The organism is Flavobacterium sp. NRK F10 (genome assembly GCF_024054235.1).
Lineage (GTDB): Bacteria > Bacteroidota > Bacteroidia > Flavobacteriales > Flavobacteriaceae > Flavobacterium > Flavobacterium sediminis.
The window spans coordinates 2,256,437-2,358,513 of the sequence record NZ_JAMXLC010000001.1 but is presented as its reverse complement, the minus strand read 5'-3'; the positions used below and the strand labels follow the sequence as shown (position 1 = coordinate 2,358,513).

At 34.8% G+C, this 102,077-nt stretch carries 80 protein-coding genes and 2 tRNA genes; 48 read left to right on the top strand and 34 right to left on the bottom strand.

From position 1 onward, the window contains the following. Nucleotides 1-508, top strand: a 508-nt coding sequence (locus NHF50_RS10590; RefSeq protein WP_252776357.1) for a ribonuclease HII, incomplete at its 5' end; no start/stop codon positions are given. 38 nt (nucleotides 509-546) lie between these two features. Here the strand turns inward: NHF50_RS10590 and lipB are convergent. Further along, nucleotides 547-1,254, bottom strand: a complete 708-nt coding sequence (lipB, locus tag NHF50_RS10585; RefSeq protein WP_109569638.1) for a lipoyl(octanoyl) transferase LipB — start codon at nucleotides 1,252-1,254, stop codon at nucleotides 547-549. A 169-nt stretch (nucleotides 1,255-1,423) separates the two neighbouring features. Here lipB and lysS point away from each other — a divergent pair, with 169 nt between their 5' ends. The 12 genes from lysS (at nucleotide 1,424) to NHF50_RS10525 (ending at nucleotide 11,988) form a co-directional block, all read left to right on the top strand. Further along, a complete protein-coding gene (gene lysS, locus NHF50_RS10580) occupies nucleotides 1,424-3,151 on the top strand; it encodes a lysine--tRNA ligase (protein WP_252776355.1) in 1,728 nt (575 codons plus the stop codon). Between the two features lie 148 nt (nucleotides 3,152-3,299). Then, nucleotides 3,300-4,370 (top strand): tyrosine-type recombinase/integrase, encoded by a 1,071-nt coding sequence (locus tag NHF50_RS10575; protein ID WP_252776353.1) that lies wholly within the window; start codon nucleotides 3,300-3,302, stop codon nucleotides 4,368-4,370. A 2-nt stretch (nucleotides 4,371-4,372) separates the two neighbouring features. Further along, on the top strand, nucleotides 4,373-5,080 hold the full coding sequence (locus NHF50_RS10570; RefSeq protein WP_252776351.1) for a hypothetical protein: 708 nt from the start codon (nucleotides 4,373-4,375) through the stop codon (nucleotides 5,078-5,080). An 85-nt stretch (nucleotides 5,081-5,165) separates the two neighbouring features. Next, nucleotides 5,166-5,483, top strand: a complete 318-nt coding sequence (locus NHF50_RS10565) for an excisionase family DNA-binding protein (protein ID WP_252776349.1) — start codon at nucleotides 5,166-5,168, stop codon at nucleotides 5,481-5,483. Between the two features lie 48 nt (nucleotides 5,484-5,531). Next, complete coding sequence (locus NHF50_RS10560) at nucleotides 5,532-6,527, top strand: phage/plasmid replication protein (RefSeq protein ID WP_252776348.1); 996 nt, start codon at nucleotides 5,532-5,534, stop codon at nucleotides 6,525-6,527. 128 nt (nucleotides 6,528-6,655) lie between these two features. Next, nucleotides 6,656-7,741 carry a hypothetical protein gene (locus tag NHF50_RS10555; RefSeq protein ID WP_252776346.1) on the top strand — a complete coding sequence of 362 codons (1,086 nt, stop codon included), beginning with the start codon at nucleotides 6,656-6,658 and terminating at the stop codon, nucleotides 7,739-7,741. A gap of 2 nt (nucleotides 7,742-7,743) precedes the next feature. Continuing rightward, complete coding sequence (locus NHF50_RS10550; RefSeq protein ID WP_252776344.1) at nucleotides 7,744-8,418, top strand: NADAR family protein; 675 nt, start codon at nucleotides 7,744-7,746, stop codon at nucleotides 8,416-8,418. A gap of 30 nt (nucleotides 8,419-8,448) precedes the next feature. Next, the gene (locus NHF50_RS10545; RefSeq protein ID WP_252776342.1) at nucleotides 8,449-9,357 is read left to right on the top strand and encodes an HNH endonuclease; all 909 of its coding nucleotides are present in this window, start codon (nucleotides 8,449-8,451) and stop codon (nucleotides 9,355-9,357) included. A 232-nt stretch (nucleotides 9,358-9,589) separates the two neighbouring features. Continuing rightward, nucleotides 9,590-10,288: a hypothetical protein gene (locus NHF50_RS10540; protein ID WP_252776339.1), complete on the top strand. Its 699-nt coding sequence runs from the start codon at nucleotides 9,590-9,592 to the stop codon at nucleotides 10,286-10,288. Nucleotides 10,289-10,383: 95 nt separating this feature from the next. Further along, nucleotides 10,384-11,223, top strand: a complete 840-nt coding sequence (locus NHF50_RS10535; protein ID WP_252776338.1) for a hypothetical protein — start codon at nucleotides 10,384-10,386, stop codon at nucleotides 11,221-11,223. Nucleotides 11,224-11,288: 65 nt separating this feature from the next. Continuing rightward, nucleotides 11,289-11,642 carry a hypothetical protein gene (locus tag NHF50_RS10530; RefSeq protein WP_252776336.1) on the top strand — a complete coding sequence of 118 codons (354 nt, stop codon included), beginning with the start codon at nucleotides 11,289-11,291 and terminating at the stop codon, nucleotides 11,640-11,642. Nucleotides 11,643-11,775: 133 nt separating this feature from the next. After that, nucleotides 11,776-11,988, top strand: a complete 213-nt coding sequence (locus NHF50_RS10525; protein ID WP_252776334.1) for a hypothetical protein — start codon at nucleotides 11,776-11,778, stop codon at nucleotides 11,986-11,988. A 48-nt stretch (nucleotides 11,989-12,036) separates the two neighbouring features. Here NHF50_RS10525 and NHF50_RS10520 read toward each other — a convergent pair whose 3' ends face one another. From NHF50_RS10520 to NHF50_RS10505, 4 genes are all read right to left on the bottom strand, one after another. Next, complete coding sequence (locus NHF50_RS10520) at nucleotides 12,037-12,996, bottom strand: transporter (protein ID WP_252776332.1); 960 nt, start codon at nucleotides 12,994-12,996, stop codon at nucleotides 12,037-12,039. A 6-nt stretch (nucleotides 12,997-13,002) separates the two neighbouring features. Next, a complete protein-coding gene (locus NHF50_RS10515; RefSeq protein ID WP_252776331.1) occupies nucleotides 13,003-14,040 on the bottom strand; it encodes a cytochrome-c peroxidase in 1,038 nt (345 codons plus the stop codon). Nucleotides 14,041-14,164: 124 nt separating this feature from the next. Further along, nucleotides 14,165-14,956: an MbnP family protein gene (locus NHF50_RS10510; protein WP_252776329.1), complete on the bottom strand. Its 792-nt coding sequence runs from the start codon at nucleotides 14,954-14,956 to the stop codon at nucleotides 14,165-14,167. 188 nt (nucleotides 14,957-15,144) lie between these two features. Next, nucleotides 15,145-15,519, bottom strand: a complete 375-nt coding sequence (locus NHF50_RS10505; protein ID WP_252776327.1) for a hypothetical protein — start codon at nucleotides 15,517-15,519, stop codon at nucleotides 15,145-15,147. A gap of 99 nt (nucleotides 15,520-15,618) precedes the next feature. Between NHF50_RS10505 and NHF50_RS10500 the strand changes: the two genes are divergently transcribed. Together NHF50_RS10500 and NHF50_RS10495 are read left to right on the top strand one after the other, a co-directional pair. Further along, entirely contained in the window at nucleotides 15,619-16,062 is a 444-nt protein-coding gene (locus tag NHF50_RS10500; RefSeq protein ID WP_146193450.1) for a Spy/CpxP family protein refolding chaperone, read from the top strand. A gap of 79 nt (nucleotides 16,063-16,141) precedes the next feature. Further along, a complete protein-coding gene (locus NHF50_RS10495) occupies nucleotides 16,142-16,483 on the top strand; it encodes a hypothetical protein (protein ID WP_109569631.1) in 342 nt (113 codons plus the stop codon). Nucleotides 16,484-16,533: 50 nt separating this feature from the next. On the opposite strand, the gene NHF50_RS10490 is transcribed toward NHF50_RS10495, so the two are convergent. After that, a complete protein-coding gene (locus tag NHF50_RS10490; RefSeq protein ID WP_252776326.1) occupies nucleotides 16,534-17,130 on the bottom strand; it encodes a phospholipid scramblase family protein in 597 nt (198 codons plus the stop codon). A 71-nt stretch (nucleotides 17,131-17,201) separates the two neighbouring features. Between NHF50_RS10490 and NHF50_RS10485 the strand changes: the two genes are divergently transcribed. From NHF50_RS10485 to NHF50_RS10475, 3 genes are all read left to right on the top strand, one after another. Then, on the top strand, nucleotides 17,202-18,083 hold the full coding sequence (locus NHF50_RS10485; protein WP_252776323.1) for a PPK2 family polyphosphate kinase: 882 nt from the start codon (nucleotides 17,202-17,204) through the stop codon (nucleotides 18,081-18,083). An 87-nt stretch (nucleotides 18,084-18,170) separates the two neighbouring features. Further along, entirely contained in the window at nucleotides 18,171-19,556 is a 1,386-nt protein-coding gene (locus NHF50_RS10480; protein WP_252776321.1) for an MATE family efflux transporter, read from the top strand. 31 nt (nucleotides 19,557-19,587) lie between these two features. After that, nucleotides 19,588-19,815, top strand: a complete 228-nt coding sequence (locus tag NHF50_RS10475) for a hypothetical protein (RefSeq protein WP_109569628.1) — start codon at nucleotides 19,588-19,590, stop codon at nucleotides 19,813-19,815. Between the two features lie 30 nt (nucleotides 19,816-19,845). On the opposite strand, the gene hemL is transcribed toward NHF50_RS10475, so the two are convergent. The 4 genes from hemL to NHF50_RS10455 all read right to left on the bottom strand — a co-directional run bounded on the left by hemL (nucleotide 19,846) and on the right by NHF50_RS10455 (nucleotide 24,926). Beyond that, a complete protein-coding gene (hemL, locus tag NHF50_RS10470; RefSeq protein WP_109569627.1) occupies nucleotides 19,846-21,123 on the bottom strand; it encodes a glutamate-1-semialdehyde 2,1-aminomutase in 1,278 nt (425 codons plus the stop codon). Nucleotides 21,124-21,127: 4 nt separating this feature from the next. Then, nucleotides 21,128-22,132 (bottom strand): glucosaminidase domain-containing protein, encoded by a 1,005-nt coding sequence (locus NHF50_RS10465; protein WP_109569626.1) that lies wholly within the window; start codon nucleotides 22,130-22,132, stop codon nucleotides 21,128-21,130. Further along, nucleotides 22,122-23,018 (bottom strand): 1-aminocyclopropane-1-carboxylate deaminase/D-cysteine desulfhydrase, encoded by an 897-nt coding sequence (locus NHF50_RS10460; RefSeq protein ID WP_109569625.1) that lies wholly within the window; start codon nucleotides 23,016-23,018, stop codon nucleotides 22,122-22,124. The genes NHF50_RS10465 and NHF50_RS10460 overlap by 11 nt, the downstream gene beginning before the upstream one ends. Before the next feature lie 69 nt (nucleotides 23,019-23,087). Next, entirely contained in the window at nucleotides 23,088-24,926 is a 1,839-nt protein-coding gene (locus NHF50_RS10455) for a T9SS type A sorting domain-containing protein (RefSeq protein ID WP_252776320.1), read from the bottom strand. Nucleotides 24,927-25,251: 325 nt separating this feature from the next. Between NHF50_RS10455 and NHF50_RS10450 the strand changes: the two genes are divergently transcribed. From NHF50_RS10450 to NHF50_RS10440, 3 genes are all read left to right on the top strand, one after another. Then, entirely contained in the window at nucleotides 25,252-29,424 is a 4,173-nt protein-coding gene (locus NHF50_RS10450; protein ID WP_252776318.1) for a GEVED domain-containing protein, read from the top strand. Nucleotides 29,425-29,557: 133 nt separating this feature from the next. After that, on the top strand, nucleotides 29,558-34,417 hold the full coding sequence (locus NHF50_RS10445; protein ID WP_252776316.1) for a GEVED domain-containing protein: 4,860 nt from the start codon (nucleotides 29,558-29,560) through the stop codon (nucleotides 34,415-34,417). A gap of 196 nt (nucleotides 34,418-34,613) precedes the next feature. Next, nucleotides 34,614-38,456, top strand: a complete 3,843-nt coding sequence (locus tag NHF50_RS10440) for a GEVED domain-containing protein (RefSeq protein ID WP_252776315.1) — start codon at nucleotides 34,614-34,616, stop codon at nucleotides 38,454-38,456. A 358-nt stretch (nucleotides 38,457-38,814) separates the two neighbouring features. On the opposite strand, the gene NHF50_RS10435 is transcribed toward NHF50_RS10440, so the two are convergent. After that, nucleotides 38,815-40,647, bottom strand: a complete 1,833-nt coding sequence (locus NHF50_RS10435; RefSeq protein ID WP_252776313.1) for a T9SS type A sorting domain-containing protein — start codon at nucleotides 40,645-40,647, stop codon at nucleotides 38,815-38,817. A 295-nt stretch (nucleotides 40,648-40,942) separates the two neighbouring features. Between NHF50_RS10435 and NHF50_RS10430 the strand changes: the two genes are divergently transcribed. Continuing rightward, nucleotides 40,943-46,336: a GEVED domain-containing protein gene (locus tag NHF50_RS10430; RefSeq protein WP_252776311.1), complete on the top strand. Its 5,394-nt coding sequence runs from the start codon at nucleotides 40,943-40,945 to the stop codon at nucleotides 46,334-46,336. A 10-nt stretch (nucleotides 46,337-46,346) separates the two neighbouring features. On the opposite strand, the gene NHF50_RS10425 is transcribed toward NHF50_RS10430, so the two are convergent. Beyond that, nucleotides 46,347-46,673 (bottom strand): hypothetical protein, encoded by a 327-nt coding sequence (locus NHF50_RS10425; RefSeq protein WP_252776309.1) that lies wholly within the window; start codon nucleotides 46,671-46,673, stop codon nucleotides 46,347-46,349. 27 nt (nucleotides 46,674-46,700) lie between these two features. On the opposite strand from NHF50_RS10425, the gene NHF50_RS10420 reads away from it, so the two are divergent. From NHF50_RS10420 to NHF50_RS10360, 13 genes are all read left to right on the top strand, one after another. Beyond that, nucleotides 46,701-46,880: a DUF5522 domain-containing protein gene (locus tag NHF50_RS10420; RefSeq protein ID WP_109569614.1), complete on the top strand. Its 180-nt coding sequence runs from the start codon at nucleotides 46,701-46,703 to the stop codon at nucleotides 46,878-46,880. 218 nt (nucleotides 46,881-47,098) lie between these two features. After that, nucleotides 47,099-49,084: a urocanate hydratase gene (locus tag NHF50_RS10415; protein WP_252776307.1), complete on the top strand. Its 1,986-nt coding sequence runs from the start codon at nucleotides 47,099-47,101 to the stop codon at nucleotides 49,082-49,084. A gap of 73 nt (nucleotides 49,085-49,157) precedes the next feature. After that, nucleotides 49,158-49,676, top strand: a complete 519-nt coding sequence (locus NHF50_RS10410) for a DUF4136 domain-containing protein (protein ID WP_252776305.1) — start codon at nucleotides 49,158-49,160, stop codon at nucleotides 49,674-49,676. A gap of 297 nt (nucleotides 49,677-49,973) precedes the next feature. Next, nucleotides 49,974-50,861: a branched-chain amino acid transaminase gene (locus tag NHF50_RS10405; RefSeq protein ID WP_252776303.1), complete on the top strand. Its 888-nt coding sequence runs from the start codon at nucleotides 49,974-49,976 to the stop codon at nucleotides 50,859-50,861. Continuing rightward, a complete protein-coding gene (gene ilvD, locus NHF50_RS10400) occupies nucleotides 50,861-52,537 on the top strand; it encodes a dihydroxy-acid dehydratase (protein ID WP_252776301.1) in 1,677 nt (558 codons plus the stop codon). Before NHF50_RS10405 ends, ilvD begins: the two co-directional genes overlap by 1 nt. 12 nt (nucleotides 52,538-52,549) lie before the next feature. Further along, nucleotides 52,550-54,298, top strand: a complete 1,749-nt coding sequence (ilvB, locus tag NHF50_RS10395) for a biosynthetic-type acetolactate synthase large subunit (RefSeq protein WP_252776299.1) — start codon at nucleotides 52,550-52,552, stop codon at nucleotides 54,296-54,298. A 6-nt stretch (nucleotides 54,299-54,304) separates the two neighbouring features. After that, nucleotides 54,305-54,892, top strand: a complete 588-nt coding sequence (gene ilvN / locus NHF50_RS10390; protein ID WP_109569610.1) for an acetolactate synthase small subunit — start codon at nucleotides 54,305-54,307, stop codon at nucleotides 54,890-54,892. A 29-nt stretch (nucleotides 54,893-54,921) separates the two neighbouring features. Beyond that, the gene (gene ilvC / locus NHF50_RS10385) at nucleotides 54,922-55,965 is read left to right on the top strand and encodes a ketol-acid reductoisomerase (protein WP_252776296.1); all 1,044 of its coding nucleotides are present in this window, start codon (nucleotides 54,922-54,924) and stop codon (nucleotides 55,963-55,965) included. A gap of 4 nt (nucleotides 55,966-55,969) precedes the next feature. After that, entirely contained in the window at nucleotides 55,970-57,214 is a 1,245-nt protein-coding gene (gene ilvA / locus NHF50_RS10380; RefSeq protein ID WP_252776294.1) for a threonine ammonia-lyase IlvA, read from the top strand. Between the two features lie 121 nt (nucleotides 57,215-57,335). Further along, nucleotides 57,336-60,329 (top strand): AsmA-like C-terminal region-containing protein, encoded by a 2,994-nt coding sequence (locus NHF50_RS10375; RefSeq protein ID WP_252776293.1) that lies wholly within the window; start codon nucleotides 57,336-57,338, stop codon nucleotides 60,327-60,329. A gap of 103 nt (nucleotides 60,330-60,432) precedes the next feature. Beyond that, the gene (locus NHF50_RS10370) at nucleotides 60,433-61,473 is read left to right on the top strand and encodes a DUF6340 family protein (protein WP_252776291.1); all 1,041 of its coding nucleotides are present in this window, start codon (nucleotides 60,433-60,435) and stop codon (nucleotides 61,471-61,473) included. Between the two features lie 172 nt (nucleotides 61,474-61,645). Further along, nucleotides 61,646-63,409, top strand: a complete 1,764-nt coding sequence (locus tag NHF50_RS10365; RefSeq protein ID WP_252776289.1) for an aromatic amino acid hydroxylase — start codon at nucleotides 61,646-61,648, stop codon at nucleotides 63,407-63,409. A 56-nt stretch (nucleotides 63,410-63,465) separates the two neighbouring features. Beyond that, nucleotides 63,466-63,774, top strand: a complete 309-nt coding sequence (locus NHF50_RS10360) for a rhodanese-like domain-containing protein (RefSeq protein ID WP_109569604.1) — start codon at nucleotides 63,466-63,468, stop codon at nucleotides 63,772-63,774. Nucleotides 63,775-63,817: 43 nt separating this feature from the next. Here the strand turns inward: NHF50_RS10360 and NHF50_RS10355 are convergent, their stop codons facing one another. The 15 genes from NHF50_RS10355 to alaS all read right to left on the bottom strand — a co-directional run bounded on the left by NHF50_RS10355 (nucleotide 63,818) and on the right by alaS (nucleotide 82,519). After that, the gene (locus tag NHF50_RS10355) at nucleotides 63,818-64,501 is read right to left on the bottom strand and encodes a DUF4230 domain-containing protein (RefSeq protein WP_252776287.1); all 684 of its coding nucleotides are present in this window, start codon (nucleotides 64,499-64,501) and stop codon (nucleotides 63,818-63,820) included. 28 nt (nucleotides 64,502-64,529) lie between these two features. After that, on the bottom strand, nucleotides 64,530-65,186 hold the full coding sequence (locus NHF50_RS10350; protein WP_252776285.1) for a response regulator transcription factor: 657 nt from the start codon (nucleotides 65,184-65,186) through the stop codon (nucleotides 64,530-64,532). Nucleotides 65,187-65,191: 5 nt separating this feature from the next. Then, nucleotides 65,192-65,917: a DUF6498-containing protein gene (locus NHF50_RS10345; RefSeq protein WP_252776284.1), complete on the bottom strand. Its 726-nt coding sequence runs from the start codon at nucleotides 65,915-65,917 to the stop codon at nucleotides 65,192-65,194. Nucleotides 65,918-65,922: 5 nt separating this feature from the next. Further along, nucleotides 65,923-68,007 (bottom strand): OmpA family protein, encoded by a 2,085-nt coding sequence (locus NHF50_RS10340; RefSeq protein ID WP_252776282.1) that lies wholly within the window; start codon nucleotides 68,005-68,007, stop codon nucleotides 65,923-65,925. A 72-nt stretch (nucleotides 68,008-68,079) separates the two neighbouring features. Next, nucleotides 68,080-70,029 (bottom strand): sensor histidine kinase, encoded by a 1,950-nt coding sequence (locus tag NHF50_RS10335; protein ID WP_252776280.1) that lies wholly within the window; start codon nucleotides 70,027-70,029, stop codon nucleotides 68,080-68,082. Nucleotides 70,030-70,108: 79 nt separating this feature from the next. After that, nucleotides 70,109-71,872 (bottom strand): tetratricopeptide repeat protein, encoded by a 1,764-nt coding sequence (locus tag NHF50_RS10330; RefSeq protein WP_252776277.1) that lies wholly within the window; start codon nucleotides 71,870-71,872, stop codon nucleotides 70,109-70,111. Nucleotides 71,873-71,963: 91 nt separating this feature from the next. Next, the gene (locus tag NHF50_RS10325; RefSeq protein ID WP_252776275.1) at nucleotides 71,964-72,974 is read right to left on the bottom strand and encodes a hypothetical protein; all 1,011 of its coding nucleotides are present in this window, start codon (nucleotides 72,972-72,974) and stop codon (nucleotides 71,964-71,966) included. Next, a complete protein-coding gene (locus tag NHF50_RS10320) occupies nucleotides 72,967-73,929 on the bottom strand; it encodes a hypothetical protein (protein ID WP_252776273.1) in 963 nt (320 codons plus the stop codon). Before NHF50_RS10320 ends, NHF50_RS10325 begins: the two co-directional genes overlap by 8 nt. A gap of 62 nt (nucleotides 73,930-73,991) precedes the next feature. After that, nucleotides 73,992-75,044: a hypothetical protein gene (locus NHF50_RS10315; RefSeq protein WP_252776271.1), complete on the bottom strand. Its 1,053-nt coding sequence runs from the start codon at nucleotides 75,042-75,044 to the stop codon at nucleotides 73,992-73,994. 108 nt (nucleotides 75,045-75,152) lie between these two features. Continuing rightward, a complete protein-coding gene (locus NHF50_RS10310; protein ID WP_146193446.1) occupies nucleotides 75,153-75,635 on the bottom strand; it encodes a hypothetical protein in 483 nt (160 codons plus the stop codon). Nucleotides 75,636-75,713: 78 nt separating this feature from the next. After that, on the bottom strand, nucleotides 75,714-76,727 hold the full coding sequence (locus NHF50_RS10305) for a GSCFA domain-containing protein (RefSeq protein WP_109569593.1): 1,014 nt from the start codon (nucleotides 76,725-76,727) through the stop codon (nucleotides 75,714-75,716). A gap of 100 nt (nucleotides 76,728-76,827) precedes the next feature. After that, nucleotides 76,828-77,874, bottom strand: a complete 1,047-nt coding sequence (locus NHF50_RS10300; protein WP_109569592.1) for a hypothetical protein — start codon at nucleotides 77,872-77,874, stop codon at nucleotides 76,828-76,830. 266 nt (nucleotides 77,875-78,140) lie between these two features. Then, on the bottom strand, nucleotides 78,141-78,848 hold the full coding sequence (locus NHF50_RS10295) for a hypothetical protein (RefSeq protein WP_218925768.1): 708 nt from the start codon (nucleotides 78,846-78,848) through the stop codon (nucleotides 78,141-78,143). Between the two features lie 133 nt (nucleotides 78,849-78,981). Beyond that, on the bottom strand, nucleotides 78,982-79,758 hold the full coding sequence (locus tag NHF50_RS10290; RefSeq protein ID WP_252776269.1) for a hypothetical protein: 777 nt from the start codon (nucleotides 79,756-79,758) through the stop codon (nucleotides 78,982-78,984). Nucleotides 79,759-79,882: 124 nt separating this feature from the next. After that, complete coding sequence (alaS, locus tag NHF50_RS10285; protein ID WP_252776265.1) at nucleotides 79,883-82,519, bottom strand: alanine--tRNA ligase; 2,637 nt, start codon at nucleotides 82,517-82,519, stop codon at nucleotides 79,883-79,885. Nucleotides 82,520-82,743: 224 nt separating this feature from the next. On the opposite strand from alaS, the gene NHF50_RS10280 reads away from it, so the two are divergent. From NHF50_RS10280 to NHF50_RS10260, 5 genes are read left to right on the top strand one after another with little or no spacing between them, the layout of a single operon-like run. Further along, the gene (locus NHF50_RS10280; RefSeq protein WP_109569587.1) at nucleotides 82,744-83,721 is read left to right on the top strand and encodes a M23 family metallopeptidase; all 978 of its coding nucleotides are present in this window, start codon (nucleotides 82,744-82,746) and stop codon (nucleotides 83,719-83,721) included. Continuing rightward, the gene (locus NHF50_RS10275) at nucleotides 83,721-84,050 is read left to right on the top strand and encodes a MerR family transcriptional regulator (RefSeq protein ID WP_109569586.1); all 330 of its coding nucleotides are present in this window, start codon (nucleotides 83,721-83,723) and stop codon (nucleotides 84,048-84,050) included. Before NHF50_RS10280 ends, NHF50_RS10275 begins: the two co-directional genes overlap by 1 nt. A 14-nt stretch (nucleotides 84,051-84,064) precedes the next feature. Then, complete coding sequence (locus NHF50_RS10270; protein ID WP_109569585.1) at nucleotides 84,065-84,676, top strand: LemA family protein; 612 nt, start codon at nucleotides 84,065-84,067, stop codon at nucleotides 84,674-84,676. Continuing rightward, the gene (locus NHF50_RS10265) at nucleotides 84,676-85,113 is read left to right on the top strand and encodes a TPM domain-containing protein (protein ID WP_109569584.1); all 438 of its coding nucleotides are present in this window, start codon (nucleotides 84,676-84,678) and stop codon (nucleotides 85,111-85,113) included. Before NHF50_RS10270 ends, NHF50_RS10265 begins: the two co-directional genes overlap by 1 nt. Further along, the gene (locus tag NHF50_RS10260) at nucleotides 85,113-85,907 is read left to right on the top strand and encodes a YgcG family protein (RefSeq protein WP_252776263.1); all 795 of its coding nucleotides are present in this window, start codon (nucleotides 85,113-85,115) and stop codon (nucleotides 85,905-85,907) included. Before NHF50_RS10265 ends, NHF50_RS10260 begins: the two co-directional genes overlap by 1 nt. An 87-nt stretch (nucleotides 85,908-85,994) precedes the next feature. Here NHF50_RS10260 and NHF50_RS10255 read toward each other — a convergent pair whose 3' ends face one another. The 5 genes from NHF50_RS10255 to NHF50_RS10235 form a co-directional block, all read right to left on the bottom strand. After that, a complete protein-coding gene (locus NHF50_RS10255; protein ID WP_252776261.1) occupies nucleotides 85,995-88,775 on the bottom strand; it encodes an outer membrane beta-barrel protein in 2,781 nt (926 codons plus the stop codon). 202 nt (nucleotides 88,776-88,977) lie between these two features. After that, nucleotides 88,978-90,099 carry a 3-isopropylmalate dehydrogenase gene (gene leuB / locus NHF50_RS10250; protein WP_252776259.1) on the bottom strand — a complete coding sequence of 374 codons (1,122 nt, stop codon included), beginning with the start codon at nucleotides 90,097-90,099 and terminating at the stop codon, nucleotides 88,978-88,980. Next, the gene (gene leuD / locus NHF50_RS10245; RefSeq protein WP_252776257.1) at nucleotides 90,089-90,685 is read right to left on the bottom strand and encodes a 3-isopropylmalate dehydratase small subunit; all 597 of its coding nucleotides are present in this window, start codon (nucleotides 90,683-90,685) and stop codon (nucleotides 90,089-90,091) included. The genes leuB and leuD overlap by 11 nt, the downstream gene beginning before the upstream one ends. Next, complete coding sequence (leuC, locus tag NHF50_RS10240; protein ID WP_252776255.1) at nucleotides 90,686-92,074, bottom strand: 3-isopropylmalate dehydratase large subunit; 1,389 nt, start codon at nucleotides 92,072-92,074, stop codon at nucleotides 90,686-90,688. It lies immediately after the preceding gene. A gap of 3 nt (nucleotides 92,075-92,077) precedes the next feature. Continuing rightward, nucleotides 92,078-93,244 (bottom strand): 2-isopropylmalate synthase, encoded by a 1,167-nt coding sequence (locus NHF50_RS10235; protein WP_252776253.1) that lies wholly within the window; start codon nucleotides 93,242-93,244, stop codon nucleotides 92,078-92,080. A 144-nt stretch (nucleotides 93,245-93,388) separates the two neighbouring features. On the opposite strand from NHF50_RS10235, the gene NHF50_RS10230 reads away from it, so the two are divergent. From NHF50_RS10230 to NHF50_RS10215, 5 genes are all read left to right on the top strand, one after another. After that, nucleotides 93,389-94,933: a hypothetical protein gene (locus tag NHF50_RS10230; RefSeq protein ID WP_252776250.1), complete on the top strand. Its 1,545-nt coding sequence runs from the start codon at nucleotides 93,389-93,391 to the stop codon at nucleotides 94,931-94,933. 474 nt (nucleotides 94,934-95,407) lie between these two features. Next, complete coding sequence (locus NHF50_RS10225; protein ID WP_252776249.1) at nucleotides 95,408-97,048, top strand: hypothetical protein; 1,641 nt, start codon at nucleotides 95,408-95,410, stop codon at nucleotides 97,046-97,048. Between the two features lie 13 nt (nucleotides 97,049-97,061). Beyond that, entirely contained in the window at nucleotides 97,062-97,667 is a 606-nt protein-coding gene (locus NHF50_RS10220) for a DUF6705 family protein (protein ID WP_252776247.1), read from the top strand. 307 nt (nucleotides 97,668-97,974) lie between these two features. Then, entirely contained in the window at nucleotides 97,975-98,133 is a 159-nt protein-coding gene (locus NHF50_RS15845) for a DUF6705 family protein (protein WP_374672842.1), read from the top strand. A 17-nt stretch (nucleotides 98,134-98,150) separates the two neighbouring features. Then, the gene (locus tag NHF50_RS10215) at nucleotides 98,151-98,462 is read left to right on the top strand and encodes a hypothetical protein (protein ID WP_252776245.1); all 312 of its coding nucleotides are present in this window, start codon (nucleotides 98,151-98,153) and stop codon (nucleotides 98,460-98,462) included. Between the two features lie 142 nt (nucleotides 98,463-98,604). Here the strand turns inward: NHF50_RS10215 and der are convergent, their stop codons facing one another. Next, on the bottom strand, nucleotides 98,605-99,915 hold the full coding sequence (der, locus tag NHF50_RS10210) for a ribosome biogenesis GTPase Der (protein ID WP_252776243.1): 1,311 nt from the start codon (nucleotides 99,913-99,915) through the stop codon (nucleotides 98,605-98,607). Nucleotides 99,916-100,075: 160 nt separating this feature from the next. On the opposite strand from der, the gene NHF50_RS10205 reads away from it, so the two are divergent. After that, nucleotides 100,076-100,570: a hypothetical protein gene (locus NHF50_RS10205; protein WP_252776241.1), complete on the top strand. Its 495-nt coding sequence runs from the start codon at nucleotides 100,076-100,078 to the stop codon at nucleotides 100,568-100,570. Between the two features lie 116 nt (nucleotides 100,571-100,686). On the opposite strand, the gene era is transcribed toward NHF50_RS10205, so the two are convergent. Next, nucleotides 100,687-101,571 carry a GTPase Era gene (gene era / locus NHF50_RS10200; protein WP_109569575.1) on the bottom strand — a complete coding sequence of 295 codons (885 nt, stop codon included), beginning with the start codon at nucleotides 101,569-101,571 and terminating at the stop codon, nucleotides 100,687-100,689. Nucleotides 101,572-101,687: 116 nt separating this feature from the next. Here era and NHF50_RS10195 point away from each other — a divergent pair. Next, nucleotides 101,688-101,760, top strand: a tRNA-Met gene (locus NHF50_RS10195). Nucleotides 101,761-101,842: 82 nt separating this feature from the next. After that, nucleotides 101,843-101,915, top strand: a tRNA-Met gene (locus NHF50_RS10190). Nucleotides 101,916-102,077 lie beyond the last annotated feature (162 nt).

The window sequence follows — 102,077 nt, the reverse complement described above, 5'->3', positions numbered from 1 at the left end:
AAAAAAAAGATTTCAATTAAGACCTGATATAGAAAATCAAGCTCTGACTTTTGCAGTTACTCATATATATAATGAAGAAATTGACGAGATCAATATTCTGAATGCTTCCATGAAAGCAATGCAAGAATGTATTCTAAAACTCTCACAAAAACCGGAACACCTTATTGTAGACGGCAATCGCCCTATTTTCCGAAAACTGGAAATTCAAAACACTTATGGAAAAATCTTTACCCGAGAAGAAATTGAATATCTAAAAGACATTCCTAATCAAAGTATTATAAAAGGAGACGGTAAATACTTAAGTATCGCTGCCGCTTCAGTTCTTGCTAAAACGTACAGAGATGAATTCATGGATAAAATCCATGAAGAATACCCTATGTATAACTGGAAAAAGAACAAAGGCTACCCCACAAAAGAACACCGGGAAGCTATCGCTCAATATGGCCCCAGCCCTTACCACCGAAAAAGCTTTCGCTTATTACCCGAGCAACTGGAACTTCCTTTATAAGGAATTGATAGTAGTCTTTTTTTTAACCTAACAACATGCTACCAAATTAATTTAGCCTCAAAAAGTTCCGCAAAATATTTGACTATTTTTTGACGCACTTCATCTTCATCAACTTCTCTACCCAATTCCACATGAAGCGAGGTAACTCCTTTTCCTCTTATCCCGCAAGGAATGATATTATCAAAATATCCCAGATCTGCATTCACATTAAGAGCAAAACCATGCATGGTTACCCAACGACTGGCACGAACCCCCATAGCACAAATTTTTCGAGCAAATGGCGTTCCTACATCTAACCAAACTCCGGTTTCCCCCTCGCTACGCATCCCTTTCAAACCATAATCTGCCAAAACCATAATCATAGTTTCCTCTAAAAGCCTCAAATATTTATGTATATCAGTAAAGAAGTTCTCTAAATCTAAAATAGGATACCCCACAATTTGTCCCGGTCCATGATATGTAATATCTCCTCCTCTATTGATTTTATAAAAAGTAGCTCCTTTCTCTTCAAGCTGCTTTTCAGAAAGTAACAAGTTAGACACATCTCCGCTTTTACCTAAAGTATAAACATGCGGGTGTTCTACAAAGAAAAAATAATTATCCGTATCCATTTCAGGATTGTCACGTTTTAATTTTTTTTGCGCTACTACTCTCGCAAAGACTTCTTCCTGAAAATCCCAAGTTTCTTTGTAATCTTTCGTACCCAAATCCTGTAAAAGGATCGTTCTGTTTTGTGTTCCGACCATTGTGAATAAAATTACCCTACAAATATACGAATAGTTTCCTGTTTAATCCCTATCGAAAAAAACACGAAAACCAAACTCTTATTCCTGAAAAACCGCTCTAAAATCAAACATTTTGAACTTTGAACTTGAAACAAAATATTTTATCTTTGCACGCTCAAAACAAAAAAGTATGCAACTTTCAGAACAAGAAATCATTAGAAGAGAGAAACTGACCAAGCTAAGAGAGCTCGGCATTAATCCGTATCCTGCCAATTTGTATCCTGTTAATCACACTTCGAAACAGATAAAGGATGATTTCTCTGAAGGTAAGAAGGTTATTATTGCCGGCCGCTTAATGAGTGTTCGCGATCAGGGAAAAGCTTCTTTTGCCGAATTACAAGACAGCGAAGGAAGAATTCAGTTGTATTTTAACCGTGATGTTATCTGTGAAGGCGAAGACAAAACGCTTTACAACACTGTTTTTAAAAAATTGACGGACCTAGGTGATTTTATCGGAATTGAGGGTGAATTATTCACTACCAAAGTGGGAGCCCAAGCCGTACGTGTAACTAATTTCACCTTTTTGAGCAAAACGCTTCGTCCGCTACCATTACCTAAAACAGACGATCAAGGCCATGTTTTTGACGCATTTACAGATGCTGAATTGCGCTACAGAATGCGCTATGTGGATTTAGTGGTCAATCCGCAAGTAAAAGATGTTTTTGTTAAAAGAACCAAATTATTCAACGCCATGCGTACCTTCTTCAATGAAAAAGGATACATGGAAGTTGAAACACCTATATTACAATCAATCCCGGGAGGAGCAGCAGCCCGCCCGTTCGTTACACATCACAATTCACTAAATATTCCGCTATATATGCGTATTGCTAATGAATTGTACTTAAAACGACTGATCGTTGGTGGTTTTGACGGGGTTTATGAGTTTTCTAAAAATTTCCGTAACGAAGGAATGGACAGAACCCATAATCCGGAATTCACAGCTATGGAGATCTATGTTGCTTACAAAGACTACAACTGGATGATGGAATTCACGGAAAACCTGTTAGAGTATTGTGCTTTACAAGTAAACGGGACTACTCAGGCTACTTTCGGAGAGCACACTGTAGATTTTAAAGCTCCATACACCCGTGTTACTATGACCGATGCTATCAAACAATTCACAGGTTTTGATATCACAGGAAAGAGCGAAGATGAAATTCGGGCAGCAGCAAAATCAATGGGAATTGATGTAGATGACACTATGGGGAAAGGAAAATTGATCGATGAGATCTTTGGCGAAAAATGTGAAGGCAACTTCATTCAGCCAACTTTCATTACAGATTACCCGAAAGAAATGTCGCCTCTATGCAAAGAACACAGAGACAACCCGGATTTAACAGAGCGTTTTGAATTAATGGTTTGCGGAAAAGAAATTGCTAATGCTTATTCGGAATTGAACGACCCTATTGATCAAAGAGAGCGTTTTGAGGACCAATTAAAACTTTCTGAAAAAGGGGATGACGAAGCTATGTTCATCGATCAGGATTTCTTAAGAGCTCTAGAATACGGAATGCCTCCTACATCCGGTTTAGGAATCGGTATGGATCGCCTGATCATGTTTTTAACAAACAATCAATCCATTCAGGAAGTCTTATTCTTCCCGCAAATGAAACCAGAGAAAAAACAAGTTGAAATTAGTGAAGAGGCAAAAAGTTTAATGACTTTTATTTCAGGACATGAAACAATTAAATTAATAAGTCTAAAAGAAATGTCAAATCTTTCAGGAAAAAAATGGGATAAAGCTACTAAAGAGTTGACAAAACAAGGATTAATAAAAATCAGTAAAGACGATAATGATGTTTTAATAGTAGAAAACTTAAGTAGTGATTCTAATGATATCAACTATGAAGTATACTAATTAAATACTCACTAAATACTTATAATAGGTTACCATTCGGTAACCTATTTTTGTTTCATATTGTCGCAGATAACACTCAAAATAGTGTCACGAATCTGTCACTTATGTCAAAAATGTCCATTAAATTTAGAAAACAGAAATTAAAATTATGGCTGTCAATTTAAGAAACAAGTATTTAGGAAACTCAAAACTATCTAAAAGGAATAGACCTTTTAAATGTCAACTAGATTATATCTTAAATGGTAAAAGAGTAAGAGAAACTATTAAAGACGTAACCTTTGAACCTACTGACACAAAAGAAGAAAGAAAACAAAAGGAAAGAATCGTAAACCGAATAAAATCACAATTAGAAATTGAATTAGGTAATAGTAAAAATGGTTTAGTTTCTAGACAATTACAAAAAGGTAATTTCATTGAATATTTCAATAATTTAGGTAACAAAAAAAGTGAGAAAACAAAAACAGCTTGGGATAATACATATAAACATTTAGTAGAGTTTCAAGGTAAAAAAATAACTTTTGAAAATATCTCAATTAGTTGGATTGAAAAATTTATTGAATACCTAAAAAAAGAAGGACTATCAAACAACTCTATAGTTACATATTTCAATAAAATCAACGCAAGTTTAAATCAAGCAGTTAAAGAAAAAATCATAACTGAAAACCCTGTAAAATATATAGATAGACCAAAGAAAGAAGAAACAGAAATTGTCTTTTTAACTAAAGAAGAAATCATCAAAATAATTAATACCGATTTCTTCGATAATGAAGTAAAATATGCATTTCTTTTAAGTTGTTATACTGGGTTAAGAATTTCAGATATAAAACAATTAAAATGGAATCAAATCATAAACAACAAAATACAATTAATTCAAAATAAAACTAAAAACGCAGTCTATATCCCTTTAAATTCAAATGCATTAGAAATATTGAATAAACAAAAACATAATTCAACATTTGTTTTTAATTTATCTAAACACGAAAGTTCTGTTAATAGAACATTTAAAAAATTAATTAAATTAACCGACATTAATAAAAAAGTTCACTTTCACTGCGCAAGGCATACATTTGCAACCTTGTTAGTTTCGTCAGGAGTTAATATATTTACTATTTCCAAATTAATGGGACATAAAGATATTAAGAGTACACTTGTATATGCAAAAGTAATTGACGAGGAAAAAGAAAAAGCAGTTAATAGTATGGTTGAATTTACATTTTAATTATGGAATTTAAAGACATCGAAAAAATCGTTAATTATCTAGAAGACAGAATAATTACAAATTTTGAAAAACACTTTAGTTATTTGGTTCTTGACGATTTCTATGGTGGCGGATATAAAGAGAGAATCGAAGACGAATTTTTTTATGATGAATATTTTGAAGAATATGAAGATACAATCATTAATTTACTTTTAGAAATTGAAGATAAAAATGAAAGTGAGTTTATTGAATTTAAACTGCGATTAATTAAACTCAAAAGAATCATTGATAATTATTTGTCAAAAATCCCAAAGGACGTAGAAATTAATTCTTTTAAACATAATAGGAATTCTCAATTTCTAATAAACCAAGAACTAGACGAGTCAAAAATTATAGAAAATTTATACAATCAATTATATATCAACAAATTAATTGATTCAAATTTTGATGACTTCAAATCTCATTTTAATAAAAGTTGGAATACAAAAATTCAGTGGTTTGGAACAGAACTTCAAATTGTAAATTTTGTTAATCTACTAATTGATAAAAACATATTAGATAAAGAAACTCAAAACTTCAAACACAAATTAATTACTTCACATTTCATCAATAAAAAAGGTAATAGCTTCACTAAAAAGCAATTAAGCAGTGTTTATTCTAATAAAAAAGAGATGATACCTAATGACGACATTACACTTTCTATCATCAAATTTATTATCGAAAATAAATAAGTACTTATTTTTATCTCACTTTCTACTTACCTAATAACTAACTCATAATTAGGAGATTTGAATCATAATTTAAAACTAAAATTTTATGATTCTAAAATCTATTTTAAAAGAAATTAGATTAGTCCGAAAAGATATTAGGCTAATCAAAAAAGAAATTATAAGGAGAAATCTTTATCGTAAAAGACATTTAACTATCCAACAAGCTGCAATAGTAGTTGGAGTAAGTAAATCATTCATTCAGAAGTTAGTTTCTTCAAAGGAAATTCCACACACAAAACCAAACGGAAAACTCGTATTTATCAATCGAAAGGACTTAGAAATATTCCTTTCTAGAAATCCTATTTCTACAAATGAAGAAATTGAAAGTATAGTTTCAGACTTTTTGTTAAATAAAAAACTTTAATCGCTTTTAAATAATAAGATAATCTAATTTCCATAAAAGGGTAACAATATGATTGATACAATAAAAGGTTACATAGAAGTAAACCAATACAATAGCCAACACTTTAAAGGGTTGCTTAAAGATTCAACAAGAAAAACAACAAAGAATGGTTATACAAAAACCATTAATCTTTCTAATTTCATAATAACAATTTCTTTTAACAAAAAAAGAAAACCAACTAGATTATCATTTAATGGTTCATTACCTAAATTTTATCAAGGAAACAATATTTTACATCTTGACTGGAAACAGACTAAAGATGCTGTACAAATGTTATCAGATAATTTAGGCGTAGATATTTCTAAAGCTATCCTAACAAGAGTTGACTTTGGTATAAACATTCCATTAACTTATTCAATCCATGAATATACGAGCTGCCTTTTATCATTCCCTCGACTTGGAACAATGAGATTTGGAGACTCTGTAACGTTCTTTACAAGTATTAATAGCCGTAGTATTATCTTTTACGATAAAATTAAAGAGGTAAATAAAACTCGTAGAGGAGTTATTTATGGCTTACCTATAGAAATCTTTAAAAAAAATATTTTACGCTACGAAATACAGCTTAAAAAGAATTTAAAAAACAAATTCAGATTAAAGCAAGTAAAAATTAAAGATTTGTTTCGTTCAAGTGTTCAAAAAAAATTAATTGAGTATTGGTTTAACAGCTATTTAAAAGTTGAAAAAATATCCCTTGGTACAGATCCAAACCATCTGTTATATAATCGAAATGGTTTAAGTAAATACTTATCATATCATGGATTAGAAAGAGTTGGATATGATAGAATCATTAGTAAAATATCAGAACTTAATTTTGAAGTAAAAAACAATAGAACAAAACTTTCAAAAATGAGAAAAGAAGTAAGGAATATTTTAAAGGAAGCCCGAGAAAATAATGAAGAAAAAAATCTATTAAATGAATTAAGCGAAAAAGTTCTTTTTATTAAAGAAACTTTATTTTTAAATAAACCTGTCCCCTATTTTTTAAATGAAAATGTTTTTTAATTTACACACTAGGTGCCTTTCGTAAAATTTGATTTTTTTATACTAATTTATTAAGACATTTGAAGTAATAATTTTAACAATATTAATTAAAGTAATATATTTGAATTACAATCTATTAATAAGGTTTTATGGAACAAAGTATTCAAAATTTATATGAAGTTATTAAAGATTACAGGGAAGAAGATAACTTAATGTCAATAGAAATAATAACAAATTGGGCAAATCAATTTAAACCTGAAGATAGAGAATTTATTGTTCAAGAGACTACTCATATAATGAAACAAAGGTATCTTTCTTTAGAAAATGCCAAAAAACTTCTTAAAAGCAGGATTGAGTTTTTAACACAAGAGTATGAATTTAACTCACCAAAAGATTTTTTAAAAGAGGTTAGAATAATTGACAATCAACCTGAAGGCAAAAGTCAAAAAATTATATTAAATATTTTATATGAAATATGTTACAATGAATTTGATTTCGACTTTAGTTCACATTTCAACTTGAATGCTAAATATTATATTTATCTTGATGATGTTTTATGTACAGGAGACACAACATGTAAAGGCCTGACTAATAACCACGGGGATTCAAAAGGCTTTTTTTTTAAAAAAAATATAGACGGAAAAACTAACCTAGAAGTTTTTTTAGAAAATGATGCGAAACTATTATTAGTTTTTTTCTGTCTTCATAAAAAAAACATTTATAAATTAATAAAACGAATAGGACATGCTTTAGAAAAAGAGATACAAATACACTATTCTTGGAATAAAGGGTTAGAAATTAATAATATCTTAGCTTCTGATAGTAGTTTTAATTTTTTTATTTTAAGTGAGCAAAACAAGTCAGAAAAAGTAGAAGAATGTGAAAAGCAAATAAAAAACAAGCTTTGTACATCTAACTATTACGAAGAACATGATTTTTATTATAGACCAAATGATGTTCCTGATGAAGAGAATTTATATTCTAGCAAAGAAAACAGAGAAAGATATGAAAAAATTATATCAGAAATTTGTATAGATATTTACAACCAATCTCAAAACTTAAAAAACAACATTAGGGCACGTCCATTAGGTTATGGCTTGAGACTTGAAAACAGTCTAGGATTTGGGACTCTTTTTTTTACTTGGAGAAATGCACCATATAATACTCCTCTTATTTATTGGTATGGACACAATGGCTGGAATCCCCTATTCAAAAGAAATTATATTGAATATTAATCATGAATAAAAAAGGTAAATACGATATCCCTGAAGAAAATGTACGAGTTTATAATAAAACCAATTCAATAATTTTCAAAAAGAACAATGAAAGTTATGGGGAATTATCAAACATGTCAATGGACTTTCCGCTAATGATTAATAACATTAAAGTTTTAAACACAGAAGCTTTATATCAGGCGTGCCGTTTTCCTCATTCGATTGAACTTCAAGAAAAAATTATTTTTGAAAAGAGTCCTATGAAAGTGAAAATGATAAGTAATGCCAATAAAAAATACAGCAGAGAAGACTGGGAAGATGTTAAATTAAAAATCATGAAGTGGTGCCTCAATGTCAAACTATCTCAAAATTTTATATCATTTGGAAATATACTAGATAGTACGAAAAACTTAAATATAGTAGAAAATTCTAATAGTGATAATTATTGGGGAGCAATCCCAAATGAAGAATCGTCTGTATTCATTGGACAAAATGCATTAGGCAGATTATTAATGCAGTTGAGGTCTAAATATAGGAGCTCTAATAAATTTTCACTTCTAATTGTAGAGAAACCAAAAATTGAGAATTTCACTTTATTAGGAAAAGAAATTACTCAAATAGATTCAAGAGACAAGTTTTTGGAAGATTTGGAAAACTATTTCAAAAATCAACAACTTGATATTTTTAATAACAGATAAAACTTTATTTCAATTTGTTAAATTAACACCATGAATAAAAATGAGATTGAAATAATATATGAGGCTTTTCCTGAGAAATTTTACGAAGTTTATAAAACAGTAAACTCAATGATTGATTATGTTTCTCCTAAAGAAGAATTTCATATCTGTCGCTATTGTAATTCTCAAAATGCTACTTTTAAATCAAAAGCACATTTACTACCAGAATTTACTGGAAATAAAACGATTTTTACACATAACGAATGCGATGATTGCAATCATAAGTTTGGATTGTATGAAACAAACTTAAGTGCATTTAGTGGTATAAAAAATTCATTCCTACCTATAAAAGGAAAAAAAAAATACCCTAAATTTAAGAGTAATGATAGTAAGTTTTCGATTCAATTTCAAGATAATAATAAGGTTATAGCAAAAATTGAAGAAACGAATGACTCTTTAAAAATTAAAAATGGCTCAATAGAAATAAATACAGAAACCCAAACTTTTATCCCATTGTATGTTTTTAAATCATTAGTGAAATTTGCTATTTCATTCATGCCTAAAGAAGATCTCAAAAAATTTAAAACAACACTTGAATGGTTAAGTAATCCAAATAAAAAAGTCGATACTAACCAATTCCCTTTACTTTTAATTCATAATGAAAGTAGACCCCCAATAACTAAACCAATTGCAATACTTTCAAAAAGAAAAAGTAAAACATACAATTCCCCTGAATTCGTCTTTATTTTCGGTTTTGGGTTTCATAGATTACAAATTTTTTTACCATTTAATACAAGTGATAATGATATAATAAAAAATGGAAAAATTATTTTACCTTTGAATTATCACTTTGTTACTCAAAAAGAAAAAAATAAAAAAGAATGGAGTTTTGGTCATTTTGACATGAATTCACTCAATAAAGTTAGATTAAATGATAATTTTAAACTTAATTTTAAATAATTAAAAAGTAAATATAAAATAACACAAACTTCATAGAGACATTAGCCATCTATAACTTGGACGAAAACTGGTAATTTTCAAAAAATCAAGAAGAAAGATGATGAGCTAATGTCCGTGTACCTTATGGGCACGGGCATAGTTCACTTTTCTTGATTGGTGTACCAGTACCACGTCCGAGAGTGTTTCTATCGTTCCGTGTCTCTTTTTTTGATATATTTAGAAAACAGAAAAAATGGTACAAAAAGAAGTAATAACAAATGTTCCTATTTCAGAGTTAAAACCAATTCTAGAAAAACATATTAAAAACATAAAAGGAAATCTAATTTTCAAAAATAGAAACTCTTTGAAATGGAATCTCATTTATAGGAAAAATGAAATTGAAGTGGTTACTATTCTAAAGAAAATTGATGATGAGGTTTTAATTAAATTAAGTTCTAAAAACATTGACAAAAAAACTTTAGGTGAGGGTGTCGCAATAACAGAATTCTTAAACTCACTATCTCAAGAAATCGAATTAACAGAAGTCAAAGACACTACAAAAAAAACAAAAACTAAAAAACCAAGAGTTAAACCCACCTCAAAAACTCAAACAAACAACGCAAATTTCAAACCCTATTACATAGTATTAGTTGTAGTCTTTCTCATATACTTCTTTAGTAGAAATACTAATGACAATTCAACACTCACGAGAATAACAAACCAAGGATTTAAAGCTTCATATAATAAAGAAAGTTTAGAAAGATTTGTTAGATATTCAGTAGACCAAGATTACGATGCAATGAATCATTTAATCTACAACGGAGAAGTATTTGAACTACCAGCAGGTCAAGAAGTATATATCGTAAAGAGTGAATTCCCTGGAAAAGTGAAAATTAGATTAAAAGGAGATACAAACGAAATTTGGACATTCACAGAAGCAATTAAAGAATAAACAATCAGGGTGTGTAAATCTCTAATATTAAAATCAGAATTGAGTAACAAAGTGAGTTATCAAACCTCATTGTCAAACTATAAAAAACAATCTATATGAAAATATTAAAATTTTTATTCATTTCAACGATTCTAGTTCTACTTTTCTCAAGTTTTAATGGTAATTCACATAAAACAAACAAAAGTGTCTTAAATCAAACAAAAACAGAGAAAGATTTTTTATGGGTATTTAAAAGTGATTCTTTGACTACAACAAAAGTTAATTCAGATGGTACATTAACTTCAAATTCTTCAATCTCTCAAATTAGTTATCACATTATAAACTTTTCGACATCGGAAATAATTACTAACGTTTATAGTTCAAAGAAAAAAGAATGGATTAAACAGACATTCAAATACTACTCAACAAATGAAACACCCGAACTAAAAAAGTTCAATGTAAATAATGGGATTTGCGATATAGTTTATTTAGATGTAAAAAACTTTCAATCAATAGTTTATTCATTTTTAGACAATAATATTTTCGAATTCAGTAATCTAGAAATAATAGACAATAATAAATTAAATGAATTAGGAATTTATTATTGGATTGACTCTTTTGAAGTTGTTGAAACTACTAAAGAAATTATTATAAATGAAACGATTAAAGATTTTGAATATTCTGAATATTGGAGAAAAGAATCATTTAAAAAAACAATTGATTTTATGAATAAAATCATAAGTAAAGACAACCCTAATTGTAAAATTGTAAGTCGAGGATACTACAACCCTAACCTTGTTAAATACATAGGAAATCAAGGTTTTCAAGTTAAATATTATTGTGAATTTGATTGTAAACAAAATCACATCAACCAATCATATTTTTACGTTGACGCATATTATTTAGGATATGGAAAATGGGATTTAGAATTAATAGAACAAAAACTAACTCATTAAAGTTAGTTATAATTTAAAAAGTTTATCCTGTAGAATATTCTTATATTTGTTAAAACATTTAGAATATGACATTAAATAATTTTGCATATAAATATCAAGATATTAGTTTTAACACTACTACCACAGATGAAATTATTGATACATTATTAGATGATGTAAATGAATTATTAGAAAATCTTTCACAAGAAACAAATATTGAAAAATTATATAGTGCTAGAGACATTATTAATCATTTTAATATTGAAATTCAATCAAAAACCACATATAGTGATAAAGCACATGCTAGAGATACTATGGATAGATTTTCAATTAAAATGTTGAGGTTTGCTGGTGACATTTTAGATAAAGAATATGAAATAAATATGGAGGCCGATATGGAATATATCAGAAAAAAACTTGACGAACTTCGTCAACCTTAATTTACAGATTATTTCCGATATTCATTTATTAATCTTCAATATCAGTCACGAAATTGTCACGAAGAAAAAACAAATACTCATAAGTTCTTTATTTTACTACTACTTTCAATCATTAGTTTCATTCTTCCCGCAAATGAAGCCAGAAGCAAAACCTTTGGCTATAAGTGATGAAGCTAAAGTTATTGTTGATCTTTTAAAAGCAGAGAACAATCAGGCTTTAGTACAATTAAAAGAAAAAGCCGGATTGAGTGGTAAAAAATGGGACGCTGCCATGAAAGAATTAGCAAAACAAAACCTGACTAAAGTTGTCGTTGAAGGTGATGCTAAAACAGTGGTCTTAAATTAAGAAAACTAAATAAAAATAAAAAGACAGGCTTACAGCCTGTCTTTTTTGTTATAAACTATAATTCAAATTGACACTCCATCGGTAATTGGCTTCAACCCTGCCCCCAGTCAGATTTTGATTAATCGGCAACATTGCATTCGCTCCGAAAGAAAAACGATCTTTGCCCAATTCAAAACCTAATTTCCCGAACAAAATATCTCCGGCAGTATTCCGCACCCGCTGATTGTGCTGATAATTCGTTTCATACACTTCTCCGGCAAGTCCGGCCTGAGGAACAAATGTTAACTTTTCTGTACTAAACAAATAAAATAAAGTTCCTGCATAATTGAATTGGTTACCGAACTCATATTTTTTCTTGTTTTCCGTTTTGATAGTATAATTCAAAATAACATTTAAACCTAATGCTTTCCGTTTAACAACATATTCTGTTGCCAGTATATAATCCCAACTTCCGGTTCCTAACTGATAACTCGGATTAACACTACCATTGTTTGTTTCATTAAACTTTCCGGTAGGCATTTTTACTCCTCCGCCCAATTGCAAATGATGTTGGTAAACCAATGAATCACTCTTTGTTTGCAACAAAGAATAAAAACCTAATACTGTAACATCACCCATTCCGGAAATGGATTGTTCACCGACGGCTGATTCCTTATTATGAAAATGATAAGGAATTAAAGCTGAAAGCTGAATACTTTTAGTCAACGGAATTCTCGTCCAAATTTGCACCGTATTGAAATTCTCATCATACCAAGGCGAATTACTATATAGTTTATCACTGCTCTGATAGCTTTGGTAAAAATAGCGCACTCCTATAAAATTCGGATTCAACATGGATGAAAACCCCATACTCCCGCCACTCGCAGAACAACCACAAGCATCGCAATCGTCAAAAAAACGTTCAAATTTCTTAAAAGGATTTTCATAACTTAAAGTATCCTTGTCTAAAGCAAATGAAAAATTACCTACAAACAAAAGAAAACTGTATATTAAGATTCTTTTTTTCATTCTTTTTTAAAATTCAGAGAAACGCGAGTCTGTCAAAAACTCATTATCAGTTAATGTCTTTAAAAAAGCAATGATCTTTACTTTTTCATCTTCTGTTAACGGAATACCTAAAGATCCGTTATCGCTCAAAGCGGGATCCAAATTTTCAGTATTCACAATACCATTCTGGTAATGGTTCAGCACCGCTTCTAAAGTATAGAACCGTCCGTCATGCATATAAGGTGCCGTAACTTCTATATTGCGTAAGCTCGGCACTTTGAACTTATATTTATCGACTTCCTGTTCGGTTATATCATAATGTCCTAAATCGTTTATTGCAGGATTTATCGGCAATCCGTTATTGCGAAGCGAGTTATCCGTAAACAGATCCGTTGCATGACAAGAGGCACATTTTTGATTAAACAAATCGTAACCTTCTAATTCATCAACTGTTAAATCCCCTCCGGATTCATTCCTTCTGTATTTATCAAAACGAGAGTTAGAGGATGTCAGCATAGTCATAAACTGCGCCAAAGCTTTCAACATATTCTCGGAGTTAATAGCTCCGTCCTCAAATGCTTGTTTAAATAGTTTCTGATAATCACTGTCATTTTGCATCATCGTAATGATGTCTACAAAATTACCGTTCATTTCAATTTCTGACAAAATGGGTATCATAGGCATCATTTCGATATGTTCCGTTGCTCCGTCCCACATGAAGAGCGTCTGGTACGCCATATTTTGAACTGCCGGAGCATTTCGCCTGCCGATTGCTTCTCCTACACCATGACTGAAATTGTGTCCATGATGCGTAAATCCGTTTTCCTGAATATGACAAAAGCCACAGGAAATAGTTCCGTCAGAAGACAATCTCCCGTCATAAAAAATTTTCTTCCCTAATTCAAAACCTTTTTCCGTTAAAGGATTATTCGTCAGATCATAAGCCATAGGAGGAAAATTTGACGGTGCCTGATAATTGATCGGAATATTTTGATATTCGGCTTCATTATCAGAAGAACAGCTTATCGCAAACAACCCGGCGATTAATGCAAATACTTTTTTCATAATTCTAATGATTAATTCTTGCGCGAAAAAACACAAGGCTCATGTTCTAAAATGCTACTTTGTTAATAGTTCTTCGAACATGAGCACAAAGGTTTACTCTTAATTACAAGAATAGAATTGCTAATTAATCGTTGTGAACATGATCTACATGGAACATTCCGGGAACATTATTCGCCATAATGCTTTGCACTTTAGATCCTCCCATAACAGAAGTTCCTTCATCAAAATTAATGACTGTTGTTCCGTCAATGATTTGTTGCAGATCGGCCATAATATGTACCTGAGGAGTAATATTTGCTCTTACTAAGGCTTGATCCGGCAGATCAACTTCTATCTGAGCATAATTATAAATTTCTCCTGTTTTACCGGTATGTACCATAAAAACCGTATCATCTGTAGCTATTGATGATGTATAAGTTCCTTCCATACGAACAAACTTATAACCTGCTGCCCAAGACCAAGTCATTCCTATAGCCTGAGCGCGCTCTAATAAATCGCCCTGACCTTCTTGTCCCTGTAGAAACTGAGCCTCATCAACACCCACTCCAAAAGAAACTTTCGTATAATTAGCAGCCGGCACATCAGGAATACTAATCGTTACATAACTGCTAATGGCATCTTCCTCATTGATAAAGAAATAGCTATCTTCCTTAGGAACAGTGTAAGTAGTTCCGTCCTCTTTTGTCAAAACAACATTACTGATAATATAAATAGCTTTGTTAATTTTTACTACTTCTCCGTTACTATTTGTATAAGGTGCATTGAAGATCAGATCTGCATCACCATAAGTGTTATCGAATTTCAACTCAAGTGTACCATTTCCTGTTACTTCACCTGAAGAATCATCATTTGAACACGCTGTTAAACCAATGGCAATAGTTAATGCCACTATAATATTTTTTAATTGTAGTTTCATTGTTTAAATTTGAAAAATTATACATACGTTATGAAGCGCTCATAGTTTGTCTTTCCCGAGACTTATGGGCGTTTCTTTTTTTTACAGACTGAATAACAGCCCTTCAAGTATAAAAATATACCTGATTTAAGACAAAACCTATTGTTCAATCAGGATTGGCTGAATCAAACAAGTATTGTATGTAAAATTTAAACAATGGGGGGATGAAAAGCTTTATCAGAAAAAGTGAACTGATAAGTATCTGAATAATAAAAATTATCCTCTTTCAACGAAGTCTTAATAAAAGCCAAAAACTGAAAAGTTCTTAGATTTTGATAAAAAAGAATCTCTGACTCTAAATGGTAATTTTCTTTTTTATCATTGGATTGTGGTTTTCCTTGTTCGGAAGCTTTACCTAATTCTTTTGCCAAGTGACATTTCCCGTTACAATGTAACTGCGGCTTATCTTTATTGACACAGAGCTCATTTTTAATATAATCATAATTCACCACATAATCCAATACAGGAATTACAGGTTTTATAACCATGAATAAAGCAGCTATGACAACTATTACTCTTAACACGTCACAAAAGTATTAATATTTTGACATAACCAACATTTTTTCCACCCGAAATTAAACCTTTTAACAGAAATCATATCTAATCACTATAAAAGAAAAATTATGAAAAAATTATTTTTAATGGCAATTTTAGCAACCGGAATGGTCGCTTTTGCACAAGAACGAGAAGGAAGAAAAGGGCACGACAGAGAACAACTTACTCCTGAACAGAGAACGGAGCTGCGAGTAAAGAAAATGACTTTAGATCTTGATCTTAATGAAAAGCAACAAACAGAGATCAAAAAGTTACTAACAGAACAAGAGGCCAAAAGAAAGGCTAAAATGGATGAAATGAAAAAATTGAAAGAAACAGAAGCAAAACCAACCGCAGATCAAAGATATGAAATGCAAAAGGAACGTTTAGATGCTCAGATCGATTTCAAAAACAAAATGAAAAATATTTTATCCAAAGAACAAATGCAGAAATGGGAAGAAATAAATGCCGAAAGGGAAAAAATGCATAAAGGGGAAAGAAATAAAAAAATGAGAAAGCCTAGCGAGGATTAATAAATTTATTTCAATCTTTTTTGAAAAACTATTTTTTTAATTTAGATTTGTAACCTATATAACCATAAATTTATCAATTATGAAAAGAATAGTAATGCTTGTTGTTCTTGTCTTTGGTTTCTCTCTTTTCTCAACAGCTCAAGAAAGCAAAAAAGATTCATACACAGAAAAAGCAAAAGTTGAATCAATGGAGATCTCTAAATTCTTAAATGTTACAGATCAAAGTATTTCTGACGAAATCACCAATGTTTTAGCTTATAAAAATGAAGAGATGGGAGAAAATTCTCCGTTTGGCGAAGAGCGAAAAATTATTTTCGCAAGACACATTGAGACTAAATTATCTGCTCTTTTAACCAAAGAACAATTAGAGAAATTAAAAGCAAATAAGAAGCTTTACAACAAAGCTGTAGGTTTAGAATAAAAAATCAAAGAGGAGGTTTACTCCTCTTTTTTTATTTATCTATTTCCCCACTATTCTTTTAATACCATATCGATGCACATTACTGTGGCTATAATCAAATAGCGAATCGGGTCATTCTCCGCAACCCTATCCCGAATCTCAATCACATAATTATCAGCGCTTGTAAAAAATTCTTTTCCAATACCTGCCCATTTTTTAGACACATGTGCAATTTCCGCATTATTTTTATCCAGAAAACTAAAATCCCACCCTGTCCACTTTCCTTTTAAAGTACATAAAGGGCGATCATGTTTATCAAAAACTTCAAACTTGCCTCCTACTGAAAAAATTTTTTGTTTAAAGATTCCCAAAAGCTGATTTTTTCCGTCAAAAACTTCAACATCAGATCGGAATAAAGTGATCCCTCGCTTAATTACCATTAAAATATTTTGATGCTCATCTTTAATTTCAATTTCAAACGGCGTCATTCTTTTATAATCCGTAAAACGAAACAATTTCGTAAAAAAACTCAAATTAGGCTCACGACAAGTCATAATCATTTTACCGTTTTCCAAGTCAAAAATATCAAAGTTGTTCGAGGCTTTGAACATGCCGATATGTTCTTTAACAAGAAATAAATTTTTATTCAATACAGCTGCTATTTCCAAAATTTTGTATTTTTAAATTTTACTCAAATTTAGAAATAAACTATCTGTTTTTTTCAAAAAAACACACCGTTATGAAAAACATCTCCATAGAAACTTTAAAAGTCTCAACTCCTGTTCAACTCAATAACATTCCTACTTTTATCGATATTGAAACTTCGGAAAAGAAGAAAGAAAAAGAACTCCAAAAAATACGGGAAAAGCTCAGCAAACTACAAGATAAAATGTATGCTCATAATAAATATGGTGTACTCATTTGCTTGCAAGGAATGGATACTGCCGGAAAAGACAGCTTAATTCGTGAAGTTTTTAAAGAATTTAATGCTCGTGGAGTTGTTGTATACAGCTTTAAAACTCCTAATGGCAACGAATTAGAACATGATTATTTATGGCGTCATTATTTAGCTTTGCCGGAAAAAGGTAAATTCTCTGTTTTTAACCGAACGCATTACGAGAATGTTCTGGTTACCCGAGTACATCCGGAATATATCATGAACGAGCGAATTCCGGGAATTAATTCCGTTGAAGACATTACACCTGAATTCTGGAACGATCGCTTTGAAAGCATCAATCATTTTGAAAAGCATATTTCGTCCAACGGCGTTATTGTACTGAAATTTTATTTACATCTAGGCAAAGAAGAACAGCGTCAACGTTTGCTTCGCCGTCTGGAAAAAGAAGATCACAACTGGAAATTCTCTCCTGCTGATCTAAAAGAAAGGGAGCTTTGGCAAGAGTACCAGACCTACTATGAAGAAGCCATTAATGCAACCTCTAAAAAACATGCGCCGTGGTACATCATTCCGGCCGACAATAAAGAAACTTCCCGCTATTTAGTAGCAAAAACGATCTTGGAAGAGCTTCAAAAATATACTGATATCAAAGAACCGGAACTGGAACAAGAAGTAAAAGACAACATTAAATTTTATCATGATAAATTAGCAACGGAAGAATAAATAAAAGTTAATATTTCCTAAACCTACTACGATTTCAATTTTTGTCGGGCATTAATTCTGTATATTTGCGGACATTTTTCAAAAACTATGACGTTAGCAAACTATACCAAAGAATTCTCGTACAATCTCCGATTGGCATACCCTATCATTCTTGGAATGTTAGGACATACAGTTGTTGGGATTGTAGACAATATCATGGTAGGGAAGCTAGGACCTTCAGAACTGGCTGCTGTTTCGCTGGGAAATAGTTTTATATTTATAGCTATGTCTTTAGGAATAGGTTTCTCAACAGCGATAACTCCTTTAGTTGCTGAAGCTGACGGGAAATCAGACGTAAAAAAGGGAAGAGAAGCTTTTCACCACGGATTGTACCTTTGTACCATTTTAGGTGTTATTTTATTTACAATCATCTATTTTTCAAAACCGTTAATTGTATACATGAAACAACCGGATCATGTTGTTGAATTAGCCAAACCTTATCTGGACATTGTTGCTTTTTCACTTATTCCGTTAATCATGTTTCAGGCCTATAAGCAGTTTGCTGATGGAATGAGTCAAACCAAATATTCTATGTGGGCTACTATTTTAGCCAATATAACTAATATCTCACTCAACTACTTACTGATTTATGGTATTTGGTTTTTTCCTAAATTAGGCATCGTGGGAGCTGCTGTAGGAACAATCGCTTCACGTATTGTAATGTTGGCATTCATGCATTATGCTTTAAAATCAAGGCATAGATTCCAACCTTATTTTGAAGGTTTTTCTATAAAAGAGATCAAAAAAGAGGTCAATCTGAAAATCATCAAATTAGGATCTCCTTCTGCCATGCAGATGTTCTTTGAAGTAGCTTTATTTACAGGAGCCATCTGGCTTTCCGGAAGTCTTGGAACTAATAGTCAGGCCGCAAATCAGATCGCACTTAGCTTAGCTTCATTCACCTTTATGTTTGCTTCAGGACTTAGTGTAGCTGCCATGATCAGAGTTGGTAATCAAAAAGGTTTGGAAGATTATGCAAAATTGCGATTAGTAGCTTTTTCTATATTCTTACTAACTGTTTTTCTGGAAATCATATTTGCATTAACATTCTTATTACTGCACGAACACCTACCTAAATTATTTCTGGATCTGAAGGATGTAGAAAATCTGGAAAAAAATTTAGAAGTTGTCTCTGTGGCCTCTAAACTGCTATTAATTGCTGCTATATTCCAGATATCTGACGGTTTACAAGTTGTAGTTCTTGGTGCTTTACGTGGCTTACAAGATGTAAAAGTCCCCATGTACATTACTTTTATAGCCTATTGGCTCGTCGGTTTTCCTATTTCGATTTATTTAGGATTATTTACTACCTTAGGAGCAACCGGAATCTGGATCGGACTTTCCGCCGGATTAACAGTAGCCGCTGTTATCTTATTTATGAGATTTAACAGCGAAACCAAACACATGGTTTTAAAAAGCCTTGAAAAAGAATAATTTTAACTGAAAAATTAAATATTAAAGACATATGGACTTACCAAAATTTGTACTGGCCGATAATACTGACTTTCCTGATGATATTTTTGTGATTCATTTAGACTATCCGAGATTCGTTATCAATCTAAAAGATGATGAAGTTGAGTTTATTGAAGATATTTCAGAAGAAAACGAAGCAGAACTGGAACAGGAAATGGAAACGTTAATAGAAGAAGCCGGAAAGTTCTACGACCGCGAGATGGAACGTTACGAAGAATAAAAAAGTCCCGCTTAAGCGGGACTTTTTATATTAAAACTCAACTTTAGCTATCGCTTCAATCGTTTTATCTAAATCTTCATACGTCAACGCATCCGTTAAAAACCATGTTTCATAAGACGAAGGCGCAATATAAACTCCATGGTTCAACAAACTATGGAAGAATGTTTTAAAATAAGGGTTATCTGCTGCTTTTGCAGTTTCAAAATCGTAAACCGGATTTTCAGCAAAGAAAACCGAAATCATAGAACCTAATCGGTTTATTGTAAAAGGAACTTTTCCTTTTAAAACTTCTTTAATTCCTTTTTCTAAATAAGCCGTTTTTTCCTCTAAGCGAGTATAAATTTCCAGGTCGTTATTTAAAGCTTTTAACATTTCATAACCGGCAGCCATTGCTAAAGGGTTACCGGATAATGTTCCTGCCTGATATACAGGACCAAGAGGTGCTAAATGTGACATTATTTCTTCCCGTGCAGCAAACGCTCCGACAGGTAGTCCGCCTCCTATTACTTTTCCGAAACAAACAATATCAGCTTTTATTCCGAAAACCTCTTGCGCTCCTCCTTTCGCTAAACGAAATCCTGTCATTACTTCATCAAAAATAAGCAAAGCCTTATTCTCTGTACAAATTTGTCTTAAAGCCTCTAAAAATCCATCTTTAGGCGGAATACATCCCATATTACCGGCAACCGGTTCAATAATAACAGCTGCAATTTCATCTTTATTGGCTTCAAATAAGTCCCGAACATTATCTGCATCGTTATATTGCGCTAACAAAGTATCTTTTGCCGTTCCTTGTGTAACTCCGGGGCTATTAGGTACTCCGAATGTACTTAAGCCACTTCCTGCAGCGATTAAGAACGAATCTGAATGTCCGTGGTAACATCCTGAAAATTTAACAATCTTATCGCGTTTTGTATAACCTCTGGCTAAACGGATAGCACTCATACATGCCTCAGTACCGGAATTCACAAAACGGATCATATCGATATTAGGCACCATACTAACCGCCAACTGCGCTATTTCTGTTTCCAAAGCAGTAGGAGTTCCGAAAGAAGTTCCTTTTTTAGTCTTTTCAATAACTGCATTTACTACCGGTTCATAAGCATGACCTAAAATCATGGGACCCCAGGAATTGATATAGTCTATAAACTGATTGCCGTCTTCATCTGATAAATAAGCCCCTTTTGCTTCTTTTATAAAGATAGGTGTTCCTCCTACTCCTTTAAAAGCTCTTACCGGAGAATTAACTCCGCCCGGAATTACTTTTTGCGCTTCTACAAAAAGTGCGCTACTTCTCTTATATTCCATCTATTTATTTTACTTTTAGAATTTGTCCTATCGCAATACTGTTATCCGATAAGTTATTTTTTTCTTTTAGATCTTCTACTGTAGTATTGAATCGTCTTGAAAGTGAATATAAGGTATCTCCTTTTTGAACAATATATTCTCCTTCCGAAATCTTATCTGCAACCTCTTCAACTTCTGTTTTTGACACTTCAACAGCTGTTTCAACGGTTTCAATCACTTCCGCCACTTCTTGTTGGGCTTGCTCACTGCTAACCGGAATTTCCACTTGTACTGTTGTTGATGTTTCTTCTTTTGTACTTGGTTCCTCATCAACAACAGGTGTTGACGCACTAAAAACTTCTCCTGAAGGAGAAGCTACTTCCTGATCATACAGATACAACTGGTAACGTTCAATTAAACCTATCAATTTTGAAGGATACTTAGGATCGGTCGCATAGCCAGCCGCTTTTAACCCTTTGGCCCAACCTTCATAATCTAATTCATCTAACTTAAACAGGCTTGCATAGCGACTTCTGGATGTTAAGAACAATGAATGATCTTTGTATGACTCTGCCGGATCGTTATATTTCCTGAAACACTCTTGTGCAGCATCGTCATCATGTGTTACGCTTGGTCCTGTCCATCCGGTATGACATTTGATTCCGAAGTGATTGTTAGCCTCTAAACAAAGGCGTCCTTTTCCTGCTCCGGATTCCAAAATACCCTGTGCTAATGTAATACTCGCCGGAATTCCGTATGTTTTCATATTATTTTTGGCTACATCTTTAAACTGTAAGATATAATCGCTCACAGTAGCTGATGTAGTACTCACTTTTGAAGTTGCTTCTAGAGTTTCACTAGCTTTTGTCTCCGTTTTTGTTGATGCATCAGAAGACGATTGGCTTGCTGCCAATTGCTTGTCTTTTTCTTGTTGTTCCGCTTTGGTTGTTGTTACTCTTACTTTGTTTGTACTTCCACATGCAAAAATTAAAAACATTAGTGAAAGTAATCCGATCCTCTTAAAAATCATATACTAGTGTTTGTCTGTTTTTCTTTTGTTGAACTAAATTTATTCCTCTTATTCCTTGTAAGCCCCCTGTGTGGATAGCTAAAATTTTAGCATTTTCCGGAAAATATCCTTTTTCAATTAAATCTATTATTCCGTAAACCATTTTTCCGGTGTATACAGGATCTAATGGAATTGCCGTTTTTTGATACAACTCATTTAAAAAAGAGATCAGTTCCTCATTCACCTTAGCATAACCTCCAAAATTATAATCCTGAATAAGTTCCCAATTGTTCTTTCGTGCAAATTTACGAATATCATCAGACAAAAAATCTCCTTTTAAGGCAGAAAATCCTAATATTTTCTGATTCGAAAAAGAACTATTGATAATCCCGGAAATAGTTCCGCCTGTTCCCACAGCGGTACAAACATAATCGAATTGCGAATCTCCTTCATTCAATATTTCTTCACAACCCTTCACCGCTAATTCATTGGTTCCTCCTTCCGGCACTACATAAAAATCTCCGAATCTGTTTTGTAATTTTTTCAGGAATTCGGCATTTGTCTTTGTCCTGTATTCTTCTCTTGTAACAAAGAGGAATTTCATTCCTAATTTTCGGGCTTGAAAAAGTGTCGGGTTTTGTTCAACAGCACTTTCGAGTTCATTTCCTCTGATCACTCCTATAGTTTTAAAACCATATTCATTACCGGCTGCCGCCAATGCTAAGATATGATTGGAAAACGCACCACCAAAGCTTACTAGCACCTCTTGCCCCTGCTTTTTTGCTTCTTCAATATTATATTTCAATTTCCGAAACTTATTTCCGGATATTAAAGGATGTAACAGATCTTCTCTTTTAATTACAAGTGAAATTCCTTTTGGAAATACTATATCTACAACCTGATTCATAAAACAAAGTAACAAAAAAATCCCGACTCTTATAAAAGAATCGGGATGCTAAAAATCTATAACTAAAAATTATTTTCTACTGACTAAAACTTTTTTATCCAAAGATAAATCTCTTGTTTTTACCCTTACAATATATACACCATCGGTTAAATTTGTTGTTGGGAATTTAATTTCATTTCCTTTTCCGAGATTTTCTTTATTTATAACTACTTTTCCGGTCACATCATACATTTCTACATTCAAAACGTCTTTACCCAAAGTATTTAAAATAGTAAGCACAGCGTTTTGGTTATCCTGATAAACCTCAAAAGCATCTTCTAATAAAGTAGTCTGGTTAAGTAGCTCTTTATCATAATTTCTGAAAGTGATTTCAAAACGGGTTTTATTATCACCTTCCGGCAACGTTATACTAAATGAGTTATTTTTAATATCATAATAAATATTGGTTTGTTTATCATGCAGATAAACTCCTTGATTTTCATCAAATCCGGAATAAACACCTTCTACCTGTACTTTAAAATTTGTCTCTTCATCACATCTAAATCCCACTGGTATTTTAACATCTATATCAAACTTAATTGCTGTAGCAACATATTCGAACGGTGAATCTTCAACTATATAATAAAAACCTTTAGACGCATTCTCTGAAGCAGATTGTCCATCGTAACCATAATCAAAGCCATTAGTTGCATGATCATCAAATGCTATTGTTGAAGGATGTGTTGCCTGATCATTATAGATCGTATTAACCCTAATGTATGGTGATGTTGTTTTCTTAATCTTAGTATAATCTATTCCTGCTATATTAGGAATTCTTTCAAAATACTCACTTTCAACTCCTTCTCTTTGAGAAACAGCACCACCTCTTTGAAATTCAGACAGGTTAACAGCTCCTTCTTTTACATATACTCTGTATCTGTTACGCATAACAACGTTTCCGTTTGCTACACCTTTTACCATAAAACCTTGTCCTATGGGAGAAAATCTTCTTTGATAAACCACCCCTGTTCCTCCTAAATCGGTTTCCTGACTTCCTTCTCCATCATAATTCCAAAAATCAGCCGGTGTATAAATTCCTGTGCCCGGATTATAAATACCATATCCACCATCATATTCAGACACTAAATGCGTAGTTGAACTTTGCTCCCAAAAATACGCTTGTCCGTTAATGTATGCTGCATTCAGCGGATCCATTAAAAAAGAGTTCAAATCTATTGCACTGGAATACGGATTACCTATCAAAGTTAAATTATCTATTGCAACAGCATTTGATATATTTCCGTCATAAGGTTTTCCTCTAAAATCATAACGTTGTGCATTACCCGAATTATTTTCAACACCTTCAGCAGGATCTGCAATCAAGTTATCCGTTCCCGAAACTCCTTTCATCGTAAATCCTAATCCCGGGTTAACAGCATGAGAAGCTCCAACATATACCCATTGTGAATAAGAGTTTGAAGCCGAAAATTTATAGATCCATCTACTTGCTACGGTCAAAGGATCAGCCACACCATCAAACTGATTATAAGGTGCAATGCCTACTTGCATACTGGTTGTTAATCCTGTCGGACGATATAATTGAGTAATACCAAACATATTATTCAAGGTTCCGCCAGGAAAACCTACCGGTGAACACCAATAATTATATTGAAAATTATCTGACGTCCCTTCTTGGAAGACTGACAACAACCCTGTCCCTGTATTCAAACCTATTGAAGTTGTTGCTTGTAAAAGTTGTGATTGATTTCTCAGATACATCCTACTGGTATCATCTAACCTGATATCTGCTTTAACATATAAAAATTGATCATTCACTAAAACTGAAGTACCCGGACTTACATACATTTGAGATTTGACACTTATATTAATCCCAAAAATTAAGCTGATTAAAAGTAGTGATTGTTTCATAAACGGTTAGATTTGTGTTGCTATCAAATTTAAAGAAAGCCAACCTCAAAAACAATATTTTTTTCTTTTTATAACAATTAATATGTTTTTTGTTTTAAAATCTTACTTTTAAATATAAAACAAAATGCAATAACTATCGATACTCTACTTTACAAATTAATCATTTAGCTTAATAAACATACTCAACACCCGATCTTTACATACTTTTAAAAAAAAAGATAAAATAACTTTCCAAAAAAAAATCATTTAAATTTCAAAAAATTTGTTTTTTCCTAACAAAAAAAATATATTTGGTCATATTTATCAACCCCCAAAAAAAAATGATATGGAACAAAAGTACACCTGCTTAAGGAACCTTCTTTATGGTTCAGAAAGCGCTAAGAAGTTTCTTTTTCCTTTCTTATTTTTATTGCTTTCTTTTCAATTTTCACTAGCACAAACAACTGTTTCATTCACCTCTACCGGATCTCAAACTTGGATTGCTCCTTGTGGCGTTACTTCGGTTACTGTTGAAGCGTGGGGTGGCGGTGGAGCCGGAGGAGGAACAGGCGCTAACAATAGAAAAGGTGGTGGTGGTGGTGCCGGAGGAACCTATGCATCATCCACAATTACTGTTACTCCGGGAACAACTTACAATCTTTTTGTAGGTAACGGAGGTAACGGAGCTCAAACAGCCGGAGCAAACGGTCAGGCTTCATGGTTCTTAAACACAAGTACACTCTATGCACAAGGAGGTGCTGGTGGTGCCGCTCCAAATAATACAACGGTACTAGGTGGTACCGGTTCTACTGCAAGTTCAATCGGTACAACATTGATTGCAGGAACTGATGGCGCTAATGGTACTACAACCGTAGGAGGTGCCGGTGGTGATGGTGGAAATGGCGGAGGTGCCGGTGGAAACCAAAGAACAAATGAAGGTAACGGTAATAATGGTAACGCACCCGGTGGCGGTGGCGGTGGAGCATTTGTTCCTGATAACACAAATCACTCAGGTGGTGATGGTGCCAGAGGAGAAATACGTATCACATATACATATCCTTTCCAAACTTACTGTACACCAAGTTACTCATCGAGTATCTCTATGGTTAATGTTACTTATGCAGGTATTGATAACACTACAGGAAATACTGCCGTAGGAGGAGAAGCTACATACTACTCCTATTGTGATATGGCAACCGTATATCCGGGAACAACAGACCCTATTAGTGTAAGATGTAGAACCTACGGTTCAAATCAATTTGACGTAAGAGCGTTTGTAGATTGGAATCAGGATGGTGATTTTGCTGATGCCAATGAAACCTATTATATCGGACACATCAACTCTACAGCGGATACACAAACCACGTTAAACAACACAATTACTGTACCAGCTACAGCTACTCCCGGATTAACCAGAATGAGAGTATTCTACCATTTCAACGGGGATCCGACAGATCCTTGTTATAATGGTTTCGGATACGGACAAATAGAAGAATATACTGTAAATGTATTAACCCCTCCTACTTGTTCCGGAACTCCTCAATCCCTAACCGTTAGTAATATCACACAAAACTCTGCTGATATTTCCTGGACTGAACCAAGTCCGGCACCTGCTAATGGCTACGATTATTATGTTTCTATCACGAATACCCCTCCTGACAATAGTACTACCCCTACAGGATCTGCTGCTTTCGGAGTAACTTCAGTTAACTTAACAGGACTAATAGCCGATACAACCTATTATGTTTGGGTAAGATCAGACTGTGGTGGAACTGACGGAACCGGTATATGGATATTAACAACATTTATCACACCTGACTGTACAACCGGAACAGGAATAGGAACAACTACACTAGGTTGTCCGTCTGTAATATCAGGAGGTTTAAGTCTAAACGGTGCCGACCCTGCTCCGTTTTATTGCACTGACGCTTCTACATGTGTTGATTTAGAAGCAACTTATCTTAATTTAGGAGACACATCAACCTACACAGTCGAATCAATCCCTTTTAGCCCCCCTTACCAATTTGGATGTCTTCAAAATCAAGTTGATATTACAATCGATGATACCTGGTCAAGTACTGTGAATCTACCTTTTGATTTTTGTTTCTATGGAAATAGCTATAATCAGTGTTTAGTAGGATCAAACGGACTAATCACTTTTGACTTAATAAATAATACTCCAGGAGGAACCTGTAACTGGCAGTTCAACAACAATATTCCTATAAGTGGAGACCCTGCTTTAGTCGAAAATTCGATTTTTGGCGTTTTTCTAGACATTGACCCTAGTGAAGGAGGTGAAATTGGCTGGGAACTTATTACTCTTAATACAGGTTGCCGTGCATTAGTTGCTTCATGGAAAGATATACCTATGTACTCATGCACTTCACAACTATACACCGGAATGATTGTTCTTTATGAAAACACCAATGTAATAGAGGTATATATACAAGAGAAAAATGATTGTGCCGGTTGGAACAATGGTAATGCCGTAGTTGGTATTCAAGACGCTACCGGCACAACAGGAACTGTAGCTCCAAATAGAAATGGTTTAGATGCAAACTGGACTACTACTAATGAAGCTTGGCGTTTTGTCCCTTCCGGTAATTCAATCACAAGTGTTACTTGGTATGAAGGTTCAGGAACAACCGGACCTGTTGTCGGAACAACAGATGTTATTAATGTTTGCCCTACAGCTACAACAACCTACACTGCAGCTATCACTTATACTTTATGTGACGGTTCAACTATCACAGAAACGGATGAGGCAACAGTTACTGTAAACGGTGCCAAAATATGGAACGGATCAGTTGACACCAACTGGGATAACGACAATAACTGGTCCCCAGTAGGAAAGCCTACAGCATTAGATTGTGTCGTTATACCTAATACAGTTAACGATCCTATAATTTCCGGATCAGGATACAATGGCTTAGGTCTTAATCTAACCGTTCAAAATGATGCATTATTAACTGTTAACTCTAACAATTCCATAACTATTACAGATTGGGTAAATGTTAATGCTACCGGTGATATACTTTTAAACAGTTCTGCTAGCTTAATTCAGACAAATAATGTAGCCAACACAGGAAACATACACATGCTGAGAGATGTTAATATAAGAAAATTAGATTATGTATACTGGGCCTCTCCTGTAAATAGTTTTTCCGTAGGTTCTGTTTCACCTAGTACAACCGGAAACCGTTTCAAATGGATTCCTACTATAGCTTCAAACCTTAACGAATATGGTAACTGGACCTCTACTTCAGAAAGCATGGCTATCGGTAAAGGATATATTGTAAGAGGACCAGATAATTACAATTCAACATTACAAACATTTACAGCTAATTTCAACGGAACCCCAAACAACGGAGACCTAACCATGCCTATTGCCAGAGGAAGTTATGACGGAGCAGATTATAACACAGGAAACTCTACCACCTTAGCTACAAAAGAAGATGATAACTGGAATCTAGTAGGAAATCCATATCCTTCTTCAATTGACGCTATTAGCTTCTTAACTGCCAATCCGAATATTGATGGATTCATCAAACTTTGGACTCACGGAACATTGCCTAGTTCAGCTACTATTGATCCATATTATCAAGACTATACATATAATTACTCGACCGGTGACTATATTACTTATAATAGTACAGGAACATCCTCAGGTCCCGGCGTTTTCGGAGGTTATATTGCTGCCGGACAAGGTTTCTTTATCTTGATGAATCATTCAGGAACTACTCCAAGTGAAAATGTTATTTTTACAAATTCAATGAGAGCTCCTGCTTATAATAATAGCCAATTTTTTAGAAATTCTAACAATAATAAAAACAGCATTAATTCAGCTACCGAAGGTAAAATTTGGTTAGATCTGATAGAACCAAACGGAGAAAACATCAGAACTTTAGTTGGTTATATCAATAATGCAACAAATAGTAGAGATCGATTGTTTGACGCTATTGCAAATAAAAAGTTAGCTTTAAATTTCTATTCCTTAATTGGTGATGAAACTATGACTATCCAAGGTAAGTTCGCGCCTTTCAACAATAATGATACAGTTCCTCTTGGAGTTAAAATCCCTCAAAGCGGAAACTACACTATCGCTATTGGCGCAGTTGAAGGACTTTTTGAAGATACAGCACAGGAAATCTATTTGGAAGACTTGAATTTAGGCATCATCCACGACTTGAGATATAGTCCGTACAACTTCACTAGTTCTACCGGTACTTTTAACAACAGGTTTATTTTACGTTATACAGATCAAGCATTAGATACAAATTCTTTCTCAAACAATAATTATTTGAATGTTTATTCAAACGAAAACATTATAATTGAATCGAGTCAGAATATCAAATCTGTTACTATCCATGACGTTTTAGGTAGACTCTTATTTAGAAAGAATGAATTTTCTAACAAACAGAGCATCACTATCAATAGTCTAACAAAAAGTAACAACCCTTTAATTGTCACAATAGAGACTGAAGACGGAAATAAAAAATCTAAAAAAATAATCTTTTAACAATAAAATAACTTTAATAATAAAAAAACCGGGATATCCCGGTTTTTTTATTAACAATTAACTCATTTCACAACATTTTTCATAATAATTAATATACTTTTGTTAATTAATTCTTAAAAAATCTCAAAATGTTATGAATGAGAAATACTTATCGCTGCTATTACCAAAAGAAAGAGATTTTTACAAAAGAGTCCTAACTCTTCTACTCTTCTTTTTTGCTGTAACAACTTACAGCCAAACAACAGTTAATTTAACTACGACCGGTAACGGAACATGGACTGTTCCGTGTGGAATTCAATCTATCACTGTCAAGGCATGGGGTGCCGGTGGCGGTGGCGGAGGATCAAATGTCAATGCAAGCGGAGGATCCGGTGGAGGATCCGGTGCTTATACTGAAAACACCTTTTCTGTAGCGCCTAACCAAGTAATCAATTACACAATTGGTGCAGGTGGAACTGCCGGAAACTCTAATGGCGGTACAGGAGGTACTGGCGGAAGTACAACCATTCTTGGAATGATTGCCGGTGGAGGGTCCGGAGGTGCCGGAAATTCCGGTGCTGTTGGAAACGGAGGAAATGCCAGTGGCGGAACTGTTAATACAAACGGAAATCTCGGTTTCGCAGGTGGTGCTACCGGAGGAAATGGCGGTAACGCTCCTAATGGTGGTGCCGGAGGAATCGGAGGATCTAACAGTACAGGAGCTAATGGTAACACCCCGGGGGGCGGTGCGGGTGGAGGCGAAAGAGCTAACGGTGGTGCTGGTAACAGAGCCGGGGGTACAGGAGCCAGAGGACAGATACAGATCACATATACTTATCCTTACTGTATTCCATCATACCTATACAGTATTTCCATGACTAATGTAACGTATGCAGGCATTAACAACAACTCCGGAAATGTTGGTGTAAATGCTGAAAATACATTTTATTCGTATTGTAATACCGCGTCAGTAACACAAGGTCAAACCAATACCATTAGTATAACCGGAAGAACATATGGTGCAAACACTTTCCATATCAGAGCTTATTTCGATTGGAATCAAGATGGAGATTTTAATGATAGTGACGAATCCTACTATGTGGGCGTCATAAATGCAACCACAGATACACAAACTACAGTTTCTGCTCCTATTGCAACTCCTATAACAGCATTGACCGGTACAACCAGAATGAGAGTTATTTATCAATTTTCATCTGACCCTTCTAATCCGTGTAGTGCTACAAGCAATTACGGACAAGTTGAAGACTATGATGTAACTATTGCAGCTGCTCCTAGCTGTACAACGCCTACCGCTCAGCCAACAGGCCTTGTACTAACGCCTTCTGGAACGTCTATCAGTGGCTCTTTTACAGCTGCCTCTCCGGCTCCTGATAGTTATTTGGTTGTATTTAATACAACCGGAACAGTTCCAACACCTGTTGACAATACGGCCTATACTATAGGAAATTCTATTAATGGTAGCATTGTTGCTGATAATGACAGTAATACTACTTTTACAATAGGCGGTCTTGATATTAATACGCAATATTATGTTTTCGTATTTTCATTTAATGGTATTTGTTTGAATGGTCCGCTTTATTACACTCCAAGTCCTTTAAGTGGAAATACTACTACAACTTCCACCCTACCGACTTACTGCACACCTTCAACTACTAATACTATTACAACAAGGTATATTGATGATGTAAGCTTTTTAGGCACTCTAAATGACACATTTAATTTAAATAACGGAACTAATGCCGGAACACCAGGTTATCAGGATTTTACTTCGTTAACCCCCTATACAATACAGGCACAGGGAGAAGGGGTAAATGTATCTGTTGAAGCAAATTCAAGAGGTAGATGGAAAGCTTGGGTGGACTGGAACAAAGACGGAGACTTTGCCGATGCTAATGAAGAAGTTTACGATTCCAATGCAGCAACCTTAACTACTACATTTGGTTTTGTGATCCCCCCTACAACTATACCTGGAAATTATCGCATCAGAATTCGAATTTATAACAGTTTTTACGGACCTCCTGGAAATCCGACAGAGTCTTATTCATACGATTTTGATTCTTGTGAAACATTTGATTACAACTCCTCGATAGGAGCCTATGAATATGGAGAAGCGGAAGATTATTTATTTACTGTGATCTCTAGTTGTGGCGCCTACATCACTTCTGTTACAGACGGAACAATATGTGGTAGCGGAACAGTTGATTTGAGTGTTACAGGTAGTACCGGAACAACAGAATACAGATGGTATGCAAACGAAACCGGAGGGACTCCTATAGCTACTACAGCTAGTGGTAGTTGGACGACCCCAAGTATATCCTCTACAACTTCATATTGGGTAACGGCTTATAACGGAAGTTGTGAATCTTTAGTGAGAACTGAAGTCATCGCAAATATTAACCCTCTTCCGACACTGACATTTACGCCTAATAACCCTCAGGTTTGCGGAGAAAATGAAATTATATCATTAACTGCCAGCGGTGATACTGAAGTAGTTTATCTGATAGACGAAGATTTCGAATCAGGAGGTCTTGGCGTATTCAACAACTCTTTTTTAGTAAGTAATGCTGCCGTAAACAGTCAGACTGCCTGGCAAAATCATACCAGTACTTATATCCCTAACGGACAAACATGGTATCCTGCAGTTTCTTCAGGCTTCGGTCCAAATCACTTTGCTTTTGTTACATCCGACATCGGAATGAATGGCGGTAGTTATTACACTGTTGATAATGTTCTGGTTTCTCCTACAGTTGATTCTTCTACATTTTTAGATCTTAGTTTAACATTCAGAATGTACTACTCCAGATATTTCCCTGACGGTAATACAACTTATGATAGTATTGAATATATGCAAGTACAAGTTTCTACAAATGGAGGTACTTCGTGGAATACAGTTAACGGTAATATCATTACAGATCAAGGGATCGGTACCCGATTTGCTGACCTGAACTATGACTTATCAGCATATATTAACCAACCCAACTTAAAAATCAGAATTCGTTACTACACAAGTTCTTGGTGTGATGGTGCTGCTGTAGACGACATTAAACTTTTCGGAACCAGACCATTAAACACCGCTTTCGATTGGGTTAGTGCTTTACCTATAGACGCTTATCAAGATGCAGCTTGTACAGTTTCTTACACAAGCGGTACCCCTGCTGTAACAGTTTATATAAAACCAACACTTGCCCAACTGGAACAAAGCTCTTACACTTTTACAGTAAGTGCCGTTCTTTCTAACGGTTGTTATGCTAGTAATGATATCACGATTACTAACAATTCAAAAATATGGAAAGGAATAAACGGAACTAATTGGAGCGATTCAAACAACTGGTCCCCTGTTGGTGTGCCAACTATTGACAATTGTGTGATTATTCCTGATACAGCAATTATTGACGGTAGTAACTATGATGCTTTTGCTAAAAATTTAACAGTTAAAAGTACGGGAGATTTAGACAACCTGACAAACAATACTATAACTGTCAAAGAATGGGTTAATGTAGAAGCCGGTGGTATGTTCAATTTAGAAAACGCGTCTAGTTTAGTTCAAATAGATAATATTGCTAATACCGGAGATATTTCAATGAAAAGAGATGTTATGATCCGAAAATTAGATTATGTATACTGGGGTTCTCCTGTAGCTAATTTCGGTTTAAATAATGTTTCTCCCGGAACAATTGGTTCTAAGTACAAGTGGCTACCGACTATTGTTTCTAATTTAAACGGATTCGGAAACTGGTCGCTAACAAGTGAAAATATGGTTACCGGAAAAGGATATATCGTAAGAGGACCCGACAATTACACTACTTCTCTTCAAAATTTCACAGCTGATTTCACAGGTGTTCCAAATAACGGAGATCTTACATCCCCTATTGAGAGAGGTGCCTATGATGGTGCAGATTACAGTACAGGTGTTTCTACAACTTTAGCAACTAAAGATGATGACAACTGGAACTTACTAGGAAATCCATATCCATCAGCATTAAATACAAACAGTTTCTTAGCTGTAAACACAAATATTGCCGGATTCATTAAATTATGGACACACGGCACGTTACCTTCATCTTCAACTGTAGATCCTTTTTATCAAAACTATGTACAAAATTATACAGTTGCCGATTATGTCACTTATAATTATTTAGGAGCATCTACACCTACATTTGACGGAAATATAGCTGCGGGACAAGGTTTCTTTGTTTTGATGAATCATTCCGGAACTGCTCAAAGTGAAAACGTTACTTTTAACAATTCCATGAGAAGTAATAGTTATAGAAATGATCTGTTCTACAGAACAACAAATAATACTGCTTCAAATATTGAGAACAAAAGTCGCATTTGGTTAGACATAGTTGCTCCGAACAATACTGCTTCAAGAACGTTGGTAGGTTATGCTGATAATGCGACAAATAATATAGACCGTCTATACGATGCCATGGCTCTTGGTGTTAAAACTAATTTTGAGATCTATTCTCTTTGTAATAACCAAAGATTTTCTATACAAGGGAGAGCACCATTTAACGATCAGGACACCATACCTCTTGGAATAAAAGTAAATCAAAATGGAATTTACTCCATAGCGATTAGCACTGTAGATGGATTGTTCACGAACAATTCTCAAGACATTTTCTTAGAAGACTTAACACTTGGAGTTATTCATGACTTAAGGAGTGCTCCTTACAGCTTTACTTCTAATTCAGGAACTTTTGACAATCGATTTGTTTTACGATATACTGATCCAAGTCAAACGTTAAATACAGATACTTTTAGTAGTGATTCTCTAAAAGTATATGCTAATGAAACTATCATAATTGAATCAGATCAAGAAGTAAGATCAGTTATGATCTATGACGTTTTAGGGAAATTATTATATTCTAATAATGAGTTTTCAGACAGACAAAATATTTCTATAAATAGTTTATCAAAAAGCTACAGCGCTATAATTGTTATCGTAGAAATCGATGACAATAGCAAAGCAACAAAGAAAATCATTTTCTAAAATATACTAATTAAATGTTATTTAAAAAGGCCGTTCATAAGAACAGCCTTTTTTGTTTTTATAAACTACTGATTATCAAACAACAAAATCAAACCATTGAATTACATCAATCATCGATTTTATATACTTTTTATCGATAAAATATTACAATAAAGAAACATTGGAATAATTTTGCCACTTACTTAAATTAATGTTTATGGGAAAAATCTACTTGTTTAATGGTAAGAAATTATATTTTCTGCTATTATTGACCATCACTTTTCAAAGCTACTCACAATATCAAGTCCCAAGAAACGGTAACAATACTATTTCAACTTGTTCAGGAACAATTACAGATAGCGGTGGCTCAGGAAACTATCAAAATAATTCTAATGGTTATACCGTTATTACCCCTTCAGTAGCCGGTAATTACATTCAGATTTCCGGTAGCATAACTGCTGAAGCCGGATATGATTATTTAACCATCTATGACGGAAACGGAACAGGAGGCACTGTTTTATGGGGAGGCTCACCTCAAGGAAGCGGAACTTCTTGTAGCACAACAACTATTCCTACAATAACATCCACTACCGGATCTCTAACCGTTCATTTTTATGCAGATGGCAGCAATAGATGTTCCGGATTTAATTTAAATATTAATTGTAGTTCAACATCAGGATCAACGCCTGTTAATTCCTATTGCATTCCTATATCTGACAATCCTTCCGGTTTATATATTACCAATTTAGCTTTTATCGGAACACTTTCTGACCCTCCGGTAAACACTTCCACTTATGATTCTGACGGTTATCAGGATTTTACATCTTTAACACCTTTAGCCATTCAGGCACAAGGAGAAGGTGTAAATATAACGGCTAACTGTACTGGAAACGATCATCTTAGAGGAACCTGGAAGGCTTGGGTAGACTGGAATAATGATGGAGATTTCAGTGATTCCGGAGAACTTGTTTATGACATTCAAGGATTTGCCGGGTCAAGTGTAACCTTTGGTTTTGTTATCCCGGCCTCTCAAACACCCGGAGATTACAGAATGAGAATAAGGGTAAACAACGGATCATCATGGCTCGGATCGGAGACCTTTGGCTTTAATTTTTCGTCATGCGATAATTTTGAATACGGTAGCGGAATGTTTAGTGATGACAATTATGGTGAAACTGAAGATTATATTTTTACGGTAATTGAAAATTGCTCCGCCACGATTACTGATGTTACCAACGGAAGTACTTGTGGATCCGGAATTGTAAGCCTTAATGCAAACGGAAGTTCCGGAACAACAGAATACAGATGGTATGCAAATGAAACAGGAGGAAGTCCACTTGCCACTACTCCATCCGGTAATTGGAACACACCAAACTTGACCTCTACTACTACATATTGGGTAACCGCTTACAACGGAAGTTGTGAATCAGTAGTAAGAACGGAAATAATGGCTTTGGTCAACCCTACTCCAACATTAACTTTCACCCCTTCAAATCCTGTGATCTGTGGTGAAAACGAAGTGTTAGAGCTTACGACAAGCGGTGATACAGAAACGGTACATCTTATCGATGAAGATTTTGAAAGCGGAAATTTAGGAGTATTCACTAATATCAATAATGACTCTAACGGTAATGCTACTGACAACAAAACAAAATTCCAAAACAGAACCAGTGTTCATGTTCCGTCAACTAATGTTTGGTTTCCGGCTATTTCTTCCGGATTCGGAACAAACAAATTTGCTCTGGCACTTTCGGATGCTTCAAGTCCCGACTATCCTTCCAGTACCGTTCAGAACTCTTTAGCGCTATCTAACTCCGTAAACTCAACTGATTTCTTAGATTTGACTCTTAAATTAAAATTATACTATTCAAGATATTATACAGGCGGGGCGAATCCGACAAACGAATATGTTGCCATTGAATTATCAACAGACGGCGGAGCTACATATCCTGTTGAAATTGACAACTTTACTTCTAACGTAGGAATCGGAACCAGATTTGTTACCCTAAGTTATGATTTGTCAGCTTATATAAATCAACCTAATTTAAAAATCCGAGTTAGACATCATTCCTACGCCGGTTCAGGATGGTTACCTGACGGAGTTGCTGTTGACAATATTGAATTATACGGAACCAAACCTTTAAATACGGCTTTTGACTGGACCAGTGCTCTTCCTATCAATGCTTATCAGGACTTTGCCTGTACCATACCTTATACTAGCGGAACACCGGCTGTAAATGTCTTTATAAAACCTACATTAGCTCAATTAGAACAAAGTTCATATACCTTTACAGTAAGTGCCATTTTATCAAACGGCTGTTATGCAACTGATGACATTACTGTGACCAACAATTCTAAGATATGGAACGGATCAAACAGTACTAACTGGAGTGATCCAGACAATTGGCTTCCTTCTGGTGTTCCTACCATTGATAATTGTGTTATTATCCCGGATAATGTAGTAGTAGACGGTAACGGATATGATGCTTTTGCAAAAAACCTTAAAGTCAAAAGCACCGGAAATATGAATACGCTTTCTAATAATAGCATCACAGTAAAAGAATGGGTAGATGTCGACGCAGGAGGTATCGTTAATTTAGAAAATGCATCCAGCCTTATACAGATCGATAATATTGCAAACAATGGTGTTATTTCAATGAAAAGAAATGCCGAAATTAACTTACTGAGCTATGTTTACTGGTCAACACCTGTAGCAAATTTTTCTTCCGGCAATATTTCTCCGGCAACTCCAAACGGTTTTATTTGGAAATGGAACCCTACAATCAATAACGGAGGAACTTATGCTGGTAATTTCGGAAATTGGATTAACGGAAATGAAACTATGGCAAACGGTAAAGGTTATATTGTAAAAGGCCCGAACGGTTACACCACATCAACACAAACTTTTACAGCTACTTTTACAGGTACTCCTAACAATGGTGACATTAATGTTCCTATCAAAAGAGGAACCTATGTCGGTTCTCCATACACAGGTCCAACCACAACACCCGTTACTCAAGATGATGACAACTGGAACCTGTTAGGAAACCCCTATCCTTCAGCTATTTCAACAGACGCCTTTTTAACCGCTAACAGTACTCATTTAACTCCGTTCGTTAAAATATGGACACACGGTGTTGATCCTGCTCCTATTGCAAATCCATTTTACGGAAGCTATCAACTGAACTACGATGTTGCAGATTATATGACTTACAACTCATTAGGAGGCACACAGGCTGGTTTTGACGGTTACATAGGTGCCGGACAAGGTTTCTTTGTTCTGATGAATGATGCTGCTTCAACTAATGAAACAGCCATATTCAATAACTCTATGCGCTCAAGTGTAAATAGAAATGACCAATTTTACAGAGCTAGCCAGTCACAAATCAATGAGAGACACAGAATTTGGCTTAAAATGATATCTCCTACCGGTCAATCAAGCGATGCTTTAGTAGGATATGCTACAGGAGCTGCTACTAATTTTGACCCGAAATTCGATGCTCCTGCAATGGATATTAAAACTAATTTTGAGATCTATTCTATTGCCGACACTAAAAAATTAGCTATTCAGGGAAGGGCACTACCTTTCGATCTTGATGATACCATTCCGTTAGGTATTACAATTCCTCAAAACGGTAGTTACACCATTGCAATTAGTAATATAGACGGAATCTTCAACTCTCAAGACATTTACTTAGAAGATCTAAGTTTAGGGATCATACATGATTTAAAAGTTTCTCCTTATAGTTTTAGTTCTAATTCAGGTACTTTTGACAATCGATTTATCTTACGATTTACCAATAGTCTTCTCAGTACTGAAACTTTCAATAGTTTAGAAAACGACGTAAAAATATTCGCCACAGAAAATACCCTTCGAATTGAAGCACCTGAAAATATTCAAAGCGTTGTAGTCTATGATATTTTGGGCAAAACTTTATTTACAGGAAAATATTCTGAAACAAGTATCTCTATTCATTCAATATTAAAAACGAATAACACGATCCTTGTCAAAACAGTTTTAGCAGACGGCACTATTATTAACAAAAAGGTTATTTATTAATCATAATTAAAAAAGTGCAAAAGAAAAGGCGGACATTTGTCCGTCTTTTTATTTTTATTCCATCCATAAAGTTATACAAATCCCTTATAAACACACCCTTTAGAAACACTTCTTTTAAACTTAATTTAAGATAAAAAAACTTTATTATAATTGCACTTTTTCGCACTACTTTATAATATCATATCTAAAGCCACTGAAATACATTTTAATCTCCTCACCAATATACATAGCTTTCAAAACCATAATTACACAAGCAATAATGTAAATACAAAACCAAAAATGAATCAATATATTTATGAAAACAAAAAAACGCTTTCAGAATTCTGAAAGCGTTTTTATATATACGATAAAAAATTTATTATTTATAAATTGATACTTTTTTAGTTATTTCAACTGCATCAATTGTAGCCAACTTCACAATGTAAACTCCATCACTTAGATTTGAAGTCGGTATCTCAATCTTTTCACTTTTCCCTAAATTCTCTTTAGAAAGAACTAACTTACCGGTTACATCATATAAATCTACTTTAACGATATCTTTATGTATTGCGTTTAAAACGGTTAACATATTCCCTTCGTTATTTTGATATACATCAAATGACTCAGAAGAAAAGATATCTTCTTCAGATATGTCTTTATCAATATTTTTAAATGTTATTTCAAAACGAGTTCTGTTATCACCTGCCGGTAATGTTACTTCAAAAGAATTATTTTTTATATCATGATAGATTCCTGTTTGTTTATCATGCATATATACCATTTGAGAATCGTCAAAACCAGAATAAGCTCCTTGAACCAAAACTTTAAACGTAGTTGTTTCATTACAACGGAAACCTACAGGAACTTTCTCATTTATTCCGAATTTAAAAGCCGTAGACGCATATTCATAAGACATTCCGTCTACTACATAGTAAAAACTGATAGGAGCTGCATCTGTAGCTGAGCGTCCGTCATAACCATAATCATAAGCCTGAGTTGCCAAATCATCAAAAGCAATTGTTGTAGGACGAACTGCCTCATCATTATAAACAGCATTGATTCTTAAATAAGGAGATGTTCCTTTTCTTATCTGTGTGTAATCTGTTCCGGCTACGTTAGGAATTTCCTGAAAATATTCATCATTTGATACTGTCGCTCTTGATATTGCCATTCTTTCAAATTCCGATTGATTGGCAACACTCTCTTTCACGAAAACTCTATATTGATTCTTCATGACTATCGATCCGTTAGCCGTTCCTAATACCATAAAGCCCTGACCTATAGGAGCAAACCTTCTCTCATAGACAGAACCTGATGAACCCAAATTCGTTTCTTGTCCACCTGCCTGATCATAATTCCAGAATACAGCCGGAGTATAAACTCCTGTTCCCGGTGTATATATACCATAACCTCCGTCATAATCCGTAATAAAGTGTGTCGTTGACGTTTGTTCCCAAAAATAAGCCTGACCATTAATCACAGCTGAATTAGCAGGATCTAACAAAAACATATTCAAGTCAATAGCACTTGGATAAGGATTACCTACTAAGGTAAAATTATTAGTAGAAACGGCATTTGCTATATTTCCGTCATTGGGTTTACCTCTGAAATCATAACGCTGAGCATTTCCTGCATTATTTTCAACACCTTCATTAGTATCTGCTATAAAAGTATCTGTACCTGAAGTTCCTTTCATTGTAAAACCTAATCCCGGTTGAACATTAGTCGCTGTACCTACAAACACCCATTGAGCATACTGATTTGAAGTACTGAATTTATAAATCCATCTTTGAGCAATTGACAAAGGAGTCGCTTGCCCATTATAATTCCCGTAAGGGAGAACCGTAACCGGAGTGCTGCTTGTAAGCCCTGTCGGGCTATTCAATAAAGAAATTCCGAAATTTGAATTTCCAATCGTAGCACTAGGATTCCCAACAGGTGAACACCAATAATTATACTTAAAATTATCGCTTGTACCTTCTTGAAAAACAGATAATGTTCCCAAACCTGTATTTTGTCCTACACCAGTAGTCCCTTGTAGTAATTGAGACTGGTTTCTTAAAAAAATATTCCCTCCGGAATTAAGCTCAACCTGGCTGGTCACAAATATATACTGATCGTTAGAATATACATAACCGCCAGTTCCCACATACAACTGAGCTTGGCTTCCAAGCCCTACCATAAACATTAAAGATAGTAGAGTTTTTCTCATAATTAAAGTATAGATTACGTATTGACAAAAATACAATTAATATATTATAATACATAAAATTATTACCAAAAAACGCCTTTTATTCTTTAAAAAAATGAAACACTTAATTTCCTACTAAATTTTTTATCTAAAATTACAACAACAACAGATAATTTAACTAAAAATTAAAATTAAATCAAAAAAACAATTAAAAATTTAAAAAATAAATAACATTTTATTAATATTTTGTTTGTTTTTAAACAAAAAAAAATACATTTGTAAAAAATTCAACTAACCTCTTTATCTTATCAAAACCATGAAAAAGAACCTATTAGGGATAAAATCCCCAAAAGATTCCTTTTTGTTAAAACACTGCATTAACAAATATTTAATATCTTTTTTCTTACTTTTATTTTTTTCATCTGTTTTTTCACAAAGTGCAAATGATAATTGCTCAAATGCAACTCCTCTTACTTTAGGAACATCTTGTTCCACAGCATCATTTACATTTACAAGCAACACTTTGGAAACAGGCGCAGCAAATCCTATCCTTTGTAATAGCGTTACGGCTAATAAGGACGGCTGGTATACCTTTACCACAGGAGCTTCCACTACCTCTATTACTCTCGAAGCTACCACAAACAGACCATGGTCAGCCTCTATTTATAGTGGCAACTGTTCTGGCTTTACTTTAGTGGATTGTGATAATGCCAGTGGAAATACAGCCATAACACTTACCCCGACTGTTTCTCCTAACACCACTTATTACGTTAGAATCAACAGAACAAATACAGGAACTAATTCATGGTCAGGAAATGTTTGTGTATATGATTCAACGCCTAGTGTTAGCTACTGTACTTTTACATCGTCCAGTAGTAGTTATTGGATAAGTAATTTCACAACAACAGGAGGCTCTACCAATATAAACAACTCTACTACCTACTCAACTAATGGCTATGGAGATTATAGTTCTCAAATAGTTACTCAAACGGCTGGGCTAAGCTTCAATTTTAGTGTAACTATGGATTCAGGTACACACGGAATCAATATTTTTGTGGACTGGAATAATGATGGAGATTTCGCTGATACCGGAGAAAAAGTATATGCCAGCGGCAGTTATGTTAGTAGTGCCTCAGGAACCATTACAATTCCGGGAGCTACAACTTCTGGGAATTACCGAATGCGTGTGGCTACGAATTATTTATCAACCGACCCTTCTGCATGTGGTTCCACCACTTACACAGAAGCAGAAGATTACACAATACAAGTTGCTCCTCTTACTCCTTGTTCAGGAACTCCTACAGGAGGTAGTGTAACTGTTTCACCTGCTACCGGAAATCCCGGATCTACTTACAATGTTTCTGCAACAGGATACACTATCGGAGCAGGACTAACTTATCAATGGCAATCTAATACAAATAGCGGGGGATGGACAAATGTGGGTAGTGCTTCTACAACATATTCAGACCCGGCAGCACAAACAGCTCCGGCTTTAGGAACAGTAGTTGAATGGCAACTAATCGTTACCTGTACAAATTCGGGTAACAGTGCTACATCATCTACAGCAACTTTTACCTCAGAGTTAACACCTTGTACGCCTAGTGGTTCCACAAGTTATTATTTAACTAATGTTACGACGACTAATGGTCTGACAAATTTCAACAACACTTCAGGTGCCGGAACAGGTGGTTATACCGATAATTATCCGACGATTTCTGTTTCCCAGATTCCGGGCGGAAGTTTCGACATATCAATTACGCCCTCAACAGGAACTAATTACTACTATGTTTGGATTGACTGGAACAACGACGCTGATTTTGATGATGCCGGAGAAACTTTAGTTGCCACCACTTCTTACGCATCAAATTATACAGGAACAATAAACATCCCCGTAGCACAAACAAACGGCACTTTCAGAATGAGAGTTGCTAACAGTTGGTCAGGAAGCATCACGTCTTGTGGTCCTGCCTCTTACGGAGAATATGAAGACTATGCAGTAATCGTCGGAACTATTTCATGCTATCCGCCAACATTGACTGCTGATGCTACCTCAACTACTACCGGAACAGCTTCCTGGATAGATCCTACATTAGGTTCCACTCCTGTAGGATATGAGTATTATATATCAACAACAAATACCCCTCCTGCTTCGGGAACCGCTACAGCAAGTACTTCAACCAGCTTCACCGGATTAATTTCTAACACAACTTATTATGTTTTTGTAAGAACAAACTGTGGTGGCGGTGACTATAGCCCATGGGCTGTTGATTCTTTTTATACAGGATATTGTACAGCTAATTCATCCTATACCTCTGATTATATAACAGATTTTACAACAACAAGTGGCGTAAGTAATATATCTAATACAAGCTCTGGTTTTTCAACAAGTGGTTACGGAGATTTTACAGGTCAAATTGTAAGCCAGTATAATGGCGGATCTGTTAATTTCAATGTAATACTAAACAGCTCTTCCGGTTTTGCTATTTGGGTAGACTGGAATGACGACATGGTTTTTGATGCTACTGAAAGAATGTATACCAGTAATGCTTACGGCACTACATTCTCCGGTTCCTTTAATGTTCCGGCTGGTGCCGCTACCGGCGATCACAGAATGAGAATTCGTTCCAATTATTCTTCTTCAAATCCGGATGCTTGTGGCAGTATCAGCTATGGAGAAGCAGAAGATTATACCTTTACAATTTTACCTCCGCTTCCCTGCGGAGAAAATCCGGAATCACTCTCCGTATTCTTAGTTTCACAAACAGAAGCAACTGTAAGCTGGACAGAACCTACTCCTGTACCGGCAAACGGATACCAATATTATTTTTCAACGTCTAATACTACACCTACCTCTGGCAGCACCCCTACAGGAAGTGTAACTTCAGGTACTACTTCTGTTAACTTTACAGGTTTAATTCCCGGAACTACTTATTATGTATGGGTAAGATCAAATTGCGGAGCACCGGACGGTCAAGGAGTTTGGGTAGGTCCCGTTATATTTACAATGCCTACCTGCGCCATCGGAGACAGTACAGGAACAACAGACTTAGGTTGTCCGTCAGTACTTTCCGGAGGTCTAAGCTTAAATGGTGCCGATCCTGCACCTTTCTTCTGTACAGATGCATCAACATGTGTTGACTTAGAAGCTAATTACTTAGATTTAGGGGACACTTCAAGCTATACTGTTGAATCTATAACTTATAACCCGCCGTATCAGTTCAGTTGTTTAAAGAACCCTGTGAGTGTTAATATTGATGACCGATGGTCTCCGATCGTAACTTTGCCATTTGATTTTTGTTTCTATGGTAATACTTACAACCAATGCTCAATCGGTTCAAACGGGTTATTGACCTTTGACATATCTGTAGCTGACTCTGGTTCTGGATATTCCTTTGATGATGATCTACCAAGTACTACCGGAGCTCTTTTTGCAAATACGATTTACGGTGTTTACCACGATATAGATCCGAGCGAAGGAGGGGAAGTAGGTTGGGAACTGATCACGTTAAATACCGGATGTAGAGCATTGGTAGTTGGATGGAGTGATGTACCTATGTTCTCTGACAACAGTATTCTATATACCGGAATGATGGTTTTATATGAAAATACGAATGTTATTGAAGTTTATATAAAAGAAAAACATATTGACAATAATAATGTGAGTCCATGGAACAACGGTAATGCTATTGTAGGTATACAAAATGCAGACGCAACTTTAGCTACAGTAGCACCGGGTAGAAACGGATTAGACACCAATTGGGAGGCTACGAATGAAGCTTGGCGTTTTGTTCCGTCCGGAACTTCAATCACCTCATTAACTTGGTATGAAGGAGCTGGTACTTCCGGTCCGATAATAGGAACTACTGATGTTATTAATGTTTGTCCAAGTGCTACCACTACTTATACAGCAGCTATTACCTATACTTTATGTGATGGAACAGTTTTAACAGAAACAGACGAAACTACAGTTACCGTTAACGGTGCAAAAGTTTGGAACGGTTCTATAAATAATGATTGGGATAACGACAATAACTGGACACCTGCTGGTAAACCTACAGCACTTGACTGTGTTGTAATTCCAGATACAACAACAGACCCTGTTATATCAGGTACCGGATACAATGGTGTGGGCTTAAACCTAAGCATTCAGAATGATGCTTCATTAACCGTGAATACTGATAATGCAGTTACTATAACAGATTGGGTAAACATCAGCACTACCGGAGACTTGATTTTAGACAATGCCGGAAGTTTAGTTCAAATCAACAACATAAGTAACTCTGGTTCAGGAGCTATGCACATGGATAGAGATACTAATATCCGTAAATTAGATTATGTTTACTGGTCTTCACCTGTAACATCATTCTCTTCCGGAAATATCTCCCCTAATACTACCGGTGCTATTTACAAATGGACTCCTACTATAGCAAGTAATTTAAACGGTTATGGAAATTGGTCGGGAGGTATTGAGAACATGACAATAGGAAAAGGATATATTGTTAGGGGGCCTGACAACTATACTACGGCTTTACAAAACTTTACAGCTACTTTTGCAGGTACACCAAATAACGGAAACATTTCAACTCCAATCGTTAGAGGCACTTATGATGGTGCCGATTACACTACTTGTGCTACTTGTACATTAGCTACTAAAGACGATGACAACTGGAACTTAGTAGGAAACCCATATCCTTCTGCGATCAACGCTATTAATTTCTTAACAACAAATACGAATATAGCCGGTTTTGTAAAATTATGGACACATGGTACTTTACCGTCATCTGCAATAGTAGATCCGTTTTACGATAGTTTTGTATACAATTATACACCGGGCGATTACTTAACATATAATGCAACCGGAACATCATCAGGCCCCGGAGTATTTAACGGTAGCATTGCAGCCGGACAAGGTTTCTTTGTACTAATGAATCATGCCGGAGCAACATCACAAAATGTTTCATTCAATAATTCTATGAGAAGTAATTTATATGATAACGGAGAGTTTTTCAAAAATGCTTCTTCCGGATCAAATATTGACAGACATAGAATTTGGTTAGACTTAATTGCTCCTGACAACACTTCAGTAAGAGCACTTGTAGGATATATTGATGGTGCCACAAATGATGAAGACCGATTATACGATGCTATTACAGACAAAAAGCTAAACCTGAATTTATTCTCTTTGGTTAACAATCAGGAAATGACCATTCAAGGTAGGCAAACCCCTTTTAATGTAAATGATCAGGTTCCATTAGGAATAAATGTCCCTCAGGATGGAATTTACTCAATCGGAATAGGTGCTTTAGACGGATTGTTCGGAGATACACCACAAGATATCTATCTTGAAGATCTGACAACAAATGTAATTCATGACCTGAGAAGCATGCCATATACTTTTAGTACTACATCCGGTATCTTTAATAACAGATTTGTACTAAGATACACCATCAACTCATTAAGTACAGAAGACATCAATGAAATTGAAAATAATGTCTGGGCTGTTACTGAAAATGAATTAACTGTTAAATCAAGTATTGAAAGAATAAGGTCTGTTCAGGTATTTGATGTTCTGGGAAGACACATTGCTTCTAAATCAAATGTAGAGAATAACGAAGTTATTTTTAATTCTCTGCAAAAGAACAATACCACTCTCCTACTTCAAATCACACTTGAAAGCGGAATAACTATTCATAAAAAAGTGATCTTCTAAAAATGTTAGCTCACAAATATTTATAAAAATTCCAAAAAGACCTCTGCTGTAAATAGTCGAGGTCTTTTTCATTTTTATAAGCCTCTCTTTCGAAAGAGATATTCCTATAGGCTAAAAACCTATCCTTATATTTTAATAATAAAATCAAATACTCAATTCCATACCAAATAAAGAAGAACACAACTGCCATTTCCAACTGCTGCCTGATGTGAATTTTTTCATGATTCAATAAGACCTCATTACTACTATCCTTCTCATTTGCTAAAAATACAAACGGATAAAGTGTGATTCCTCTAAAACCTTTTGGTAACAAATATCGAAACACTATTACAATCATAACCGCAAAGTTGCTAAATTTGTACTTATGAATACAAGAATCGACCCAAATACTTTAAAAGAAGGCGAAGATTTCTATTATACTCCGGAAGGCTATAAATGTTTTACCGAAAAATACCACCTTAAAAGAGGCTACTGTTGCAAAAGCGGCTGCCGTCATTGTCCTTATGGCTTTGATAAAAAAACAGGAACCTTCAAAAAAAAGTAATGAATTTTCAACTACATACATACAAAATAACTATTTATCAGGTCTATCACCGGGCAGATATCCGTTATCCATAGTTTCTTGGAAGTACCCTTATTTCTGATTTCGGGATCAGGAAAGCTATTGTTAAAAAATAGCTTACTTCCGCACCTTTCACAAAACAGATCAAAACCAAATAACACACTCCTAAGTCTGAACAGCTTAGCTAAAACTAAAACTAAATGACATTTCAAGAACAAATACTGGAAGGCATTCCTTCTGTCTTACCACAGCCTAAAGTATACGAAACCCAAATCAACCACGCACCTAAACGTAAAGAAATCCTAAACGAAGAAGAAAAAAAACTAGCTTTAAAAAATGCTTTACGCTATTTTGAACCTCAACATCACGCTACACTAATTCCTGAATTCAAAGAAGAATTAGAAAAATACGGTCGTATTTATATGTACCGTCTTCGTCCCGATTATGAGATGAAAGCACGCAACATTAATGAATATCCGGGAAAATGTACACAAGCTAAAGCCATTATGTTAATGATCCAAAACAATTTGGATTATGCTGTAGCCCAACATCCCCACGAACTTATCACGTATGGTGGTAACGGAGCTGTATTTCAAAACTGGGCACAATATCGCCTTACTATGAAATACTTGGCCGAAATGACTGATGAACAAACTTTAGTCATGTATTCCGGTCACCCTATGGGCTTGTTTCCTTCTCATAAAGAAGCTCCAAGAGTTGTGGTTACCAATGGTATGATGATTCCTAATTACTCTAAACCGGACGATTGGGAAAAATTCAATGCTCTTGGCGTAACGCAATACGGACAAATGACTGCCGGAAGTTATATGTACATTGGTCCGCAAGGAATTGTACACGGAACTACCATTACAGTTCTAAACGGATTCAGAAAAATTAAGAAAACTCCAAGCGGAAGCCTATTTGTAACGTCCGGTTTAGGAGGAATGAGTGGTGCTCAACCCAAAGCCGGAACAATTGCAGGTTGTGTAACAGTGTGCGCTGAAGTAAATCCTAAAATCACTAAAATTCGTCACGAACAAGGTTGGATCCATGAAATTATTGAAGATTTAGATCAATTAGTAACCCGTACCCGTCAAGCTTTAGCCAATAAAGAAGTCGTTTCCATCGCTTATTTAGGTAATATTGTTGATGTTTGGGAACGTTTTGACCAAGATAACCTTCATATCGATCTGGGTTCAGACCAGACCTCTCTGCATAATCCTTGGGCTGGTGGTTACTACCCGGTAAGTCTTTCGTTTGAAGAAGCCAATAAAATGATGGCTGAAAACCCTGCTCAATTCAAAGAAGAAGTACAAAAATCACTACGTCGTCAAGCAGCGGCTATCAATAAACATACCGCAAAAGGAACGTATTTCTTCGATTACGGAAATGCCTTTTTATTAGAAGCTTCTCGTGCCGGAGCTGATGTCATGAATCCGAATCCTTCATTAGGCAGAGAATTCAAATATCCGAGTTACGTCCAAGATATTATGGGTCCCATGTGTTTCGATTATGGCTTTGGTCCATTCCGTTGGGTTTGTACTTCAAATAATCCGGAGGATTTACAAAAAACGGATGCTATTGCCTGTGCCGTTTTAGAAGAAATGAAGAAAAATTCACCGGAAGAAATTCAGCAGCAAATGGCCGATAATATCCAGTGGATCAAAGGCGCCCAACAAAACAAATTGGTTGTAGGTTCGCAGGCACGTATCTTATATGCAGATGCAGAAGGGCGAATTAAAATTGCGGAAGCTTTTAATCAAGCCATTGCTAAAGGCGAAATAGGTCCCATAGTTTTAGGCCGCGACCACCATGATGTATCAGGAACTGATTCTCCTTATCGTGAAACTTCAAATATTTATGATGGTTCTCGCTTCACTGCAGATATGGCTATCCACAATGTTATAGGCGATAGTTTCCGCGGTGCTACCTGGGTTTCTATTCATAATGGCGGTGGTGTAGGCTGGGGAGAAGTAATCAACGGTGGATTTGGCATGCTTCTTGATGGTTCTACAGAAGCATCAAAACGCTTACAATCAATGCTTTTCTGGGATGTAAACAATGGTATTGCCAGAAGAAGTTGGGCACGAAATGAAGGAGCTGTTTTTGCTATAAAAAGAGCAATGGAAGCGCAACCTTTGTTAAAAGTTACCATCCCTAATACAGTTGACGAAACTATTTTGTAAATTTATAGTTGCGATTATAAGCCAATTATAAATTACAATCGCAACACTATCAAAATAAAAAACGTTATGAATTATGAAAACAATTAAAGTATTAACCATTCTATTTATCGCTACTCTAGCTTCTTGTAGTTCCGTTAGAGTAAATGCTGATTACGACAAAAAAGCAAACTTTGATTCGTACAAAACGTATGCTTATTTAAAAAGCGGAGTAGACCAAGCCGAGATCTCTGATCTGGACAAAAAAAGAATCCTTTATGCCATTGACGATGTTATGGCTGCCAAAGGTTTTACGAAATCTGACCAGCCTGACGTTTTAATAAGTATTTTTACAAAAGAGAGAGAGCGTGTAGATGTTTATCAGAATTATGGCGTAGGCTGGGGATGGAACCCTTGGTGGGGAGCTAACTATTCTACCGTATCCACAACACCGGAAGGTACTTTGTTTATAGACATCATTGATGCTAAAACCAAAGAATTAGTTTGGCAAGGAGAAGGAACAGGTTATTTAACCAAAAATGTTGAGAAAAAAGACGAACGGATTAAGGAATTTGTGTCAAAAATATTAGCGCAATACCCTCCTCAAACAAAATAATTCTCATTTTTAAAGATTTGATTTTAAGAAAAGTAAAATAAAAAATATTGTTTTTTAACTATTTCGCATTTCTTTATAAAAAAACACATATTTAATTCATCGTAAAAAAACATTCTTTACATTTGTTTCAAAGATTTTAGAAAATAAATGAGAAACTTAATTGTCATTATCGCTGTCATTATTATTGTGATTCCTCAATTACAGCGGATGGTTATTTAGTTTTCTTATCAATAAAAGTTAATCAAACCTTCCGCTAAACCGGAAGGTTTTTTTTTGAAACAAACTAAAAGATAATGTATGTATTTCGATGACAAAACCATTTTGTTTTATGATGGGCTCTTTACAAAAGCTGTAGAGGCCACTACTAATTTATACACCCAAACCATGCACTATGGCTATGGGGTCTTTGAAGGCATAAGAGCTTACAAAACCGAAAACGGCACTAAAATTTTCAAGGCAGAAGAGCACTTTGAGCGCCTAAAAAATTCATGTAAGCAAATTCACATTCCTTATACATACGATAATGAAGAACTCATTCAAAAAACGTATGAAGTTCTAAAGCGCAACAATCTTAAAGATGCTTACATACGTCCTTTGGTTTTTTGCAGCCCTAATATGGGAATTGGCCGTCCAAATAGGGTTTCTATTATGATCTGCGCTTGGGAATGGGGAGCTTACTTAGGTGAAAAATTATTGAATCTTAGCATCTCATCGTATTGCCGACCTCATCCCCGCTCTACTAAAGTAGAAGCTAAAGTTTGCGGACACTACGTCAACTCGATTTTAGCGTCAGTGGAAGCTAAAGACAAAGGTTTTGACGAAGCTTTACTTTTAGATTCTGAAGGGTATTTAGCAGAAGGACCAGGTTCTAATCTTTTCTTTGAAAAAAACGGCAAATTATATACCCCGCAAAGAGGCAACATTCTCCCGGGAATTACTCGCGCTACAGTAATTGAACTCTGTAAAGAATTAAACATTCCGGTTGAAGAAGGGTTGTACAAACCAGAAGAACTACAAAATGCTGACAGTGCCTTTTTATGCGGAACAGCTGCCGAAGTCATCGGAGTTTCTTCTTTGGACGGCAAAGATTTTCCTGTAAAATGGGAAAACTCTTTAGGTAAAAAATTACAATTAATATATAAGAATTTAGTATTGGAAAAACCATTACTTCAAACACAATCCTAATGGCTTTAAATAAACACAGCAGAATAGTAACTCAAGACCCTACACAACCTGCCGCACAAGCAATGCTTTATGGTATCGGATTAACTGAAGAGCAACTGAATTTACCTTTTGTCGGTATTGCTTCTATGGGATATGACGGAAATACTTGCAACATGCACTTAAATCATTTGGCTACTTACATCAAACAAGAAGTAAATGAAGCCGAAATGGTGGGGCTTATTTTTAACACCATAGGGATCAGTGACGGAATTACCAACGGAACAGATGGTATGCGTTATTCATTAGTCAGTAGAGAAATTATTGCTGACAGCATTGAAAGTGTAGTAGACGGACATTATTACGATGGAGTTATTGCTATTCCGGGTTGTGACAAAAACATGCCGGGAAGCATAATTGCCATGGGACGTTTAAACCGACCTTCAATCATGGTTTATGGCGGAACTATTGCTCCGGGAAAATACCACGGAAAAGATTTAAACATTGTTTCTGCTTTTGAAGCTTTAGGCGAAAAAATAGCAGGTAAAATAACCGAAGAAGAATACAAAGGTATCATCAAAAATGCTTGTCCGGGTGCAGGTGCTTGTGGCGGAATGTACACCGCAAACACTATGGCGATTGCTATCGAAGCCTTAGGAATGAGCCTTCCCTACTCTAGCAGCAACCCGGCGGTAAGTCACGAAAAAATAGAAGAATGCAAACAAGCGGCTAATTACATGAAAATTCTTTTGGAAAAAGATATTTGTCCGAAAGACATCATGACTTTTGAAGCCTTTGAAAATGCCATTACAACTTTAATTGCCTTAGGCGGAAGTACAAATGCAGTGTTACATGTCATTGCTATGGCAAAAAGTGTGGACATCAAAATAACCTTAGAAGATTTCCAATGCATTAGCGATAAGACACCGTTAATTGCCGATTTTAAACCGGGCGGAAATTACTTAATGCAAAATCTTCATGAAAAAGGTGGTGTTCCCATGGTTTTAAAGTATTTGTTATCCAAAGGAATGTTACACGGAAATTGTTTAACAGTGACCGGAAAAACATTAGCCGAGAATTTAGCAGCAATAGAAGACATTGATTTTGAAGCACAAAACATCATTCGTCCTTTAGAGAATCCGATTAAGACAAACGGACATTTACAAATGCTCTATGGTAATTTGGCAGAAAAAGGCTCAGTTGCCAAAATAACCGGAAAAGAAGGCGAATTCTTCAAAGGTCCTGCAAAAGTTTTCAATGGCGAAAAAGAACTGATAAAAGGCATAGCCGATAAAAAAATAGAAAAAGGAGATGTTGTGGTTATCCGATATGTGGGACCGAAAGGCGGACCCGGAATGCCTGAAATGCTGAAACCAACTTCCGCTATCATTGGCGCCGGATTAGGAAAAAGTGTAGCACTTATTACAGACGGAAGATTTAGCGGCGGAACTCACGGATTTGTCGTCGGACACATAACACCGGAAGCATTTGAAGGCGGAACTATTGCTATAGTCCAAGACGGCGATCTAATTGAAATTGATGCCGTCAACAACACCTTAACGCTTCAAGTGAGCGAATCTGAATTAGCAATACGAAAAGAAAACTGGGTAAAACTGCCTTTAAGTGTTAACCGAGGCGTATTGTACAAATATGCCAAACTGGTTAAAGACGCATCAGAAGGCTGTGTTACTGACGAATAAAAATCTAAAGTTATGAAAACAATCGATCAACATACCAACCCAAAAGAAAACAAACAATTCTATCAGGCTACCGGAAGCATTGCTGTAATTGATGCTTTACTTTCTGAAAATGTAGATACCATTTTCGGATATCCCGGTGGTGCTATCATGCCTATATATGATGCTTTATTTGATTATAAAGATAAGCTACATCATATTTTAGTACGCCATGAACAAGGTGCTATCCATGCGGCACAAGGTTATGCCAGAGTAAGTGGAAAAACCGGAGTCGTTTTTGCTACTAGCGGTCCGGGGGCAACAAACTTGGTAACCGGTTTAGCTGATGCTATGATCGATTCGACTCCTGTAGTGTGTATCACAGGGCAAGTTTTTGCACATCTGTTAGGAACCGATGCCTTTCAGGAAACCGACATCGTCAATATTACCTCACCGGTAACCAAATGGAACTATCAAATTACGGATGCCAATGAAATTCCGGAAGTTTTGGCAAAAGCTTTTTACATCGCTAAATCAGGAAGACCTGGTCCGGTTTTGATTGATATCACTAAAAATGCCCAACTTCAGTTGTTTGATTACAACGGTTACAAATCGTGCATCCACGTTAGAAGTTACCGGGCAAAACCTGTTGTAAAACCGGAATATATTCAAGCGGCTGCCGATTTAATCAATCAGGCTAAAAAACCACTTGTTATTTTTGGTCAGGGTGTAATTTTAGGCAATGCCGAAAAAGAATTCCTTCAATTTATTGAAAAAGCCAGTTTACCAACAGCTTGGACCATTATGGGAATGAGTGCTATTCCAACCGATCATCCACTTGGTGTAGGTATGGTAGGAATGCACGGTAATTATGGACCAAATTATTTAACCAACGAATGTGATGTTCTAATTGCCGTTGGAATGCGATTTGACGACCGAGTTACCGGAAGATTGGACAAATATGCCAAGCAAGCTAAAATTGTTCACTTAGATATTGACCCGGCTGAAGTGGACAAAAATGTACTCACAACCGTTCCGGTTTGGGGCGATTGTAAAGAAACACTTCCGCTTCTAATCGCTCTTTTAGAGCCAAAAGAACACAAAGCATGGTTGCAAGAATTCCAAGATAAAATGCAGTATGAAGAAGAAGTTCTGATCAATAAAGAACGTTTTCCGGAAACTGAAGAGCTGACCATGAGTGAAGTTTTATTTGAACTTAACGAATTAACTCATGGCGATGCTGTTATGGTTAGTGATGTAGGGCAACATCAAATGGTGGTTTGCCGTTATTCTAAACAAAATCAAACCCGAAGTAATATCACCAGTGGCGGTTTAGGAACTATGGGATTTGCTTTGCCGGCTGCTATCGGTGCTAAATTCGGTGCTCCCGAAAGAACTGTTGTAGCTATTATGGGTGACGGAAGTGCACAAATGAACCTTCAGGAACTAGGGACTATTATGCAATTTCAACCCAATGTAAAAATCATCATTCTGAACAATCAATTCTTAGGAATGGTTCGCCAGTGGCAGGAGTTATTTCACGAAAAAAGATACTCGTTTACGGACATCACCAGTCCTGATTTTGTTCAGGTAGCCAAAGGCTATCACATTAAAGGTCAAAAAGTAGCCGAACGTTCGGAACTTAAAAAAGCCTTAGCAGAAATGCTAGCTTCAAACGAATCGTATTTACTTGAAATTATGGTAGCCAAAGAAGACAATGTATTCCCAATGGTACCACAAGGAAAAGGAGTTTCAGAAATTGTATTAAGTAAAGACCAAATTTAAGAACTCATGAAACAGGAATATACCATAACCGCTTATACAGAAAACCAAGTGGGGATTTTGAATAAAATTGCCATCATGTTTTCCCGAAGAAAAATCAGTTTGGAAAGTCTAAACACTTCTCCTAGCGAAGTTGAAAACATCTACCGTTTTACGATTGTAGTGAAAGAATCGGAATCCGTAGTTAAAAACTTGGTAAAACAAATCGGTAAAATCGTTGATGTTCTTAAAGTATATGTCAATACCAATGACGAAATCATTTGGCAGCAAATTGCGCTGTACAAAGTTCCTACCGAAATTATTATGAAAGAGGCAAAAGTGGAACGTTTATTAAGAGCATACGGAGCCAACGCAGTAGTGATTCGAAACGATTATACGGTTTTTGAATCCACAGGTCAAGACGAAGAAATCAATAAATTATTATCCGAATTGCATAAATATGGCTTAATCGAATTCGTTAGAAGTTCAAGGATTGCGATTATGAAAGCCAGCGAAGGTATTCATAAAAGCATTTTGGAACTCGAAAAAAATGATCCTACAAAAGATCCGATCAACAACGAGTTCTTAAGCTTAAAAAGCAAAATATTTCAAATGTAATTAACAAACCAATAAAATAAATAAAAATTATGGCACAAATCAATTTTGGAGGCGTAGTAGAAAATGTAGTAACCCGAGAAGAATTTCCGTTAGCAAAAGCATTAGAAACCTTAAAAAACGAAACCATTGCAATTATCGGTTATGGTGTTCAAGGTCCGGGACAAGCTTTAAACTTAAAAGACAACGGTTTTAAAGTAATTGTAGGACAACGAAAAGGAGGAAAAACCTGGGACAAAGCAGTAGCTGACGGCTGGGTTCCGGGTGAAACATTATTTGAAATTGAAGAAGCTTTAGAAAAAGGAACTATCATCCAATATTTATTATCGGATGCCGGACAAATTGAACTTTGGCCAACAGTTAAAAAATATTTAACTCCGGGCAAAACGTTATATTTCTCTCACGGCTTCGGTATCACCTACAAAGAAAAAACAGGAATCATCCCTCCTGTTGACGTTGATGTTATCTTAGTCGCGCCAAAAGGTTCGGGAACTTCGTTGAGAAGATTATTTTTGGAGGGTAAAGGATTGAATTCGTCTTTTGCTATTGAACAAGACGCGACCGGAAAAGCCCGCGAAAAAGTAATCGCTCTAGGGATCGGTGTCGGTTCCGGTTACCTGTTCGAAACTGATTTCTACAAAGAAGTAACGTCCGATTTAACCGGAGAACGCGGAACACTAATGGGAGCTATTCAAGGAATTTTTGCGGCTCAATACGAAGTATTACGTGAAAACGGTCACACACCGTCTGAAGCTTTCAACGAAACAGTTGAAGAATTAACACAAAGTTTAATGCCTTTAGTTGCAGAGAACGGTATGGATTGGATGTATGCCAATTGTTCAACGACAGCGCAAAGAGGCGCATTAGATTGGTGGAAACCGTTCAAAGAAGCTACTAAACCCGTTTTCGAAAAATTATATAGCGAAGTAAAAGCCGGAAACGAAGCACAAAAATCTATTGATTCAAACAGTAAACCGGATTACCGCGAAAAACTGGAAGCCGAATTAAAAGAATTAAGAGAAAGTGAAATGTGGCAAGCCGGCGCAACGGTTCGTCAATTGAGACCCAAAAATTAACAAAATGAACTTATACAATGAAATTCTAAAAGCCAAAGAACAACTTAAAGATGTGGTACCTTCGACGCCTTTAAGTGAAAACATGAATTTATCAGAAGAATTTCAGGCTAAAATTTTATTAAAAAGAGAAGATTTACAAATTGTGCGCTCCTACAAAATCAGAGGAGCGTACAATAAAATCAAATCGCTTTCCGAAGCGGAAAAACAAAACGGAATTGTATGTGCCAGTGCCGGAAATCATGCGCAAGGTGTAGCCTATTCGTGCAACTTATTGAAAATTGAAGGTCGCATTTATATGCCCAAAACCACACCGAAACAGAAGATCAAACAAGTACAATTATTTGGAAAATCATTTGTGGAAATTATTTTAACGGGCGACACTTTTGACGATGCTTATGCAAGTGCCAAAAAAGATGCCGAAGAAAACCACAAAACATTTATCCATCCGTTTGATGATGAAAAAGTAATTGCCGGACAAGGAACAGTTGCCATAGAATTTTTAGAGCAATGTAAAGAACCTATCGATTATGTATTTATTCCGATTGGCGGTGGCGGATTACTTTCGGGCGTAGCGACCTATTTAAAAACGGTTAGTCCAAACACAAAAATTATCGGCGTGGAACCTCTTGGTGCTCCTTCCATGAAAACTGCCATAGAAAAAGGCAAAAATGTAGCTCTGGAAAGCATCGATAAGTTTGTAGATGGTGCTGCTGTGAAACAAGTGGGAAGCCTTACTTATGCGATCAGTAAAAATTTAGTTGACGATATAATTTTGGTTCCCGAAGGAAAAGTATGTTCTACTATTTTACGTTTGTACAATGAAGAAGCAATGGTTGTAGAACCCGCAGGTGCATTATCTATCGCGGCATTAGATTTTTATAAAGAACAAATTAAAGGCAAAACTGTCGTTTGTATTGTAAGCGGAAGTAACAATGATATTCTAAGAACCGAAGAGATCAAAGAGCGTTCGCTTTTATATGAAGGCTTGAAACATTATTTTATGATCCAATTTCCACAACGTCCGGGCGCTTTAAAAGAATTTGTCAACGAAGTTTTAGGTGATGAAGATGATATTACTTATTTTCAGTTTGCTCAGAAAAATAACCGCGAAACCGGACCTGTAATTGTCGGACTTGAAATTAAAAAACAAGAGGATGTTGTTCCTTTAAAAGAACGAATGTTACAAAAAGGATATCAATACCGTTATCTAAACGAAAAAGAAGATTTGTTTACTCAATTGATACGTTAAACTTGAAGAGGCTTTACAGCCTCTTTATTCATTTTATCGAAATTTCTTTTAACCTTAACTAAATTTTTAAACTTTATTCTTGGGTTCGTTGTACATTTGCAGTTTAATTAAGAAATTTCAGATGAAAACCCCAAAAGAAAAGACGCTTAAAATTGTAAAAATCTTCCTGATTAGTTTTAGTTCTTTAATCCTCATATTATTGGCTTTCCCTTTTGTTTTTACTAATACTATTACACAAAAAGTTAAAGTTACTGCTAATACCCATTTAAACGGCGAACTCAATTTTAAAGACTCTAATTTATCTTTCTTTAAGCATTTTCCATCTTTAACTTTAACATTGAATGAGTTAAAATTAAACGGTTCTGAACCTTTTAAAAAACAATCTTTAGTCAATGCTAAAGAGGTTTCACTGGGTATTAATGTTTTCAGCCTGATCTTCGGACAGGAAACCGAAATTGACGAGATCTATCTGGATGATGCTAAGATTAATATTCAGGTTAACCGTTTCGGAGAAGCTAATTATAATGTCTACAAATCAAATGCAGATACAACACAGACATCTTCTGACGAAGGTCAATTAAAACTGAAACGCATTATTATTAAAAATAGTGAATTAGTTTATAACGACAAGTCTGCTAAAATGAAGATTGTATTAAAAGGCTTGAATTACAGAGGTACAGGTGATCTGCAAAACGCTAATTTCGACTTAAAGACCAGAGCGCAAATTGACCAACTTTCTTTGACGTATGACAAAAAAGAATACTTGAAAGATAAAAAGGTAAAAGCCGATCTGATTACTAAGATCAACACCAACTCTTTATCGTTTCTTTTTGAGAAGAATGACCTAATCATCAATAAATTACCTATAGAATTCAGTGGCTTTTTTGATTTTATTTCCAACGGATATAAAATGGATTTTAAAGTTAAAACCACCAATAGTAATCTGGAAGACCTGTTTTCGGCTTTACCACCGGAATTCGGAAAGTGGGTCAAAGACACCAAAACCAAAGGAAAAACAGACGCCGCTTTCAACTTAACAGGCGATTATATCGTTTCTGAAAATAAACAACCGGAAATCGACTTTGCTATTAACGTTCGTGACGGTTATATAAAACATCAAAATGCTCCCTTCCCCATCGAAAATTTATATCTGAACCTAGAAACCAAATTACCTAATTTAGATGTAAGTCAATTGGAGGTTAAATTAGATTCTTTATATTTTGATGTCAATAAGAACAACTTAAGTGCTATTCTAAAATCAAGTGGTTTCGGTGATGTAATGAAAATAGACAGTAGAATTAAATCAAATTTAGATTTAGGGTTCGTTTCTTCTGCTTTACAAATTCCGAATTTTGAATTGGGCGGAAAATTAATTGCTGATATTGTTGCCAACGGAAATTATAATGCCCGAAAACGATTGTTCCCCAAAGCAAAAGGAACTTTCAATTGGGAAAACGGAACTATTAAGACGACTTATTATCCAAATGCTATTCAAAATATTCAATTGGATGTGAAGTTAAATAACCCAAGCGGTTACTTTAAAGACGCTTCGTTAGACATCACAAAAGGTCATTTTACTTTTGAAAACGAACCGTTTCAATTGGCTGCTCATTTCCAAAACTTTGACGATGTAGCTTACAACATTGCAGCAAATGGAACTTTGAATGTGGGCAAGATCTATCAAGTTTTTAAAGTTGATGGAATTGACGTTAACGGAAAAATAACTGCCAATATTAGTCTGAAAGGCAAACAAAGTGATGCCACCGGTGGAAATTATGCAAAACTGGAAAACAAAGGGACACTTTCGGTTCAAAAAATAGCAACCCGAACAACGTTCTTACCTTTACCTTTTGTCATTGAAAACGGAACTTTTATTTTCAACCAAGACAATCTGAACTTTAACGATTTTAAAGGAAAATACGGAAGTTCAGATGTTAGCATGAATGGTTATTTCCAAAATGCCATAAACTTTTTCCTTTCAGACAGAGAAGTTTTAAAAGGGAATTTCAAATTAAACTCAACATTATTGAATACAAATGAGTTTTTCTTTACCAAAGAGATCCAAACACAAACCGAGAGTAAAAAAGAAAAAAATATAGAAAGTACCATCAATCAGGTTATGGAAGTTCCTACAAACCTGGATTTAGGATTTGATCTGGACGCCCGAAAATTGGTCTATGAAGATATCAATATTGAAAATATTACCGGAAAAGTTACTATTCAAAACGGAAAAATAGCGCTAAACAACGGAAAACTCAACATTATTGATGCTAGCGCATTGATGAATGGTTCGTATGAAAATACAGGCACACAAAAAGCTAATTTTGATTTCAAAATGAAGGCTGCTGAATTTGACATTAAACGCGCTTATAATGAGATCAAACTCTTTCGGGAATTGGCTTCCAGTGCTGAAAATGCAGAAGGAATTATAGGAATGGATTACGCGATTAAAGGTGTTTTAAACAATAAAATGGAACCGATTATGCCGTCACTGGAAGGCGGTGGAGAAATCACGGTTAAAAAAGTGAAGATGAACAACTTCAGATTGATGAATGTTGTTTCCGAAAAAACCGAATACAGCAGTTTAAAAGATCCGGATTTATCTGAGATCATCATAAAATCTACCATTAAGAACAATATTATCAACATAGAGCGTTTTAAAGCCAAGGTCTCGCTTTTCCGTTTGCGCTTTGAAGGACAAACCAGTTTTGACGGTAATTTGAATTTAAAAATGCGCATTGGTCTGCCACCGTTAGGAATCATCGGAATTCCTATAAAGGTTACCGGAACTCAGGACGAGCCCAAAATTCAGTTAGGTAAAAAAACAGAAGATCTGGAAGAAACCATCTATGATGAAAATGCTCCTGAAAATAATACTATCACGCCTTTACAAGAAACTATAGCCCCGGTTGCAGATTCAACGGCAGGTAAAGAACCTTTAAAAACAACTGTAAAAGATACACTTATTCATCCTTTACAAAAAGATAGTATTCAAACAGATACTGCAACCGTAAAAACGCTTTTGAATACTGCAATTAATGATACTATTCCTTTAGAGAATATAAAATCAGACAGTATTTACCAGCTTCAACCTAAAAAAGACAGTATCAGATAATTTGATTTATTGTCTCAAAAGAACAAAAGGTTTCAGATCATGATCTGAAACCTTTTTTATTGGCATAAAATTTGGTTATTTTTAACAGCTAAACATTTCACCCATGAAAAATAACTACCTCTTTTTATTGCTATTATCTGCATTGATTGTTTCCTGTAGTTCTACCAATAATTTAACCATGAATGCCACACAACCGGCTCCGGTTTATTTAAGCAAACAAGTTCAGCGTGTCGGCATCATAAACAGAAGTATCCCTGACAAAAAATATGAGGCTATTGATACCATTGACAAAATCCTGACTATGGAGGGAAAAGAATTAGATAAAGAAGGTTCTGAAATAACTGTTGAAAGTTTAAAATCGGAATTAGAGAAAACAAACCGGATGGAATATGTTACTATCATAGACAGTGTAGACTTTAAGCAATATGGTATTGACCAATTTTCGAACGAATTAAGCTGGGAAAAAATCAACCAAATTTGTCAGCAAGAAAATTTAGATGCTATTTACGAATTGTCCTTTTACGACACCGATTCTAATATACGTTATAAAGCCGTAACAAGTCAGGTTACAAATGCTTTTGGCATTAAAGTCCCCGTAATAGAACAGGAAGCCACCGTAAGTACACTTATTAAATGGGGATGGAGAATTTACGACAATCAAGAAAAAGTTATACGAAATGTCTTTGCTTCTTCTAAAGGAATCACTTTAACCGGAAAAGGAATTAATCCGGTAAAAGCATTTGAAACCATTAAAAACAGAAAAGATGCTGTTTTAAATGTCAGTAAAAACATAGGAATTGATTATACATATAGGATTTTCCCTTACACCATTAGAGTTTCCAGAGAATATTTCGTTAGAGGAACCAATAACTTTGAAATTGGCAAAAGAAGAGCCCGAGCCGGTCAATGGGACAGCGCTGCTGAATTATGGTTGTTAGAAACTAAAAATAAGAACTCTAAAATTGCCGGAAGAGCGTATTACAACATGGCTATCATCAACGAAATTAACGGAGATTTAGATCAAGCTATTAATTGGGCAACACAATCCTACACCGACTACAATAACAAATTAGCACTTCACTATTTGAATATTCTGAAAAACAGGAAAAGAACCAACCAACAATTAGAAGAAGAGTCACAATAAATCATTATTGCCTTACACTGTTTCATTTAATAATTCGCAACAAATACGGATCAAGAAGCTATTTTTTACTAAATATATAAAAATAGCTTATATTTTTTGAAAAAAGGATAACAACAATTCAAATAATAAGTTATTTTCGTAGCTTTACATAAACAAACACAACCCTAAAACTATGAATACCGCTTTTGAAAGTAATCCTTTGATTGACAGGCTTCCTGCTCATCTTAAACAGTTTATAAAACCTCAAAATTATGAGGAATACACTCCTATAAATCAAGCCGTTTGGCGCTATGTCATGCGAAAAAATGTTGACTATCTGTCAAAAGTAGCGCATGAATCGTATTTAGAAGGACTTCAAAAAACAGGGATTGATATCGAGTCTATTCCTAGCATGTATGGCATGAACCGTATCTTAAAAGAAATCGGTTGGGCCGCAGTTGCTGTTGATGGTTTCATTCCGCCAAATGCTTTTATGGAATTTCAGGCTTATAATGTTTTAGTTATAGCTTCTGACATTCGTCAATTAGAACATATTGAATACACCCCTGCTCCGGATATTATTCATGAAGGAGCCGGTCATGCGCCTATTATAGCCAATCCTGAATATGCCGAATATTTACGTCGCTTCGGAGAAATAGGCTGTAAAGCTATTTCATCGGCCAGAGATTACGAAATGTATGAAGCCATTCGCTTACTTTCAATCTTAAAAGAAGCCGAAGATACACCGGAAGAAGAAATCAAAGCGGCTGAAGATCGCGTAGATTATCTACAAAATAATATGGGGGAATTGTCTGAAATGGCGCGCATTCGTAATTTACACTGGTGGACTGTTGAATACGGATTGATCGGAACCGTTGAAGACCCCAAAATTTACGGTGCCGGACTGTTGTCATCCATCGGTGAAAGTGCATGGTGTATGACAGACGCCGTTAAAAAGATTCCTTATACTATTGAAGCGGCCGATCAAAGTTTTGATATTACCAAACCGCAACCGCAATTGTATGTAACACCTGATTTTGCTCATCTAAGTATGGTCTTAGAAGAGTTTGCTAATAAAATGGCGTTGCGCACAGGTGGACTTTCGGGTATTAAAAAATTAATTGACTCTAAAGCTTTAGGAACAATTGAATTAAGTACCGGATTACAAATATCAGGTGTTTTTACAAATGTTTTAGAAGACGAAGGCAAACCGGTTTATATTCAAACTACCGGGAAAACAGCTTTGGCTTATCGCGAAAAAGAATTAGTAGGTCACGGAACAGCTTATCATGCAGAAGGTTTTGGCTCTCCGATTGGTAAACTTAAAGGAATCAATCTGGCGATTGAAGATATGAGTCCGCGCGATCTGAGTGCTTATGACATTTATGAAGGTGAGCAAGTAACTTTAGAATTTGAAGGTAATATTAAAGTAACCGGAGAAATCATCACCGGAACGCGAAATATTCAAGGCAAAATTTTATTGATAAAATTCAAAAATTGTACGGTAACCCAAGGTGATACTGTATTGTTTCAACCTGAATGGGGTATTTATGATATGGCGGTAGGAAAAAAAGTAATTGCTTCTTTTTCCGGTCCTGCTGACGTTACGAGTTTTGATATGGTGAATCATGTCCCTTCAACTCAAACGATCAAACAGAAAAAATCGCCGGAACGTGAGGAATTAGAAAATTTATACAAAAATGTTCGCTTAATTCGAGAAGGAAAACCAGCCGAAATTACGTTAAAAGAAGCTTTCGGAGCGGTTTCCGGAAATCATCCGAATGATTGGCTGTTATCTGTAGAGATCTTAGAATTAGCGCACCAAAATCATAATGACGATTTGAGTTCGAAAGTAAAAAATCACTTAGAAAATGTAAAACAACATCGCCCGGAAGTAGCTCATTTAATAGACAATGGTATTAACTTAATCCTAGAAAAGGAACATGCATCATCGTAACATTTGTTACAGATTTTGTTTGCGATCGATACTACCTTTGACAAAAAAAGAAGATTATGGGTATTTTAGATGTTTTAGGCTTTGGCAATAAAGCTAATGAAGTTCAAGAATACGTACAAAAAGGTGCTGTAATTCTTGATGTAAGAACTCCTGAAGAATTTGCAGAAGGACACATTAAAGGTTCAAAAAATATTGCGCTTCAAGTTTTAAACGGTAAAATTTCAGAAATTAAAAAATGGAACAAACCGATTATTGCTTGTTGCAGAAGTGGTATGAGAAGTGCTCAGGCTACTTCTATTCTGAAGCAAAACGGAATTGATTGCATTAACGGTGGTGGCTGGACATCACTGGAAAGCAAACTTTAAACCAAAATTGAAAACGCTGATCTGAGATCAGCGTTTTTTTATATCAGGGAGTCAGCCCTTTAATAAAATCTGAATCTTTCTGAATGATATTTCCGTTGTATTCTAACGTCCACCCCATTGTATTGGTTAGGATCAAAAGTTTAGAAAGTTCACTCAGCAAACGATTTTCGGCATTCGACTTTAACGTTGATTGTTCAACTTTCTTTGTAATGACTTCTTTTACTTTTTGATTGATCTTATTATAATCTTCTGCCCCGAAAGGGTTGAAACGACTTTGATTAATATCATAGAATTGTAGTTCCTGATTGATCTTGAGTTCCGGTTCAGGAACATAGGTTATGGTTATGGTTTTCTTTTCCTGATCAATGTTATATTTTATCTGACGTAAGTCATAAGCAATGGTAACATTGGCATTGGCTACAATCAAAGCTTTTTTTTCAAAAGAAACCAAATCCATTAAATATTTCTGCTGATCTTTATAAGTGACTACTTCAGAAAATTTCCCTTCTGTTACTATTAGTTTACCGACATTCTTAATTTCTTTTTCAATTAAATCGGAATTAAATGTTACGCTGTCTTCTTTTTTTTGAGTGAAATATTGGTACCCAAAATAAAAAACAACTGCTATAATAATAATATAAATAGCCTTTCCTGATTTAAAAATAGCCTGAATAACGGGGGTTACTATATTTTTAATTTGGGTTTCGGTAGAAGTATTTCGTGCCATAGATACAAATTTTACTACACGAAGATACTTAAATTAAGTTATTCTTTTTAGCCTTTTGTACTGCTTCCAGTTTTGAATGGACTTGTAATTTTGAATAAATATTTTCGATATGCTTACGGACAGTTGAGGGCGACAAAAATAAATTCTCCGCGATTACCGTATAGCTCAGTCCTTTGCTTAACTGTTCTAAAACGTCTATCTCTCGTGATGATAATTTTATTTCTTCTGATTCTGTCTGGTCTTCTTCAAAATTTATAGGATTTCGGAGCAGTTTTAATGTTTTTAAAGCAATTGACGGCGTCATAGCGGCTCCGCCTGATAAGGTTTCCTGAATTCCCTGATAGAGTGAATTGGGATCTACTTCTTTTAACAAATAACCATCGGCACCCGCCTTAATAGCATTAAATATATTTTCATCATTATCGAAAACCGTCAGCATAATGATTTTGATCTGAGGATAGCGCTGTTTAATCTCAAGGGTTGCTTCAATTCCGTTCATCATCGGCATTTCAATATCCATCAACAATACTTCAAGATTTTTGTCTTTCGCTAATTTTTCTATTATCTCCTGACCGTTATTAGCTGTATATTTTATTTGGATATCATTAAAAAAAGATAATTTTTCTTTAATGGCATTAATCAAAAAACTATTATCATCTATAATTGCTAATCGGATATTTTGCATATTATTTATTCTTTTATGATCATTTTTAAAAATGAAACGGCTTGTTCTTTTTTCTCTACATCTTCTTCGTCTAAATTAATAATAAATTTATGAAGTACTTTATTGAAAAAATGTTCGTTATTTTTGGCTTTATCCATAGCTACATCTATTATTGTTCTGACAACGATTAATACAATCGCTACCGCAATACCGGATTTCCCGAAAATAATGAAAAAGCCCGGTAAAATAGCTACAATTTGTTGAATGATGATCCTAATATAAGGCTGAAACATATACAACTCAACTCTTAAGCCTTTATAATAATCAGATTTGTAAAAATTAAACCAAAACTTTAAAAAATTGGTTATAATCAAAAAGACTAAACCAATTTTAATTCCTTCTAAGCCTAATATGGTATTAATATTTTGCAGCCCGAATGAATCGGTAATACGATCATCTGCAAAAGAGAGAAAAAGGAAGAAAAAGGATGTTTGCAAGAATACAAAGAACCCATAATGAATAATGAAAAAGAATGTAAAAAACACTCCCATCCCTTTTTCTTCTTTAGAGTTTCCTTTTTTGAATGTCAATACAAACATCTTTAATACATGAAAAGCACCTATAATGACGGTTTCCACTGCATATAAAATCACCATTTCGGTTGCACTGATTTTCCCTGTTAGCAACAACAGCAAGTAGAACAATGCCATTAACCAAACGGACTGGTTTTCTTTTGTAAAAAAATGCGTCAATTTCATTACAATTCAATAATTACAAATTCCACTCTCCTATTCTGTTGTTTCCCTTCTTCGGTTTCATTGGTTGCAATAAACTTGGTTTCACCATATCCCTTTGCCGTTAATCGATCTTTTGCAATTCCCTTGTCTGTCAGATAGTTCATAACGGCATTAGCTCTCTTATTAGAAAGTGTCATGTTATTTGTATCTGAACCTACTGCATCTGTATGACCTGCAATTTCAATCGTAAGCTTTTGATTTTCTCGTAATACTTTGTACAATCTATCCAATTCGGCATTAGACTCCGGTAACAAATCATATTTTCCGGAATCAAAGAAAATATTGTTTAAGCGTATGGTTTGTCCTTTTTCTATCGGGTTCAGATATAAATTGACTGTAATCTCTTTATATTCTTTTAAATCGGACAAATCTACGTTTTGTGTTACCGCAAAATATCCTTCTTTTTGTGCCATAAAACTATACTTTTCGCCAAATGGCAATACAATGCTGTAACTTCCGTTTGTAGGATCTGAAATTGCAGTTCCAAGCTCTTTATCGGTTACTAAATTATTGTAAACTATAGTTGTCGAAAGTATTTCATTTGTCTTGGCATCAAACACTTTCCCTTTTACGAGAACTACAGGATCTTGTTTTACAGAATTGTCAATTTCCCAAATATCCCTTGAACGTGACAAATATGCTTTGTCTCCTTTTGCGGATAAAAATATACTTAACTCTGTTTTTTTGGAATTAATAACATTTCCCAAATTTTTTGGAGGTGACCAATTTTGCCAGGTATCATCCAGGCGTTTCGTTACAAATAAATCATAACCTCCATAGCCTTTATGTCCTCTTGAAGCAAAATACAATGTTTTTCCGTCGGAAGCTAAAAAAGGGTTCGTTTCGTCTTCAAAAGTGTTAACTACGTTTCCTAAATGTACCGGTTTTGACCATAAATTTTCTCCTTCTAAAAAACTAACATATAGATCCTTTTTTCCTAATCCCTGATCTTTTCTTTCCACAGACATTATCAAATGCTTGTTATCATTAGCTAAAAAATAACCTACATACATGTTAACATTGGCATAGTCTTTTATGGTCATCGATTTCGGTATTTCCCAACCTGCAGCGGTCTTCCTTGAAACCGAAACTCCTGAACCGGCAGCTTTGCCGTCTTCGGTATACCGATTTCCTAACAAGAGCATGTTGTTATCAGGTGAAGAAGAGATTACAAAATTATAATCCTCATTATTTAATGGTTTTCCCATATTTTTAAGCGCTGTCCAATTTCCCTGTTCGTCTTTTACGGAATACCAAATATCGTCTTTATTTCCACCAAGGTTCAAATCACAATCTTTCCTGTCTACATATAAGTATTGTCCGTCTGCAGAAATAACAGGATTCGTTTCTTCGTATTCTTTTGACGAAATAAACTCAGGAAGTTTTTCTATTTTTACATTGGGATCAAACGAATCAACTACATCTATTTCAATTGGAAACCGGGTAACTTTTACCTCATCTACTACAATGGTCATATTAGCATCTAAAATGAATCCGATCTTTGAGCCATAATAATCACGTTCTCCTGACCGATGTACTAAATTTCCATTCAAATACACAAAGATCAGATTTGCTCTTTTTTCAACTTTAAAATAATTGTTCTTGTTTTTACCGTTAATAAACGGATATGACTTCCAAGCTGAATAATAATCGAATGTTCCGTTTAGATATTGATACAATTGTAGTTGCTTATCAGGAGTAACTCTAAAAACGTCATAGTACGAATTGTCGTTATAACCGGACCACACGAGACCGTAAGTAGCATTTTCTTTTTTAAAATCGGTTACTTTGATATTTACTTCAAGGTCAAAATCAACTTGATCGGGATTAAAATCAAATGAAGATAGATTATAGAGTAGCCATTTCGTTTTTTCATTATCTATATTTTCGATAACTAATGCGTCTCTTTTTATGTACGCTTTAAAATTATCGCTAGTGGTAACCCATTTGTTTTTGTCGTCTTTAAAAGAATCATGAAAAACAACTGTTTGAGATTGTATTGTTATTGTGAACAATATAAAAAAGACAAGAGTAATTTTTTTCATTTAAAAAAAGGTTGATTATTCCCCAAAAATGAAAAAATGTCCATTTTAAGTCAATACGACAATTGCCCTATTTTAATACAGTAACGAAACGATTGTTCCGGTAGAACCGGATTCAAACTTTATCTTGCAATTACTTTCTAAAGCTCTTTTTTTAATTGAATTTAAGCCATTTCCAGAAGAATTGTCTGAAACATCAAATCCATTACCATTGTCTTTAATTATAACTTCTATTTGTTGATTTACTTTGTTTACAATAACTTCTATTTTTGTTGCTTTTGCATGTTTAACTGCATTATTTACACTTTCTTGAATAATGCGATAAATATTCATTCCGTCTTTAGAATTGAAAGATGTTTCTTTGGGGAGATTACAGGTAAACTCAAATGAAATGCCGTATAAGGATACTTTTGCCTGTTCGATAAAGTTTGAAATTCGGGTTTTAAAGTCTTCTACCGATATCTCATCTTTATTCATAGCCCAGATTGTGTCCCGAAGTTCTGTTATTGTCTCTTTAGTAAACTGGCTGATATTTGATAATTTCTGAATTACTTTTTCTTCGCCATTCGTTAAAAACATTTTTAAACTATCGATTGAAGATATTATAAATGTTAATTGCGCACCAATGTTGTCATGCAAATCTCTGGAAATTGCTAAACGTTGTTCTTGTAATCTATTATTGGTCTCTATTTTCAATAATGCTTCTGAAAGTTCTTTTTCTTTTTGTAATTGTTTGTTTTTAAATCTTTGTTGGCTTAAAAACATCCATGATAAAAGAAGAATGCTCAAAATTATAAATCCTGAAATGAGCAATAGATTATTTTTATTTTTTATGCGAAGTTCGCGCTCGGCAACTTTTACCTTTTCTTGAGCTAAATCTTTTTCTTTTTTCTCTGTTTCATATTTTACTTCTAACTCCTGGAAAAATTCAGCACTTTCTTCTTTAAACTTTTGGGTAGTTTTTTCGTAAAATTTAGAATTGTAATAAGAACCTTTTTCGATATCCCCTATCGTATAATAAGCTTCTGCTAAAGGCTTGTATACTTCAACTTCATAGTCTTTATTCTCACTGGACAACTGTAGCTCATTTAAACATAATTCGCCATAGCGAATAGTTTCTCCGGGTTGTTTAAGTTTTATATAAACCTTAGCCAGACTACTATATAAATTAACCTTAGTTTTAGAATTAATTGGTACTTCTTTCGGTCGGTTCAATGATTGCAAATATAAATCACGTGCTTTTTGATAATTTCCCGATTTATATTCAACAGAGGCCAGACCTTCGATAGCTGTATAATATTCGTTACCGGGATTGATCTGTTTGGCTAATGCAATGGATTCTTCAAATGATTCTTTTGCTTTTTTCATTTGAGAAAGCTCTTTATAACAAATTCCTAAATTATTATGACTTGCAATTTGTGCTGCTATATATTTGGTTTGCTTTCGTAATTTAAGTGCTTTTAAATGATAATTTATTGCTTTGTCATACAAATGCATTTCCTGATAAATTAGTCCGATATTGTTGTAATTAGCATCTATATTTCCTCTTTGCTTTTCCGGTATTTTTTGGTTCAGTTTTATAGATTCAAAATAATAGTTGAGTGCTTTTTCAAAATTACCCTGATTCCAGTTGTACATTCCTAAATTATTTAGCGTATGACCCTCATGCACTAAAAATTTATTTTTTCTGCTATATTCTAAAGACTTTTCAAAAAAGTACTTTGCCGAATCTGATTTTCCGTTTACGTCGTAATAAATACCTTTTATTCCCAACAAAGAATTATATCCAAACTTTTCATTAGCTGCAAGTGCAATTGCCTCAGAAGTATCAATTAATTCTTTTGCCTTTTTTTTATCGCTAAAAAGGTATTTCCAAACAATTTGGTTATAAACTGCTACTTTAGTCGAATCGTTTTTTGTAGTATTGATTATATGATATAGACTATCTGTTTTAGTTTGTTGGGAAAAAACAGAAAAAAAAGAAAATACAACTAAAATAGAAACCTTAAACTTCAGAATCATCATTCTTAAAAATAATGTTAAACGAGGTTAAATTAGTTATTTTTATCTACTCAATCAATCTTAAAGATGAAATTTATAGGCATTATGCATTCAGATATATCTTTATAGTGGTTCCGTTCTCATTTGATACCAAATTTATTTTTGCATTTAGTTCAGCAGCTCTTTTATGAACAGAATTTAATCCGTTTCCTTTTTCCGTTTCTAAAACGCTAAAGCCATTGCCATTATCCTCTATTGTAACTATAATTTGATTGTTAATTTTCTGTATTGAAACTTCAATTTTAGAAGCCTTTGCATGTTTTATCGCATTATTTACACTTTCTTGAATAATGCGATAAATATTCATTCCGTCACGTGAATAAAATGGTGTTAACTCTGTTGCTTTTAAATTACTTATAAAATTAAACAGGATACCACTTAAAGAAATTTTAGCATTCTCTATAAAATTTGAAATGCGTGTTTCTAAATCTTCAACTGTAATTTCTTCTTTGTTCATAGCCCATATAGTATCGCGCAATTCAATAATTGTTTCTTTGGTAAAGGAACTAATATTCGTTAACTTTTCATCTACTTTCGGATTTTGGTTTCTTAAAGCATATTTTAAATTATCGATAGATGAGATAATAAAAGTTAATTGTGCCCCTATGTTATCGTGCAAGTCTCTTGAAATTTGAAGACGTTGCTCTTGTAATTTATTTTGTGTTTCAATTTTTAATAACGCATCTCTTAACTGGTTTTCTTTTTGTAATTGAATGTTTTTTAATTTCTGCTTGTTATAAATAAAGTAACCTAACAAAACTGAAATTAATAACAATGCTAAAACAATAATGATGTACATGTTTTTTTCGGCTAACTGTGCACGCTGTAAAAGTATTTGGCGTTCTTTTTCTTCTGTATTAAATTTTGTGTCAAGTTCAGCTTGCTTTATTCGTATCTCAATACCGGCCAGACTATCTTTATACACTACATATTTTTTAAAATTATCTAATGCCGCTTTATAGTTATTATTCAATTCATAAGCATCAGATATTCTTTGTAAATTATCTTGTGTCAGATAAGTATACTTATGTTTTTTACTATATCCAATTGCCTTCTTAAAATATTGTATCGATTTATCCAAATCTTTAATCTCATAATAATAGGTTCCAAAGAAATTCAGACTTTCTGCAATTCCTATTTTATCGTCAATATTAAGCCTGATTTTATAGGCTTTATCAAAATTTCTTTTTGCTTCATTAAATCTCTTTTCTGTCAAATGTAACAATCCGATTTTATTAAGACTATAAGGAATTCCGATACTATCTTTCTGTATTTCTTTAATTTTTAATGATTTGTTGTAAAAATAAAAAGCGCTATCGTATTCCAGCTTCATTTCTTTCAGCACGCCATAATTGTCATATAATATTTTTAATTCTGAATCATTTTTTAATCTTTCTGCTAATTTTATTCCTTTTTGCATATAACCTATTGCTTCCGGCAAATTTCTTCGTTTCATCTGGTATCCGAACTCGCCGTAAACTTTAGCTACTTTATTCCATTTTTTTTGACTTTGAAAAGACTTAATTGCCAACACATTGTATTTATGACTTAATTCGTATTTCCCTTGGTAATAATATATTAAACCCAGGTTCTCATAACTTTCAGCAATACCGATCTGATAATTGTTTGCTTGTGCTTTGGCTAAATTATTTTTAAAGACTTTTTCGGAATCAAAAAGGTTTTCAATCTTCTTATTGAAAGGTCTATTATTTATAGAATCAATCTCTCTAATGGCTGAACTTTGTGCAAAAAACATCTGGCAATATGCCAATTGTATCAAAAAAGACAAATAAAAATTAAGCTTCATTTTCATTATTCTAATAAGTATGTAAACTTAATTTAGGTCGTTAGTAAAAAAAATACGGCAATTGCCGTATTTACTCTCCTCTTTTTTGAAATCAATTTCTGTTTTTCTTTTTTATGCTTTTAATCACAAAATAAATCCCGAAAACTCCAAAAGCAAAAGGGGTTATAAAGGCTAAAATTAAGGCTACCACCGGTAGAAAGGACCAAAAATCAGGTTCTATCTCATAAGGATTTTTTGAAATAAATGGTTTAGTGGTTCTAAATTCAGTTTGCTGAGAAAAAACATCTATTTGATTAAACAAATCTTCTGACTGGTCTAAAAAATATTGAAAATTAAAATTGGGTATTTTTTCTCCATATGTAACAATCAGATTGTCTTTTGGTATTGGTGAAAAATCAGTTTTAGCTCCGATTAAAATTGTTTCATCTTGATTAACCTGAAAATTAAAATGAGAAGAAATTCCGGCAATATCGCTAATTTTTAATCCGTCTTTAAGTTCTACTATAAATTTCCCTTTCTCAATTGGTTGTTTCCAAACACTACCGGATTCCAGCAAATAAATAAAAGCATTTTTCTGTTTTTGAGTATATCCTTTTGTAATCCCTCCTTCATTGGTATTAACTAAAAAATAAACTTCAATTTCCTTAATTTCCTTTGGGCTGAAAGCCACGAACCAGGTAAACCAATTCTCATTTTTAAAAACTGTAGCGTTACCCGAATCGCCGATCAGCATTTCATTGATGGGTAATTCATTTCCGCTTGCTTTGATCTTAAATTTATACAACGAATCTAATTGTACTTGATTTAAATCGGCTTCACCGCCATTGTAAATTCCGTTTATGGGATATCCCATTGTAAAATGCAATTTCTCATTTGAATTATTAACCATTTTATACGTTCCTTTAACTACTGCAAAACCTTTATATAATTGAATATAAATGGACTCTTCCTGCATTTGGACCTTTTTGTAGGTCAGTGAATCTTGTGGAAATAACATGCTAAAAGCTGTTCCGCCGGCATTGTAAATCCCAGGCTGTGAAACATTGGAACAAAAGGCTATAAGAATTACCAAATAGAAAATAGGGCCAATCTTTTTAGTCATTCAATTTTGACTTTAACTCATTAACTAAAAAAATATTGAATTCTGTTGAACCACTAATGCTTCCGTCAGCATAGGTGATTTTTCTGAAAACATAATAAGTGTACTTGTTATAACGATTATCAACCCCTGCTTTAGCAATCCAATCGTTATTCTGATTTTGTTTTAAAACTTCTCTCACATCAATTTTACGGTAGATTTCATTTCTATCATTAAAAAAATTTTCTTTTAATTGTCTATTTGACAGTTCTTCATATTTTATTTCCGATTCTATACCGTTCATATTCTGAATGGGTTCGGGATAGTTCATTTGTAACATGATGAATTCATTGTCATCTTCCAGATATGCTTTAAGAAATGTATCGTTTGAATAATATTCTAAAGCCGGTTTTTCATCAATATACAATTTAATAGTTTCAGATTGTACGGTATCTTTTGAAAAAAATTGAGTAACCGATTTTAACAACTTCTCTTTTTCATAGTAAAACTTCTCAACCGAATAATTATTAGCATAAATTCCTTTTATCTCAGCGAGCTTATTGCTTTTATCATAAGAAAAAAGAAAATCATTTTTGTATTGAGAAGATTGATATGTCTTTTTGATCAAGTTGTTCTTTTTATCATATTGATATGTAAGAATTGCGTTGAAACCAGGTCTGTTCTTTACCAATATTTCTCTTTTTACCAATAATCCATTGTCATACGTAGAATTTTCGGAAGTTGCACTCGCATATTTGCCAAACACGTGATATTCATGATGAATGATATTACCATTCTCATCAAATTCATAACTATCACTTGATTTATCGGTAACCGATTTATCTTCCATAGCATAAGAAAAAGATTCTACTTTTTTAATCTTTCTTGTAAAACCTAAATCTTTATAATTAACATCAGGCTGTTGTGCGTAACTTAAAAAGCTAAAACCGATGCATAAAAGTGTTATGTATTTTTTCATATAAAACGTAAATAAAAAAGCTGAACCTTAAACGGAACAGCTTTACAGTATTGAATTAAAATTTAATCTAAGATATTTTGAATATGTGCTTTAATGAAAGCTTTTCCGCCTTTTACAACGCCTTTTTTATACTCTTCTGCATCGACAGGTAAAATATAACTATTTGCTACTGTAATATTCTGAGCTCTGTATACTTTGCCAAAAGCTGTTTCTGTTCCGATGTAATCTTCATCATTTTTAGCTTCATTTTTTATCGTTGTATTTACAAAAGCACCTTCTATTGTAATATCGTTTTTAAGGTTTCCTATGTAACTCACGTCTGGTGAACCTCCAATCGGGTTTCTTCCGCAAGTAAATTCAATTTGACTTTGAGCCGAAATATCAACTTGTTTTTTCTTTCCTATTGTCAATGCTCTCAGTTTACTTACTTCTTTCTCATTTATAGCTTTTACATTATCATAAGCGACAATTCTTAATTGCGTTTCCACTTTAATATTTGCGCTTTTATTCTTTTGGGACCATGAATTTTTATCTTCTATAAAAAATACAAACAACGTTACATTTGCTACAACTGCATCTTCTAAATCTTTAGATAGTTTTGAACTATAATTCATTTTCAAAAAATTTTCATTTGACGAATAAAATGCATAATCAGAAGGGTGAACTGAAGCTACTCCCGGAAAAACATTATAATCTACCGGATAATTTTCAATACGTTCTCTTCCTTTAAACGCATCTGTATTTTCGTAATTTTTACCATCAACAAACTCATATCCTTTTTGATCCAACTGGCTTTTAAAATCAGAAAACAATTCATCCGTAATATCTTTAAAATCTTGTTCGGTTAAATTATCTAAACCTAAAAAAAGTTTTGATTTAGCGTCTCCTTTTAATACATTGCCTAGCATTCCTCCTTTTGACGTTTTTTCCTTTTGGTTATAAAACTGATAATGCACTACAAAATCATTTACGAATATTTTTTTAGGCTTCTTCTTTAATTGATTTGTTCCTGTGCTTCTGTCTTTAATTTTAAATTCACTTATAGTTTGCGAATTTATACTTGTCACAAGTAACAGACTTATAACAAATAACATACTGTTTAATAGTTTTCTCATGATTATTTTTTAGAGTATACAATACAAAACGTTCAATAGTAAAACGAGTGCTACTAAAACTTTGAAAGCAACTAACAGAATACTATGGAATTGGATCTTAAACATTTTCTATTTGATTAACATTTCCGTATCTTTCTGTAAGCTCAAATCCAAAGCGCTTTTATACAATTTTAATGCTCCGATCAACGACTTTTGAGTAAAGCCTCCTTCAGTAAAAAAGTAGTAGTAATACCCCACATTATTAGCCTTTTCTGAGTAAACAATCTTAATTAAGGCTACTTCTCCATTTATCTTATTCATTAATTCTAATACTTTCTCTTTATTCACTTTATCTGAAAGTTTGTAAACTCCTGACAAAGTAACATATCTCTTACTAGCATCTATATCGATATAAACAGAATAAGTATCTTTTACTTTAATATAAGTATCTGAAACCTCTTCAACCTTTATATAGGCATTTTCAAAAGTTTCTTTTAAAAACTGAGGGGTAACTTCATCTGAAGATATAAGCTTTTGTGCTGTAATTGAATTAGATAAAGAAAAAAAGAGAATCAAAAAATAAAAAAATGCAGATAGTTTTAGTGTCTTCATAAGTGTAAATTTTTTATTATTAGTTGAAACAAAATTCACAAAAACAAGTACACTATGAAATACGGCAAATGCCCTATTTTAAGAAAATTTTAAGAACGGGAACTGACTTTGAAGCATTTGTATTTTTCCTTCTAACTTATTAAGGAATAAAATATGTTGCTCTGTATCCGGATTAAAAGGCTTATGAGCCAGTCCCTTTTGAATAGCCTCTACAGACTTCATCACAGATGCTGTTTCAGCAGTAAAAAAGGATTGGGAAAATTTTTCCCATATATAATCGATCGCTACTCGATTAGGATGTAACATATCGGCTTCAAAAAAGCGGTAATCACGAAGTTCATCCATAACCATTTCGTAGCTTGGGAAATAGTTGATACTACTTTCAGTTCGACCGGAATCGAAAACTTTTAATGCTTTATTTTGGATTTTATCTCTCGACTTCGATCGAGATGACAAAAGTATATTTATAGCTGAAAACAAATTTCCTTTGCTTACATTATTTTCAAAAAAACCATCTTTAATATGACGAACCGGGGAAACGGTAAAAATGAATTTCACATCCGAATTTATGGATTGAATCAACGAAACGATAGTCTGCAAGCTCAACTCATTCTCTTCAACCGAGAGCAACTCTTTAGTAAACTCCTTTTGTGGAACTTTATGGCAATTAGCCACGATTTGCTCCGTTTCTCTTAATCTATACACCCACGATGTTCCTAAGGTAATGAGACAATGTGTTAGTTTATGAATTTGTTGATTTACGGAATCAATGAGCTGGTTTAATTCCTTCAGAAACTCTTCTTTGTTTGGATTTGACAATTCGGAATGAACTTCATAACAATGCCATAAATCATTATGAAAGAAAATATCTTTTTCAGCAAAATAGTCCTTTTCAACTACTCTTTTGACCAATTTTTCTAAAGAAACTGCATTAAAGATAATTCCGAATGGATTTACATGAGCCTGAAATTTATAATACTCGAATTTAGACCCGATATTTTCAGCAAAACAGGAACCTAATAGCAAAAGACCGGAATGGTAATCAATCTTACATTCACTTTGCAGAACAGGTATTTCAGTGCGGAATTGCATGTAATTAATTTGAGAATATGCTAATTATTTTTCAAATATAGTAATAAAAACAAGACCCCGAAACCAAAGATTTCGGGGTCTTGTCCTATTGAAATATCTTCTATTTTATAGCTTTTGCTAATTTTTTGAAATCTTTTTTCCTGATATTATAGGAAAGGACTTTGCGGTCTCTGTAAACCACCTCTCCTGTTTTAGCATTTACCACTTGTACAAACCCCAACCAAAAGCCTCCTTTAAGATAATAAATCTCTTCACCTAAAAGAATTTTTTTATCTAATTCTTCCTCGGAGATAAATTCTGCTTTATATGGATAGTCTGACAAAAGATCTTCCAACTCTTTTTCGGTCAAATCATCATAATGCAGTTTAGAAGATTTACCTGTTTTATACTCTTTTTTTAAATAATCAGGAATGTATAAAGTAGCTTTTTTAAGCTTTTTTACCTCATCTGTGTATTCTTCTTCACTTAAACCATAGAATTGTTTTTTTTCCAGCAAACTGTTAAGCTTTTGAAAATTATTTTTCAACATTCCTAAGGAATAATTATGAAACCAATTTTCATTATATACCATACCGGACACGTATTCTTCTGCTTCACTCATTCTTTTATTCGCAAACGTAAAATTTAATGTCTCATAGCTTGTTCCAACAGGATTAAATGCTTTGTCCTGTGCATAATTCCCTGTCGGCATAAGTGCTTCGCTTAACAAAGTAGCATGAGGTATCAATTCAATTCTTGCAAAACATTCGTAAACTTCAATATTTCTCTTCTTCTTTTTAGAATATTTTTCAGACAAATGGAAAAAATCGATAAAAAAATAAGCTACCCTTGTTTTATCCATACGCCGAGAAGCTCCTTTTAAAAGAGCAAATGAATATTTGCCTAATGTATAATTGCTAAAATTAAAATCAGCAATACTCACTACTTCAAACGGAGTAAAAGTCCATGATTCTTTTAAGATCTTTTCATATTCTTCTGGTGTGTAATAATCTGACAACACAAAAATAGTCGTCGTGTTCTTTACCCTGTCAAAGAGTGACGGATCAAATTCTTTTAATTTAAATTCACTGAAATTGGATACCGCAACTTGTGCATTACTAAAACTACAAACAAAAATAAACAGTAGGACTAAAATTTTTTTTCTCATAATAAACACTTAATTTTAAAATCAGATCGGAGCAGATCAAAAAAATGATAGTTTGAAATTATCACATGATCTTATATAAAGGTAGTATCTCACTAAGTGTGTAAAGTATAAAATATCGAGGGTTAAAGCTCTCGATATTTTTTTGCTTAATTTTAAATTTTTTAACTATATTTGAAAAAAGGGTTCAGCTTTAATAAAAGCCAAACCCTCGATTTATAACTTACACACTTTACGGGATAGTGTCTATATAAATAGTACTAATTAAATTATTGATTATAGAAATACTGAATAGTGCTTGTTTCTCCTTCAAATACCAATGAATCAGTAAGCGGATAACCCAATGAGTTATAAGTATAGGACATTGAACTACTATCCGGGCTGTTTGCTTCACCATTAAATACTCTCTTTACTAGATTATTATTACTTAAATCAAGATAATACTTAAAAGCTTCAGTAAACATATAAATATTTACAAATGGATTATTATGATCATCATATTGACTAACCCAATTTTGTCCTTCTGAAATACTTTGCCCTGTTTCACTTACTTTATTTCCATTACTGTACTTCCACAGAAAAGACTCTGACAATGCGTTTAAATTATAATAATTAACTAAAATCACATCATCTGCTTTGTAAACTAATTCTATTTTAGTGGACTTATCAAATTCAAAAGAAGCTAATCTCCCTTGAGAATCATAGCTAAAAGTTACAGGAATTGTCTCTAAAACATCTTCATCATTATATTCTTGTAATTGAGAAGATATCAGTCTTCCCGAAGAATCATAAGAAAACGTTTCCTTCTCACCTTCAGAATCTGTCCAGCCAACTAACTTATTTCCATTATATGTAAAATTTGTTGTCAACGTTGAACCATCACTAAAAGTCTCAATTGTTTTAGTTAGCAATACTGGTGATGAAGATTTCACCGCTTCTTTACTAACCCCTGAACAAGAAGCAAGGAGAACCACCATTACTCCGATGAAAAAGGAATATATTTTTTTCATTTTTATACTATTTAAACATCACAAATAAACTAAAAAACGTTTAAAATAATAGAAACCTGATAATTTTCAACGATCAAGCTTCAATTATTATAAACTAATACTAATTATAAATATACTGTGAAGTAGAATTATATTCAGGATTTGATGGATCAGTAAAATCCTCTGTATCTGGCATATTGTTTGCATTATATGCCAATACAATTACCCAATCCGTTACACCATCAATTTTAACTTCAGTAGCATTATTGGAAATTCCCTGATAACCTACATTCACTATTGGACACGCAATTTCAATTTCTGACAACCCAATTACTGAGTTAAAAGGGTTTACATTATTATCAAAAAAGGTTTCTTCAACCCAAGTTGTCTCATATGTCTCTCCGGGATATTGTGTCACTTCTTTTCTATAAGGTTGATTTCCATTAAAATAAATCATTCCGTTTGCCTCAAGAACAGAATTATGCGTTGTGGTGAATGATACTGTTCCATTAGTATTATATGTAAAATCATCAACATATACATCACCCCCATCACTATTTCTTATAGACTTTATTAATTTTCCATTTGAATTATACTCATAATTCATTACTTCACTATAAGAATCCCCTGCACCATCATCAAAAAAATATTCTTCTTTTGTTATTAGATTTCCAGTATATGTAAATATTGTTTCATCTTGTAAACTAGAATCCCAAGAATATCTTACTATTTTATTTCCATTATATACAAAACTTAACGTTTCCACAGAACCGTCATCAAATGTTTCAATAATTTGTGATAACAATGTTCCTGTTGAATTTGACGATTTATTATCATCACTTGAACATGAGGTCAATAGTAATACAGATGCACTGATTAGGGCTAATAATTTTTTCATTTCTTAAACAATTAAATTTTCTCACAAAAGAAAGGCAAAAAAAAGATTATTACAAATATTTCTTATAATAAAAAAAGCCTGATATCTTGTAAGATTATCAGGCTTATACTTTTATTTTAAAACATTACTTTACAAACTCTTTTGCTTTCTCTAAAGCTTCTTGAATTCCTGCCGCATTTTTTCCTCCGGCTGTTGCAAAGAACGGTTGACCGCCACCGCCACCTTGAATATATTTCCCTAATTCGCGAACGACTTGCCCCGCATTCAATCCTTTGCTTTCTACTAATTCTTTAGAAACATAACAAGTTAGCATCGGTTTGTTTTCATTTACAGTTGCTAAAACCACAAACAAATTGTTTTTGTTATTCCCTAATTCGTATGCTAGATCTTTAACACCGGCAGCATCTAGATCTACCTGAACCGCTAAGAAATCAACGCCATTGATATTTTCTAACTGAGAGGCTAATTCTCCTTTTAAATTTTTAGCTTTATCTTTTAGTAACTGCTCTACCTGTTTTTTTAGTTTTGCATTTTCATCTTGTAAAGAAGTTACCGATTTTGCCACATCCTGCGGATTTTTCAATAGCGCTGCAATTTCCGCTAATAAATGTTCCTGATCGGCAAAATATTCTTTTACTGCTTTATTCGTAATGGCTTCAATACGACGAATTCCTGCCGCTACAGCACTCTCTGATACAATTTTAAAATACCAGATATCCGCTGTATTTTGCACGTGAATACCTCCGCAAAGCTCCATACTTTCTCCGAACTTGATCGCACGAACTGAATCTCCGTATTTTTCACCAAACAACGCCATTGCTCCTTCTTCCACTGCTTGTGCAAACGGAATGCTTCTTCTTTCAATTAATGGTAAATGCTCCTGAATGCGTGCGTTTACAAAATCTTCTACTTGTTTTAACTCTTCATCCGTTACTTTAGCAAAATGTGAAAAGTCGAAACGCAAATAATTAGGAGAAACCAATGACCCTTTTTGCTCTACATGTGTTCCTAAAATAGTACGCAACGCCTGATGTAGCAAGTGTGTTGCTGAGTGATTACTCGCGGCTAAGCTTCTCAATTCTGTATTTACCTTTGCCTGAAATGTTGTATTTACGTTTTCCGGCAATTGTTTCGCAAAATGAAGAATTAAATTATTCTCTTTTTTCGTATCGATGATTTCAATGGTCTCGTTAGCCGAAACTAAAACTCCTCTGTCTCCTACTTGTCCTCCGCCTTCCGGATAGAATGGTGTTGCATCCAATACTATTTGATATAAAATACCGTCTTTTTTAGAATCTACTTTTCGATAACGGGTAATTTTTACTTCATTCTCTGTCTGGTCGTAACCTACAAATTCTTCCGTATTCCCTTCTACCAAAATATGCCAATCGCCGGTTGCCACTTCAGATGCAGCACGCGAACGATCTTTTTGTTTTTTTAATTCCGCTTCAAATTCGCTTTCATTAAACGAATAGCCTTTTTCTTTTAAAATCAGAGCCGTTAAATCTTTAGGAAAGCCAAAAGTATCATACAATTCAAATACTTTTTCACCTTTTACTTCTTTACCTGAAGTTTCAGCAACCACTTTCTCTAACAAGTGTAACCCCTGTTCCAAAGTTCTCAAAAAAGAAGCTTCTTCCTCACGAATTACTTGGGTAACCAAATTTTGTTGCGATTTGATCTCCGGGAAGAATTCGCCCATTTGATCCGCTAGAACAGCTACCAATTGGTAAATAAAAGGTTCTTTTTGATTTAAGAAGGTAAAACCGTAACGAATGGCACGACGTAAAATACGACGAATTACATAACCTGCTCCGGTGTTTGAAGGCAACTGTCCGTCAGCAATAGCAAAAGCCACCGCACGAACGTGATCTACAATGACACGGATCGCAATATTGATCTTGTTTTGCTCTTCACTGATGTTTTTAACTTCGTTAGAAGTGTATTTCAACCCTGTGATTTGCGCTACTTTTTGGATAAGCGGCGTAAAAACATCCGTATCATAATTAGAAGTTACGCCTTGCATAGCCATACACAAACGTTCAAAGCCCATTCCGGTATCCACGTGTTTAGCCGGTAATTTTTCTAAAGAACCATCGGCTTTACGGTTGAATTCCATGAATACGTTGTTCCAAATTTCCACTACTTGCGGATGATCGGCATTTACTAAACTTCTACCCGAAACCTGTGCTCTTTCTTCATCAGAACGCAGATCGATATGAATTTCAGAACAAGGTCCGCACGGTCCTTGATCACCCATTTCCCAAAAATTGTCTTTTTTATTTCCGTAAATGATTCGGTCTTCCGGAACGTATTGTTTCCACAAATCAAAAGCTTCTTGATCAAAAGGAACATTTTCAGCTTCATTTCCTTCAAAAACGGAGACATACAAACGATCTTTGTCTATTTTTAAAACTTCGGTCAAGAATTCCCAAGCCCAAGCAATAGCTTCTTTCTTAAAATAATCACCAAAAGACCAGTTTCCTAGCATTTCAAACATAGTGTGGTGATAGGTATCAAAACCAACATCTTCCAGATCGTTGTGTTTACCGGAAACTCGTAAACATTTTTGAGTGTCGGCAATACGCTTACTTTTCGGCGTACCATTCCCTAAAAAATACTCCTTGAACTGCGCCATTCCTGAGTTATTGAACATTAACGTTGGATCGTCTTTCAATACAATAGGTGCAGAAGGTACAATCAGGTGTCCTTTACTTTCAAAGAAATTTAAAAATGCTTTACGAATGTCTCTTGATTTCATTTTGTTTCGCTATTTAAAAGGCTGCCCCCTGTTAAACATATTTGCCATTACTATTTCTCACTGAATTTCGAAAGTAAAAGTATCCACTAATAATGTCCGATCGCATTAAGAAAAGTTTCGCACCTGAAATAAAAAAATAGGCTTAAGTTTGAAACATTTCATAAATTTGTTCGTATAACAGTTGTTAACCACAAAAATTTGTGCAAAAATAGTAAATTTAGAACATGGCGAAAGTAAAATATTATTACGATCCTGAAAATTTGGCTTACAAACGAATTGAAACTAAGAAGCGTAAAAAATTTGGATACATTTTGCTTTTTTTACTTTCATCTGCTTTATTTGGTTTTTTATGTCTGGTTCTGCTCATCAACACGCCTTATTTTGAAACACCTAAGGATAAATTGTTGACAAATGAATTGGAAAATATGAAGATCAACTACCAACTTTTAAATAAGAAAGTGGATGTCATGGAAAATGCTTTAAGTGCCATTGAAGATCGCGATAATAATGTTTACAGAACATACTTCAACACTTCTCCGATAACTGATGAAGAGCGAAAAGCCGGTTTTGGCGGGGTTAACCGATACAAAGATCTGGAAGGATACAACAATTCTGATCTGGTAATTAATACTACCAAAAAGATCGACCGTTTAATGAAAGAAATGGCTATACAGTCTGAGTCACTGAACGAAATTGTGAAATTAGGAAAGCAAAAAGAAAAACTTCTGGCCGCTATACCTGCTATTCAACCTGTTAAAAATGAAGATTTGAAACGGATGGCATCCGGTTATGGTTATCGAAGTGACCCGTTTACCAAAGTTCGTAAATTCCATTACGGTATGGATTTTACTTCTCCAACAGGTACACCTATCTATGCTACCGGTGACGGCGTGGTATTAAAAGCGGATAATTCTTTGTCCGGTTACGGAAATCATATTGAAGTAAATCACGGATACGGCTATGTAACTCTTTATGCCCATTTAAGCAAATACAACTGTAAAAGAGGACAAAAAGTAAAAAGAGGCGACATCATAGGCTATGTAGGAAGTACCGGGCGAAGTGAAGCACCTCACCTACACTATGAAGTTATCAAAAACGGTAAGAAAGTAAATCCTATTAACTTTTACTACGGAAGTATTTCTGCTGAAGAATATGTGGCTATCTCAAAATTGGCTAATCAGGAAAATCAATCTTTAGACTAATGCAAGTAAACTTACCTGAAAAATTATATTACAGCATAGGCGAACTGGCGACAGCTTTTGACGTTAACACGTCTCTGATCCGTTTTTGGGAAAAAGAATTCGATATTCTGAAACCGAAAAAAAATGCAAAGGGTAACCGTAAATTCACTCCGGAAGACGTTAAAAACCTTCAATTGATCTACCACTTAGTCAAGGAACGAGGTTTTACACTGGAAGGCGCAAAAATACATCTGAAAGAAAACCAGAAAAAGACATTGGATAAATTTGAGATCATCAGAAAATTAGAAAATATAAAATCACAATTAACAGAACTTAAAAATCAACTTTAAAAATTAAACAACTTATGAAAAAATTTGCACCTGTATTAATAATTGTCGGATTACTAGCTTTAGGATTCTTTTGGTATGTAGGAATTAAAAACGGAGCCATCAGAGAAAACCAGGCTGTATCTAAAGAATGGGGAAATGTAGAAACTGCTTATCAAAGACGTAGTGATCTTATCGGTAATTTAGTAAAAACCGTTCAAGGGGCTGCTGATTTTGAAAAATCTACCTTAGAGGCAGTAATCAATGCCAGAGCTAAAGCAACTTCTATGACCATTGACCCTTCTAACATTACACCGGAACAACTACAACAATTCCAACAAGCACAGGGAGGATTGAACAGTGCATTATCAAGATTATTAGTTACTGTTGAACGTTATCCTGATTTAAAAGCGAACCAGAATTTCTTAAAATTACAAGACGAACTGGCCAGCACTGAGAACCAGATCTTAACGGCTCGCACCCGTTTCAACGAAGCCGTTCAGTCCTACAACAACTATATCTTAAAGATCCCTAACAACTGGTTCTTAGCAGAATACAAAGAAAAACCGTATTTTGAAGCAGAAAAAGGAGCAGAAAAAGCTCCGGATGTTAACTTCAATTTCGGCAACCAATCTGAAGAAGCTAAATAATGTCTAAAACCGAAGATTTCTTAACCAAAGCCGACGAACAGGAAATTGTTCAGGCTATTGTTGAAGCCGAAAAAAACACTTCGGGAGAAATTCGTGTGCACTTAGAAGAATATACTGAAAAACCTCCTCTACAAAGAGCTCAGGAGGTTTTTTTATCTCTTGACATGCACGAAACAAAAGAGCGAAATGGTGTCTTAATTTATGTTGCAACAGCTAACAAACAATTTGCAATCATAGGAGACGAGGGCATCAATAAAGTAGTTGAAAGTGATTTTTGGGATTCTACCAAAGACACTATCATTAGCCATTTTAAACATAACGAATATAAAAAAGGATTAATTCAGGGAATTCTGAAAGCCGGGGAGCAATTAAAACAATATTTCCCGTACCAAAAAGATGATACCAACGAATTGCCTAACGAAATTTCAAGAGGATAATGACAAAAATTATTTTTAAAGTGATACAATGGATGCTCTTTGCAACACTGCTGTTACTTCATCATATCGGTTTTGCTCAATTTATGATTCCTCCTAAACCTTCTGATCAAACAAGCGTTTACGATTATGCGAATATTTTATCTGCTTCAGAAAAGAACAGTTTAAAACAAAAGCTACTGAACTACGCAGACAGTACTTCTACTCAAATCGTAATTATCAGTATTGAGGATCTAAAGAATGAGGATATCGGGATTCTTACACCCAAATGGGCGCATGAATGGGGAATCGGTCAAGAAAAAGAAGATAACGGTGTACTCATCCTGGTAGCTAAGAACGACCGAAAAATATGGATCTCTCCCGGTTATGGTTTAGAACCTCAACTTACCGCCGGAATCAATGGTGATATCATTCGTAATATCATTATTCCTGAATTTAAAGCCGGAAGTTATTATAATGGTTTAGACAAAGGAACCGACGCTATTTTCGAGGTTATTAAAGGAACATATAAAAATACTAATTCCCGTAACAGTGGTAGCATTTTTCCGATCATCATATTTATTATCATTGTTATCATTATTATTTTATTATCGCGCAGAAACCGAAATGGCGGCGGCAATGGCGGACGTTATTCCGGTTCTGATTTAACTGACATGATCATCTTAAGCCGAATGGGAAGAAGCGGCGGATTTGGCAGTGGCAGCTTCGGATCCGGAGGAGGTTTCGGAGGAGGCGGATTTGGCGGTGGCTTCGGAGGAGGAGGTTTCTCCGGTGGCGGAGCCGGCGGCAGCTGGTAAGATCTCCATAAAAATTCACACAAAATAAAGAAAGGCAAGGTTAAACACCTTGCCTTTCTTACTTAAGACACAAACAAAAGTTAGAGATTAATCTCTAAAAAATACTTTATTACCATCTTTTTTACCACCGAATTTCTCTAATTTAAAAGTCAGTGAAAACATTACGTATTGTTGTAAAACAGTGTTTTCTGTATCTGTTATGGCGGTTGGAGTAACTGTTCTACTTACTCCGATATTTTGATTCAACAAATCGTATACTTTTACTTTTGCCAACAATTTATCTTTAAGGAAATTGTATCCTAAACTCACGTTCCATAAGTAAAAATCTCTTTTGAAACCTCCGGAAATATTTGAGTTGTAATTATAGCCGAAATCACTTCCGAGTACAACGTGTTTAGGCCAATAGCTCGTTAATTCTAATTTAAAATTATGCTTAAAATATTCCGTCTTATCAATTACATAATTGTTGAAGTCAGTTCTGTTAAACGAATAGGTATAGGAAGGATTAACCGTAACCAAGTCTTCAATTGACCAGTTCATAAATACTCTGGGCTCTACTTCATAACCTGATGATTCATACAAAACGGCATTGGTTAGTCCCTGAGCAAAATCAAGACCTAAATCTAATGAAGCTCCTGCTTTAAAAGTACGTTTTTCCTTTTTGAACACTTTGCTGTAGCTCAAGCCGGCATAACTGTTATACGTTTTGTCAATATTCTGATACGTAGTGGTTGCTTTATAATCGGCATCATAGGTCGTTGAAGACACGATCTCGTTCTTATTATAGTTAAGTCCGCCATATAAGTAAAAACCACTTCTTGTAGCATAATCATAATTGTTATAGTTCAAATACACACGATACGTTTCTTTCGGTTTTAAATCGGCATTCCCTAAGAAAGTGTGTAACGGATTCTCGATATTCTCATAAGGCAACAGCTGTGTTGCAGACGGCATTTCTACTTTATAAGCTGAATACGTATAAATAGATTTAGACTTGCCAAGCGTCACACTCAAATATCCGTTAACATTAGGATACAAATACTTTTGATTCAATCTTGTTTCGGTTCCCAGATATAATGATTGATTCTGATAATTGATATTATCCGTTCCGAAACTGATTCTACCTCTTATTTTCTTCTTTTTCAACTGTAAGGCAATACTAGGCGTAAAAGTTATCTTTTTAGAATTAATATCACGAGAAAGAGAAGCATTTATATCTGAATATTGATTGGTAAGACCATCAAAGTCAAACGTATTTTGATAATCTTTACTTTCTTCCCAAGCATAATTAGCCTGAATAGTAAAGTTCAAAGAATCATTGATCGGTTGAATGTATCGTACCGAACTGTTATAGCTATTATTTCGATCGGTATTCAAACGATTCTGGTCACGTTCGTCATTAGCAGCACCTGATTGATAGAATGATGTTTTAGAGTAGGTCAATAAATCCGTTTCATTTTTAGAATTCGTGTTGTTAAAACTTACTCCTATTCCTTTTCCTTTTTCATTTAACTTTTTAAACAAATACAAATTATTCTTAAAACTGGAAAAGTCAGTTTGTGAACGGTCATCAGAAATATAATCATTAGATAAATCTCCGTTCTCATCATACGTATTTTCAAAACTGCTATAAAGACTATTATTTTTATTCTTAGAAAATGACGGAGAAATATACAATGTGGTCGTTGAATCGATCTTTACTTCAAAGTCCAGATTCAAATTATGACCGTCTACGATACTTTTAGAATTAGACTCTGAAACCGTACTGGTATTTCCTGTCGGTAATAGATTGGTTCTGCTTGTTCTGTTTCTGTTTTCCGAATCAGCTCTGTTGTAATAATAACTTCCGTTGGGATCTAATTTTTTATTAAACCATTCGTCACTAAAGTTAAGCCCTACCATTGAAGATTTTGTAATTCCGGTATTCCCACCGAAACGCATTCCGTTAATATTGTAGCTTCCGTCACCACTAACCCATATTGAAGTATTTCTTCCTCCTCCCATATTATCAAAGATCTCGTCCATAGAAAAACCAACGGAATTGATATTATTTGACGAGCCCAGCACACTGATTTTCTGCGTATCTTTAAAATAATTGAACAACAAACTGGATTCGTAACGATCATCGGTTCCATAGCCTACGGTAGCTTTACCAAAAAGTCCTTTATTCTTCTCTTCATCAATAGTTAGATTAATGGTCTTTTCATCAGAACTAGCACTTTGTCCCGAAAGTTCTTCTTCCTTTGTCTTAGTATCCGTTACCTGAATTTTACTAATCATTTCAGCCGGAAGGTTCTGCGTCGCTATTTTTCCGTCTTTCCCGAAAAATGGCTTTCCGTTCACTAAAATATTATTTACCTCTTTACCATTTACCGTAATTTTACCGTTCTCATCGATCTCTACTCCCGGAAGCTGTTTCAATAAAGCTTCTACATTGGCATCCGGTCTGACCTTAAAGGACGAAGCATTAAACTCTAATGTATCGGTTTTAATAACTATAGGAGGCGTTTCTCCTTTTACCACGATCTCGTTCAGGGAAGAAACATTTTCTTTTAAAAGAATAGTTCCCAGATCCTGATCGCTCTGTAATCCTTCAAATGGTTTTTTATAATCTAAAAAACCGTTGTAAGAAACTTTCAATAGTAAAGGATAATCGATCTTTCTTATCTTAAATTCAAAATTTCCGTTGTGGTCAGAAATAGTATAATCTACCACTGTTGAATCAGAGACTTTGGTAAAGTAAACTGTTGCTGATTCTAACGGTAACTTAAGACTTTCATCTAAAACTTTTCCCGAGATCTTGACTGAATTTTGTGCATAATTAACTGTGGAACATAATAGGATTAGGGCAAGTAAAATTTTTCGCATACTTAAAAAAAATTGGGTAGTAGTTTATCTTATAAAGACGACGAAATAAAGGTTTTATTGTCTAAACCCAAAAAGGGTTACGAAAGTTTTAACATTTTTAACTTTCTTATTGCTTAAAACAATCTTAAAAAGAAGAACTATTAGTAAATAAGCATAAAAAAACCTGTCTGGGCAGACAGGTTTTCAGTTCACTAACATTCAACTAAATTACAATCGACTGGCCTATATGGATATTTTCACAATTCAAATATTCACAAGTATCTTCTCTGTTCAGAATCGTCCCCGCAATAATATCTCCAATATTTGTAGTGGTTACAAAAGCTTCACCATTCAGATCTTTAGTCACAATTCCTTTATCAATAGTTTTATTAACTGCCTGACGAACTGCTTCTGCCTCATCACTTAAACCAAAGTGATCCAGCATCATAGCAGCGCTTAAAATAGATGCGATAGGGTTAGCTATATTTTTTCCTTTTGCCTGTGGATACGAACCGTGAATAGGCTCAAACAAGGCCACGCCATCACCAACTGAAGCTGAGGCTAACAAACCGATGGAACCACCAATTACACTTCCCTCGTCTGAAATAATATCACCAAACATATTTTCAGTCAGGATCACATCAAACTGGCTCGGGTTTAAAATCATTTGCATAGCGGCATTATCTACAAATAAAAAATCAAGAGCTACTTTAGGATAACTTTTTGCTACCTCAGAAACAACTTTTCGCCACAAACGAGACGATTCTAAAACATTTGCTTTGTCAACCAAGGTTACCTTGTTCTTACGTGTTTGTGCCGCTTTAAATGCTAAATGAGCGATTCGTTCAATTTCAAATTGCGAATACTCACACAGATCAGATGCCGTTTTACCGTCTTCACTCAATTTCTTTTCACCAAAATAGATTCCTCCGGTCAATTCCCGATAAATTACCATATCCGTTCCCTGAATGATCTCTTTCTTTAACGGTGACTTATCCAATAAGGAGTTATAAGCGGTTACCGGACGAATATTAGCAAACAATCCTAATTCTTTACGCAACTTCAACAAACCTTGCTCCGGTCTTACCTTCGCAGACGGATCGTTGTCGTATTTCGGGTCACCGATAGCGCCAAACAATACGGCAGCTGCATCTTTACAAACATCTAAAGTAGCATCGGGCAAAGGATTTCCGGTTTCATCAATAGCAATAGCACCAACCGATGCATAATTGAACTGAAACTCGTGTTTGTAACTTTCCGCAATTGCTTTTAATACTTTTACACTTTCCTGAATTACTTCCGGACCAATTCCATCCCCCGAAAGTACTGCGATCTTAAAATTCATAAGTCAAGGTTCTATTTTGTTCAAATTGTTCTATCTCCGCTTTTTTACTTACTAAAAAGTCAATATCATCATAACCATTTAGTAAGCATATTTTTTTATAGGAATCAATATCAAAATATTCTTTTCTGTCGTTAAAAGCAATTGTTTGTGCTTCCAAATCTACCGTAATTTCCATATCCGGATTACTCTGAATAGCTCCCAGCATTTCTTTTAAGAATTCGGGACTAACCTGAATCGGCAACAAGCCATTATTCAATGCGTTTCCCTTAAAAATATCTGCAAAATAACTGGAAACAATAACTTTAAATCCGTAATCTGTTAATGCCCAAGCTGCGTGTTCCCGACTGCTTCCACATCCGAAATTATCTCCTGCCACTAAAACGGAACCTGAATATTTAGAATCGTTTAAAACGAAATCCGAAATTTCTTCATTCTTATCATTGTAGCGCCAATCTCTGAATAAATTGTTGCCAAAGCCTATTTTGTTTGTCGCTTTTAAAAAACGTGCCGGTATTATTTGATCGGTATCTACGTTCTCAATAGGAAGCGGAACCGCTTTTGATCGTAATAAAGTGAATTTTTCCATTTAATTCAGGTTTAAAGTTAGGTCTACAATCTTCCCTTCTACAGCCGTTGCCGCTGCCATAACCGGACTGGCTAAAAGCGTTCTGGCACCTTGTCCTTGACGCCCTTCAAAATTTCGGTTGGACGTCGAAACACAATATTCTCCCGAAGGAATCTTATCATCATTCATAGCTAAACAAGCAGAACATCCCGGTTGCCTGATCTCAAATCCGGCCGATTCAAAAATAGCAGTCAGCCCCTCGTCCTGAATTTGTTTAGCCACCTGTTGCGACCCGGGAACGATCAATGCCGTAACATTAGCCGCTTTTTGTTTCCCTTTAATATAGTTGGCAGCATCTCTGAAGTCTTCAATCCGTGAATTGGTACAACTTCCGATAAATACATAATTGATGGGTTTTCCAATCAGCTTCTCTCCTTTATGAAACCCCATGTATTCTAAGGCTTTGTCAAAGGACGGATCATTTTCGGGACTCGGAATAGTTTGATCAACACCAATTCCCATTCCCGGATTCGTCCCGTAAGTAATCATTGGTTTGATATCTTCCGCATCAAAATGATATTCTTTATCAAACACAGCACCTTCATCTGTTGGTAAGGTTTTCCAATGTGCCAGATATTGTTCAAATTGTTCTCCTTTTGGTGCAAACTTTCTTCCTTTAATATATTCAAAAGTGACCTCATCAGGAGCAATCATTCCGCCACGAGCCCCCATTTCAATACTCATATTACAAACCGTCATGCGGCCTTCCATTGACATCTCACGAAAAATATTTCCGGCATATTCACAAAAATACCCTGTTCCGGCATTCGTTCCGATCTGAGAAATTACATACAAGATCACATCTTTCGGCGTTACTCCTTTGGCTAATTTTCCGTTGACATTCACTCGAAGACTTTTCGGTTTATTCAACAGCAAACATTGGCTGGCAAAAACCTGAGCCACCTGACTGGTTCCGATACCAAAAGCAATAGCTCCGAAAGCACCGTGCGTCGATGTATGACTATCTCCGCAAACCATAGTCATCCCCGGCAATGTAATTCCCAATTCCGGAGCAATAACATGTACAATTCCCTGATATTCGTGTCCTAATCCGTAAAGTGTTATTCCGTTCTTTTGGCAATTTTGAGTCAGTTGCTCTACCTGATTTCGAGACAGCTCATCTTTTATAGGCAAATGTTGTTCTTTAGTCGGCACGTTATGATCTGCCGTTGCTACGATTTTCTGTGTTCTGAAGACAGGAATTTTTCGTTCTTCCAATTCCGCAAAAGCTTGCGGACTGGTCACTTCGTGAATTAAATGTTTATCTATATATAAAATTTGAGGACCGTCAGGAACAGTACTTACAACATGACTATCCCAAACTTTATCAAATAAGGTTTTCTTTTCCATAATTTATAGTGCAATACCAATTTTACAATGTTCAATAATGCGATGAATATCATCGTTCTCCACTTGTTTTTTACGATCCGCTACTCTTAAAAACTCTTGATAAACCGTATCTAACTGAAGTTTCGTTAATTCGTAACCAATATTTTTAGCCCGATATGCCAAAGCAGCGCGACCACTTCTTGCGGTTAAGATAATAGAAGAAGTATTAACCCCAACATCTTCCGGATTAATGATTTCGTAAGTGGCTCTGTTTTTAATAACACCATCCTGATGGATCCCTGAGCTATGTGCAAAAGCATTAGCGCCCACAATAGCTTTATTAGGTTGTACCATCATTCCCATTGTATCTGAAACCAATCGGCTAACCTCATTCAATAACTTTGAATCGATCTTAGTTTCCAGATTCAAATAAGGATGTTGGCGCAGGATCATTACTACTTCCTCTAATGCTGTATTTCCGGCTCGCTCCCCAATTCCGTTAATTGTACACTCTATTTGTCTGGCTCCGTTGACAACTCCTGAAATTGCATTGGCTGTTGCCAAACCTAAATCGTTATGACAATGGCAAGACAAGACTGCTTTTTCAATCCCCACAACATGTTCGGAAAGGTATTTGATCTTAGCGCCGTATTCTTCAGGCAAACAATACCCTGTAGTATCCGGAATATTTAAAACCGTAGCGCCTGCTCTAACCACTTCTGTACAAACCTGAGCCAAGAACTCATTATCCGTTCTTCCGGCATCTTCGGCATAGAATTCTACATCATCCACAAAGGTTTTCGCATAAGAAACTGCTTCAACGGCACGTTCAATGATCTCTTCTTTAGAAGCGTTAAATTTGTATTTGATATGAGAATCAGAAGTTCCGATCCCGGTATGTATCCGAGGTTTTTTAGCCTGTTTTAGTGCCTGAGCAGCAACTTCAATATCGTTCTTCACAGCACGGGTCAAGCCGCAAACTGTTGCATTTTTCACTTCCTTTGCAATAGCTTGTACCGCATCAAAATCTCCCGGACTGGAGACCGGAAAACCGGCTTCAATAACATCCACTCCCAATTCGTCCAGCTTTCGGGCAATTTTTATTTTCTGCTCTTTATCAAGCTTGCAACCCGGAACCTGTTCGCCATCTCTCAATGTAGTGTCAAAAATATAAACTCTTTGCTTATTCATTTTTTATTTAAGATTGTTCTATACGAATATATTTTATAGTCAAAAAAAGGTTACTTTTGATTTTACGCTATTTACAACGTCAAACAAACCAAGAAACATAAATAAAATACTGATTTACAATATTTTAAATAAAATAATTTTACGATGGCTAACACTTCTAAAGATTTTTTGTTTGTATTGATCAAGTCTCTATCTAAGTCTGAAAAGCGGCAATTTAAGCTGTATGTCAACCGAATAGGAATGAATACGGATGCTAAATTTTTACAGCTTTTTGAACTTTTAGACAAGATGAATGACTATAACGAAGAAAAGATCCTGAAGAGCAACATTGTTACCAAAGTACAATTGTCTAACCTTAAAGCGCATTTATACAAGCAGATCCTGGTAAGCCTTCGCTTAAACCCGACCCTTCAAAACATTCGTATTCAGATCAGGGAACAGATCGATTTTGCCACTATTTTGTACCAAAAAGGACTGTATAAACAAAGCTTAAAATTATTGGAAAAAGCCAAAACAATGGCTCTTGAGCATGAAGAAAAAAATATTGCTTATGAAATTGTTGAATTTGAAAAAGTGATCGAATCGCAATACATTACCCGAAGTATTTCAGGAAGAGCCGACGAATTAAGCATTCTCGCCAAAGATCTGAGCCGTCAGAATGTAGTGACCAGTAAGCTTTCTAATCTTTCATTACAATTATATGGTTATTTACTAAAACACGGCTATGCAAAAAGTGATGAGGAGATGAAGCAGATCACACAATATTATAGTGACCGGATGCCTGAATTTGATTTTGAAGAATTAGGCTTTCGCGAGAAATTATGGTTGTATAAAGCCAACTTGTGGTATAGTTTTTTAATTCAGGATTTTTTGGGTTGCTTTAAATATGCTTCAAAATGGGTAGAACTGTTTTACGAATATCCATCAATGATCCAGATCAACCCGATCTGGTTTATTAAGGGAAGTAATTACCTTTTAGAATCGTTGTATCTCGTTAAACATCAGACCTATTTTAAAGAGGCTTTAGTACGTTTTGAAGATACTTTAACACACAAAGGCTTTCCTAAGAATGAGAATATTTTGTCTCAGGAATTTTTAACCCTTTACAACAGCAAGCTGAACCTGCACTTTTTAAAAGGCGATTTTGAAGGCGGTTTGTATTTGGTTGACGAAATCCTAACCCAACTGGATTTATTTAACGAGCAAATTGACGAGCATCACCACATGGTCTTTTATTACAAAATTGCATCGCTATACTTTGGTATCGGAGACAACTTACAGTGTATCGTTTATCTCAATAAAATTATCAGCAACAGAAATTTAGAAATGCGCGAGGATCTGATGTGCTTCGCCAGAGTTCTTAACTTGGTTGCTCATTATGAAGCTCGTGAGGACGAACAGTTGGACAAATTGATCAGAGACACTTATCAATTCTTAATCAAAATGAACGATCTGCACGAGGTACAACGAGAAATGATCCGTTTCTTAAAGAATCTGGGAACTATTTATCCGCACGAATTAAAAGACGCATTTATAACACTTCACGCTAAATTAAAGACTTTCGAAAATCACCCTTATGAAAAAAGAGCCTTCTTGTATTTAGACATTATTTCGTGGTTAGAAAGTAAAATCTACAACAAGCCTGTGGCTCATATTGTTCAGGAAAAGGCTTTAAAAGTAAACCGCTGATAGTTAAAAAAGTAAGCCTATTTAAAAAATACCGACTGCTTTAGACTACTTTTCCTTTTTCAAAAATTTAAAAGTCATTCAATTGTAAAATAGAACCATAAACTTTAACAAAATATACATTTTTTCTGTATCCAATTTAACAAATATAGGTGCTATATTTGCTACGGTTAAAAGCAGTAATTTTATTTCTTTCAAGAGCATTTAGTCCCGAAGATCTTTCGGGACTTTTTGTTTTTGTAGATTTTTTACGTCTCATGGAGATAAAATATGAAATTTTAACAAAATATACATTTTTCCTGTATCCGAGTTATAAGAACAATGCTATACATTTGCTCCCGATTCCCCTATCAACATTTTGTTCTTCTTCCTGTGCAGTAAAAAAGTACAGTGTAGAGGTATTAATTGTCCCAAACGGATCAATAAATCCTTTTTTGCCGTCATAGTGAGAAATAAAAAGGTAATAATGTTTATTAAATGAAATTAAAACGAAAGAAAAGGCTGCTCTTAAGTTTATCGGGACTCTTAGTGCTGCTGTTGACCAACTGTGAAAAAGACTACCCGGACGCAACGCTAAACAACAAGTTAACAACCTCCCGTTTTGACATCCGGGTTCTGGATAGTGAACAGATCCTGTCCAATGCTAAGGTTATGGACAAATTACAAAAGATTGCAGGGCAAACCAAAGCACAAGCCACCGGAACGGGAACACCGATAGGTACTTCCCGAATCCTTTACAATTCAACCTACGGCTTTTCCGTAAACACTGCTTATGTGAAATACGTGGAAGACACCACAACGGGGAAACATTCCTATAACTTTCCGCTTACGCGGGACAGTTTGGTCACTTCCCATTTGGAAAACCTCTTGCTATCGTCGCGTTCCGACGGGAGTTACGATGCGTATATTGTGGAATACGGTTTTTCAAAGGACGAATACAATGCTGTGTCTCAAACAACACTGAACAACACAACGACCCGTTATTATCCGATAGATTTTGACACTTCGGTCTTCAACAGCGGCGAGTTAAACAAAATGGTGCTGGAATACAGTTGTGTAGAAATATGGTCATTGGAAGTCGTACCGGCGCACCAGGGTGACAATACAGGTGGGGAACTGTACACGGAAGAATGGGTATTGGTCTCCAACGAATGTACCTGGAATTACTACGATGACGGAACAGACGGCAGCGGCGGAAGCACCACGACCACCACCGGAGTAGAGACCTCGGGCGGTGTAGGCGGTAGTGGCAGCGGAGGCAGTACCGGAGGCACAACAGGCGGTAGTTCTGATACCGGAGATACTTGTAAAGGTTGTAGTGATGGCGCAATAATTTCTATTCCGGCAACAGAGCCGGCTGAAGTGATAGAAACGTCTTGTGAAGAATTGAATAAATTGACAAAAAATCCTATTTATCCTGTAAATCCGTATATGGACGAGAATGACGTTCGCATAAGAACAGCAATTATCAATATGTCTGACGGCTTGTCTACAAACGGAGAAATAGGTTATGGCTTTTACAATCAGGCAAATTATCCGGAATACGGTCCTTATGCCAACTATACAGCGTCAACAAACGGAAATCATGTGACGTTTCCGACAAGAGGCTACCAGTTCGGAACCATACATACGCATCCTAGCAATAATCATTTTCCCATGTTTTCCCATGATGATATTTATAGTTTGTATTCTATCGCTTCCCATTATGCTTTAAATGCTTATAATACTGCCGGTAACGATCTCTTTGTTTGTGTGTTGGTGGTAAAAATAGGTTTTCATTTTTATACTTATGCTATTAAAATTGAAGATTTTTCTAAATTAGAAGCTTTAAATAGTATACATCCGCCTTTTAACGGGCTTGGAAATGGAACAGATAAAAAATGGAAAGATTATGGTGAAAAATTAGAAAAGTATTACAAAAATAAGGCAAATGGAGTGAATGGAACTCCTACCCAATACGAAAGAGCTTTTCTTCAATTTATACAAGATCAGGATCTGGGGGTATCACTTTATGAAATGGAGCAAACCGGTTTTGGCACACCATTAGTAGAGGAAAACTGGAAAAAACTGGAATTAGGAGATGATAGTACTACCATAAACGAAATACCGTGTAACTAAAAAAATAAATCAAATGAAAAATATACTTTTTACAATATTGATCGTTTTTACATTTATTTCTTGTAAAGCTCAAATAGTACCCTTAGATGCGAGTTATTGGGAATATCCTCAAGGGACTTATATTAAAGATACTTTTAATGAAATGGACAAATTTGTAGGTACCTGGCAATATACCCAGGGAACCGATACTTTGACCATTGTTCTTCAAAAGAAGATTCATATTTATAATGGAGAATATTATGAAGATTTTTTAAATGGTGGATATCGTTATGTGAGCAATGGAGTAGAAATTGTAAATACACTTTCTTTATTAAATGACTTAACGAATGTTAATGGAGATAATAGTAAAATACAAGGAGGACTCATACTTCCAAATGATATGTATCCCATTTGTAATGATTGTATCCCGAATGAAAGGAGGTTTAAGTTATATTTCTCAGATCCAGAACGCAATTATTTATCATCGTCCTTGGTTTTGCGTTATTTACCACAAAGTTTAGGGGAACCTGAAAAGATGACGGCAACGCTTATTGACAATGATAGCGTTATGATCCCTGATGAAAATTCGCCTACAACATTGCGCGTACCGTATGGAGAATATTTAATGGTGAAACAGTAAAAAAACAGCTATGGCTTTTGGAGAACCAAAAGCCATAGTTTTAGGGTATCAATATTTTTTAAGAGCGTCATTTTTTTAATGATAGAAGTAGTTTTTAACAAGCCGTTAGTAGAGTAAAACCGGAAGAAACCGGAATTAGGAGATGGTAGTACTACCATAAACGAAATACCGTGTAACTAAAAAAATAAATCAAATGAAAAATATAGTTTTAACAATTATCAGCCTTTTATCTCTTATCAGTTGTAAGGCACAAACCATCGTTCCCCTTTAATCAGCCACATTTGACGATTATGGCAACAATAATTATATAAAAGATACCGATACCGATGGGGTACTTGATCCGTTTGTAGGTACCTGGCAATGGATAGACGGTACCAATACTTTTACCATAAAGTTTGTCAAAAAGACCAATTGGAATCCCCTGAATCTAAATAATTATACTGAAGATATTATTTTGGGAGATTAAAAAATCTTCAAAATGGAATGGTTACCTATGACAATTTAAACTTTTCAATAAATGATAATTCAATTCAAACTCAAAATTATGCCATTATATTTGCATCTTACAATTATCAAAAATCACTTCATATTGAAATGAAAGACCGAGAAAAAAACAAATACTTATCAAGTTCTTTCACTCTTCAATACGATCCCAATTTAACTGCTATCTGTCAGATTTTTATGACTAAATTAGTAGCACACCCTAGGGAAAATAGGTTTTCGTCGCCCAATGCTCAGCCAGCATTATCAAGTTATTCTTTTCCGTATACTATGATCCTTACAAAAATTGAGTGATGAAAAACAGCACCGGAATTAAAGTAACGTAATAATGCGGTATAATGATGTGTTATAGAACTAAAATTATTTGAAACAATAAAAAACAAAACTTAAAAAAGCGGGTTTAATTATATCAAACCCGCTTTTTTAACAACTGTACTTATTTTTGTCTGAAATAGATATCGATCGGCACTCCTGAAAAGTTATAATTTTCGCGCAATTTATTTTCAATGAAACGTTTATAAGGCTCCTTTACATATTGCGGTAAATTGGCAAAAAACACAAACTGAGGAGTCGCTGTGGGCAACTGCATACAATATTTGATCTTGATATATTTTCCTTTAATCGCCGGTGGCGGTGTATGTTCTATGATCGGCAACATCATTTCGTTAAACTTAGAAGTCGGTATGCGTTGTTTTCTATTCTCAAACACCTCTACGGCAACTTCTAAGGCTTTTAATAAACGTTGCTTTGTTAATGCGGAAACAAATAAGATCGGCACATCTGTAAAAGGTTCGATCTCTTTACGGATCTTAGCTTCATATTGTTTAGCTGTCATAGTATCTTTTTCGATCAGATCCCATTTATTCACTAAGATCACAACACCTTTTCTGTTCTTTTGAGCCAACCAAAATATATTTTGATCCTGACTTTCGAAACCACGGGTAGCATCAATCATCAAGATACAAACATCGGCATGTTCAATAGCGCGAACCGAACGCATTACGGAATAGAATTCCAAATCTTCTTTTACTTTCGCTTTTCTACGAATACCTGCTGTATCTACCAATTTGAACTCAAAACCAAAACGATTGTAAGTAGTATCAATAGCATCGCGGGTTGTTCCGGCAATATCCGTTACTACGAAACGATCTTCGCCTATTAAAGCATTGATAAAAGATGATTTTCCGGCATTAGGACGACCTACTACTGTGAATCTCGGCAACGGATTTTCTTCCTCCTCTGCTTCCGGCAATTCCGGTAACACCTCAACCAACTTATCTAACAATTCACCGGTTCCGCTACCGCTCATTCCGGCAATCGTAAAATATTCGCCTAATCCTAAAGAGTAGAATTCAACCGCATCGGCAACGCGCATGGCATTATCTACTTTATTTACTGCTAGAAGCACCGGCTTTTCCACCTTGCGAAGCAAATTAGCCACTTCCATATCCATTGGCGTGATCCCTTCTTCCACATCTACCACAAATATAATGGCATCCGCTTCATCAATAGCCAATTGCACCTGACGTCGTATTTCGCCTTCAAAAACATCGTCTGATCCTACGATGTAACCACCGGTATCAATTACTGAAAATTGTTTGCCGTTCCACTCACTTTTTCCGTAATTTCTATCGCGTGTAACTCCGCTTACCGAATCTACAATGGCATCACGTCGTTGTATTAAACGATTGAAAAAGGTTGATTTCCCTACATTTGGCCTACCTACTATGGCTACAATATTATTCATCTTCTTGTTTTTGAATGTGCAAAGATACTTTTAAAATTTAGAATTCAGAAATCCGAATTTAGAAAATAAGTGTTCTTTCTTTTCAGAAATCCATTGCTTTTGCGTTAGGAAATTTACTATTTAAAAAAAATATACTATTTTAGTTCTAAATAACTTGCCTATGGAACCGGAAAAAGAGTTGCGTTTGCGCCTGCGCTTTTATAAAACTACTTCTAAATCAGTAGAAGAAATTAAAGCTCGTTGCGAAAATTTAAAAACAGAAGTCGCTCCTGATTTTAACATTAAAACGCTAGACAATCATATCTGGTTGAGCATCGGCGCCTTAAAAAGGGAAAAATATTCTCCTAATCTTCATTTGGAAATTGAACCAATGGAAGATGGTAACACAGCAGTGAATGGATTATTCGGTCCGGATCCGGTTTTATGGACCATGTTTATGTTCCTGCATTTTATCGTTGCCGGAATCTTTATTATTTTCGGCCTGATTGCCTATTCAAAATGGACTTTACATCAAAATTTTGCGCTTGATATTTCCATCATGGTTCTTATGGTAGGCTGCTGGTTCACTCTTTATTTTTTAGCTCGTCGTAATCGTAGCAGAGGAATTCCTCAAATGCAAGAACTCGAAGAGTTAATGGATAGAATTTTATATTGATCTTTAAATCTCATTTTCTTCCATTAATCTCATCATGTAATCAAAAAATCCTTTATGTGATTTCTCACTTTGTTCAAAATGACAAAAAACAGGAACAAGTTTGGTTGGCGACAAAATTATTTTTGATTGTAGCCAAAACGTTTTAGCTGACGTAAATTGGTTCTCCAGTCTTTATTAACCTTCACATAAGTTTCCAAATGGATCTGTTTCCCAAAGAATTTTTCCAGTTCTTCGCGTGCCTGAATCCCTACTTTTTTGATGGCTGCTCCTTTATGACCAATGATAATCCCTTTTTGGGTATCCCGTTCCACCATAATTAAAGCACGGATACGGATAATATCATCGTCTTCTTTAAACTCTTCGGTTTCAATTTCTACTGCATAGGGAATTTCTTTATCGTAATTCAATAATATCTTTTCACGAATGATCTCGTTGACGAAGAAACGTTCCGGCTTATCAGTCAATGCATCTTTCGGATAAAACGGAGGAGAATCAGGCAAGAGTTCTATAATTCTGTCGAAAACCGTTTGAACATTAAAGTTTTCTAAAGCTGAAATTGGAATGATCTCTGCATTAGGCACCTTCTCTTTCCAAAGTCCGATCTGTTCTTCCAGTTGTTCCTGATTGGATTTATCAATTTTATTTAATAGTAACAGAACCGGGATCTTAGAATGAATAATCCTTTTAAAAAAGGCTTCGTCCTTTAAGTCCTTCTCTCCTATTTCGACCATGTACACTAAAACGTCGGCATCTTCAAAAGCACTTTTAACAAAATCCATCATAGAATTTTGCAATTCATAGGCCGGTTTTATGATTCCCGGTGTATCAGAAAAAATAATCTGGAAATCATCGCCATTCACAATTCCGAGAATTCTGTGACGTGTTGTTTGCGCTTTACTTGTAATAATAGACAAACGTTCACCTACTAAAGCATTCATTAGCGTTGATTTACCTACGTTAGGATTTCCGATGATATTGACGAAACCGGCTTTGTGATTCATGTTTAAAATTTTATAATGCAAAGGTAGTATATCTATTGAAATGCAGAAAATAAAAGTTTTTTCAAAAAAAGCTTGCTTTTTGATATAATCGTTGTATTTTTGCAGTCCGATAACAGCGCGGGATAGAGCAGTAGGTAGCTCGTCGGGCTCATAACCCGAAGGTCACTGGTTCGAGTCCAGTTCCCGCTACTAAGTTGGTCACTTCAACCCTTTCAAAAGATTTAATGAAGTCGTATTTTGAAAGTATTTTAAACTTCATAAAAACGCACAGCGCGGGATAGAGCAGTAGGTAGCTCGTCGGGCTCATAACCCGAAGGTCACTGGTTCGAGTCCAGTTCCCGCTACTACGAAAAAACGGTTTTGAATATTTTTCAAAGCCGTTTTTTTATGCCCGAAATCTCCGTATTTTAGGAGTCGTAAACCAAGACGTAAACGATTTTCAGTTGCAACCAAAACAAAAAGAGCTACAATTTGTAGCTCTTTTTGTTATAATGAATATATATAAA

What these genes read in the sequence shown, in the direction of transcription:
- NHF50_RS10565 (WP_252776349.1), top strand. Translation starts at nt 5,166, where the DNA reads ATGATTCTAAAATCTATTTTAAAAGAAATTAGATTAGTCCGAAAAGAT.
- NHF50_RS10275 (WP_109569586.1), top strand. Translation starts at nt 83,721, where the DNA reads ATGCAAGTAAACTTACCTGAAAAATTATATTACAGCATAGGCGAACTG.
- NHF50_RS10225 (WP_252776249.1), top strand. Translation starts at nt 95,408, where the DNA reads ATGAAATTAAAACGAAAGAAAAGGCTGCTCTTAAGTTTATCGGGACTC.
- NHF50_RS10475 (WP_109569628.1), top strand. Translation starts at nt 19,588, where the DNA reads ATGGACTTACCAAAATTTGTACTGGCCGATAATACTGACTTTCCTGAT.
- NHF50_RS10325 (WP_252776275.1), bottom strand. Translation starts at nt 72,974, where the DNA reads ATGACTAAAAAGATTGGCCCTATTTTCTATTTGGTAATTCTTATAGCC.
- der (WP_252776243.1), bottom strand. Translation starts at nt 99,915, where the DNA reads ATGAATAATATTGTAGCCATAGTAGGTAGGCCAAATGTAGGGAAATCA.
- alaS (WP_252776265.1), bottom strand. Translation starts at nt 82,519, where the DNA reads ATGAAATCAAGAGACATTCGTAAAGCATTTTTAAATTTCTTTGAAAGT.
- NHF50_RS10270 (WP_109569585.1), top strand. Translation starts at nt 84,065, where the DNA reads ATGAAAAAATTTGCACCTGTATTAATAATTGTCGGATTACTAGCTTTA.
- NHF50_RS10520 (WP_252776332.1), bottom strand. Translation starts at nt 12,996, where the DNA reads ATGAAAAAAAGAATCTTAATATACAGTTTTCTTTTGTTTGTAGGTAAT.
- NHF50_RS10355 (WP_252776287.1), bottom strand. Translation starts at nt 64,501, where the DNA reads ATGGCACGAAATACTTCTACCGAAACCCAAATTAAAAATATAGTAACC.
- NHF50_RS10485 (WP_252776323.1), top strand. Translation starts at nt 17,202, where the DNA reads ATGAAAAACATCTCCATAGAAACTTTAAAAGTCTCAACTCCTGTTCAA.
- NHF50_RS10350 (WP_252776285.1), bottom strand. Translation starts at nt 65,186, where the DNA reads ATGCAAAATATCCGATTAGCAATTATAGATGATAATAGTTTTTTGATT.
- leuC (WP_252776255.1), bottom strand. Translation starts at nt 92,074, where the DNA reads ATGGAAAAGAAAACCTTATTTGATAAAGTTTGGGATAGTCATGTTGTA.
- era (WP_109569575.1), bottom strand. Translation starts at nt 101,571, where the DNA reads ATGAATCACAAAGCCGGTTTCGTCAATATCATCGGAAATCCTAACGTA.
- NHF50_RS10480 (WP_252776321.1), top strand. Translation starts at nt 18,171, where the DNA reads ATGACGTTAGCAAACTATACCAAAGAATTCTCGTACAATCTCCGATTG.
- NHF50_RS10265 (WP_109569584.1), top strand. Translation starts at nt 84,676, where the DNA reads ATGTCTAAAACCGAAGATTTCTTAACCAAAGCCGACGAACAGGAAATT.
- NHF50_RS10320 (WP_252776273.1), bottom strand. Translation starts at nt 73,929, where the DNA reads ATGAAAAAATACATAACACTTTTATGCATCGGTTTTAGCTTTTTAAGT.
- NHF50_RS10230 (WP_252776250.1), top strand. Translation starts at nt 93,389, where the DNA reads ATGGCTAACACTTCTAAAGATTTTTTGTTTGTATTGATCAAGTCTCTA.
- NHF50_RS10235 (WP_252776253.1), bottom strand. Translation starts at nt 93,244, where the DNA reads ATGAATAAGCAAAGAGTTTATATTTTTGACACTACATTGAGAGATGGC.
- NHF50_RS10430 (WP_252776311.1), top strand. Translation starts at nt 40,943, where the DNA reads ATGAAAAAGAACCTATTAGGGATAAAATCCCCAAAAGATTCCTTTTTG.
- NHF50_RS10310 (WP_146193446.1), bottom strand. Translation starts at nt 75,635, where the DNA reads ATGAAGACACTAAAACTATCTGCATTTTTTTATTTTTTGATTCTCTTT.
- NHF50_RS10220 (WP_252776247.1), top strand. Translation starts at nt 97,062, where the DNA reads ATGAAAAATATACTTTTTACAATATTGATCGTTTTTACATTTATTTCT.
- lipB (WP_109569638.1), bottom strand. Translation starts at nt 1,254, where the DNA reads ATGGTCGGAACACAAAACAGAACGATCCTTTTACAGGATTTGGGTACG.
- NHF50_RS10300 (WP_109569592.1), bottom strand. Translation starts at nt 77,874, where the DNA reads ATGAGAAAAAAAATTTTAGTCCTACTGTTTATTTTTGTTTGTAGTTTT.
- leuB (WP_252776259.1), bottom strand. Translation starts at nt 90,099, where the DNA reads ATGAATTTTAAGATCGCAGTACTTTCGGGGGATGGAATTGGTCCGGAA.
- NHF50_RS10260 (WP_252776263.1), top strand. Translation starts at nt 85,113, where the DNA reads ATGACAAAAATTATTTTTAAAGTGATACAATGGATGCTCTTTGCAACA.
- NHF50_RS10460 (WP_109569625.1), bottom strand. Translation starts at nt 23,018, where the DNA reads ATGAATCAGGTTGTAGATATAGTATTTCCAAAAGGAATTTCACTTGTA.
- NHF50_RS10370 (WP_252776291.1), top strand. Translation starts at nt 60,433, where the DNA reads ATGAAAAATAACTACCTCTTTTTATTGCTATTATCTGCATTGATTGTT.
- NHF50_RS10410 (WP_252776305.1), top strand. Translation starts at nt 49,158, where the DNA reads ATGAAAACAATTAAAGTATTAACCATTCTATTTATCGCTACTCTAGCT.
- NHF50_RS10205 (WP_252776241.1), top strand. Translation starts at nt 100,076, where the DNA reads ATGGAACCGGAAAAAGAGTTGCGTTTGCGCCTGCGCTTTTATAAAACT.
- ilvD (WP_252776301.1), top strand. Translation starts at nt 50,861, where the DNA reads ATGGCTTTAAATAAACACAGCAGAATAGTAACTCAAGACCCTACACAA.
- lysS (WP_252776355.1), top strand. Translation starts at nt 1,424, where the DNA reads ATGCAACTTTCAGAACAAGAAATCATTAGAAGAGAGAAACTGACCAAG.
- NHF50_RS10560 (WP_252776348.1), top strand. Translation starts at nt 5,532, where the DNA reads ATGATTGATACAATAAAAGGTTACATAGAAGTAAACCAATACAATAGC.
- NHF50_RS10495 (WP_109569631.1), top strand. Translation starts at nt 16,142, where the DNA reads ATGAAAAGAATAGTAATGCTTGTTGTTCTTGTCTTTGGTTTCTCTCTT.
- NHF50_RS10450 (WP_252776318.1), top strand. Translation starts at nt 25,252, where the DNA reads ATGGAACAAAAGTACACCTGCTTAAGGAACCTTCTTTATGGTTCAGAA.
- NHF50_RS10360 (WP_109569604.1), top strand. Translation starts at nt 63,466, where the DNA reads ATGGGTATTTTAGATGTTTTAGGCTTTGGCAATAAAGCTAATGAAGTT.
- NHF50_RS10575 (WP_252776353.1), top strand. Translation starts at nt 3,300, where the DNA reads ATGGCTGTCAATTTAAGAAACAAGTATTTAGGAAACTCAAAACTATCT.
- NHF50_RS10420 (WP_109569614.1), top strand. Translation starts at nt 46,701, where the DNA reads ATGAATACAAGAATCGACCCAAATACTTTAAAAGAAGGCGAAGATTTC.
- NHF50_RS10535 (WP_252776338.1), top strand. Translation starts at nt 10,384, where the DNA reads ATGAAAATATTAAAATTTTTATTCATTTCAACGATTCTAGTTCTACTT.
- NHF50_RS10365 (WP_252776289.1), top strand. Translation starts at nt 61,646, where the DNA reads ATGAATACCGCTTTTGAAAGTAATCCTTTGATTGACAGGCTTCCTGCT.
- NHF50_RS10435 (WP_252776313.1), bottom strand. Translation starts at nt 40,647, where the DNA reads ATGAGAAAAACTCTACTATCTTTAATGTTTATGGTAGGGCTTGGAAGC.
- NHF50_RS10440 (WP_252776315.1), top strand. Translation starts at nt 34,614, where the DNA reads ATGGGAAAAATCTACTTGTTTAATGGTAAGAAATTATATTTTCTGCTA.
- ilvB (WP_252776299.1), top strand. Translation starts at nt 52,550, where the DNA reads ATGAAAACAATCGATCAACATACCAACCCAAAAGAAAACAAACAATTC.
- NHF50_RS10570 (WP_252776351.1), top strand. Translation starts at nt 4,373, where the DNA reads ATGGAATTTAAAGACATCGAAAAAATCGTTAATTATCTAGAAGACAGA.
- NHF50_RS10375 (WP_252776293.1), top strand. Translation starts at nt 57,336, where the DNA reads ATGAAAACCCCAAAAGAAAAGACGCTTAAAATTGTAAAAATCTTCCTG.
- NHF50_RS10295 (WP_218925768.1), bottom strand. Translation starts at nt 78,848, where the DNA reads ATGGTGGTTCTCCTTGCTTCTTGTTCAGGGGTTAGTAAAGAAGCGGTG.
- ilvN (WP_109569610.1), top strand. Translation starts at nt 54,305, where the DNA reads ATGAAACAGGAATATACCATAACCGCTTATACAGAAAACCAAGTGGGG.
- NHF50_RS10215 (WP_252776245.1), top strand. Translation starts at nt 98,151, where the DNA reads ATGGTTACCTATGACAATTTAAACTTTTCAATAAATGATAATTCAATT.
- NHF50_RS10510 (WP_252776329.1), bottom strand. Translation starts at nt 14,956, where the DNA reads ATGAAACTACAATTAAAAAATATTATAGTGGCATTAACTATTGCCATT.
- ilvC (WP_252776296.1), top strand. Translation starts at nt 54,922, where the DNA reads ATGGCACAAATCAATTTTGGAGGCGTAGTAGAAAATGTAGTAACCCGA.
- NHF50_RS10545 (WP_252776342.1), top strand. Translation starts at nt 8,449, where the DNA reads ATGAATAAAAATGAGATTGAAATAATATATGAGGCTTTTCCTGAGAAA.
- NHF50_RS10255 (WP_252776261.1), bottom strand. Translation starts at nt 88,775, where the DNA reads ATGCGAAAAATTTTACTTGCCCTAATCCTATTATGTTCCACAGTTAAT.
- NHF50_RS10515 (WP_252776331.1), bottom strand. Translation starts at nt 14,040, where the DNA reads ATGAAAAAAGTATTTGCATTAATCGCCGGGTTGTTTGCGATAAGCTGT.
- NHF50_RS10340 (WP_252776282.1), bottom strand. Translation starts at nt 68,007, where the DNA reads ATGAAAAAAATTACTCTTGTCTTTTTTATATTGTTCACAATAACAATA.
- NHF50_RS10280 (WP_109569587.1), top strand. Translation starts at nt 82,744, where the DNA reads ATGGCGAAAGTAAAATATTATTACGATCCTGAAAATTTGGCTTACAAA.
- NHF50_RS10415 (WP_252776307.1), top strand. Translation starts at nt 47,099, where the DNA reads ATGACATTTCAAGAACAAATACTGGAAGGCATTCCTTCTGTCTTACCA.
- NHF50_RS10555 (WP_252776346.1), top strand. Translation starts at nt 6,656, where the DNA reads ATGGAACAAAGTATTCAAAATTTATATGAAGTTATTAAAGATTACAGG.
- NHF50_RS10425 (WP_252776309.1), bottom strand. Translation starts at nt 46,673, where the DNA reads ATGATTGTAATAGTGTTTCGATATTTGTTACCAAAAGGTTTTAGAGGA.
- NHF50_RS10445 (WP_252776316.1), top strand. Translation starts at nt 29,558, where the DNA reads ATGAATGAGAAATACTTATCGCTGCTATTACCAAAAGAAAGAGATTTT.
- NHF50_RS10315 (WP_252776271.1), bottom strand. Translation starts at nt 75,044, where the DNA reads ATGAGAAAACTATTAAACAGTATGTTATTTGTTATAAGTCTGTTACTT.
- NHF50_RS10290 (WP_252776269.1), bottom strand. Translation starts at nt 79,758, where the DNA reads ATGAAAAAATTATTAGCCCTAATCAGTGCATCTGTATTACTATTGACC.
- NHF50_RS10335 (WP_252776280.1), bottom strand. Translation starts at nt 70,029, where the DNA reads ATGATGATTCTGAAGTTTAAGGTTTCTATTTTAGTTGTATTTTCTTTT.
- NHF50_RS10550 (WP_252776344.1), top strand. Translation starts at nt 7,744, where the DNA reads ATGAATAAAAAAGGTAAATACGATATCCCTGAAGAAAATGTACGAGTT.
- NHF50_RS10305 (WP_109569593.1), bottom strand. Translation starts at nt 76,727, where the DNA reads ATGCAATTCCGCACTGAAATACCTGTTCTGCAAAGTGAATGTAAGATT.
- NHF50_RS10525 (WP_252776334.1), top strand. Translation starts at nt 11,776, where the DNA reads ATGAAGCCAGAAGCAAAACCTTTGGCTATAAGTGATGAAGCTAAAGTT.
- hemL (WP_109569627.1), bottom strand. Translation starts at nt 21,123, where the DNA reads ATGGAATATAAGAGAAGTAGCGCACTTTTTGTAGAAGCGCAAAAAGTA.
- NHF50_RS10455 (WP_252776320.1), bottom strand. Translation starts at nt 24,926, where the DNA reads ATGAAACAATCACTACTTTTAATCAGCTTAATTTTTGGGATTAATATA.
- NHF50_RS10530 (WP_252776336.1), top strand. Translation starts at nt 11,289, where the DNA reads ATGACATTAAATAATTTTGCATATAAATATCAAGATATTAGTTTTAAC.
- ilvA (WP_252776294.1), top strand. Translation starts at nt 55,970, where the DNA reads ATGAACTTATACAATGAAATTCTAAAAGCCAAAGAACAACTTAAAGAT.
- NHF50_RS10330 (WP_252776277.1), bottom strand. Translation starts at nt 71,872, where the DNA reads ATGAAGCTTAATTTTTATTTGTCTTTTTTGATACAATTGGCATATTGC.
- NHF50_RS10465 (WP_109569626.1), bottom strand. Translation starts at nt 22,132, where the DNA reads ATGATTTTTAAGAGGATCGGATTACTTTCACTAATGTTTTTAATTTTT.
- NHF50_RS10405 (WP_252776303.1), top strand. Translation starts at nt 49,974, where the DNA reads ATGTATTTCGATGACAAAACCATTTTGTTTTATGATGGGCTCTTTACA.
- leuD (WP_252776257.1), bottom strand. Translation starts at nt 90,685, where the DNA reads ATGGAAAAATTCACTTTATTACGATCAAAAGCGGTTCCGCTTCCTATT.
- NHF50_RS10540 (WP_252776339.1), top strand. Translation starts at nt 9,590, where the DNA reads ATGGTACAAAAAGAAGTAATAACAAATGTTCCTATTTCAGAGTTAAAA.
- NHF50_RS10500 (WP_146193450.1), top strand. Translation starts at nt 15,619, where the DNA reads ATGAAAAAATTATTTTTAATGGCAATTTTAGCAACCGGAATGGTCGCT.